Origin of the sequence: Bradyrhizobium viridifuturi (genome assembly GCF_001238275.1) — a bacterium.
Taxonomy (GTDB): domain Bacteria; phylum Pseudomonadota; class Alphaproteobacteria; order Rhizobiales; family Xanthobacteraceae; genus Bradyrhizobium; species Bradyrhizobium viridifuturi.
Genome location: NZ_LGTB01000019.1, coordinates 1 through 112525 on the forward strand (window position 1 = coordinate 1; position 112525 = coordinate 112525).

The following is a 112525-nucleotide window of genomic DNA, read 5'->3' on the forward strand; positions in this document are numbered from 1 at the left end:
AGAACGGGGCGAGGGAGCACACCGCCGTTGCGGTCAAGACACTAGGATTCCGATGACCCGTCACATCGTCGCGCGCACCAGCGAAATCCCGGCCGGCGGCAACAAGGTGTTCGGCCTCGAGGGCCGCGATATCGTCGTGTTCCATGTCAATGGCGAGTTCTTCGCGCTGCTCAACCGGTGTCCGCATGAGGGTGCGCCGCTGGAGAAGGCGGCCTGCGTCGCACGCTTGACTTCGCCGGAGCCCGGCATCTATCAGCGCGACCGCGTCGGCGAGATGCTGCGCTGCCCGTGGCACGGGTGGGAGTTCGACATCCGCAACGGCCAGTCCTGGTTCGACCCGAAGCGGTTCAGGATCCGCTCCTATCCGGTCGCGGTCGAAAGTGGCGCGGAACTGCAGAAGGGGCCTTACGTCGCCGAGACGTTCCCGGTGCACATCGAAGACAATTACGTGATCGTCGAGGTTTGATCGGCGCGTGCCCGCGTTATTGCGATATTTGCAATAATGAAGTTCCCACGACGATAATTATAATTGCAGCTGCAATGAGCCACCTTGAGGTCGCGGTCGGGAATGGCCCCGTCCACGACATCAGGAACGGCACCATGAAGCTCTATCACTTTGCGCTCTCCGGTCACGCACACCGCGCCCGCCTCTTCATCTCCCTGCTCGGAATTCCGCACGAGCTGGTCGAGGTCGACCTCAGGTCCGCCGCGCAGAAGACGCCGGAGTTTCTGGCGCTCAATCCGTTCGGCCAGGTGCCGGTGCTCGACGATGACGGCGTCATCATTCCCGACTCCAACGCGATCCTGGTTTATCTCGCGACCAAGCTCGGCCGCACCGACTGGCTGCCGCAGGATGCGAAGGGCGCTGCCGCCGTACAACGCTGGCTGTCGGTTGCCGCCGGCGATCTCGCGTTCGGACCCGCCGCGGCGCGGCTCGTCACCGTGTTCGGCGCGAAGTTCAACCCGGAAGACGTGATCGCTCGCGCCCATGTCTTGCTGAAGCGGCTCGAGGCTCATCTCGCCGATCGCGACTGGCTGGTCGGCGCGCAGCCGACGATCGCCGACGTCGCACTCTACAGCTATCTGTCGAGCGCGCCGGAAGGCAATGTCGATCTCTCCGCCTATGCCCGCGTCAGCGCGCTCCTGCGCCGGATCGAGGCGCTGCCGGGCTTTGTGCCCTTCGCCAAGACCCGCGTCGGTCTGGCGGCGGCTGCGTGATAGGCTGAGCGGGCGTGCTGCGGGGCGCGCCCCTCGAGGCCCGAGAAGGGAGGGCGAGGCGATGAGCGACAGGCGAACCAAGAGTAAGCTCGCGGCCTGGCATGCCGGCGAGAAGGCGATCCAGCAAAGGGTCGGCGTCGCCGAGAAGATGGAGGCCGTCGGCCAGCGCGCCGTGCGCGACTTCATGCCCGACCAGCATCGCGAATTCTTTGGGCAAATTCCCTTCATCGTGGTCGGCAGCGTGGACCGCAGCGGCGACGCGTGGGCCTCGTTGCTGGCCGGCCGACCCGGCTTCATCGCCTCACCGACATCGCGCAGCCTCGAGATCTCCGCACGGCCTGACCCAAGCGATCCCGTCAGCGACGGCATGCGCGAGGACGACGCCATCGCATTGCTCGGCATCGAGCTGCACACGCGGCGCCGCAACCGCGCCAACGGGCTGCTCCGCGCATCGTCCGGCAACGCGCTGAGCTTCGAACTCGATCAGAGTTTTGGCAATTGCCCGCAATATATCCAGCTCCGCGACTTCGCCTTCGTGCGCGAACCGGATCAGCCGTTCACCGGAGAGATCGAGACGAGCACGACGCTCGACCAGGCTGGGCGCGACATGATCGCGGCGGCGGACACGTTCTTCGTGGCGTCCTACGCCGAGCGCGAGGACCGCCGCCAGGTCGACGTCTCGCATCGCGGCGGCAAGGCAGGCTTCGTTCGCGTCGCCGCCGACGGCACGCTGACCATTCCGGATTTCGCAGGCAACCTGTTCTTCAACACGCTCGGCAACATCCTCGTCAACGGCAAGGCCGGACTGGCCTTCGTCGATTTCGAAACCGGCGACATGCTGCAACTGACCGGCGATGCCGAAGTGATCCTGGACTCGCCCGAGATCGCGGCGTTCCAGGGTGCCGAACGGCTCTGGAGTTTTCGTGCCCGCCGCATGGTGCGCAGGCGCGGCGCGTTGCCGCTGCGCTGGGCGTTCCGGGCCGACGGCTGGTCGCCCAATGCATTGATGACCGGCGACTGGACGCAGACCGCCGACCGCATCCGCGCAACCGAGCTTGCGACGCAGTGGCGTCCGTTTAAGGTCACCAAAATCGTCGATGAGAGCCGCTCGATCCGCTCGTTTCATCTGCAGCCGGATGATGGCGCCGGGCGGCTGCCGCACCAGGCCGGACAGCATTTGCCGATCCGCATCGCGCTCCCCGGCGCCGACAAGCCGATCGTCCGCACCTATACATTGTCGGTCGCGCCGTCGGACGGCATGTATCGCATCAGCGTGAAGCGTGATGGCGCGGTGTCGCAGCATCTGCACGACAACATCCGTGTCGGCGACATCATCGAGGCGCGCGCGCCGGCGGGCGGCTTCACGATCGATGCGCGCGAGAAGCGGCCGGCGGTGCTGCTCGCCGGCGGCGTCGGGATCACGCCGCTGCTCGCGATGCTGCGCCACGTGGTCTATGAGGGGCTGCGGACCCGCGGCATCCGGCCGACCTTCCTGTTCCAGGCCGCCCGTGCCAAGCAAGAGCGTGCGTTCGGCGACGAGTTGCAGCAATTGGCTGTGGCCGCCGGCGGCGCTGTCCGGATCGTCCGCGTGCTGAGTGACGTCGATGGCGCCGAGCAGGGCACCGACTATGACACCGCGGGGCGGATCGACATGGCGCTGCTGTCGCGCGTGCTGCCGTTCAACGACTATGATTTCTATCTGTGCGGCCCGCCGCAGTTCACCCAATCGCTCTATGACGCCTTGCGCGGCTACAACATTGCCGACAGCAGGATTCACGCCGAAGCCTTCGGCCCTTCATCGCTGCTGCGGAAGCCGGACGTCATCACCGCGCCGCCGCCGCGCCGGCCGCCTGCGACCGCGCCGGTCCCGGTCGCCTTCACGGCATCGATGAAGGAAGCGCGCTGGACGCCGGAGTCGGGCACGCTGCTTGACCTTGCGGAAGCGCGCGGCCTCAGTCCTGTGTTCAGTTGCCGGGAAGGCAATTGCGGAACGTGCCGAACGAAATTGCAGGCGGGTGCCGTGACCTATCTGAAGCAGCCGACCGCCGAGGTGGCCGATGACGAAGTGCTGATCTGCTGCGCCGTGCCGGCAAAGCCGGAGGCGGACGGCGAAGACCTGATCCAGCTCGATCTCTGAGCTGGTGCGGCGCGTCTGCTCAGCCCATGCTGCCGGGCATGAAGCAGCGCGGCCTAGGATGACCGTTCAGGTAATACGGCCAGACCACGGTATGGCCGGCGCGATTGGGGCCGCTGACGACCGCCTCATCGGGAACGTCGACCCATTCGCCCTCGAGGCGTACCCGGTAGTGGCCGTCCTTGGTTTCCCAGTCGGCGTCGTCGACACGCGTTGCGTCGCTGCCGTCGCAGCAGGGTCCTTTGCCGCTGTGCAGGCTCTCATACCAGCCGTTGAGTTCGGGATGGTCGTGATCGTGGGCCCGGGCCGGACCGATCGCCGGCATCGATAGCAGGGCGATGAGTACGGTAAGCGTGATACGCCAAGACGATGTGTTCATCTGGTTCCCAGTTCCGGAAGCCCATGTCAGCCAATCCGGAAATGGTCACGAAGTTCAGTTCATCAATAGATGATGATAATCATATAAATCACATTCATGAGAGGCACAGCGCAACGCCAGTGCCGGCGAGCTCAGGCCAGCAGGCTCATCACCTGGTCGATCACGGCCATCACCTGCTTCGAATCCGGTGTCTGGTGCGCGAGCGCCATCAGCCCGGCATGCACCACCATCACCGTGTGCGCGGTGACGTCGGGATCGAAGCCCTTCCTGAACTGGTCGCGGTCGGCACGCAGCCGGCTGCGCAACAGCTCCTCGAGCCGCCGGTTGTAGCGCTCGATGCTCTTGCGGAGCGCGGCCTGATCGAGCGAGCCGTCGGTCGCCGAATTGATCGACAGGCAGCCGCGCTGTCCCTTCTCGCCCGAGCAGTACGGGATGAAGCCGGTCAGCCACTGCCTGATCGCCTCGCGGGCCGGCCCCGGCTGCGCCAGCACGCGCTCGGCCCAGCCGAGGATGCCGTCGTGATAGCGGTCCAGCACGCGCAGGAACAGCGCGTGCTTGTCGCCGAACGCCGCGTAAAGGCTCGGCTTCGCGATCCCGCTCGCCGCGGTGATCTCGTCGAGCGAGGTCGCCTGAAAGCCCTTCTGCCAGAACACCTGGCGGGCGATTTCCAGGACGTCGTCCGGATCGAAGCTGCGCGGCCTTGCCATGGTGCTGTTTTATGTACTCCCGCGTCAGATGTGAAGCCTTCACGTTGCAAGGAAGGCAATTCCAGCCATTGACGTCACGCTTATTCTATACCTATAAGTACAGAATAAAATCGGGAGATGATGCCATGAAGGCGGTTCAGGTGGTTGCGTTCGGACGTCCGGCAGAAGTGGTGAAGCTCAACGAGGTGCCTGATGTCGGCAGCCCCGGGCCGGACGAGGTGGTGGTCGCGGTCGAGGCCGCGCCGATCAACAACTCGGACTTCATGATCATGGCCGGACGCTACGGCTATCTGCCGACGCCGCCGGCGACGCTCGGGATCGAGGGCGTCGGGCGCGTCATCGCCGCGGGGGCGCAGGTCAAGAACCTCAGGGAAGGTGACCGCACGCTGATCCCGTTCACGATCCCGACCTGGACCGAACGGCTCAAGTTCACGCCGTCCTGGCAGCGCCCGCTGCCCGAAGCTGCCGATATCCGGCAGCTATCCATGATCGCGGTCAATCCGGCGACCGCCTATCTGTTGCTGACCGATTTCGTCAAGATCCCGCGCGGCGGCTGGGTGATCCAGAACGGCGCCAATTCGGCGACGGCGCGCGCGGTGATCGGCATCGCCAGGTCGCTTGGGCTGAAGACAGTCAACATTGTCCGCCGCGAGGAGGTCGTGGATGAGGTCAAGGCGGTCGGCGGCGATATCGTGCTAGTCGACGGGCCGGACCTTGCCAAACGCGTCGCCAGGGAGACCGGCAAGGCGCCGATCCAGTTGGCGCTCGACGTCGTCGGCGGCGCGTCCGCCTTGAACCTGATGAACTGCTTGGCGCCGAAGGGCATGCTGGTCATCTACAGCGCGATGAGCGGACAGCCGTTCTCCGGCTCGGCTCTCAGCGTGATCTTCAACGAGGTGTCGGTGCGCGGCTTCTGGCTCGCCCATTGGAGCAAGACCGCAACCGACGAGGCGCTGGCCACGATGTACGACCACCTCGTGCCGATGGTCGCCTCAGGGGCGATCAGCGCGCCGGTGGTCGGGTCTTATCGCCTGGAGGATTTTTCGCAGGCGATCGCGCAGGCGTCGGCGTTCAAGGGCAAGGTCATCTTCACGCCGAACCAGGCTGCGTAGCCGGACAGTCGGTGGCGTAACACGGCGATGCCGTGTCCGCCACCGGATCGCAGCAGGCAGCTAGACGATGGTCGTGAGCGCGAAAGCGTGCCACGAACTCCAGTCAATTCCGTCGAACGCGCGTACGTACATCAAGTCGGTGCCGGTGGCGGCGCGCCCCGCATCCAGACATCGCCGAGGTCGGCGGCGCCGACGTCGATGACGGTGGCGGCCGGCCAGTGCGAATTCGCCGACGTCCAGAAATAGCCGCTGTTCGCGGCCGTGGTGCCATCCCAAAACTGATATTCCGTTGCAGGATTTCCGTCGGCGTCGGAATAGGACACCAGGTTGCTGATCTGGCTCCACTCGTTGACGTGCAAGGTCTGATCGTTGACCGTGGCGACAGGCGCGTGGTTTGGCAGCGACGTCAGGCTAAAGCTGTCCCAGGCGCTCCAGCTGGTTCCGTCGAACGCGCGAACGTACATGGCCTCCGAACCGCCTGCGGTGCCGCCTCGCACCCAAACGTCAGCCAGATCGGACGCCGACACCTCGATCGGCGTGCTCGCCGCCCAGTGTGAATTCGTTGATGTCCAGAAGTAGCCGCTGTTCGCGTCCGTGCCGCCGTCCCAGAACTGGTACTTGGTGATCGGATCGCCATCGACGTCGGATGCCGACGTCCAGTTGACGAGCTGCGCCCATTGCGCGGCGTTCAGCGTATGATCGTTGATCGCAACCGTTGGCGCCGTGTTCGTGGAGGTCAGGGTAAAGCTGTCCCAACTGCTCCAGGCGGTGCCGTCGAAGGCCCGCACATACATGGTCTCGGCGCCGGTCGCCGAGCCACCTTGAATCCAGAGGCTGTCCAGGTCGGACGCCGAGACGTCGATGGGGGTGCTGGCCGCCCAATGCGCATTGGTGGGGGTCCAGAAGTAGGCGCTGGTCGCGGCCGTGCCGCCGTCCCAGAACTGATACTTGGTGATCGTATCGCCCTCGGCATCGCTGGTGCCAAGCCAGCCTTCCGGCTTGACCCATGTATTGACGTGAACCGACTGGTCGTTGATGGTCGCGACCGGCGGCGTGTTGACGGTCGACGTCACCGCGAAACTGTCCCAATTGCCCCACGAGGTGCCGTCGAACGCCCTGACCCACATCGTCTCGGAACCGGTCGCCGAGCCGCCCTGGATCCAGACATTGGCGAGATCGGCGGCCGAAACGTCGATCGTCGTGTTTGCATCCCAGTGCGAATTGGTCGGCGTCCAGAAATACGCGCTGGTCGCGGCGGTGCCGCTGTCCCAGAACTGGTAATTCGTGATCGTGTCATTGTCGGCATCCGACGTCGTCAACCAGTTGCTGACGGTGACCCACTGGCCCATGTGCACCGAATGATCGCCGATCGTCGCGACAGGCGCCGAGTTCGTCGTCGTCAGTCCGAAAGAATCCCAGGAACCCCAGTCCGATCCGTCGAATGCCCTGACCCACATCGTCTCGGTGCCGGTCGTCGAGCCGCCCTGGATCCAGAGGTTGGTCAGGTCGGCGGCCGAAACCTCGATCGTCGTGTTGGCAGCCCAATGCGAATTGGTGGGAGTCCAGAAATAGGCGCTGGTCGCAGACGTGCCGCTGTCCCAGAACTGGTACTTGGTCGCGGGATCTCCGTTGGCATCGGAGTAGCTCAGCCAATTCTCGACCTTCGCCCATGTATTGACGTGCAGCGACTGGTCATTGATCGCAGCGACTGGAGGCGTGTTTGGCGTCGTCGTGAGGGTGAACGACGTCCATGTGCTCCAATCGGTCCCGTCGAAGGCGCGTACCCACATTGTCTCCGAGCCGCTGACCGAACCGGAGCTCAGCCACACGTCGGAGAGGTCGGACGCTGCAACGTCGATGATGGTGTTGGCGGCCCAATGGGTGTTGCTGGGCGTCCAGAAATAACCGCTGGTCGCGGACGTGCCGCTGTCGAAGAACTGGAAGCTTTGCGCGGGATTGCCGTCGGCGTCGGAATAAGTCAGCCAGGGCTGGATTTTTTGCCAGTGATTGGACAACAGGCTGTGGTTACCAATCGAGACGACCGGTGGGGTATTGGCCATGGTTTGCTTCCTCGTGGCGCGCCGGTCGAAGCCGGCAAATTTCCAAGGTGCAAGGCAATCAGCTTCGCCTTCGCGAAGCGGGCTGGTGCTGCTCCCGCGTCATTGGGCGAGAGCGGCGCATTGAAAAAAAACGGCAATATCAAAATCAGGATCGCAGAATTCGGACGCGTCATCTATGACGGGCGTCACGCTCGCTCGCGACGCGGGCTGCGGCAAAACGTCCTAGGCCTCTCTTTGGAACCGGATCACATTGGCAACCGGTCATCGACCGCGCGCGGATCGATTGCGATGCGCCACCTTGCCCGCTCGATGGGAACGATGTCCGGAGCGGGCAAAGGCTCGAGGCTCACGCGTGCTTGCCGGCGCGCTGCGGCAGCATGAAGACCAGGGCCGCGATCGCAACGGCGAGAGCAACCGATGCCGTGTAGCGGCTGAGCGCGAGGCCGCCGTGATCCAGCGGCTTGTCGAGGAAATCGCCGACGGTGGCACCGAGCGGCCTGGTCAGGACGAACGCGATCCAGAACAGCACCGTGTGCGAGACCCGGGTCCACAGATAGGCGGCGGCAACGACGGCGATGCCGGCGGCGAACACGATGGCGCCGCCGCCATAGCCGAGGCCGGTGGAGTCGGCCATCCAGTCGCCGAGTGCGGTGCCGAGCGTCTGCGAGAACAGGATCGTGATCCAGTAGAAGGTTTCGGCCGCCTTGTTGTCGATCGAGGCGATCGAGACCGTTCCCATGGTGCGATACCACGCAGCGAGCGATGCAACGAGCAGACCGGCGAGCAGCGACGAGCCGCCGAGATATCCGATCCCGAGCGAACGGTCGACGAAATCGGCGAAGGTCGTGCCGACGGTCGTGGTCGCGATGATCACCGTCCAGTAGAGCAGCGGGTGAAAGCGCCTTGCGGCCATCTGCGCGGCGACGGCAATTGCGAAGATGACCGCAAAGATCGCGGTGCCGACGAGATAGCCGAGATTCATCGACATCGTGACGGCATCGCCGCCGGTCTCGCCGAGCGTCGTGGCGAGAATCTTGATGATCCAGAAGCCGAGCGTGACGGCGGGAACCTTGCCCGTGCGATCGTCAGTGGCGTTGTCGAGCAGCATATCCATGGGGTGGTCACTCCAAGATTCGTCACTTCAAGAGACATCGCCGACGGTCGGTACCGCCGGCGGGTGGTCAAATGATGGACGACGGGATCAGGCCTTCATCTGGTCCATGATCGACAGCAACTCGGCGAGCGCCTTCCTGCATTTGGCGGCGTCTGGATTGCTCTCACGCACCGCCTCGAGCGCACGATCGATCGCCTTGTCGATCGTGTGCCAGTCCGCGGCCGCGCGCGGCTTCAAACCGGCTTCTGCCTCGTCCCATCTGGTCTCGAGATCCTTGATTCGCGTCTTGGCGCCGGAAAGGTCACCCTTGTCGACCAGTGCGGCGACATCGGCGGCGATGCTGCGGAACGGCGTCAGGTCGCCAAGTCTGGATCCGGCGGCTTGCGCGCGAGGCAGCAGGTTGAGGCCTCCGCTCGCATGCGGAAATGGTGAAGTCACCACGAGAGCGTGGATTGCGGCAAGTGCGACTATCGTTCGGTTCATCGTGGTTCTCCTGTTGGGGGCTTTCCGCCGTTGTCCGTCCGGAAGGGCGGCGAACTCATGCGTGGGGCGATGCTTCGGGGTTTCGCTCGCTGCCGCCTGCGAGCGACAGCCAGCCGACCAGCGCGACGATCACCGCGAGGAAGCCGAGGCTGGTGTAGATCGTGCCGAGGCCGAGACCGCCATAGTCGCGGGATTGCGACAGCATGTCGCCGAACGAGGCGCCGAGCGGCCGGGTCAGGATGTAGGCGATCCAGAACGCCAGCACCTCGTTGGCGCCGAGCGCGTAGGCCGCGGCGACGCCTGCGATCAGCGCCATGAACACCACGACGCCGACGTTGAAGCCGAGGCCCAGCGCTTCGGTGGCAAGGTCGCCGGCGGCGGTGCCGAGCGCGAAGGTGAAGAGGATCGCCGCCCAGTAGAACAATTCGCGCCGCGTGGTCACGATGCTGTGGATCGACAGTGTCCGCTCGACCGCGAACCAGATCGCGAAGGTCGCCGCCAGGGCGATCGCGAACAGCACCGTGCTGACGTAGAGGCTGATCTCGAGCTTGTCGGTCAGCGCATCGGTGATCTGCGTCCCGACGATGCTGACGAGCACGACCGTCAGCCAGTAGACCCATGGCACGTAACGGTCCCTCCGCAGCTGGACAGCCAGCACCGCCGCCAGCAGGGCGGCCATGATCAGGCCGGTCACGCTTGTGCCTAGGCCAACATGGACGGCGAGATAATCGGCGCCGGTCTCGCCGACCGTTGTCGACATGACCTTGATCAGCCAGAAGACGAGGGTGACTTCGGGGACCTTGTTCAGCATGCTGCGGCCGATGCGCCGGGTAACCTGCACGGTGGTGAACTCCGCTGTGAGATTGCCGGCGGTTCCGCCGGGTTCGACACGAAGCGTGCCCCGCGAGACTTAGCTCCGGCTTAGCCGGGCGAAGTGGCGGCCACGGCGGCGCCGAAAGCCCTAAGTTCAGGCTAAGTCGAAGCTGATATGATCGCGCGGGTGTCGCGGGTTGGGCGATACGACGCAGTTTCGCCGGGTGGAGCTCCGGCACGGATCGGGACGGATTGCCAGGCGATGCGCGTGCTCTTGGTCGAAGACGACAGGATGATCGGCGCCGCCGTCGTCGAGGCGCTGCGGGATGCCGCCTATGCCGTCGACTGGGTGCGCGACGGCGAACTTGCCATCGAGGCCAGCCGTAGCGAGACCTACGACATCGCGCTGCTCGATCTCGGACTGCCTTTGACCGATGGCCTCGACGTCCTCAAGGCGATCCGCGCCGGCTCGACGCGCCTTCCCGTGATCATTCTCACCGCGCGCGATGCGCTGAACGATCGCATCCAGGGGCTCGATCTCGGCGCCGACGACTACCTGGTCAAGCCGTTCGAGATCGCGGAATTGCTCGCGCGCATGCGGGCGGTGCTGCGGCGCGAGGGCAGCGGGGCGCCGCCGGTGCTGACCAACGGCGAGCTTCATCTCGACCCGGCGACGCGGGAAGCAGCCCTCGGTGGAGAAAGGGCCGTGCTCAGCGCGCGCGAATTCGCGCTGCTTCAGGCGCTCTTGAATCGGCCGGGAACGATCCTGTCCCGCGCCGAGCTCGAACGCCAGATCTATGGCTGGAGCGAGGAGGTCGAGAGCAACGCGGTCGAATTCCTGATCCACGCGGTGCGCAGAAAGCTCGGCGCGTCAGCGATCCGGAACGTGCGTGGCGTCGGATGGATGGTGGATCGTTCGAGATGATGGGATCGCTGCGCGGGCGCCTGTTCGTCGGACTCACGGCGATCATTCTGCTGACCGGCGCCGTCGGTGGAATCCTGGCGTACCGATGGGCCTACAGCGAAGCGATAGAGATGCAGGACTCGGTCCTGATCCAGATCGGCAGCTTCGCGCTGAGCGCTCCGATCCGGCAGAGCCGCCCGGTCACCGGTGTCGATGCCGATGCCGAGGTTGCCGTCGTCGAACTGGGCGAGGCGCCGCGCGGCGCCACCGATGATCGCCGGCTGTGGGGCCTGACGGATGGGCTGCACAACGACGTCTATCACGGACAGCCGGTCCGCGTGCTGCTTCGGACGCGGCCGGACGGCAGCCGCTTCGCAGTGACGCAGCAGACCGAGATCCGCACCGAGATCGCGGGCGACATGGCCGTGCGCACGCTGTTGCCGATCGCCGCGCTGGTGCCGTGCCTGCTGCTGATGACCGCCTTCGTGATCGCCCGATCGTTCCGGCCGATGTTGCGCCTCGCCGGCGATCTCGACGCGAGCAAGGTGGACGACATCGGCACGCTGCCCGCGACCGGCGCGCCCAGCGAGCTCCAGCCGTTCCTTGGCTCCATCAACGGATTGCTCGGGCGGACGCGCGCCATGATGGACCAGCAACGGCGCTTCATCGCCGACGCGGCCCATGAACTTCGAACGCCGGTCACCGCGCTCAGCCTGCAAGCGGAAAATCTTGCGTCGCTCGACATGCCCGCGGAGACGCGCGACCGGCTCGATGCGTTGAAGAGCGGCATGCGGCGCACCAAGCACCTGCTCGAGCAACTTCTGGCGCTGGCGCGTCAGGACGCCGCGCCGTCCGTCGTGAGCGCGGCGGTGGACCTGGACCAGATCGCAAAGGGTGTGGTCGCCGATCTGCTGCCGGAGGCGGCGGCGCGCAACATCGATCTCGGCTTCACGACCGTCGAGGCGGTCGCCGTGAACGGTGATCCGATGTCCCTCGTCTCGGCAGTCCGGAACCTGGTCGAGAACGCGATCAAGTTCACGTCCAACGGCGGGGCCGTCGATCTCAGCGTCCATCGCGAGGACGGCATGGCGGTCATCCAGGTCGAAGATTCCGGGCCGGGCATTCCGCCGCAGGACCTGGCGCGGATAGGCGAGCCGTTCTTTCGCGGCGGCCAGCCGAGCGGCGAGGGGGCCGGGCTCGGGCTCTCGATCGTGAAGCGAATTGTCGATCGCGCCGAGGGTTCGATCCTGTTCGAGAATGTGACCGGCGCCGGACGCTCGGGCCTGCGCGTGACCGTCAAGCTGCCGGTGGCCGATCCGCAAGGCGAGGCGGCCGCCGCTCATCGCCACATCAGCCCGCCGCTCTGAGGCTCTGTCCCGCGGTGGGTCGGGCCCGGCGCATGCTCAGGGAACGCGACCGGGCCGCTTCCTTCAAGCGCCGCTCCCTTCAAGCATTGGGATCGTTCGCATTGGGATAGAATAGCTGCTGGCCGTTGATCTTGTAGCCGGCGATCGCGCTCTGTCCCTCCGGTGAGATCAGAAAATCGATGAAGCGCTGGCCGGCTTCCTTCTTCACGGTGGGATGCTTGGCCGGATTGACCAGCATCACGCCGTACTGATTGAACAGCCGCTTGTCGCTTTCAACGAGGACTGCCAGGTCGCCGCGATTTTTGAACGCCAGCCATGTACCGCGGTCGGACAGCAAATAGGCGCTCGACGCCGAGGCCATGTTCAGCGCCGCACCCATGCCCTGGCCGATTTCCTTGTACCAGGAGCCGCGGTCGTTCACGATATCGATGCCGGCTTCTTTCCAAAGCCTCAGCTCGGCAATATGGGTGCCGGAATGATCGCCACGGGAGACGAACGGCGCGACTTTGGTCCTGATGGTTTGCAGTGCGGTGAGGACATCCTTGCCCTTGATGCCTGCGGGATCGTCCTTCGGACCGATGACGACGAAGTCGTTATACATCACCGGATAACGCTTCACACCGAAGCCCTCCGCAAGGAACTTCTCCTCAGCTGATCTGGCATGAACGAACACCACGTCGGCATCGCCGCGGCGCGCGGTGTCAAGCGCCTGACCGGTGCCTTGTGCCAGCACCTTCACCTCGATACCTGTCTTCTGCTTGACGATCGGGAGCAGGTAACCGAACAGCCCGGAATCCTGGGTGGACGTCGTCGACGCCACGACAATCGTCTGATCTTCCGCCCAACCCGGATGCGTGAAGGTCTGCCCACCAAGTGCGGCAAGCGCGATGATTGCGAGGATACGAAGTGGGCCGAGGCAGCGCTTCATGCGGGCGATCTCCCTTTGAACGACAATATTGTTTGGGGCTTCAGCGAGCGGTCAAGATGCGTCCGATCAGGAAGCTCAATGCGCTCACGGTCATCGACAGGATGACGAGGATGATGCCAAGCGCAAGTGCAAGGCTTAGCTCTCCCTTGCTCGTCTCCAATGCGATGGCAGTGGTCATGGTGCGCGTATGCCCGCGCACATTGCCGCCGACGATGATGATCGCGCCGACCTCTGCGATTGCCCGGCCGAAAGCAGCGAGAAACGCGGTCAATAGCCCGTCGCGCCCGATAGCCATGAGCGTCGAGGTGGCACGCAAGCGCGAGGCACCGTCGACGAGAAGGGCATCGCCGTAACGAGCCCAGACATCGACCATCGTCCGGTGTACCAGTGCAATGACGATCGGAATACCGAGAATGGTCTGCGCGATCACCATGGCGGTTGGCGTAAACAAGATCCCTAGCGCCCCCAACGGCCCCGATCGGGACAGCAGCAGGTAAACGGCAAGTCCCACCACGACCGGCGGCAACCCCAGGAGCGCATTGACGGCGACGATCAACGCAACTCTGCCCCGGATCCGGTAGATCGCCAGCGCTGTGCCCATCGGCGCCCCGATTGCGAAGGCAAAGAGGCTCGCCGTCAGGCTGACGCCAAGCGACAGGCCGACGATCTGGCGTAGCTCCGGATCAAAACGGCCGATCAGGCTGACAGCCAGTTCAAGCGCTTGGGTGAAATCATTCATGGTCTCTTACTAAGCCGAACCTCGGCAAATAAGCAAAATTATCGGGGTCCGGGTGCGGCAGCCATCGCCGGCTCGCTCGGCGCCGCCGGCCTCACCATCGTCGAGGATGTCGACGGCGCCTACACCGACGGGCCCGAACGGCCTCGACGGCAACAAGGCGCAGCTGTTGCGCGAGGCCAGCCTCGCGGACCTCGCCAAGCTGAAGGGCACGCTGTCGTTCGATCCCGCACTGCTCGAGGTGATGGTCAACGCCCGGTATATCGAGCGCGCGCAGGTCGTGAATGGCCTAGCTCCCGGCCGGCTCACCGCGGCGCTGCGCGGCCGGCATGTCGGCTCGATCATCCGCACCGGCGCGCGCCCGGCGTAGCGCGAAATGCGCAGACATCTTCCGCGCGCCGCGCCCGGTCGGCGCGCGGGGCCATCTACGGCGAGGCCGGCCGATCGTTACCCGTTGGACTCCCCCGTGCCCCGGTTGCGATAATCCGAGCCGGTATCTCCCTTCGACTCCTGCTATGTTGTTCCATCGGCACGACCGACGGTCTCGGGGGCGGAGCAGCCGGTGCTGGCACAATCCGATTCGGTCCGGAATCAGGGTCGATCGGCAGCAGGGGGGTGAGATGACCGCTTGGCTCTCCGGAATGTTCAGCGACGGCAACTACTTGCCTCATGGACTGTGCCTGTTGTGGGAGCCCGCACTGGTTTGGCTCCATGTCGTCTCGGATGGCTTGATCGCCGCATCCTATTATTCGATCCCGGCGGCGCTGATGTACTTTGCATCGAAACGGCAGGACTTGCCGTTTCCGGGCGTGTTCGGTCTTTTCGCGGCCTTTATTATGGCCTGTGGCACGACCCATTTGCTCGGCGCGGTCACGCTCTGGCAGCCTCTCTACTGGGTTGACGGCGCAGTGAAGGGAGCGACCGCGCTGGTCTCGGTGCCGACCGCTGTCGCGCTCTGGTACCTGTTGCCGAGAGCGCTCGCGCTCCCAAGCCCCGCCCAGCTCGAAACCGCGAACCGCAACTTGCTGCGCGAGATCGAAGAGCACAGAAAGACCGAACTGCAGCTTCGCGAGGCGAACCTGCTGCTCGACGAGCGCGTGCGTGCGAGAACCGCTCTGCTGCAATCGATTCTCGACACCGTACCCGATGCCATGGTCGTCATCGATGCAAGCGGCATCATTGAGTCGTTCAGCTCCACCGCTGAACGTCTGTTCGGCTACGGGGCGGACGAAGTCTGCGGCCGCAACGTCGCGATGCTGATGCCGCCCTCCTACAGCGAAGAGCACGATCGATATATCGAACGTTACATTCGGACGCGTGAGCGGCGCATCATCGGCAATGTCCGGGAAGTGTCAGGCCAGCGGCGTGACGGAACCGTTTTTCCGATGGAGCTGTCGATCGGCGAGGTGTTGCACGCCGATCGGCAGCTTTTCACCGGCTTCATTCGCGATCTTTCGGAGCGCCGGAGAGCCAATGATCGTCTGCAGGAGTTGCAAACCGAGCTGATCCACGTCTCGCGCCTGTCCGAGATGGGCCAGATGGCGACGATGGTGGCGCACGAACTCAACCAACCGCTCACGGCGATCACCAACTACATGAATGGTGGCGTTCGGCTACTCGAAAGCGAGGGTGATCCTCGCGCAAGGCTGCGCGAGGCGATGGAGCGCTCGGCGGCGCAGGCTTTGCGTGCAGGCCGGATCATCAAGCGCCTTCGCGATTTCGTGTCGCGGGGTGAGATCGAACGGCGATTTGAACCCGTTTCCGCGCTGATCGCGGAGGCCGCCGAACTTGCCAGCCTCGGCATCCGGCAAAAGGACCTTCTCATCGAGGTTGACCATGTTGCGCCTGACGCGGCAATCCTGGCGGACAGGATCCAACTTCAGCAGGTGCTGTTCAATCTGCTGCGCAACGCCGCGGAGGCCGTGGCCGAGCAGGAGCAGCGGTCCGTTGCCATCAATGCCAGACTTGATGGGAACGATGTCGTCATCAGCGTGATCGACAATGGTCCCGGCATTTCGCCTGAGGTTCAGGACAGGCTGTTTCAGCCCTTCGTGTCCACGAAGGAGAACGGTATGGGCGTGGGATTGTCGATCTGTCAGGCGATCATTGTCGCCCACGATGGTCGCATCTGGGCAGAAGCCAATCCGGCAGGTGGCACGATCTTCCGGATCGTTTTGCCCCGGGTCCAGGATACGGAGAAGACGTAGGCGGGCCGGCGACGGCTACTTGATGGTCGCGTGCACGGTGATGACCGAGGTGCCGGAAGCCTTTGGTCCCTGGCCGGTTGCCTTGATGGCAAACGTATCGTTGCCCTTGTACTTGGCCTTTGCCCGGTACTCGAAGGTCGACGCGTTGATCTTCTTCAATTTGCCATAGGCCGGCTTCTGCGAGATCGACGAATCCGTCACCGTGCCGCGGATCCGATCGGGATCTGGCAGCTTTCGCCTGAGGCGATGTCGATATCGCCGGTCGAGTTCTCGCCCCAATCCGCCAATGTCGCCGACATCGAGCATTCCGGCACGGCTTGCGCCGCGGATGCCGGCATGACGCCTGATGTTGTCAAGATGAGCGCCAGGGCGGCGACCCCGGTCAACCGCGCCGTCAAGATATCCGTTCTCATGAAGGACTCACCGACTGAAGGTTTGCTTGCGCAAGAATCCTGCAACGCGACAGCACGTTAGGCAAGGACTTCGGCCAATCTGTGTTGGCCGCAAGCGGACGTGCCGTCACTCTGCGCCGACACCTTGTTGCGCGCGAAGGGCATCCCCATAGTCATCCGAACGCGATCCGATCGGAACGGCGAGACAAGAAAGGGATGCCAATGGCTGAAGGCAATGACGGTCAGGCGAGCGCGCAGCAGGCCGGGTTTGCCGGGGTCTCGCGCAAGACCCTCGAGCGGCTTGCGCTGCCCGGCGATGATCGCGAGCTTGTCGTTGCCGAAGTGACCTATCCGCCCGGCGGGGTGGCTCCGCTGCACCGCCATCCGGTCGGTGGCGTGGTCTTCATCGTCGAGGGCACGGCCGAGTCGGCCTATGGCGACGAGGCGCCACGAATATACCGGGCCGGCGAGACCTTGCAGGATCGCCCTGATCTTCCGCACACGCTGTTCCGCAATTGCGACCCGGAGCGGCCGCTGCGCTTCCTGACCATCTACGCGCTCGAACCCGGGCGTGCCTACACGATGGAGCCGTGAGATCAGGCAGTCGAAAGTAGAATACTACCTTTGTTTGATGTGCGGCTTTACGGGTGCGCCAGCCAGCGCAGGCGGAACGGCCAAGAGCACGCAAACCGATTCCACCAGGAGCTCATGTGCACGGTCGACGATATCGTCCAACGAACTCGTCTTCGCGAACATGGCGTGGGCTTCCGCCAGCAACCGCTCACGCGTCGGGATGCTGGGCAGATGCAGGTCGGCACGATGCTGCAGCAGCACAAGCGCCTCCCGCACCGACAACCCGGTTTCGTGCACCGACGATCTGATCGCCTGCGCGATGTATTCGGGATTGAAGCGACCAGCGAGCTGCTCGGCGGTTCGCCTGATCACGCGCGATCCCAGGCGCTGCTCGTTGCGGAGAACCTGCGCAGGCGGCGCCTTCAACTCCCAGACGATGCCGAACCAGGACAACGCCACCAAGACATAATAGGTCGCATCAATCTCCCACCACCGGAAGCCCTGCCGCGCACTGCTTTGGTAGGCGTGATGATTGTTGTGCCAACCCTCGCCCATCGTAAACAGGGCGAGCAGCCAATTGTTGCGGGAGTCATCGCCCGTCACATAGCGCTTGCGTCCGTGAACATGCGCAAGGGAGTTGATGCAGAACGTCGCGTGATACAGCAGCACGGTGCTCCAGAAGAAACCGGCGACCAGCCCCGGCCATCCGGCGATGAGGAAGCACAGAATTGCGACCGCGATCGCCGGCAACACCTCCAATTTGTGCAGCCACATCAACTCCGGATACGCGGCAAAATCCGCAACCTTGGTCAGATCCGTCGCATCATGCTGTCGATAGAAGATCCATCCGAGATGACTGTACACGAAGCCCTTGTGCCGCGGTGAATGCACATCGTGCTCGGTATCCGAATGAAGATGGTGGTGCCGGTGTTTCGCAGCCCACCAGAGCACGCTTTTCTGCGCGCTGCTTTGGGCGAGGAATGCAAGGATGAATTGGAACGTCCGGCTCGTCGAGTAAGCCCGATGCGAGAAATATCTATGATACCCGGCGGTGATCGCAAACATGCGCAGCCAGTACAGGGCGACGCAGATTGCCATCGCCTGCCATGAGACGCCGGTCCAGATTGCCGCCAGACACCCTGCGTGCACCAGCAGAAACGGCAGCACCTGCGGGTACATGATGTCGTCGTGTTGCGGCTCTGGATCGATATAGGTGGACAAGCTCGTGACCTCGATTGCTGCAATGTGCCGGACGTCTCGCCGGCGGACGGTTCAAGTCGCTGTCTCGGCGGCCATTGCGCGTGGTGTGACAAAGAGAACCCCGCGCCGGTCGACCAGTCGCGGGGGCGCGAAATCTGAAACTCAGCTAGTAAATCCGTGGTCAAAGCGATATGGCGCAGATTACCGCAGCGTGCGAAGATTTTCCGCAGCGGATTTGCCAGTGCCGCGACTTGACCACAAATCGGGCGCATTGGGCGGTTTGGGCTCCTGCGCTAGTCCTTCTTCGCCGTCAGCCCGTCGACCATCGCGCGCGCAATGTCGCGATCTCGCTGCGCAGCTGGCCGATCGGCACGGCGATCAGCTTGTGCTCCAGCCCGAGCGCGACCATGCCGTGCACGGCGGAGAACAGGCTGCGCGCGGTGACGCCGAGCTGCGTCGGCGAGCGCTGCGGAAACAGTGCTGCGAGCGGCTTGTAGATGTGGCGGAACAATTCCATCTGCTCGGTGATCGCCCATTCCGGCACCGGCTTGCCGGGCTGCATGCGGTGCTCGAACAGCGCGCGCCACAGTTCGAGATTGTCGGCGGCGAAGTCGCAATAGGCGACCGCGATCCGCACCAGCATCTCGCGCGGCGCCGCCGCTCCGCCGATCTCGGCGAGCGACAATGACGCGTCCAGCCGGGCCAGCGTGCGCGAGCGACCCGCAGGATCAGCTCGTCGACATCCTCGACCAGATTGTAGACGCCGCCATTGGCGACACCGATTTCCTGGGCCAATTCGCGGGTTTTCAGGCCGCCGAGACCTTTTGCCGCAATTGCCCGTTCCGCCGCCTCGATCAGCGCTTCGCGCAGTTTTGCCCGTCGTTCCAATGCTTTGGACATGTTTCACCCGTCGTTAACCGCAACCTTGAGCATCGCTCAAATAAATCTTGAGCGGTGCTCATTATGTGGTACAAAAGATTCATGAGCAATGCTCATAACAGGGAGCGATCAAATGTTCAAAACTGTTTTGACAATTTTCCGCGGCGGCGTGGCGGCAGCCGAGGAGGAACTTCAGGACCGGACCGCGCTGGTCGTCCTCGACCAGCAGATGCGCGATGCGGCCGCCGCGGTCGACCGCTCGAAGCGGACGCTGGCACTCGCGATCGCCGGCGACGCGCAGGAGGGCCGGCGGCTCGAGGCCACCAACGCCCGCATCGCCGATCTCGAGGTGCGCGCATCGGCGGCGCTCGAGGGCGGCCGGGAAGACCTCGCCCGCGAAGCCGCGCAGGCGATCGCCAACCTTGAGGCCGAACGCGATGCCGCGATGACCGCGCGCACGCTGTTCGCCACCGAGATCACCCGGCTGAAGCGCCATGTCGCCAATGCCGAGGCGCGCATCGCCGAGCTCGATCGCGGCCGGCGCCTCGCCCGTGCCTCCGAGGCGGTGCGTTCGCTGCGCCGGAGCGGCATCGAGGCGGCGCGGCCCTACGAATCGACGCTGCCGGAAGCGGAAGCGACGCTGAAGCGGCTGCGTGAGCGGCAGATCGAGATCCAGGCGGCCGATGACGCGCTGTTCGAGATCGATACCGCCTCCGGACCGGTCGTCATCGCCGAGAAGCTCGCGGAGCAGGGTTTTGGTCCGCGCATGAAATCGACTGCCGACGACGTGCTGGCGCGGCTGAAAGCCAAGCGCCCGCCCGCCGCCTGAACCTTCAAGCCAGCAACTGAACCGACTTCAAACCTCGCATCATCAAGGAGACGACCATGAACCAGACCATCCAACCCCACAGCAGCGGCTGGGTCACCTTCACCTACGTATCCTTCGCGGCCTCCGCCTTCCTCGTCGCTGTCGGCGTGTTCTTCCTGCCGATCGACCTCTGGATGAAGGGCTACCTCACGATGGGCATCGTGATGCTGGTGCAGACCTGCGTCACGCTGACCAAGACGATCCGCGACAATTACGAGAGCGGCAAGTTCGTCAACCGCATCGAGGACGCCAAGGCCGAGCGCCTGCTGATGGAAGTCTCCAAGGCGGGTTGAGCCTGAATGCGAAACGGCGGGTGTTTTCACCCGCCGCTTTCGCCGTCTCGTCTCCGGCGTATTGCGAGGAGCGCGCGATAATCCGTCATCCTGAGGTGCGAGCGGAGCGAGCCTCGAAGGATGCACGGCCACCAGGGGGCCGTCGACCCTTCGAGACGCGCTACGCGCTCCTCCAGCGACAAAGGCGAAGCCTTTGCGCGGGGGTGACGGTGAAGGAGCTGCACGCTGTCACCATGATGCATTCACCACCGCTTCCACCCAACATTGTTCCGTTTCCGGAAGGCCTTGTTTACCCTGCGGCGAACAGCGTCAGGTTGCGCTCATCGCTCCTTAACAGGGGCCAGTGCAGAGATCGCGCCCGAGGGACAGAGAAATGGCGTCCACCGACAATCCTACGCCGGCTTCGCGCGGCAGCTCGGGCCTTGCGAAGGTGCGCGCGGCCTTCGACGGCCTGCGCAGCCATGCCGGCTTCTGGCTGAAGGCGCTGTCGCAACCGACCATCGATCTCACCTTGCGCACCCAGGCCGGCCAGCGCACCCGGATCATTGAATCGCCGGGGCTGTCGCTGCCCAGGGATGAGCTCGACGCGCTGGTCGAGCAGCTGCGCATCGTCGCCGCCAAGACGCTGCCCGAGGAGAGCCTGACCTACGGCATCTTCTCCGGCGAGCCGGAGCGGCTGTCGCGCGCCGTCGTCACGTTGATCTCGGAAGAGGACACCGGGCGGCCGATCGCGTTCAATGCGCTGTCGGTGATGGACGTGCCGCTCGACGGCGAGCCGGCTGAAGTCACCCATCTCGGCCTCGTCATGGTCGATCCCGATGTGCGCGGGCAGGGGCTGTCCTGGGTGCTCTACGGCCTGACCGCGCTGGTGCTGTTCGCCCGCGACGGCCTGCGGCCGAAATGGATCTCCAACGTCACCCAGGTGCCGGCGGTGGTCGGCATGGTCAGCGACACTTTCTCGGACGTGTTCCCGTCGCCGCTGCCGGGCGCCCGGCAGAGCTTTGCGCATCTGCAGCTTGCGCGCGGCATCATGGCAAAGCACCGCGCGGTGTTCGGCGTCGGCGAGGAGGCCGGTTTCGACGAGGCGCGCTCGGTGATCACCAACGCCTATACCGGCGGCTCGGATGCGCTGAAGAAGACCTTCGAGATCGCACCGAAGCATCGCAATGCCGTCTACAACGAATTCTGCGAACGCGAGCTGGACTACGGCCGCGGCGACGACGTGCTGCAGCTCGGCCGCGTCGATCTCGCCGGCGCGCGCCGCTATCTGATGAGCGAGGTGCCTTCGGGTTCGCTGCCGGCGCTGCTCGCGGCGTCCGCGATGCTGGCGTTGCAGCGGCTGGTGCTGCCGGTGGTGTACTGGATGGACGACAGCCGCGCCTTCGGCACCTTGCGGCCGCGCCGGCAGGACAGCGGGGCCGCGCGATGAATTTCGACTATTACTCCTTCACCGGCCGCAACATCGGCTTCATCGACGAGCACGAGCAGCAGCTGCTGCGCCAGGCGCGGGTGTTCGTCTGCGGCGTCGGCGGCATGGGAGGTGCGGCGTTCATGGCGTTGGCGCGCGCCGGCATCGGCAGGTTCGTGATCGCCGACATCGATCGCTTCGAGGTCTCCAACCTCAACCGCCAGGTGTTCGCCTTCGCCGACGAGGTCGGCCGCGAGAAGGCGGAAGTCGCCGCCGAAGCTGCGAAGCGCATCAATCCGACCATCGAGATCGAGGTGCTCGGCGAGAACTGGACCGGCGAGCTCGCCGGGATCGCCGAACGTTGCCCCGTCATCGTCAACGGCATGGACGACATCGCCGCCGGCGTGCATCTGTACCGGACCGCCCAGCGCGCCGATGCAACCGTGATCGACGCCTATATGTCGCCGCTGCCGTCGGTGATCGTGGTGCGCCCGCGCGATCCTCGGCCCGAACAGCGCCTCGGCTTTCCCACACTCGGCAAGGACTGGACAGATATCACCGACGATGACCGCCGCGCCGCGATGCGCGCCGAGATCGAGCACGTGATGCTGCACTCGTCGTCGCGCAACTATGTCGACCTCGCGATCGCCGGCGAAGTGGCGGCCGGCCGCCGCAGCCGGATGTCGTTCGCGCCGATGGTGATCTCGACCGGCATGCTGATGGCCTATGAAGCGGTCGCGCTGATCCTCGGCCGCACCTCCGGCACCGATTGCCGCGGCTGGTTCCTCAACCCGCACCGGCCCGCGATCGAGAAGCCGCGCAATCCGCTGATCGCCGCCCTGATGCGCCCGCTGGTGCGGCGGGCCATCGATCAACTGACGGGCGCCGCATGACCTCGGGGGTGATCGCCGATTCCATCGTCAATCTCTGCGGCGCCATCGGCGTCGCGGTGGCGATGATGACGTTCTACCGGCGCGATCCAAGGAGTCCACTGACCCGCCGTTTGCTGCTTGCGCTCGGCGTGATCGCGACCCTGTTCCTCGACCGCGGCCTTGCCTGGTGGAGCGGAAGCTTTGTGCTCGATCGCCTCTCGGTGATCCCGGCCGCGCTGATCCCGCTCGGCGCCCTGATCGTCACCGAGGGCATCCTGCGGCGGCACGCGCCGCGCCCGGTCAAGATCGCAGCGCTCGCGGGCGCCATCCTGCTCGGCCTCGGCGGCCTGTTCGGGCTGCAACGCTTTGCGATGCCCTATGCGATCGCGCTGGCGCTGTTCCAACTGCTGGGCTTTGCGACTTGCGCGCTGCTGCTGGCGACGCGTGACCGTTCCGCGCTGATGGCCTCGGAAAACCGCAGCATCGGCCGCATGGCGGTCGGCGCGCTGGTGGTGATCCCGTTCATCCTGACCGATTTCCGCACGCTGTTTCCCGACATTCCGGTCCGGCTCGGCGCGCTCGGGGCGCTGCTCACGGTGACCGTGATGCTGATCGCCGGCGGCGGCGCCGAGACCCGCCGGCACGGCCTTGCGATGATGGCGCTGCGGCTGATCTCGTCGGGCCTGCTCGGGCTCGCCGCCAGCTTCATGGCGCCTGATGTCGATGCCGCCCAGATGGTCCGGTTCGTCGCGGTCGCGATCGCCGGCGTCTTGACCATTGGCCTGATGACGGACGCGCTGCGGGCACTGTTCGAATCCCAGGAGCCGGGCGTGCTCAACTCGGTCGCGGCGTCGCCGGCGCAGACCCGGGAGCAGCTGATCGCCGAGCTGGCGCGGCATCCGATCTTCGAGAGCGCCCAGCGCTTCCGCGAAAGCGATCTTGCACTTTACGATCCGCCGCTGCTGCGCGACTTCCTCTCGGCGCGGCGTGTGCTGCGCCGCTCCGAGGCGCCGTGGGGATTGGCGGCGACGGACCCGGCCGCCGAGCGCATGGTCTCGCTGATCTCGGCCAACAACGCCTCCCATGTCATCGTGCTCGGCCATGATCCGCTCGACCTGATCGTGCTCGCCGTGCCGGTGACCGCGGCCGATCCCGCCACCGAGACCGCGCTGGCGCTGGTGCGGCGGCTGCTGGCGTTGACCCCGGAGGCCAAATGACAACAGAGATCCGGGAGGGCGACCGCAGGGCGGCGTTCGACGCCGCGCTCAATGCCTATGGCTCCGACAGTCTCTACGTGCCGCCGCTGTGGAGCGATTTCGACCGGATGTTCGACGCCGCGAAGAATCCGTTCATCACCGAAGGCCATGGCCGCTACGCGCTGTTTTCCGCGCATCGCGACGGAAAACCGGTCGGCCGCATCGCCGCCTCGATCCATGACGCCTCCAACCGCAAGCACGGCACCCGCCACGGTGCGTTCGGCTTCTTCGACTGTGTCGACGACGGCGAGGTCGCCGATGCGCTGCTGCGCGCCGCCGAGCAATGGCTGTCGGCGCGTGGCATGAGCCGGATCGCCGGCAATTTCAATCTCACGGCGATGCAGCAGATCGGCGTCGTGACCGACGGCTTCGACCATGCGCCGTTCACCGACATGATGTGGTCGCCGCCGCACATCGCGCAGCATCTCGAACGCGCCGGCTACACGGCGACCTTCCCGATGACGACGTTCGAGATCGCGCTCGACGGCGGCAAGCCGGAGCAGCTGCTCGGCGACAAGCAGCGCGCGGTGCTGGCTGACAAAGACTTCGTCTGGCAGCCGATCAAGCGCTCCGCCTTCAAGGCGCGGCTGGAGGATGCGCGGCTGATCCTGAACGACGGCTTTGCCGACAATCCGATGTTCGTGCCGCCGACCGCAGCCGAATATCTGTTCCAGGCCGGCGACATGATGTGGATCATCGACAAGCGGATTTCGACCGTGGTCTATCACCGCGGCCGCCCTGCCGGCGCAATCATCGCGATCCCCGACCTCAATCCGCTGATCAAGGCGATCGGCGGCCGGATCGGGCTGACCGCACCGTTCAAATTCATGCAGCACCGCATGATGAACACGCGCGCGGTGCTGATCTATCAGTCGGTCTGCCGCGACCTGCACAATCGCGGCCTCAACGGCGCGATGCTGTACCGCACCGCGCTGGCGTTGCAGCAGGCCGGTTACCGCACGCTCGGCGGCACCTGGATCGCGGACATCAACGCGCCCTCGCTGCGCCAGGTCGAGAAGGCCGGCGCCACGCCGCTGCACCGGCTGCATCTGTTCACCAAGCGGCTGGCCGCGGCATGAGCGAGCTGACGCCGGATCTGCTGCGTGAGCTGGTCGCGGAGGCGCGGCTGTCGCCGAGCGTCCACAACATCCAGCCGACCCGCTGGCGCCTGCTCGGCGACGGGCGGCTGGCGCTGGTCGACGCCACCGCGGTCCGCGCGCCGATCGCAGACCCCGCGGGGCATGATGTTCTGGTCTCGCACGGCGCGGCGCTGGAGGGCATGAGCCTCGCCCTCAACCGCCGCGGCCTCGCCATCACGGCCATGACCACCATCGAGCAGCCGCTGACGCCGAAATTTGCCGTGCTTTGCAGCTTTGCGGTCAGGCGAGGTGTCGCGCCCGATCCATTGGCCGGCCATGTGGCGCGCCGCATGTCGTGGCGCCGCAGATTCGTGGCGTCGCCGGATGATACCGCGCCGCTGGTGCAGCTTGCCGTCGCGCGTGACGATTTGGTCTGCATCTGTCATCGCCAGGCAATCACGGAGATCGCCGGCTGGGCCGACCAGGCCGAATTCTCCTTTGTGCACGGCGACGACTACCGGGCCGAGTTGCTCGAATGGATGCGACTGTCGCCCGGCCATCCGCACTATCTGTTTGACGGGCTCAATCGCGACGCGCTCGCCATGGGCGCGGTCGAGGCCACCGCCGCCCGCTTCGTGCTCGGCAGCCTGTTCAGGCCGCTCGATCGTCTCGGCCTCGCCGCAGCGCTGCTCGCCGACCGCGCCAAGACCGCCTCGGCCTCGGCGATCGTCCTGTTCTGTCGTCCGGTCGGTGAGGATCCACTCACGACGGGGCGGCATTTCTATCGCAGCTGGCTCGAGATCGACCGCGCCGGGCTCGCGGCGTGCCCGATCTCGGCGCTGGCGGATCATCCTGACTTCAACGAGCGGCTGCGAAAGCTCGGCAAGGTTGGCGCCGACCTGCGGCTCGTCAACGTGTTCCGCGTCGGCCGACCCGCCGAACCGCTGAAACCGCGGCACTACCGGATGCCGGTGGATCGCTTGATTGTCTGATCGGTACCCCCTGTCAAAGCTTCACGCGGCCGTGCTAAGAGGCGGCCCGCAAACCAATGACCGGTGGGATGATGTCGAAGCAATCGTTGCGCGAGGAAGCGGAACGCCTGATCCGCGAAACCATGGAAAAACGGAACCTGGTCGTCAAGCAGGGGACGACCCGGATCGAGGCGGTCTGCGGCAAGTGCGGCGCGCCGAACCGGGTGCAGGCGGAAAAGGGTCAGACCCGCGTCAAGTTCACCTGCAAGAACTGCGACCACAAGCAGGAAACGCTGTAGGCGTTGCTGTCACGCGATCTTAAGCCCGTCATCCTGAGGTGCGAGCGGAGCGAGCCTCGAAGGATGCACGGCCCGGCCGGTGCCCGTCGATCCTTCGAGACGGCCGCTTTGCGGCCTCCTCAGGATGACGGTGATAGTGCATAGGGTGGGTTGGCTAACCCTCCGATTCCGCCTGTGCTGTGAATGCATGGTTCGCAAGCGAGACCAAACGTTCAGCGTCGTCCTGGCGAAAGCCAGGACCCATTACCCCAGTCGCTAGTTGTTGCGCGACGCTGGGGCTACGATCCCGCACACGATCAAATTCGGTGGTTATGGGTCCTGGCTTTCGCCAGGACGACGGGGTGGAGAGTGGATTGGCCGAGCGCAATCTACTTGCAGGCCTCGCACACCGTGGTGTGATCCGGCGCGACCCGGGCGGTGCTTCGCAGCGAGACGTTATGCCACCAGGCGTCCAGCGCGTGGCGATCGCAGGCGAGCTTCACGCTCATGCCGCCGGCGAACTTGATCCAGTCGGCAAAGCTTTGCCGTGACACCGCGATCACGACCGGAATATCGGCATCGAGCGCGCGCTCGATCAGGAAGCCGAGGCCCTTGCCGTCGCGCTCCCGCTTGCCGAAGCGGTTGATGATGACGAGATCGGCGCCGGCCGAAAGCGCGTCGGCGACGCGGATGCCGGCGTCCTGCAACCGCGACAGATCGAGCTTGCAGCCGGTGGCTCCTTTGCTGGGCGGCTGTGCCAGCAGCAGCGTCTCGCCGCTATGCACCAGCACCGCGGACAGGCTGGAATCCGCGCACTGGCCAGTCTGCACCATGCCGACCACGCGCGCGCCGTCCGCCTTCAGGCCGCCGGCGAAGTCGCGCAGGACGGCATCGGGATCGTCGTTGTCGTCATAGACCACGGCGGCAAGGTCGCATTGAGCGTCGAACATGATGGGCTCTGCTCGTTATGGAGGGAGAGGGGCGGCCGCGGCGCCAAGGGGTTCCAAGGTGTCGCAGCCGCATGTTTGTCGGATCAGGCCGGCGGGCCGTTGATGATCTGCAGCTGGGTGAATTCGGCGAGGCCTTCTTCGGCGAATTCGGTGCCGATGCCCGACTGCTTGGCGCCGCCGAACGGAATGTTCGGGGCCATGTCGAGGTGCTTGTTGATCCACACCGTGCCGGCCTCGATCCTGGTCGCGATCTCATGGGCGCGCTTGATGTCGGAAGACCACACCGACGCGCCGAGGCCGTAGGTGGTGGCGTTGGCGCGGCGGATCACGTCGTCCTTGTCGGAGTACTTGATGACAGGCAGCACCGGGCCGAACTGCTCCTCGTCGACCAGCTTGGAGCCTTCCTTGATGTCGCGCACGATGGTCGGCTCGATGAAGTAGCCGGGACGGTCCATCGCCGAGCCGCCGGCGATCACGTTGCCGTTCTTGCGGGCGTCGTCGAGGAACGCCTTCACCTTCTCGTACTGCATCTTGTTCTGCAGCGGCCCGAGTTTTGTTCCTTGCTTTGATCCGTCGTCGACGACGGTGTTCTTGGCAATGGCCACGAGTTCGTTGCAGATCTCGTCATAGACGGATTCGTGCACATAGAGCCGCTTGATGGCGAGGCAGACCTGGCCGGAGTTCTGGAACGCGCCTTCGAAGATGCCGGGCGCGACTTTCTTCGGATCGACGTCGTCGAGCACGATGCCGGCATCGTTGCCGCCGAGCTCGAGCGTGATCCGCTTCAGCGTCTGCGATGCGCTCGCCATCACCCTCTGGCCGGTCGCGGTCGAGCCGGTGAAGGAGATCTTGCGGATGTCGGGGTGCTTGGTCATGTGCTCGCCGAGATCGTTGGCGTCGGTGATGAAGTTGAGCACGCCCTTCGGCAGGATGTCCTTGACCAGCTCGGCAAAGCGCAGTGAGGCCAGCGGCGTGGTCGGCGCCGGCTTCACCACCAGCGTGTTGCCGGCGAGCAGCGCCGAGGGTAGCTTGAACGCTAGGATCAGCAGCGGGTAGTTCCAGGGAATGATGGCGCCGACCACGCCGAGCGGGCGGCGATAGGCCTCGACCTTGCGGTCGCCGGAATTCTCGATCACGCGCATCGGCAGGTCGAGCGAGCCGAGATAGCGGAAGAAGCCGGCCATGCCCAAGACCTCGCCGGTGGCGTCCGCGAGCGGCTTGCCTTGCTCGCTGGTCAGGATATGCGCGAGTTCATTGGTGTTGGCCTCGATCGCCTCGGCCATCTTGATGACGAGCTTGCGGCGCTCTTCCATCGGGGTTGCGGCCCAGGCCGGGTAGGCGGCCTTCGCGGCGGCGACGGCCTGATCGAGCTGGTCCTTGGAGGCGCGCGGACATTGCGCCACCACCTCTTCGGTCGCCGGATTGAGCACCGGCATCGTGCTGTCGCCGGGTACCATCTTGCCGTCGATGAGAAGACTGTAATCACGCATAGGCTTTGCTCTCCCTGGTCAAACGGGCCCTTCGCGGACCTCGCTATATTCATCCGTATATCACGATTGCTGCAAGGAAGCCACGGCCATCCATGGCCCCGCCCTGCGGGGCAGAACCGGGCGATTTCTCCGGAAAATGGCAAAAGAAAATGCGGCTGACGTCCACGGTGATTTATTCGCGGTTGCCGGCCCAGCGTCAACGGGACGGGCGCGAGCTTCAATACATTCTAACGCCGCGGGCGACTGCGCCGGATCGGCCGCCGCTATATTTCAGGGCTGGACGCTGCGTGTCGCAGCGATATATTAGTTGGGATATAACGATGATCCGGAGTGCCGGCATGCAGATCGAAACCCAGGAGCTCACCACCTGCGAAGTCGCGCCTGACGGCTGCGCGATTTCGCTGGGCTTCGTGGACGGCAAGGGTGAACCCGCGACCATCCGGCTGTCGATCAACCAGGTCGGCGCGCTGGTCATGACCTTGCCCGGGCTGATCAGCAAGGCATTGCAGACCCGCTTCGGCGATCAGACCTTGCGCTACGCCTATCCGCTGGATTCATGGGTGATCGAGCAGTCGACCGATCCGGCCCAGGGCATGATGACGCTGAAGACCTCGGACGGTTTCAGCGTCTGCTTCTCGATCCCGCGCGCCCAGCAGAGCGAGCTCGGCGAAGCGCTGGTGGCGCCGCGGGTGACGCCGGTCCGCGTGCGGGCGAATTAATCCGGATGCGGTGATATCCATCCATCGTCATTCCGGGGCGCGCGCAGCGCGAGCCCGGAATCCATTAGGCCGCAGGCTTTGTGGCGCCGATGGATTCCGGGCTCAGCCCTTCGGGCTGACCCGGAATGACGAGAGCGTTTTATTTCCCCTTCACGAACGCGGCGAACGCATCGCCGTAATCCTTGTGCCAGCGCGACAGCGGCGGGCGGTTCTCGACGATGTCGCCGGCGGCCCACAGGATGCGGCGTTCGTCGAGCGCGCGCGGCACGTCGTTGTCGGGGCAGAGGATATAGAAATCGCCGGCTTCGAGCCGCTCGATCATGAAGTCGACGGTCTGTTCCGCGGTCCAGGCGCCGGCCGGCTTCTCGGTGCGGCCGCGCGCGGTCAGCCCGGTGAAGACGAAGCCCGGGATCAACAGATGCGCCGTCAACTTGCAGCCGTCGGTGTTGCGCAGCTCGTGCTGCAGCGCCTCGGTGAACGCCTTCACGCCGGCCTTGGAGACATTGTAGGCGGGATCGCCCGGCGGCGTCGTGATGCCCTGCTTGGAGCCGGTGTTGATGATCAGCCCCGGCCGGCCGCGCTTGATCATGTTGGGACGAGGCCTGGGTGCCGTTGATCACGCCCCACAGATTGACGCCAAGGATGCGCTGCCAATTGTCCGCGGGTCCGAACATCGCGCTGCCGGGCTGGATGCCGGCATTGTTCATCAGGACGTCGGTGCCGCCAAATTTCTTCGTGACGGCGGCTTCGAGGTTCGCGATCTCGTCGGCGCGGCTGACGTCGACGGCCGCGGTCATGATATCGGCCGCGCCGCCCGGCGCCACAGATGACAGTTTTGCCGCAGCCGCCTTCAGCCTGTCATCGCCGAGATCGGCGATGCAGACCTTCATGCCGGCCTGCGCAAACCGCGCTGCGGCAGCAAGCCCGATGCCGGATGCGCCTCCGGTGATCACGGCAACATGATTGGCTGATATCACGGGGTGGGGCATCGGTCGTCTCCGGACACATATGTGGCTGAGGTTAGCATAGCGTTTTCAAGCGAAGTGGTTCCCGGTTCGCGTGAAGAAAACGCGTCAAACAAGAGAACCCTTACCTAGCATATCGCGCGCACGACGCAGGCGCATGGGAGGTTTTCATGCGCGCCGCCCTCGACAACGCCGGCTCCGCTTTACGGTTTCGCGCCTGCGCTGTAGAATCGCCGATATAACGCTTCCAAAAGACCCCAGCCGACAATTTGACAGGGAGTGCAAACATGGCTGTTTCGCAGGCTATTCCGATCACGCGCCATCCTTATGCCGACGGCTCCTACAAGAAGATGCTGATCGACGGCAAATGGGTCGACGCCGCCTCCGGCAAGAAATTCGAAACCCACAATCCCGCCACCGGTGAATTGCTCGCGACCGTCGCCGAGGGCGATGCCGAGGACATCAACCGTGCGGTTGCCGCGGCGCGCCGCGCCTTCGAGGCCCGTGGAGCAAGGTGAAGCCGTTCGAGCGGCAGAACATGCTGCTCAAGCTCGCCGAACTGGTCGAAGCCAATTTCGAGGAATTGTCCCAGCTCGACACGCTCGACATGGGCGCGCCGATCAGCCGCACCCGCGGCAACCGGCTCCGCTCGCTCGGCATGCTGCGCTATTACGCAGGGCAGGCCACCGCGATCCACGGCGAGACCATCGAGAACTCGCTGCCCGGCGAGATCTTCTCCTATACGCTGAAGGAGCCGATCGGCGTGGTCGGCGCCATCATCCCCTGGAACGGACCGCTCACCGCCTCGATCTGGAAGATCGGTCCGGCGATCGCGACCGGTTGCACCGTGGTGCTCAAGCCGGCCGAGGAATCGCCGCTGACCTCGCTGCGCATCGGCGAGTTGTGCATGGAAGCCGGCATTCCGCCCGGCGTCGTCAACGTCGTGCCGGGCTATGGCGAGACCGCGGGTGCCGCGCTGGCCTCGCATCCCGATGTCGACAAGGTCGCCTTCACCGGCTCGCACGTGACGGGGCAGTCGATCATCCGCGCCTCGGCCGGCAACCTCAAGCGCGTCTCGCTCGAGCTTGGCGGCAAGTCGCCGGACATCGTGTTCGCCGACGCCGATCTCGACGCGGCGGTGCCGGGTGCTGCGATGGCGGTATTCGCCAATTCCGGCCAGATCTGCAGCGCCGGCACCCGGCTGTTCGTCGAGCAGAAGGTCTATGACGAATTCGTCGGCCGCGTCGCCGAGTTCGGCAAGAAGCTGCAGGTCGGCAACGGCCTCGATCCCAACACCCAGATCGGTCCGCTGGTGTCGCAGCAGCAGATGGACCGCGTCTCCGACTATCTCGACATCGGCCAGAAGGAAGGCGCCAAGGCGCTGGCCGGCGGCGGCCGCCTCACCGAGGGCGCGCTGTCGAAGGGCTATTTCGTGCAGCCGACGGTGTTTGCCAATGTGCAGGACAACATGCGCATTGCGCAGGAGGAGATCTTCGGCCCGGTGATCTCGGCGATCTCGTTCAAGGATCCGGACGAGCTGATCAAGCGCGCCAACGCCACCACCTTCGGCCTCGGCTCCGGTGTCTGGACCACCAATGTCAGCAAGGCGCACCAGGTCGCGAGAGCGCTGCGCGCCGGCTCGGTCTGGGTCAATTGCTACCAGGCGATGGATCCGGCGGTGCCGTTCGGCGGCTACAAGATGAGCGGCTACGGCCGCGAGTCCGGCAAGCAGCACGTCGAGGAATATCTCAACGTCAAGGCAGTCTGGATCAAGACGGGCTAGCGTCGCGAAGCAACTGCGCTCCCTCTCCTGCTTGCGGACAGTGCAATCGCATATGGCGTCTGCGGAGATAGTCCGCAGGCTCCCTTCGCCTCCCCCGCAAGCGGGAGAGGGAGCCGACCGCCGATGCAACTCGAATTCATATGCAATAGCGCTGCCCCTGCGGGTGAAGGGACGCTTTTGTGATATTTCGGAATATTAGAAATATGCCCCTGATTTGCCCGACACGTCAAGCTGCCGTGTCGAACGCCGGCCCCGCCGGCTCCTTTGCATGGGGTTGTTTTCGATATTTTCGTAACGCGTCCCTGCGACAGCCTTGCGTCTACCGCCCCGCGGCCTTCCTCGGCTTGCCGATGTCGCTGCGCAGGGCCTCGAGCTCCTTGCGCACGGCACTCGCCGCGTCGCGTTCGATCTTGCGGTAGCGCGCCACCAGGGAGAGACCGAACGGGGTCAGCACCGCGCCGCCGCCGTTCTTGCCGCCGGTCTGCCGCTCCACCGCGGCCTGCCGGCAGATGCGGTTGATCTCGTCGACCAGGTCCCAGGCGCGCTTGTAGCTCATGTCCATGGCGCGGCCGGCGGCCGAGATCGAGCCGCATTCCCTGATGTTTTCCAGCAGCAGGATCTTGCCCGGCCCAATCCGGTCCTCGGCATCGAGGTCGATGCGGACGCTCAGGGAGGGGAGCGATGAGGCGCTCGATTTCGACATGGGAGACCTTCTCTCGGCAACAGATTGCCACTACCTCCTTTCATGAACAAGATGAACCCGTTACATAACGGGAAATCGCAAAAGAATATTTGGGGTAGGCATGACTTCTTCGTCGCTGTTTTCGCCGCTCAAGGTCGGTCCCTATGAGCTGAAGCACCGTGTCGTGATGGCGCCGCTGACGCGGATGCGGGCGGCGCGGCCGAGCCTCGCGCCGCGGCCGATGAACGCGGAATATTATGCGCAGCGCGCGACGCCGGGCGGCCTGCTGATCGCGGAAGCCTCGCCCGTCGTCGCCACCGGCTTCGGCAATCCCGGCGTTCCCGGCATCTACAGCGAGGCGCAGATCGCGGGTTGGCGCGAGGTGGTCGATGCCGTGCACGCCAAGGGCGGCTTGATCTTCCTGCAACTCTGGCACGTCGGCCGCGTCTCGCATTCCTCGTTCCAGCCTGACGGTGCGCTGCCCGTGGCGCCGTCGGCCGTCGCGATCTCCGCCGAGTTCAAGTGCATGACGGCGGACGGCAAGGTCGTCGAGTACGAGACGCCGCGTGCGCTCGAGACCGCCGAGGTCGCACTGATGGTGGAGGCTTACAGGCAGGGCGCGAAGAACGCGCTCGCCGCCGGCTTCGACGGCGTCGAGATCCATGGCGCCAATGGCTATCTGATCGAGCAGTTCCTGCAATCGAAGAGCAATGTGCGGACCGATCAGTATGGCGGCTCGATCGAGAACCGCGTCAGCTTCCTGCTGGAGGTGACGCAGGCGGTGACCGAGGTGTGGGGCGCCAACCGTGTCGGCGTGCGGCTTTCGCCCTACGGCATTGCCAATGGCAGCGGCGAGGCCGATCCGATGCCGCTCTACAGCCACGCCATCAAGGCACTGGACAAGTTCGGGCTCGCCTATCTGCATTTCATCGAGCCGCGTGCCTCGGGCACCGGCCGTGCCGACGTCGACTGGCAGAACGTGCCGTCCGCGATGGTGCTGTACCGGCCGATGTGGAGCGGCGTGCTCATCACCGCCGGCAATTTCGTGGGCGACAGCGCAGAGCGCGCACTTGCCGAGGGCCATGCCGATGCGATCGCGTTCGGCCGCTATTTCATCTCCAACCCGGATCTGCCGCGCCGCCTGCAGCGCGGCTATCCGCTGACCAAGTACAACCGCGCCACCTTCTATGCCGGCGAGGAGAAGGGCTACACGGACTATCCCGTGCACGACGAGCTGGCGCAGGCGTAAGTCTTTAGCAGGCCTCGTAGCCCGGATTTCGCTGCACTGCATCCGGGCTACAATGCCTCCATCTTCGTCATTGCGAGCGAAGCGAAGCAATCCATATCTCCGGTATGCGGAGAGATGGATTGCGTCGTCACTTCGCTCCTCGCAATGACGCCGAGCAATGGAGCGCCTCCGATGCTTCCGGACGACGAATTCGAGCCGACCAAGAAGCCAAGGCCCGTGGCGCTGGCGAAGCCCGCGGCGGGGCAATGTTTGTGCGGCAAGGTGCGGTTCGAGATCGACGTGCCTGCGCGCTGGGCCTGGCACGATCACACCGCCGCCAGCCGCCGTGCGCATGGCGCGGTCTATGCGACCTATGTCGGCAGCTGGAAGAAGCGCTTCCGCATCACGCAGGGCGAAAGCGAGCTGTCGCGTTACGAGGATGCGAAGAGCAAGACCGCGCGCAGCTTCTGCGCCAATTGCGGCACGCCGATCATCTATGAGCGCGCGCGGTCGCCGCACATGGTCAACATCCCGCGCGCGCTGTTCTCGGGGCGCACCGGCCGGCAGCCGCTCTACCACATTGCGATCGAGGAATTGCAGGAATGGGCCTACACCGGCGAGCCGCTGGTGCCGCTGAAGGGCTATCCCGGCGTGGTCTGGCAGCGGTCGAAAAAGAAGAAGCGCAGTGAGCGCGAGGGGATGTTCTGATGCATGATCCGGAAAAGTGCGAAGCGGTTTTCCGAAAAGATCATGCACAAACAAGCGACGCGAACAGCGCTCGTCAGCTTCCGGGCGGGGCGGTCGCACCAACGCCGCGTCAGTGCTTCACGTAGATGACCTCGTCCGTTCCGGCGTATTCCTCGGTCCATCCCCTCTTGTCGACGAGGAACCTCTTCAGAGGTTCATGCGCCTTCACCCAGAGCACCGTATCGATCTTGTACTTGTCGAGCACGGCATCCCAGGCGGTCTCGTCGATCTCCCATTTGATCAGGCTGAAATAGTCGCGCAAGAGCTCGTCGGGATAGGCGGTGGCGGACCGGCCGTCGATGAACACGGGCACCGTACCGCGCGTGTAGAAGATCAGGAGTCCGCCGACGTTCCAGTGGTTCAGGAGCCGTGCATGCGGAAAATGCGTTTGAAGATAGCGCGCATCCTGTTCCGACAGCAGCTGTGGAAGCGCGAGCGCCGGTTTGACGTATATCAGGGTCAGCGGCAGCGCGCACATTCCAACGATGCCGGCCACCAGCAACGAGCTCTGCACCTTGAGCTCATTCAGCTGCTTGGGCAGCAGCCGGTCCAGGTGCAGCGCCAGCGGCACCGCCGCGAACATGAAGAAGAACGACATGTATCTGTATTGATAGAATCCCAACAGCAGGAACAGCCAGGCCAGCAGTCGCGACTCCAGAGGAGCGGTCGAAGCCGCCGGATGGCGGAGCTCGAACGCAACGAACATGGCGACATAGACGATACCGGGAACGCTTCCCGGCATGGTGAAGTTCGCAGCATAAGACCACCACTCGGTGATGTGCGCCTGTGCAAAATGGCCCAGCGTGGTCGCGACGCCGTTGTAGATGTGCCAGCCGAGAGGATTGACGAGGATGGCGACAAGGCAGCCGGCCGCTGCGAAGCTGTAGATCCTAAGGCCTGCCCAGTCTCGCTTGAGCACGGACACCGCGCCGAAAAAACCGATGAGGAGTAGCCCGAGCATGAAGCCGCCATGCAGATTGGCCCAAAGCACCATCATCACGGGCAGCAGGAACCATCGGGTTCGTTTCAAGCACTCCGCGTAGAAGATGACGCAGAACACCATGGTGGGGGTGTTTGGCGACGCCGAGAGATAGGAGTTCGGGGCTGTCGCAAAAGCCGGGTAAAGCAGGCAGGCGGTCAGAACGGAAATACCGACCGCGAGCGCCGAGGCGCCGCTGCCGAGGCAGATCGATGTGAGATATCCGGCGATCACCGCGCCACATGCAACGACCGCCAATGTGAGGCCGGTGTATCCCGTGTATTGAAACACCACGCTGGCGATCACGTCCCAAAGCCAGGAGAGATTATACCATTGCCTGTTGCCGAGGGTGAATGACCACGGATCCTGGAACGGGACGCTGCCGCGTTCTCTGATCAGGTCTCCGGCGGCGAGGTGCCATCCGAGGTCGAGGTGGCCAAGCAGAAGCGGCCCGTTTGCCAGGTAGTACACCGATGAGAACGCGATCACGAAGAGATAGATTCCCGGCTTCGCGAGCTTGATCGTTCCTGGTCCTCTCTCAAGCCTGGTGCCGTTCCAAGCCGCCAGCGCGTCCATGAATCAGTCCTGCGATCGAAGCGGGGCCTGCGGGCTTTCGGCCTGCCTGGTGGAGACAAACAACCGCCGCTTTAGGACACTCTCGCTAAAGTAGCGTTAATCTCGGCGGCGCAATTCGACGCTGCCCGCCGAGGGAGTTTCCCGGAACTCGCGATCATCATGGTGCTCGCATGGGTACGCCAGGCGCGCGCCTGCGGAATGCGGCCATGACCGGCCGCTCGATTGCTCCCAAAGCGCAAGTTTGGTCATCTCTTTCGGTGCCGTCGGCCAACGTGCTGGCAGGCTGGAGGGAACATGAAGAATCGCATCACCGGCCGCTCGGCATTCTTGGCATTGCTGAAGGATGAAGGCGTCACCCATCTGTTCGGCAATCCCGGCACCACCGAGCTGCCGATCATGCATGCGCTCAAGGACCATCCCGATCTCACCTATGTGATGGCGATGCAGGAGAGCCTGGTCGTCGCGATGGCCGATGGCTTCAGCCGCGCCTCCGGCAAGCTCGTTGCCTGCAACGTCCATGTCGCGCCCGGCCTCGGCAATGCGATGGGCTCGCTCTACAACGCGAGCTTCACCGGTACGCCGCTGATCCTCACCGCCGGCCAGCAGGAGCAGGGCCACGGCTTGACCGAGCCGGTGCTGTTCGGTCCGCTGGTGCAGATGGCCACTCCCCTGGTGAAATGGGCGGTCGAGGTGACGCGGCTGGAAGATCTGCCGCGCATCGTGCGCCGCGCCGCCAAGATCGCGACCACGCCGCCCACCGGGCCGGTGTTCATCTCGCTGCCCGGCGACATCCTCAACGCTGAAGCCGGCATCGAGCTCGGCCGCTCTACCCGGGTCGACACCCGCGTCCGGCCGTCGGAGGATTCGCTGAAAGCACTGGCCGCGCGCATCCTCAAGGCGGAGCGTCCGGTGATCGTCGTCGGCGACGAGATCGTCAAGAGCGATGCGCTGCGCGAAGCCGCCGACCTCGCCGAGACGCTGGGCTGCCCGGCCTGGCAATCGTCGACGCCCTATGGCGCGCATTTCCTGTCGGAAAGCCCGAGCTTCATGGGCGCGATCGCGCGGCTGCAGAAGGTCGCGCGCGACGTGCTGGCGCCGCATGATCTTTTGATCGCGCTCGGCGGCGATCCCTTGCGGATGTCGGTCTACAGCGAGGTCGATCCGCTGCCGGACGGGCTCTCGATCGTGCAGGTCGGGCTGGTCGACAGCGACCTCGCCCGCAACTATGGCGCCGAGATCGCGGTCAAGGCCGACGTCAAGGAAACGCTGCGTGCGCTGGTCCCGGCATTGAAGGAGCTCGGCGGCAGCGCGCTGGAGACGCGCGCGAAGCAGGGGCTTGCGGCGCTCGCATCGAAGAACTGGGCGGCGAAGCGCAGGGCGCTGGTCGAGCAGATCTCCAAGGCGAGCCAGACTTCGCCGATCGATCCGGACTGGCTCGCGTTGCAGGTCGTGGAAGCGATGCCCGACAATGCGATCCTGGTCGACGAGGGCCTGACCTCGTCGCGCCAGATCATCGCGCTGCGCGCGCATCGCGACCGCTATGGTTATCACGCGCTGGCTTCCGGTGGTATCGGCTGGGGTCTGCCGGCCGCGGTCGGCGCCAGCCTCGCCAATCCGCAGCGCCCGGTAGTGTGCTATTCCGGCGACGGCTCGTCGATGTATTCGATCCAGTCGTTGTGGACCGCAGCTAACCACAAGCTGCCGCTCAACTTCGTCATCGTGAACAATGGCGGCTATCGCATCATCAAACAGCGCCTGCTCGCCTTCCATGGCGACGACAACTACGTCGGCATGGACTTCATCGATCCGCCCGTCGATTTCACCGGCATCGCGCGCTCGCTCGGGCTCGAGGCGATCAAGGTGACGGATCCGCGGGAGCTGAAGGCCACGCTGAAATCCGCGTTCAGCCGCCCGGGTGCGAAGCTGATCGAAGTGGTGGTTAGCAACTCGGTGAATTAGTTGGGACGTCATTTCCGGGGTCGGTCCTGCGGACCGCCCGGAATGACGGCGTCTACCCCGCCGCAGCGCTCCGCTTCACGCGATACCGGCTTGCCGGATGCGTGTCGTCGACCTTGGCGCGCCCGGCGCCGAACAGCTTCTCGCGCAAGGTGCCCTTGGCATAGTCCTGCTTGTAGCGCCCGCGCTTGACGAGCTCCGGCACCAGCATGTCGGCGATGTCTTCGAAGTCGCCGGGCGAGATCGCGAACGCGACATTGAGGCCATCGACATCGGTGTCCTCGAACCATTGCTCGATCTTGTCGGCGACCTGCTCGGGCGTTCCGACGACCACGGGGCCAGCGCCGCCGATGCCGACATGCTCGGCGACCTCGCGCACGGTCCAGACCCGGTCGGGATCGGCGCGGGTGACATTGTCCATCGCGGAGCGGCCGGCATCGTTCTGCACGTGCCGCACCTCCTGGTCGAGCGAATAGGTCGAGAAGTCCACCCCGGTCCAACCCGACATCAGCGCCAGCGCGCCTTCGTGGCTGATATGGCTGCGGTACTCCGCGTACTTCGCCTTGGCCTCGGCCTCGGTCGGCGCCACGACGATGCACATCATCGAGAACATCAGGATCTCGGCTGCGTTGCGGCCCTTCGCTGCCGCGAGTTCGCGGATCGCCGACACCCGCGGGCCGATCACCTTGGCTGACGGGCCCGACATGAACACGCATTCGGCGTGCTCGGCGGCGAATTGCCGGCCGCGTGGCGAGGTGCCGGCCTGATAGAGCACCGGCGTGCGCTGAGGCGACGGCTCCGACAGATGGATCGCGTTGAGCCGGTAGTTGGCGCCCTCGTGCTGCACACGGTGCACCTTCGACGGATCCGTGAAGATGCCGCGCGCGACGTCGCGGATCGCAGCGTCGTCCTCCCAGCTGCCTTCCCAGAGCTTGTAGACCAGCTCCATATATTCGTCAGCGAGCTCGTAGCGGTCGTCATGCGCGGTCTGCTTGTCCTTGCCGGCGCCGCGCGCCGCCGAATCGAGATAGCCGGTCACCACGTTCCAGCCGACGCGGCCATTGGTCAGGTGGTCGAGCGTCGACATCCGCCGGGCGAACGGGTAGGGCGGCTCGAACGAGAGATTGCTGGTGACGCCGAAGCCGAGATTTTCGGTCACCGCGGCCATCGCGGGGATCAGCATCAGCGGTTCGTTGGCCGGGGTCTGCGCCGCGTTGCGCAGCGCCGCATCCGGATTGCCGGCATAGACGTCGTAGACCCCGAGCACGTCGGCGAGGAACAGTCCGTCGAACCGGCCGCGCTCCAGCGTCTTTGCGAGGTCGGTCCAGTAGGACAGCTTGTTGTAGTCCTTGGTACGGTCGCGCGGATGGGTCCATAGCCCCGGCGACTGATGCGCCACGCAGTTCATGGCAAAGGCGTTGAGCCGGATTTGCTTTGTCATTGTCGAGAACCTTGGTCGAAACCTTGAGCGCCGCTTCGATTGCTGCCCGGTTGGGCGTCCCGCATCAAATTGGTGCGACTTCCCACGTTTTGGCAAGGCCCCTTCGCGATTCACACCCTTCCGGTGGCGGGCCGATCCCGATAGGTTGCCGGCCTCCAGAAGCATGATCCGGATGTGCGACGCAGCGATCCGACGGGATCATGCCAAGACGCGACCGGACGAAGGAACAATCATGGCGACACGGGAAGACGCAATCGCAAACGTGCGAGAGCATTTTCAATCGGGACAGTTCCTGAAGGAGCTGGATCGCAGGGTCGGCTACCAGACCGAGAGCCTGAATGCCGACAAGGCCGACGCGTTGCGCGCCTATCTGGTGGAGAATTTGCAGCCGGCCTTCGCCGAGCTCGATTTCAAGACCAGGCTGATCGAATCGCCGACCGGCCGCGGCCCCTATCTGATTGCCGACTACCAGGAAGATGCCGCGCGGCCGACCGTGCTGACCTACGGCCATGGCGACGTCGTCGACGGCATGGTCGGCGAATGGCGCGACGGGCTCAATCCCTGGCAGATCACGGTCAGGGGCGATCGCGCCTATGGCCGCGGTACCGCCGACAACAAGGGCCAGCATTCGATCAACATGGCCGCGCTCCGTGCGGTGAAGCAGGCGCGCGGCGGCAAGCTCGGCTTCAACGCCAAGTTCATCATCGAGACCGGCGAGGAAATCGGCTCGCCCGACCTGCGCGAGGTCTGCGAGGCGCATCGCGAGGAGCTGAAGGCCGATCTGTTCATTGCCTCGGATGGGCCACGGCTGTCGGTGGAACGTCCCACCATCTTCCTCGGCTGCCGCGGCGGCAACCGCATCCATCTCGACGTCAATCTGCGCGAAGGCGGCAACCATTCCGGCAACTGGGGCGGCGTGCTGGCCAATCCCGCGACCATCCTGGCCAATGCGATCGCGAGCCTGGTCGACGGTAAGGGCCGCATGAAGCTCGATATCCTCAAACCGCCGCCGATCTCGAACCGCGTCCGCGCTGCGCTCGCCGACGTCGAGATCAAGCCGACAGCGGACGAGCCTCAGCTTGCGGAAGATTGGGGCGAGGAGGGCCTGACCGCAGCCGAGCGGCTCTATGCCTGGAACACGCTGGAAGTGCTGGCGATGTCGGCGGGCAATATCGACAAGCCCGCCAACGCGATTCCCGGCAAGGCGAATGCGGTGCTGCAGCTCCGCTTCGTGGTCGGCACGAAATATCTCGAAGTGATCGATGGGGTCCGCGACTACCTGCACAAGAACGGCTTCCCGATGGTCGAGGTCTCCGGCGCGCAGCGCTTCGGCGCCTCGCGCACCGACATGGACAGCCCGTGGATCGACTGGGCCGCGAACTCGATCCGCACCACCACCGGCAAGGCGCCTGCGGTGCTGCCGAACTTCGGCGGCTCGCTGCCGAACGACGTGTTCTCCGAAGGCCTCGGCCTGCCGACGATCTGGGTGCCGCATTCCTACCCGGGCTGCTCGCAGCACGCGCCGGACGAGCACATCCTGCTGCCGGTGACCGAGGAGGCGCTGACCATCATGGCCGGCCTGTTCTGGGACCTCGGCGAGACGCCGCGCAAGTGACGCACGACTGGATGGCTCCCTCACCCCGCGCTTGCGGGGAGAGGAGAAGAGAAGCAGCGAGAAAGCCTGAGTTCGCCAAGGAATCTAGATGACGCTATCGACGCCGATTAACTCTCAGGCCGACGTGACGACCAAGAAAAACATCACCCGCCTGATCGTCGCGACCTCGATTGGCAATGCGCTCGAATGGTACGACATCTCGGTCTACGCCTATTTCGCGGTCTACCTCTCCAAGGCGTTCTTCCCGGCCAATGATCCGACCACCTCGCTGCTGCTGACCTTCGGCAGCTTCGGCCTGTCGTTCCTGATCCGCCCGATCGGCGGCGTCGTGCTCGGCGCCTATGCCGACCGTCACGGCCGCAAGGCCTCGCTGATGCTGTCGATCGTGTTGATGACGTTCGGCACGCTGGTGCTGGCGCTGATGCCGACCTTTGAGACCATCGGCATCCTGGCGCCGATCGCGGTGATGCTGGCGCGGCTGGTGCAGGGCTTTTCCGCCGGCGGCGAGTTCGGCTCCTCGACCGCGTTCCTCGTCGAGCACATGCCGGAGCGGCGCGGTTTTGTCGCCAGCTGGCAGTTCGCGAGCCAAGGCGTCAGCGGCCTGCTCGGCGCGGGGTTTGGTGCGCTCCTGACCTCGCTGATGAGCCCGGAGGACCTGCAATCCTGGGGCTGGCGGCTGCCGTTCCTGTTCGGCGTGCTGATCGGCCCGGTCGGCATCTATATCCGCAACCATGTCGACGATGCCACCCCGCCGCCTGCGGCGGGACAACAGGACTCGCCGGTCAAGGAAGTGTTCGCGCGGCAGATGCTCCCCACGATCCTTGCGATCGGCGCGCTCGCGGTCTCGACCGCCGTCAACTATCTGATCGTCTACATGCCGACCTATGTGGTGAAGACGCTCAACCTCGCGCCATCGATCGGCTTCACCGCCGCATTCGCTGCGCAGACCGCGGTCGCGCTGCTGGCGCCGATCGCAGGCTTCGTCTCCGACAAGATCGGACGCACCACGCACATGATCCTGTTTGCGCTGCTGCTGCTGGTGTCGATCTTCCCGGCCTTCCTGCTGCTCACGGGCAAGCCGACGCCTGCGATCATCCTGCTCGGCGTGCTCTGGCTCGGCGTGCTCAAGGCGCTGTATTACGGGCCGCTGGCCGCGCTGATGTCGGAGCTGTTTCCGCCGGCGACGCGCGCGACCGGCCTCGGCCTGAGCTACAATATCGGCGTCACGCTGTTCGGCGGCATGGGGCCGGCGATCATGACCTGGATGGGAAGCTTTGCGCTGATCGGCGAGCTTGCGCCGGGCTATTATCTCACCGCGGTCTGCATCCTCAGCCTTGCTGCACTCTTCACGATCCGCAGGCTGCGGCTCGCATGATCCGGAAAAGTGCGAAGCGGCTTTTCGAGATGATCATGCGCAAACCGTACCTGATTTCGTGAAACGAAATTCGAATATCCAGATTGTTGCAAAGCAGCGTAGATAGTCGAAATCAAAGTTTCATCTGACGAAAGTATACGGTGTGCGGCGCGCGTCATCCGTCTTAGGATGCCGCCGCCGGGCGCGTTGCTTCATCGTGCCCGCTTCACGATCTTGGAATTGAAGGCAAGGAAGGCCAGGGCATGAACGCCTCCACGACTGCGACCGCACGGACCAGCCGCAAGAGGCCATCACCGGATCCGGGCCAACCCGACAAGTTCAACGCAATCCAGAAGGTCTGCGCGATCCTGCGCGTGCTCGCGCAGCGCTCGCCGTTGCGGCTGACCGACATCGCCGACACCACCTCGCTCAACAAGGCGACCGCGCTGCGCATCCTCAATTCGCTGATCGAGGAAGGTTTTGTCTCCAGGGTCACCGGTGCCAAGACCTATGAGCTCGGCCAGGAGGCGCGGGTGATGGCGGTCGGCGCGCGCCGCTCGGTCGACATCGCGGAGCTGGCGCAGCCGAGCCTGTTGCGGCTGTCGGAGCGCTCGGCGGACACGGCGCTGTTGTCGGTACGATCCGGCGTCGAGGCGCTGTATCTGGCGCGCTCGGTCGGCAGCCACCCGTTGCAGCCGAATTATCTGCAGATCGGCAGCCGCCGTCCGCTCGGTGTCGGCGCCGGCGCGCTGGCGCTGCTGGTCTGGCTGCCGGACGCCGAGATCGAGGCCGTGATCGAGGTGATCGTGCCGCGGCTGGCGAAATCGCCGCGCATCACGCCAAAATTCCTGCGCGAGCGGATCGCGGTGGCGCGCAAGGCCGGCCACACCGTGCTGCTCGACGCTGCGTTCCCCGGCATGGGCGGCGTCGGCGTTCCGGTCCGCGATGATGCCGGCGAGGTGGTCGCTGCGCTGTCGATCGGCGCCGCCACCGACCGCATCCGCCGCCGCGAGGGCGAACTCGCCGACATGCTGAAGAAGGAAGCCCAGGTGCTTGCCCGCGCGATGGCACAGGCGCCGAAGAACGGGCGGTCCGCAAAGGTCACGAGCTGACCGGATCGGGCGTCGGGATTTGGCAGTTCCTGGCAGCAGGAATTCGGCTGTTCCAGCCCGCGCACTGACCGGGCGGGTCGGTTTAATCAAGCGATTAATCTGAGGAACCCAAGGGTGTCAGCGGCTTGCGAGAACGGGCGGTTGCCGTCATCATGGCCGCGCTCGCCGAGGAAACCTGCCCAACAACATGACGCTATCGCCTGACGCCACCGACGACGCTGTGACGACGGCGTTTGCCGGCCTTCCCGCATTGCTCGACCGGGCGCCTCGGCTGGTCTCGCGCGGGCGGCTGCTCGATTGCGACTGCCTGATCGGCCCGATGGCGCGGCCATCTCATGCCGTGATCCGCGCTGGGCGCATCGTCGAGCTGGTGCCTGCGCCAGTCCTAATGCGCTCGTGGCGTTTCGCCTATCGCGCGACGCCGCAGGCCTGGGCCGCCTACTGGCAGGCCGAGCCGAAACCCGGCTGGCACGACCTGCTGGCGCTGACCAAGCGCGGCGAGGCTGTGCTGGAGGGTGACCTGCATCCCTTCATGGCGCATCTGCAATACTTCAAGGACCTGCTGGCGCTGCCGCGGCAGCATTTCGCGGCGACCGCCTCATGAACGGCTACATCGAGCCGATGGTCGGCCGCTACGTTCACGTCGAGATCGGCGGCGAGCTGCACCGCATTTATTTCGAGGAGAACGGCACGGGCATCCCGCTGGTCTGCCTGCACACCGCGGGATCCGACGCGCGGCAGTGGCGGCATCTGCTCGCGGACGCGCAATTTGCCGAAAATTTCCGCATCATTGCCTTCGATATGCCCTGGCATGGCAAGTCGAATCCGCCGATGAGCTGGACCGGCGATGAATACCAACTCACCACCGCGCGCTATACCGAAACGATCCGCGCCTTCTGCCGCGCGCTGCGGTTGGAGAAGCCGGTCGTGATGGGCTGCTCGATCGGCGGCCGCATCGTTCTCAACCTTGCGATCGAACATGCCGCCGAGTTCCGCGCATTGATCGGGCTCGAGGCCGCCGATTTCCAGGCGCCGTGGTATGACACCGACTGGCTCAATCGTCCGGACGTCCATGGCGGCGAAGTCTGCGCGGCGCTGGTGTCGGGGCTGATTGCGCCACAGAGCCCCGAAGCGGCGCGGATGGAAACGCTGTGGGGCTACAAGCAGGGCGGCCCCGGCGTGTTCAAGGGCGACCTGTATTTCTACCGTGTCGATGGCGACCTGCGCGGCCGCGTCGCGTCAATCGATACTAAAGTATGCAAGCTCTATCTGCTCACGGGCGAGTATGATTTCTCCTGCACGCCTGAGGACACGAGGCGGACGGCAGCGGCTATAGGGGGCGCCAGCGTCACGATCATGGAGCATCTCGGTCATTTTCCAATGAGCGAGAATCCCGGACAGTTTCGCCGCTACATCGCACCCGTCCTCGCCGACATTCTCACGCAGTAAATCGACCGTTTTCACGCAAGGAGTAGACGTATGACACGCAAATATCTCATCGGCTTCGCGCTCGCCGCCGCGCTCGGCGCGAGCCAGGCGCAGGCCGAGGAGCTGACCGGAACGCTGAAGAACATCAAGGACACCGGCGCGATCACGCTCGGCTACCGCGATTCCTCGATTCCGTTCTCCTACCTCGACGACAACCAGAAGCCCGTCGGCTACGCCATGGACATCTGCTACAAGATCGTCGATGCGATCAAGAAGGAGCTCAAGCTCGACAAGCTCGAGGTCAAGCTCAACCCGGTCACCTCGGCGACGCGCATTCCGCTGATGGCCAACGGCACCGTCGACCTCGAATGCGGCTCGACCACCAACAATGCCGAGCGCCAGAAGCAAGTCTGGTTCACCAACACCCACTTCCTGACCGCCAGCCGCTACGTCTTCAAGAAGTCGAGCGGGCTCAAGTCGATCGACGACCTGAAGGGCAAGTCGGTGGTCTCGACCGCCGGTACCACCAACATCAAGCAGCTCACCGAAGCCAATGTCGCGCGCGGCCTCGGCGCCAACATCATTCCGGCCAAGGATCACGCCGAAGCCTTCCTGATGGTCGAGACCGACCGCGCGGTCGCTTTCGTGATGGACGACATCCTGCTCGCCAGCCTCGTCGCCGGTTCGAAGTCGCCGGGCGACTACGTCATCTCCAAGGATGCGTTCTCCAAGCCGGAACCTTACGGCATCATGCTGCGCAAGGATGACGCGCCGTTCAAGAAGGTCGTCGACGCCGCCACCGCGGCGCTCTACACCAGCGGCGAAGGCGAGAAGATCTACGACAAGTGGTTCATGCAGAAGATTCCGCCGAAGGGCCTGACCCTCAATGTCGAGCTCGGGCCGGAGCTGAAGCACGAGTTCGCCAAGCCGTCGGACTCGCCGGATCCGGATTCGTACAAGTAAGCTGCCGAGACCTCATGGTTCGAGGCGGCGCAAAGCGCCGCCCCGCCAGGGGGACCAAAGAACCAAGCGTGTCCGGCCATTTTTGGAGGAGAATGGCCGGACATTTGCATATCGTCGGCGCATCGCGTTTGGATGCGCAGACGTTGCCGTTGAGCGTGACCGGCGCGGCCGCGTGGGGGACCCGTGAACTATAATTGGAACTGGCACATCTTTCTCGAGCCGAACCCGATGGGGACCGGCACCTATCTCGACCTGTTGCTGTCGGGACTGGTGGTCACCATCAAGGTGTCGGTGCTCGCCTGGATCATCGCGCTGGCGTCCGGCTCGGTGATCGGCGTGCTGCGCACGCTGCCGTCGCGGACGGCGTCATGGATCGGCTTCTGCTGGGTCGAGTTCTTCCGCAACATGCCGCTGCTGGTGCAGCTGTTCCTGTGGTTCTTCGTGCTGCCCGAGCTGCTGCCGAGGTCCGCCGGGCTGTGGCTGAAGCAGTTGCCGAACGCGCCGTTCTGGACCGCCGCGATCGGCGTCGGCCTGTTCATGTCGGCGCGTGTCGCCGTGCAGTTGCAGGCCGGCATCACCTCGCTGCCGCGCGGCCAGAAGCAGGCCTCGACCGCGCTCGGCCTCACCACGGTGCAGACCTATCGCTATGTGCTGCTGCCGATGGCATTCCGCATCATCCTGCCGCCGCTGACCTCCGAATTCCTCAACACCATCAAGAACAGCGCGGTCGCCATCACCATCGGCTTGATCGAGCTGACGGGCGAGGCGCGCTCGATGCAGGAGTTCTCGTTCCAGGTGTTCGAGCCTTCACGGCGGCGACCGTGCTCTATCTCCTCCTCAATTTCGTCGTGGTCACCGCGATGCGCTTCCTCGAGCGCTATGTCGCGATCCCCGGCTACATCACGGGCAAATAACGATGCTCGGCAATTTCGATTTCGACGTCATCCGCCGCGCGCTGCCCTATCTTTTCTTCGAGGGCATGCGCTTCACGTTGACCCTGACGGCGCTCGCCGCGTTCGGCGGCCTGGTGTTCGGCACCCTGATCGCCTTGATGCGGTTGTCGAGCTACAAGTGGCTCGGGCGCATCGCCGGCTTCTATGTCGACTTCATCCGCTCGCTGCCGCTGGTGCTGGTGATCTTCTGGTTCTACTTTCTGGTGCCCTATATCGGACAGTGGCTGACCGGCGCGTCGCGGCCGATCACGGTCGGCGCCTTCGCCTCCTCGCTGATCACCTTCATCGCATTCGAGGCGGCCTATTTCTCCGAGATCATGCGCGCCGGCATCCAGTCGATCTCGAAGGGCCAGCCGGCCGCGGCCAGCGCGCTCGGCCTGACCTACGCGCAGTCGATGCGCTACGTCGTGCTGCCGCAGGCGTTCCGCAACATGCTGCCGGTGCTGCTGACGCAAACCATCGTGCTGTTCCAGGACACCTCGCTGGTCTACGTGCTGTCGATCCCGGACTTCCTCGGCGCCGCCAGCAAGGTCGCGCAGCGCGACGGCCGTCTGGTCGAAATGTACCTGTTCGCCGCGCTGGTCTACTTCGTCATTTCCTGTGTCGCGTCGTTCGGCGTCCGCCGCCTGCAGTCGCGCATTGCCATTGTTCGCTAAGGCATGACCCGGAAAAGTGGGAACCGGTTTTCCGATAAGGTCATGCCTAAACAAAAAGCTGAGCCATCATGATCGAGATCAATCACGTCAATAAATGGTACGGGCCGACCTTCCAGGTGCTGAAGGACTGCACCACCAGCGTCGCCAAGGGCGAGGTGGTGGTGGTCTGCGGCCCGTCCGGCTCGGGCAAGTCGACGCTGATCAAATGCGTCAACGCGCTGGAGCCGATCCAGGGTGGCGACATCACGCTCGACGGCGTCAAGGTCAACGATCCCAAGACCGACCTGCCGAAGCTGCGCTCGCGCGTCGGCATGGTGTTCCAGCACTTCGAGCTGTTCCCGCATCTGCGGATCATCGACAATCTCTGCCTCGCGCAGGAGAAGGTCTTGGGCCGCAAGCATAGCGACGCCATGGCCAAGGGCATGAAGCTTTTGGAGCGCGTCGGGCTGAAGGATCATGCCAAGAAGTATCCCGCCGAGCTGTCAGGCGGTCAGCAGCAGCGCGTCGCGATCGCCCGGGCGCTGGCGATGGACCCGATCGCGATGCTGTTCGACGAGCCGACCTCGGCGCTCGATCCAGAGATGATCAGCGAGGTGCTCGACGTCATGGTCGACCTCGCCCGCGAAGGCATGACCATGATGGTGGTGACCCACGAAATGGGCTTTGCCAACAAGGTCGCCGACCGCGTCATCTTCATGGACCGCGGCGAGATCGTCGAGGACGCCAAGAAGGCCGACTTCTTCGGGACGCCGCGCAGCGACCGCGCGCAGAAGTTCTTGTCGAAGATCCTGCAGCATTAGGGCAGGACCTTTCCCCTCGTCATTCCGGGGCGCGCGTAGCGCGAGCCCGGTATCCATTGGGCCGCATCGCCGGTTGTGAAATGGATTCCGGGCTCGCGCCAAGTGGCGCGCCCCGGAATGACGGCGCGGAAGGGTTTTCCCCCGTTAACAATTTGCGTATAGGAAGGCCTGAAACTTCGCCTTCCGTCCGCAGGAGAACTCGCGTGGAAAAGATCGCTTACGTCAACGGCTCGTACGTGCCGCATTCCGAGGCCAAGGTCTCGGTGTTCGACCGCGGATTCCTGTTCGCCGACGGGATCTACGAGGTGGCGGCGGTGCTCGAGGGCAAGCTGATCGACAACGCCTCGCATCTGGCCAGGCTGAAGCGCTCGGTTGGCGAGATCCAGCTGGCGCTGCCGGAGACGCTGGAGCGGATCGAGGAGATCCAGAAGGAGCTGGTCAAGCGCAACGACCTGGTCAACGGCATGGTCTATCTCGAGGTCACCCGCGGCGCCGACTCGGGACGTGACTTCGCCTTCCCGAAGGCGGAGGCGAACGTCAAGCCGACCCTCGTGATGTTCACCTCGGAAAAGGACATCATCAACGCGCCCTCGGCCAAGACCGGCATCAACGTCATCACGGTGCCGGACATCCGTTGGGAGCGGCGCGACATCAAGAGCGTGGCGCTGTTGGCGCAGGTGCTGGCCAAGCAGGCCGCGGCTGCGGCCGGCGCCGGCGAAGCCTGGATGATCGAAGACGGCAAGGTCACCGAGGGCGGTTCGTCCTCGTCCTTCATCGTCACCCAGGACGATGTCATCGTGACCCGGCACAACGGCAACGAGATCCTGCCCGGCTGCACCCGCAAGGCGGTGGTCAAGCTCGCCGAGGAGCGCCAGCTCCGCATCGAGGAGCGCGCCTTCACGGTCGCGGAAGCGCTTGCCGCCAAGGAAGCCTTCATCACCAGCGCCTCGGTGTTCGTGCAGGGCGTGGTCGCGATCGACGGCAAGACCGTGGGCAGCGGCAAGGTCGGCCCGATCACCGACCGCCTGCGCGAGATCTACGTCGAGTTCGCGAAGGCGACCGCGGTTTAGCGCGGGACCCTCCGCTTGTCATTCCGGGGCGCGCCGCTTGGCGCGAGCCCGGAATGACGGCGGGAGGAATCTACGCCGCCACTTTCACCTTCACCGGGTGCACTGCGCGGAAGCCGATCGCGATCCGGTTCCACGCGTTGATGGCGCCGATCAGCGTGGTCAGGTTGACCAGCTCGCTATCCGAAAACTCGGCACGCACCGCCTCGTAGTCGGCGTCAGGTGCGTGCGTTTCCGACACCAGCGTCAATGCCTCGGTCCAGGCCAGCGCCGCGCGCTCGCGCTCGGAGTAGAGCGGCGACTCGCGCCAGGCGTTGAGCAGATAGAGCCGCTGCTCGGTCTCGCCATGCTTGCGGGCGTCCTCGGTGTGCATGTTGATGCAGTAGGCGCAGCCGTTGATCTGGGAGGCGCGGGTCTTGACCAACTCGATCAGCGACTGCTCGAGGCCGCTCGCGCTGATCTGGCTCTCCACGGCTACCAGCGCTTTGATCGTCTCGGGGGCAGCCTGATAGAAGTTCATCCGGGGTTTCATGGTCGTTCTCCTTGGTTGGGTCTGGGATTGCTAGTGTGCGCCGCCGCCGCCAGCGAACTGGCCCGGTTTCTTCAGGACCAGGGTCGCGACCAGCGCGATGATCAGCGCCACGCCGAGCAGATAGAAGGTGTCGCTGAAGGCCAGGATGTAGGCCTGCTTCTGCACGACCTTGCCGATCGCGGCGGTCGCGCGATGAGCGGCTTCGGCCTGGTCGGCGACGCCGTGGTTCATGAAATACTGCGTCAGCTGCGCGATCCGGTTGCGGGTTGCCTCCTCCAGCAGCGAGACCGACTGCATCAGCACGTTGGAATGATACTGCTCGCGCTTGGTCAGCAGTGTCTGCAGCGCGGCGATGCCGATCGCGCCGCCGAGGTTGCGCATCATGTTGAACAGCGCTGACGCCGATCCGGCGTTCTCCGCTTCGATTCCGGCCGTTGCAACCGCCGACAGCGGAGCGAAGGCAAGCGCCTGACCGACGGCACGGACGACGTTCGGCCAAAGCAGCTGATCGGCGGCATAGTCGTTGGTCATGTAGATGTTCATGAAGTTGGAGCCGGCGAACAGTGCAAATCCGACACCGATGACGATGCGGGGGTCGAAGCGCTGCATCAGTTTCGGCACCAGCGGGATCAGTACGAGCTGGGGCAGGCCGGTCCATGCCAGCACCATGCCGATCTGCTCGGAGTTGTAGCCCTGGATGCGCGCCAGATACTGCGGCAGGATGAACACCGAGCCATACAGCGCAATGCCCATCAGGAAGTTCGCCAGCATGCCGAAGCCGAAATTGCGGCGGGCGAGCAGGCGCAGATTGAGCAGCGGCTTCTCGACGGTGAATTCGACGATCAGGAAGGCGACCAGCGCGACGGCCGCGATGACAGACAGGCGGACGATGAAGGGCGAGCCGAACCAGTCGTCCTTGTTGCCTTCTTCCAGCACGGTCTGCAGCGCGGCGAGGCCGATCGCCATGGAGATGATGCCGAGCCAGTCGCCCTGGCGCAGCAACGACAGCTTCATCGGGCTCGGCTCGAGCGAGACGAACAGCATCGCGATCATCACGCGCCGGGCACCAGGTTGACGTAGAAGATGTACTGCCAGCCCCAGTTCTCGGTGAGATAGCCGCCGATGGTCGGGCCGATCGCGGGAGCGAACGTCGCCGACAGCGCGAACAGCGCAAGCCCGATCGGCTGCTTTGCCTTTGGCAGCAGCGTGATGATCAGCGTGAACGCCATCGGGATCAGCACGCCGCCGGTGAAGCCCTGCACGGCCCGCAACGCGATCATCTGCGGCAGGTCCTGCGCCAGCGCGCAGGCCGCCGAGAACACCAGGAACAGGAGCGCGTTGGTGAGCAGATAGATGCGCACCGAGAACACCCGCGCGAGCCAGCCGGAGAGCGGGATCACCACGATCTCGGCGATCAGATAGGAGGTCGAGATCCAGCCGCCATCGTCGATGCCGGCGCCGATGCCGCCCTGAATGTCGGCGAGCGAGGCGTTGACGATCTGGATGTTGAGCACCGCCATGAACGCCCCGAGCGTGGCGCCGATCACCGCGATCCAGGTCCTGGTCGGGACCGCCGGTGTTGCAGGCGCGGCGGGGTTGGGAATGGGGACGGCGTTAGCTGTGGGCTGAAGTGTGGTCATCGGGGTCGTCCTTACTGGCCCCCACAACATGTATTAGGCGGCCGGTTTCGATAATCCGGGAAGGAGTGGAAGGATTGTCCGGCAGAGGTTGATAATCGGGATGCCTAGCGCCTCCGGCATTCGTGGCGGCCAGCAGCTCGACACGATGGCTGATCTCAGCCCTGTCGATAGGTGAGGTGAGCACGCTGGATTGGCTCCCTCCTCCGGAAGGGGGAGGGAGCCCTGCCGTCGGCGGCTGCGGCACGAAGGAGAAGCGAGCAGGATGGAGAACACAAAAAACGCGATCGACCACCGTTGCGGTGATCGATCGCGTCAAGCTAGTTGAAGAAGTGCTTTGCGCTAACCGCCGTTTGCCCGCATCGCCGACGCCAGCCGCCGCTTCTCCTCGCGCTCGGCCAGCACCGTCGCCTTGGTGTTGACGGTCGGGATCGCCGACATGCCCGGCCGCAGCAGGCCGGTCAGGCTGTGATCGTCGAGCACGATCTTGACCGGCACGCGCTGCACGATCTTGGTGAAGTTGCCGGTGGCGTTGTCGGGCGGCAGCAGCGCGAATTCGAGGCCGCTCGCCGGCGACAGGCTGTCGACATGGCCCTTCAGCGTGGTGCCGTGGAAACTGTCGACGGTGAGCTCGACCGGCTGGCCGTTGCGCACATGGGTCAGCTGCGTCTCCTTGAAATTGGCGACTACATAGACCGCATCCAGCGGCACCACCGCCATCAGCTGGGTGCCGGCCTGCACATATTGTCCGACGCGCAGCGTGCGGGCGCCGACCGTGCCGTCGACCGGCGCGGTGATCCCCGCGTAGGACAGGTTCAACTCGGCCTGCTGCTTGACCGCACGGGCGCGGTCGACCTGCGCCACCGCCTGAGCACGCTGCGTGGTCAGCACGTCGACCTTGCGCTGCGCCGCCGACAGCGCCGACTTCGCATGCTGCAATTGCGCCGTGTTGGCGCGCAACGCCGCGTCGGTCTGCTGCGCGCGTTGAATGGTGCCGGAGCCGGATTTCATCAGCCCGTCGTAGCGGGTTTGCTCCTCCTGGGCGAATTTCAGATTGGCCTCGGCGGCGGTGACGTCGGCGGTGCCCTGGTCGATGATCGGCTGCTGCAATTCGAGCTGCGCATCGAGGTTGCGCACCGCGGCTTCCGCGGCGTTCACGTCGGCCTTGGCCTGGCCGAGCGCGGTGCGGTAGTCGCGGTCGTCGATTTGAGCCAGCAGCTGGCCGGCCTTCACCGGCTGGTTGTCGGTGACCAGCACCTGGGCGATGTAGCCCGACACCTTCGGCGCGATGATGGTGGAGTCCGCCTTCACATAGGCGTCGTCGGTAGACTCCAGATAACGGCCGGTGGTGAAGTAGTCGTAGCCGAAGTCACTGGCGACGGCGATGCCGAGCAGGGCGGCGAGTCCGAGGCTCACCCGCTTGACCGTCTGCCGCGACGGGCGGAGACCGATTTTGGTTGCTTCTTCAGGGGGATAGGTGGTGGTCGACATGGTCGTCTCCTGGCCGAACATCTTGCGTCCTTCCAGAAAGGGCGCCGGTTACGGCCTTAGATGCAATGTCCTCCCCGCTGTGATAATCCCGATAAAACTGGAAGCATTATCAAGCCAGCGCTGATAATCCGGACCCTGCCGCATGGATCGCCTGACCAGTTTGACCGCGTTCGTCCGGGTCGTGGATTCCGGCGGCTTTTCCGCGGCCGGCCGCAAGCTCAACATGTCCACGACGATGGTGAGCAACCACGTGCAGTCGCTGGAGGACCGGCTCGGCGCCCGGCTGCTCAACCGCACCACGCGCAAGGTCAGCCTGACCGAGGTCGGCCAGGCCTACTACGACCGCTGCATCCAGATCCTCGCCGACATCGAACAGGCCGACGAGGTCGCCGGCGCGCAGCAATCGGTGCCGCGCGGCACGCTGCGGATTTTCACCAACACCCATCTGGTCCAATTCCTGTCGCCCGCGGTGGCCGAGTTCCTCGCGACCTATCCCGAGGTCAAAGTCGATCTCACCATCGGCGAGCGCAACGCCGACCTGATCGACGAGAATTACGATCTCGCGGTGCGCATGACCCCGCCGCCGGACTCCAGCCTGATCGTGCGCACCATCGCGACCTGGCGCCACGTGCTGTGCGCGTCGCACGGCTATATCGCGCAACACGGCAAGCCCGACCAGCTCGCCGATCTCGCGGCGCGCAACTGCATGCGCCACGCCAACTACCCCTATGGCGACGACTGGCACTTCACCGATCGCAGGGGCACACCGGCTGCGGTGCGGGTTACGGGCAACCTCGTCTCCAACAGCGGCGAGACGCTGAAGCTCGCTGCGCTCGCCGGCGTCGGTGTCTTCCTCGCGGCGGGCTTCCTGGTCCGCGACGAGCTGGAGTCCGGACAATTGGTGCGGCTGCTGCCCGAGTACCGGCCGGTTGAGCTCACCATGAACGCGATCTATCCGCATCGCCATCATCTCTCGGCCAAGGTGCGCACCTTCATCGATCTCCTGGTGCGCCACGCGACCGAGCAGCAGAAGCTGATCAATCCGTATTCGTGAGACGGTGTAACCGTCTTTGTGCGAAGGACGTACTCCGATCTCTCCCCGTCATCCTTCGAGGCTCGCAAGAGCTTGCTCCGCAGGATGACGGGTCTAGCGGGGCACCGCTCATCCGCTGGTCATGACCGCCCGGCATCCCTTGCATGGCATGTGCGTGTATCAAGAATGCACCGTCTGCCGCCGGGGCCTGCCATGCCGCTTCGTCTCCTCGCATCGTTTCTGTTCGCGCTCGCAGCATCCGTGCTGCTGCACACGCCTGCACGCGCCGCCTATCCCGACCACGTCGTCAAGATCGTGGTGCCGTTCGCGCCGGGCGGCGGCACCGACGTCGTGGCGCGCACGCTGGCGCAGGAAATGCAGAAGGATCTCGGCGTCACGGTCATCATCGAGAACAAGCCGGGCGCGGGCACCATCATCGGCACGCAGAGCGTCGCCGCGAGCCCACCCGACGGCTACACGCTGCTGATGGCGACCTTCGCCAACGCGGTCAACCCGAGTCTCTACCGCAAGCTGCCCTATGATCCGCACAAGGACCTTGCGCCGGTGGCGCTGGTGGCGCGCTCGTTCAACGTCGTGGTGGTCAATCCGTCCTCGCCGATCAAGTCGATCGCGGACCTGATCGCAGTCGCCAAGGCCGATCCGGAAAAGCTGTCCTACGGAACCTACGGCACCGGCACCTCGGCGCATCTCGCCGGTGAGTTGTTCAAGCACATGGCCGGCGTCAACCTGACCACCGTGCCCTACAAGGGCGCCGCGCCAGGGATCACCGACCTGTTGGGCGGCCAGATCCAGGTGATGTTCACGACCGTCGCAAGCTGCGCGTCGCTGGTCGAGGCCGGGCAGCTGCGCGCGATCGCCGTGACCTCGACCGAGCGCTCGCCGTCGTTCCCGAAATTGCCAACCGTGTCGGAAGCCGGTGTACCCGGCTACGCGGCGGAATCCTGGTACGGGCTTTACGCACCTGCGAACACGCCTCCCGACATCATCGACCGCCTCAACAAATCAGCCGCCAGGGCGGTGCAGGCGGCGGCCTTCAGGAAGCTCAGCGTCAATGAGGGCCTCGTGATGGTCGCTGCACCGCCCGCAGACCTCGACCGCTATTTTGCTGGCGAGGAGGTGCGCTGGCGCAAGGTGATTGAGGACGCCGGTATCAAGGCGGACTAGACTGCCGCCCGGGACGCCGATCACATCTTTTTGCATCGCCATGCCGCAACCGTGATTCTAGACGCAACGAATGGTTCCTGGGGTCGTTGATGACGGGACGCCGGCAACACCGCCGGTTTGGATCAGGCCTCGGGCTGGGGAGTGAACCATGTGGATTCTGTTGCTGCTGCCGTTCATCGGCTTGCTATGGGTGCCGTTCTATAATTTTGCCGAGCCGTCGCTGTTCGGCTTTCCCTTCTTCTACTGGTACCAGCTCGCCTGGGTGCCGATCTCCTCGCTCTTGATCTGGCTGGTCTATCGCAGCCGCCGGCCCGATGCCGACGAGCAGCGGTGAGGGGGCAGCCATGACCGATCATATCGCCTGGGTGGCGCTTTCCGTCTTCATCTTCTTCTTCGCGCTCGTCACCGTGATGGGCTTCTTCGCCGCGCGCTGGAAATCCGGCCCGGTGAACGAGCATCTCGACGAATGGGGCCTCGGCGGCCGCCAGTTCGGCACCTGGATCACCTGGTTCCTGGTCGGCGGCGATTTCTACACCGCCTACACCGTGATCGCGGTGCCGGCGCTGGTCTATGCGGTCGGCGCCTACGGCTTCTTCGCGCTGCCCTACACCATCATCGTGTATCCCTTCGTGTTCGCCGTGATGCCGGTGCTGTGGAAGAAGGCGCATGCCAACGGCTATGTCACCGCCGCGGATGTGGTCCACGGCGCCTACGGTTCGCGTGCGCTCGAGCTCGCGGTGGCGCTGACCGGCCTGGTCGCGACCATGCCCTATATCGCGTTGCAGCTGATCGGCATGGAGGTCGTGATCAAGGCGATGGGCCTGACCGGCGAGCTGCCGATCATCGCCGCCTTCGTGATCCTCGCGCTCTATACCTACAGTTCCGGCCTGCGTGCACCGGCGCTGATCGCCTTCGTCAAGGACATCATGATCTACATCGTGGTGCTGACGGCGGTGGTGGTGGTGCCCTCGAAGCTCGGCGGCTATGGCGCGGTGTTCTCGGCCGCCAACGACGCCTTCACAGCCAAGGGCGGCGCCACTGGCTTGACGCTGAAGGGCGCGCAATATCTGCCCTATGCGACGCTGGCGCTCGGCTCGGCGCTGGCCGCCTTCATGTATCCGCACACGCTGACCGGCATCTTCGCTTCGAAGTCGGCGGATACCATCCGCAAGAACGCGATCCTGCTGCCGGCCTATACACTGCTGCTCGGCCTGATCGCGCTGCTCGGCTACATGGCCTATGCCGCAGGGATCAAGGTGACGTCGCCGAACGACGTGGTGCCGACGCTGTTCAAGACGTTGTTCCCGGAATGGTTCGCAGGCTTCGCGTTCTCGGCGATCGCGATCGGCGCGCTGGTGCCGGCGGCGGTGATGAGCATCGGCGCCGCCAACCTGTTCACCCGCAATGTCTGGAAGCACTATGTCAATCCCGGCATCTCGCATGCCGGTGAGGCGTCGGTGGCGAAGATCACCTCGCTGGTGGTGAAGGTCGGCGCGCTCGCCTTCATCCTGTTCTTGCCGACGCAATATGCACTCGACCTGCAACTGCTCGGCGGCCTCTGGATCGTGCAGACACTGCCGGCGCTGGTGTTCGGCCTGTTCACCGTCTGGTTCCGCGCCGAGGGCCTGCTGCTCGGCTGGGCGGTCGGCATCGGCTGGGGCACCTACACGGCGTGGAGCAACGGGCTGAAGCCGCTGGCCAGCATCTCGCTCGGCGATACCAGCTATACCTTCTATGTCGGGCTCGGCGCGCTCTTGCTCAACATCGTGGTGGCGGTGATCGCGACCGTCCTGGCCGGGTTGATCTCACCCGCCAAGCGCGGCGCGGCGGCCTGAGCCATCGTGCGTATCTGACGGGGCGGAGGCAAGAAGCGCGGTGAGCCGCGCCACCTCCGCCCTGGTCTTGTCGATCGCGGCGTCCTTCACCGGCCCATAGCCGCGGATCTCCATCGGCGCCTTTGCGATTGCGACCAGGTCGGGCAGGCGCGCCGCATCGAGCTTGCCGAGCAGTGTTTCGATCAGCGCCTCGTACCACGTGATCAGCTCACGCTCGGCGCGGCGCTCCGCGGTGTAGCCGAATACGTCGAACGGCGTGCCGCGCAGCACCTTCAGTCGCGCGAGCAGACGCAACGGCGTCTGGATCCACTGCCCGAACGCGCGCTTCCTCGGCCGTCCGCGCGCGTCGCGCCGCGCCGGCAGCAACGGCGGCGCAAGGTGGTATTGCACCGTGAAGTCGCCGTCGAACTTATGCTTGAGCTCGTCGAGGAAGCCGGTCTGCATATGGAGCCGCGCCACCTCATATTCGTCCTTGTAGGCCATCAGCTTGAACAGCGAGCGGGCAACGGCGTCGGCGAGAGTGTCGCTCCCGAACGACGCCTCGGCGCGGCGCACGCGATCGACCGTTGCGCGGTAGCGCGCGGCATACGCGTCGTCCTGGTAATCGCGCAGGAAATCGGCGCGGCGCGCGATCATCTGCTCCAGCGTCTCGGGAACATTGGCCGCAACATCGTCTGGCTTCGGTAGGAAGTCCGGATCGGCAAGCGCGAGCCGTCCCCAGGCCAGCGCCTGCTTGTTGCGCTCGACGGCGACGCCGTTCAGCTCGATCGCGCGCGTCACCGCGTCCAGCGACACCGGCACCAGGCCCTGTTGCCAGGCGAAGCCGAGCATCATGATGTTGGCGAACACGCTGTCGCCGAGCAGTCGTTCGGCCAGAGCATTCGCGTCGATGGTGGTGAGGTTGCCGGAGCCGATCACCCGCTCGATGGCGCGCAAGCGAACAGGCGAGGCGAGGTCGGCATCGCGGAAGCGCACCACGTCGCCGGTCGGCATCTCCGCGGTGTTGACCGCAGCGCGCATGCCCTTGCGGTAGGTGCCGGACGCCTTGGCCGACGAGCTCACCACGAGATCGCAGCCGACCAGCGCGTCGGCTGCGCCCTGGTCGATCCGCACCTGATGCAGCGCGCCGGGCGTGGCCGCAAGCCGCAGGAAGCTCAGCACCGGACCGAACTTCTGCGCAAAGCCGGTGAAGTCGAGCACCGAGACGCCGCGCCGCTCGAGATGCGCGGCCATCGCGATCAGCGCGCCGACCGTGATGACGCCGGTGCCGCCGACGCCGGTGACGAGAAGATCATAGGGCTTGTCGAGCGCCGCGAACTCCGGCGCCGGCAGCATTGCGGCGCGCGCCAGCGGATCGATTGCGCTCGCACTCTTGGCCCGCCGCTTGCCGCCCTCGATGGTGACGAAGCTCGGGCAGAAGCCGTTGAGGCAGGAAAAGTCCTTGTTGCAGGTCGAGAGGTTGATCTTGCGCTTGCGGCCGAACGGCGTCTCCTTCGGCTCGACGCTGAGGCAGTTGGATTCCACCGAGCAGTCGCCGCAGCCTTCGCAGACGAGGTCGTTGATATAGGCGAAGCGTTGGGGATCGGCGATCGTGCCACGCTTGCGGCGGCGGCGCTTCTCGGTGGCGCAGGTCTGCTGATAGATCAGTACGGTGACGCCGGAAATTTCGCGCAGCTCGCGCTGCACGGCGTCCATCTCCCCTCGCGGATGAATCGTGACGCCAACCGGCAGATCGGCCGGCGAGAAATGCTTGGGGTCGTCCGAAACCAGCGCGATGCGTGAGACGCCCTCGGCGCGGACGGAGTGCGCGATCGCCTGCACGCTGACCGGCCCGTCCACCGGCTGGCCGCCGGTCATCGCCACCGCGTCGTTGAACAGGATCTTGTAGGTGATATTGGCTTTGGCTGCGATCGCCTGCCGGATCGCCATCGAGCCGGAGTGATAGTAAGTGCCTTCGCCGAGATTCTGGAACACGTGGCTGTTGCCGGTGAATTTCGACGACGCCGCCCAGTTGACGCCTTCGCCGCCCATCTGGATCAGCGACGAGGTCTCGCGGTCCATCCAGCTCGCCATGAAGTGGCAGCCGATGCCGGCCAGCGCTTTCGAGCCCTCGGGCACTTTCGTCGACGTGTTGTGCGGGCAGCCCGAGCAGAAATACGGCGTGCGCGTCGCGCCCGGCACCGCGATGCTCCGATCCGGTTCCGGCACCAGCGCAGCGGCGCGGCGCGCGAGCTGAAGTTCGGGAAACATCGGATCGAGCCGCCGCGCCAGCACATCGGCCAGCATCCGCGGCGACAACTCGCCGGTCCAGGAGATCAGCCGTGCGCCACGCTCGTCATGCTTGCCGACCATCCGCTCCGGCTTGGCGCCGGGATAGTCGTAGAAATATTCCTTGAACTGGCTCTCGATGATGCCGCGCTTCTCCTCGACCACCAATATCTCGCGCTTGCCGGTCACGAACTCCATCGCGTCGTGCAGCGCCAGCGGCCACACCATGCCGACCTTGTAGATGTCGATGCCGAAGCGGCGGCATGCGGCCTCGTCGAGGCCGACCAGCCGCAACGCCTCCATCAAATCGAGATGCGCCTTGCCTGTGGTGACGATGCCGTAGGTTGCGCCCTTGATGTCGTAGATGCGACGGTCGATCGGATTGGCTTTTGCAAACGCGTAGACCGCGTGCTTCTTCGCCTCCAGCCGCTCCTCGATCTGCGGGCCCGGCAGATCCGGCCAGCGATAATGCAGGCCGCCCGGCGGCGGCACGAAATCCGGCTGTATGAAGCGGCGCGGTGCGGGCAGCTCAACCGAGGCGCCGGACTCGACGATCTCCGAGATCGCCTTGAAGCCGACCCACATGCCGGAAAATCGGCTGAGCGCGTAGCCGTACTCGCCGAACGCGAGATATTCGCTGACATCGGCCGGGTGCAGCGTCGGCATGAACCAGCTCATGAAGGCGACATCGGACTGGTGCGGCATCGAGGATGACACGCAGCCATGATCGTCGCCGGCGACGACCAGCACGCCGCCATGCGGCGAGGAGCCATAGGCATTGCCGTGCTTCAACGCATCGCCCGAGCGATCGACGCCGGGACCCTTGCCGTACCACAGCCCGAACACGCCATCGACCTCGCGGTCCCTCTGCGTCTCGACCTGCTGCGAGCCGAGCACCGCGGTTGCGGCGAGGTCCTCGTTCACCGCGGGCAGGAACTCGATGCGGCTGTCCTCGAGCAGTTGCTTGATCTTCCACAGTTCGAGATCGACGCCGCCGAGCGGCGAGCCGCGATAGCCGGAGATGAAGCCCGCAGTGTTCAGTCCGCTCGCGCGGTCGCGCCTGATCTGATCGAGCGCGACGCGGACGATCGCCTGCGTGCCGGTCAGGAAGACCCGGCCGCGTTCCCTGCTGTAGCGCTCGGACAACTGGTAAGCGTCGAGCAGCGGCATCTGTCCCATGGGTGACCCTTTCGGGAATCGAAATGTCTGATCGGACAAGGCTATGCCCTGACGCCTGGTAGGTCTTACCTATCCGTTCTCCATCAGGCTCAAATTCGGTAGAAGATTGTCCAAGACGTCATGATTTGGTAGATTTTACCGAAATGGAGCTTATCGATGGTCGAAGAGCAAGACGAGCGAATTCTCGCCGAACTGCAAAAGGACGGCCGCGCCACCAACCAGCAACTCGCGGAAATTGTCGGGATGTCGACCTCGGCGTGCTGGCGCCGGGTCCGTGCGCTGGAAGAGTCCGGCGTTATTTCAGGCTATTCGGCGCTGGTGGCGCGCGAGCGCGCCGGCTTTGCGACCTCGGCGATCCTGCACGTCTCGCTCGAGCGGCACGACGTCAAATTCGTCGACGAGTTCGTTGCGCGGGTGATGCAGCGCCGCGAGGTGCTCGAATGCTTCGCGACAACAGGCGACGCCGACTATCATCTGCGCGTCGTCGTGCGCGACATGGACGCCTACAATAGATTCCTGGACGAATTCATGTTCCGCATCCCCGGCATCCGCCACGTCCGCACCAACGTGATCCTGAAGGAGATCAAGACCGGCGTGGCGCTGCCGTTTTGAGGTTGGTGCCGCTAGCCGTGCCACAAGCGCGCCGTCGTCCCGGCCTAGTGCGCAATTGCGCACGGGGGCCGGGACCCATAACCACGAATGCGTGTTGTTGAGCAGAACCGGAACGACGAATCCCGACCACGACATCGGCCGCGGAGTATGGGTCCCGGCCTGCGCCCGGACGATGTTGATGGAGCGTTGCGCTCCGCACTACGCCTCTGCCTTCTCGGCCCGCATCAGCAGCATGAACACCATCACGTGGCTGACCAGCAGCAACGGCACATACAGTGCCGGAATATAGATGCCGGCGCCGAACAGGCCGGGATCCGCGTTCTTCGTCGCGCCCATGTAATAGGCGTTGAGCAGATCCAGCGTGCCCCAGATATTGAAGAGCCAGACGATCGGGATGGCGATCGGCCAGCGCCACGACAGGGCTGCCATCGCGAGCAGCGCGAGAACGGCAGCGGTCAGATCGCCCCAGCCGACCGCGCCGGCAAACACCGGATTCACCTGCGGCGACACGAAGCCGGTGACCAGGAAGTTCATTCCGAGAAACCGGAAGGCATGGAAAGCCGCGAGCAGCCGGAGCGCCTCTTGGCGCGGCATCGTGCGGAGCGCCGGCCAGACATAGGTTGAGGCCACCACGGCGCTCGCCAGAAACGCTCCGGCTACGCTGAGCAGGAATGGAATGTTGAGACTGATCGGCACGGCCGGCGTCCTCTGTTGGTCGATCCGGAGAGAGAGGTCGAACCCGTCGATCGGGTCCGACCTCGGCGCGGTGCTCAGGGCTTGCCAACCAGCAGGCGGAGCGGCAGCAGCGGACCGACCGCGATGTAGTCGTGGTCCATGATATCAAGCTTGGACAATGGCAGGCCCTCCATGATCGCGTGCGCCTCGGAGGTGTCCTTGGCATCGAGCAGGAAGACGACGCCGCGCCCGTCGGACCGCGAATACCATTCGCGAACCTTGCCGTTGAGATAGAGCTGCACGGTCTGGCGGATTTCATCCGGCATCACGGCCATCACTTGCTCGCGGGTGATGCCCGGCTTGACGGTCAGGATGACCATCACGCCGGTGGTGATGGTGGAAATGGCTTGTGCTTGTCCTTGAGCCTGTGCTTGGGCGGGGGATGGAGCGGTCATGGAGGTGGCGCCTATCAGAGTGAGGGTGAGGGCGAAGATTGTGTGACGGATTGCTTTCATCGGTCGCATGTCTCCGTTCACGACTGAGGTCGTGATGTCGCGTCGATCAGCGCGCGTCGCGCTGTCGCTTCCGATCTAGGGCGGCTTTCCGCGGAGGACTATTCGCGATAATGTTGACGGGCCATGAAGCAGAACTTCACAGTCCGGCAGGGCGCGCTCGACGGCGTGGAGGCGTTTCTCAGCGTCGCCCAGCACCGCAGCTTTCGCCGCGCGGCGACCGAGCTCGCGGTCACACCGTCGGCGATCAGCCAGGCGGTGCGCGCGCTCGAGGCGCGCCTCGGCGCGGTGCTGTTCATCCGCACGACCCGCAGCGTCGGCCTCACCGAGGCCGGCGAGCGCTTCCTGGCGCGCGCGCGGCCGGCGTTCGAGGAACTGGTTGCCGCAAGCGGGGCCGCGCGCGAGCTCGGGCAGAAGCCGGCCGGGCTGCTGCGCCTCACCGTGCCGCGCTCGGTGGTGCCGATCCTGCTGGAGCCGCTGATCGCCTCGTTCTGCAAGGCCTATCCCGAGATCGAGGTCGAGCTCGCCGCCAGCGAAGAGCTGATCGACCTCGCCGCCGGAGGTTTCGATGCCGGCATCCGGATGGGCCAGTTCATCAACCCGGACATGGTCGCGGTGCGCCTGACCAAGCCGTTCCCGTTCGCCATCGTCGGCAGCCCGGACTATCTCGCGCGCCGCGGCCGGCCGAAGCGTCCGGACGATTTGCGCAATCACGCCTGCCTGCGGTTGCGGCGCTCGAACGGCGGGCTGGCGCCATGGTCGCTGAACGACAATGGCCGCTCGATCGAACTTGCCGTATCCGGATCCTTCATCGGCCACGATTTCCCGACGCTGGTCGGCGCGGCCATCGAAGGCGTCGGACTGGCTCAGGTGCCCGCGCCGCTGATATCAGGCGCGGTAAAGGAGAAGAAGCTGGTCCGCGTGCTCGACGCATTCGCGACGACGACGCCGGGCGTGTTTCTCTACTATCCCGGCCACCGCCAGATACTGCCGAAGCTGCGCGCCTTCATCGATCACGTGAAGAGCCGGCCGGGGGCGGTGCGCTAGCTCGAATCTGGGATGGGTTTCGCTGCGTTCCCACCTACGCTTGTCATCGTCCGGCTCGACCGGGCGATCCAGTACGCCGCGGCTTCTCCGCTCAAGCGCGACTGTCTCTGGAATACTGGATCACCGCATGCGCCTTCGCGGGTGATGACACCGAACCACATATTCGTTGTCGTCCCAGCGAAAGCAGGGACCCATAACCACGAAGGGTTATTGATGCGCGATGTTGGAACGGCGAGTCCCTTTAACAAGGTCCGCCGCGGCGTATGGGTCCCTGCTTTCGCCGGGACGACACCGGGTATGGAGCACGCGCGTCAGCAATAACGAGGAGCCGCCCGCCTCACATCTTCTCCTTCACGAACCTGTTCCGCAACGTTCCGATGCCGGTGATGTCGATCTCCACTACGTCGCCGTCCTTCAAATCAGGCGAGGCGCCGTCGGTGCCCATCCAGATCACGTCGCCGGGCGACAGCGTGAAGTATTTGGTCAGCTCGACCAGGAAGGGCACAATGCCGAAGATCATCTCGTTGGTGCGGAAGCGGCCGGTCTCCTTGCCATTGACGCGGATCGCGGTCTCCATCCGGTCGAGATCGACGTCGGTCTCGATCCACGGGCCCATCGGCTTGAAGGTGTCGGCATTCTTCGACCGCCATAGCCCGCGATCGGCCTTCTGCCAGTTGCGCTCGGAGACGTCGTTGCCGATCGTGTAGCCGAACACGTAGTCCATCGCATTGGCTTCGGTGAGATGCTTGGCGGTCTTGCCGATCACGACGACGAGCTCGCCCTCGTAATGAATCTTCTCGGTCGCGCTGGCCGGGATCACGACGTTCTCGTCATGGGCGATCAGCGCGTTCTGCGCGCGATAGCCGATCTCGGGACGATCGGGCACGTTCGGCACCGTGCCGGCCTTGTCGGCGGCCTCCTTGAGGTGCTTCAAATAATTCAGCCCGACGCAGTAGAAGGTGCGCGGGATCAGCGGCAGCTCGATCTTGACGTCCTTCAGGGCGTGGGTCTTTGCCGTCTTGCTCCATTCGCCGAACGGATCGCCGTTGACGGTGGTGACGATATCGCCGTCGATGAGACCCCAGGACGTGTTGCCCGCGGCGGTGAATTTCAGCCAGCGCATGATGATATATCCTCTATTCCGCGGCCTGTGCGCGGGTCTTCCAGGCGCCCGCGGCGGGGCGCTTGAGCCCGAGATTTTCCCGCAGCGTCGTGCCGGCGTAGTCCTTGTGGAACAGGCCGCGCTTCTGCAGCTCCGGCACCACGTGATCGACGAAGTCGGCGTAGGAGCCCGGCACGTAGCTCGCCGCGACGACGAAGCCGTCGCAGCCGCGGCCCTCGAACATTTCCTCGAGCCGGTCGGCGATCTCCTTGGGGCCGCCGACCATCGCGTCCTGCACCTGGCCGCGGCCGGAGAAGGTGATGAAGTCGCGGGTCGATGGATTGGTCTTGCCGGAGGTGCGCAGCACGCCGTCGCGGATTCCGAGCATGCCCTGCATGCCCTGCAATTCCTCTGTTGTCAGCGGCTCGTCGATCCCCTTGGCACCGAAATCGAAGTTGAGCCTTCGGCGAGCAGCGACAGCGCGTCGATCTCGAGCGGCAGCTTCTGGATCACCGCCATCCGGTCCTCGGCCTCGGCCTTGGTCGCGGCGGTGACCGGCGTGATCAGGTTGCAGAGGAACATCTGGTCGGGATCGCGGCCGGCCTTGGCAGCTTCGCCACGGATCGCGTCATAGCCCTGCTTGGCGTTGGCAAGGTTGCGCGCCGCGGTGAAGATCACCTCGCCCCAGCGCCCGGCAAAGCGCTGGCCGCGGCCGGAGGCGCCGGCCTGGATCACGACGGGATGGCCCTGCGCTGAGCGCGGCACCGTGAACGGCCCGCGCGAGGTGAAGAACTGCCCCTTGTGGTCGAGCCGCTTCACCTTGGTCGGATCGGCGAAACGGCCGCTTGTCTTGTCGATCACCAGCGAGCCGTCTTCCCAGGCGTCCCAGTGGCCGAGCACCACCTCCATGAACTCGTCGGCGCGGTCGTAGCGGAGATCGTGCTCGAGATGTTGCTCCCGGCCCATGTTGAGCGCTTCGCCGTCATTGACCGACGTCACCACGTTCCAGGCGGCGCGGCCACCTGTCATCAAATCGAGCGTAGCGAAGCGACGGGCGACGTCGAACGGCTCGAAATAGGTGGTGGATGCGGTCGAGGCCAAGCCGAGCTTGGTGGTGACCATGCCCATCGTGGTCAGCACCACGATCGGGTCCATCTTCACACAGCGGATGCCGTATTCGACGGTGTGGGCGTGATCGTTGCCATAGCGGTCGGGCATTGCGAGGCGGTCGTCGAAGAACGCCATGTGGAACTTGCCGCGCTCCAGGATGCGCGCGATTTCCTGGTAATAGTCGGCGGACATCGAGTCATCGCGCGAGTCCGGGTGGCGCCAGGAGCTCGGCAGGTTGGTGCAGTTCTGCGCCTGCAAAAAGCCAACCAGCGCCATTTGCCGTGTCATGTCGTTCTCCTGTGCTCGGATGGTTCAGCGAAGATCGAGCTGGTCGGTCAGCTTGTAGTCGGCGACGAGCGCCTTCAGCTTGTCCCAGGTCGCATCCTCGATCTCGATGCCGTCCTTGCGCCGCTGTTGCTCGCGCAGATGTTCGATCTCGCCCGGATAGAACACGCCGCGGCTCCCTTCCGAGGGCGGCGTCGATTTCAAATAGCGGGCGAAGTCGGCGACTTCCTTCTTGAAATCCTTGAGCGGCCGGAACGCAGCGACGTTGAACGCCGCCATGAAGCAGCCGTCGTTGTGCCGGCCGGTCGGCTCGACACCAAAGCCGAGGCCGGTCAACAGGCCGCACAGCACCTCGACCATCGCGGCAAGGCCGCTTCCCTTGTAGCCCTCGCTGCCGCCGAGCGGCAGCAGCGCGCCGCCCTTGCGATAATCCCTGGGGTCGGTGGTGTCGCGCCCCTCGGCATCGATGATCCAGCCCTTCGGGATCTGCTCGCCGCGCGCCACCGCGAGCTGGATCTTGCCGGCTGCGACCGCCGAGGTCGCCATGTCCAGATAGAACGGCGCCTCGAGATCGGAGGGCACCGCGATCGAGAGCGGATTGGTGCCGAGCCGGGCCTCGCGGCCGCCGAACGGCGCGACATGTTTCGGCGAGCGGCCGGAATCGGCGGCCGCAATCCCGATCATGCCCTCGCGCATCGCCATCAGCGGATAGTGCGCCAGCCGCCCGACATGGCTCTGCCGGAACACGGTGCAGGCGGCGACATTGGCGGTCTTTGCCTTGTTGATGGTCATCTCCATCGCCTTGGCATTGACGTGGAAGCCGAAGCCCCAATGACCGTCGATCACGGTGGTGGTCGGCGTCTCCTGCACCACGGTCCATTTCGCGCCAGGCACGATGTGGCCGGCCTTGATCCGGTCGATATAGGTCGGGATTGCGATCACGCCGTGGGAGTCATGGCCGGCGAGGTTGGCGTTGACGCAGCCGGAGGCGACTGCGCTCGCCTCCTCCTCCGATGCGCCGGCGCCCTTCAGCAGCGCCGCGCCGATGCGCGTGAGACGGTCGGCCTGGACGATCGGCATGGGATTTTCCTCGCGGTCCGCCCGCATGATGAGCGGGTCTTGCTTGCTGTTGTCAGCCGCATGCTCTCAAAGCGCCGAGGTGCGAGCAAGCGCAGAAAATCCGGTCCGCCATACCGCCAGCTGGGTGCTCCGGGCCGAGATTTCACCGAGTGGAACGGGCGCGGTCGCGATGCGGAATTTGGCGGCTCGGACGGCCCAGGCAGGCCCGGGATCCGGGCCCCGCAATCCTCCGCCTCAGGCTGGCACACCGGCGTCCGTAATATCCCGGAAAACGGCCGTCCGCGTTCGTCAGCCGTTTACTTTGTCGTGCAACTTGCCGGATACGCTAACCACCACTTAGGCCTATCGCGGGCAATGTTCCGTCCCGGATTGAAGGGGGTGGCCGCGGGGCCTTCAGGAATCGTGCAGTCGAGCATCGGGCGTACATTCGCGGCATTGAATGCCACCAACGAAGCGATCCTGTACGCAAAATCACCAGAAGAACTGTACGGAAAGGTCTGCGAAGCCGCGTTCTCGAGCGGGAGCTTCCTGGCCGCGACCGTCTTCTTGCTGGAGCCGGATACCGGTCTGCTGACATTCGCAGCCGGCTGCGGCGACGATGTCGCGCGCCTGCGCAGCATCACCATTTCCACAATCGCCAATCTGCCGGAAGGCGAGGGCGTCGCCGGGCAGGCGTTTCGCGACCAGAACGCCTGCGTCAGCAACGACTATATCAACGACGCCCGTTCGGCGGCCTGGCGCAGCGGCCTCGCGGCGGCCGGCGTCGGCGCGGCGGCGGCGATGCCGCTGGTCTGTGGCGGGCGCAGCGTCGGCGTCTTCATGGTGACCCGGCGCGAGGTCGACTCGCTCGGCGAGGAGATCGTGTCGCTGCTGGAACGCATGGCGGCGAACGTGTCCTACGCGCTCGACAATTTCGACCATGAGGCGTCGCGCAAGAGCGGCGAGCGGGCGATGCGCCGGCTCAACCGCATGTTCGGTGCGATCAGCGCGACCAACGAGGCGATCCTTCGCGCCAAGACCGAGCACGATCTCTATCAGCGGGTGTGCGATGCCGCGGTGTTCAGCGGCAAATCTTTCGCCACGGTGGTGCTGCTGGCCGAGCCCGACACACATTGGCTCGAGCCCGTCGCCGGCACCGGCGAGGCGATCGAGCTGATCACGCAGACGCGTTTCTCGACCGATCCGGACAACGTCTACGGCAAGGGCATCTGCGGCGAGGCGTTCCGGACTCAGCGGCCGTGCGTCGAGCACGACATTCCGATATCGACGAGCCCGTCGCAGACACCGATGCGCGGCAGCGGCTTGATGGCTTGCGTGGCGCTGCCGCTCACCCGGTTCGGCAACAGCATCGGCGTCCTGATCTTCTTCACCGGCAATTCCTGGGCGCGCGACGAGGAGATCATCGCGCTGCTGGCGGGGATCGCCGAGAACGTTTCTGTTGCGCTCGACAATTTCGGCCGCGCCACCGAGAAGGCCAGGGCCGACGCCGAACGCGAGCGGCTGTCGCGGATGTTCGCGGCGCTGAGCGCGACCAACGAGGCGATCATGCGGGCGCGGTCGCGGCTCGAGATGTTCGAGCTGGTCTGCGCCGCGGCGGCGCATGGCGGCGGGTTCAACTCCACCAGCATCCTGATCGCGAAGCCCGGCGACGATTTCATGGAGATGATGGCGGTCGCAGGTCCGACTGCCGAGAATGCACGCCGCCTCAACGTCTCGCGCAGCGAGGCGCGGGCCGAAGGGCGCGGCGTCTGCGGCAGGGCGTTCCGCTCGCGGCGCGCCTGCATCAACAACGATTTCATGGGCGATGTCGCCAACAGCCCGTTCCGCGACGTCATCGACCGCGAGGACGCACGGTCGGGCGCGGCATTTCCGTTGATCGTCGACGACGAGCCGGTCGGCGTGATGCTGTTCATCTCCGCCAAGCGCAACACCTTCTCCGCGGAATTCGCCGAGCTGCTGCAACGGCTCGCCGACAACGTCTCCTACGCGCTCGGCAGCTTCGATCGCGCCGACGAGAAGGCGCGTACCGAGGAGCAGAAGGAACGGCTGCGGCGCATGTTCGCGGCTCTGAGCGCGACCAACGAAGCGATCATGCGGGCGAAGTCCCGCAGCGAGCTGTTCGATCTGGTTTGCGATGCTGCGGCGGTCGGCGGCCAGTTCATCTCGGCGACGATCCGCCTGGTACGTCCCGGCGAGGCCTTCCTGGAGAACGTGGCGGCCTCCGGCCCTGACCGGGTCCGCGCCCGCGAGGTCCAGTTGTCGGCCGATGCGACGCGCCCGGAGGGACAGACGCTGACCGGCGTTGCGATCCGTACCCGCAGGCCCTGCATCAGCAACGATTATCTCAGCGACTTCGGCCCTGAATCGCATGTCTATCCGGTCGTTCGCGACAGCGGCAGCAAGTCCGGCGCGGCGCTGCCGTTGCTCAAGAACGGCGAGGCGATCGGCGCGCTGGTGTTCCTGTCCAGCGAATTCGGCACCTTCAGTCCGGAGATGATGGCGCTGTTGCAGCGGCTCGCCGAGAACGTGTCGTTTGCGCTCGCCAATTTCGACCGGGCCGATGAAAAGGCGAGGGCCGACGAGCAGAAGGAGCGGCTGTCGCGGATGTTCGCGGCGCTGAGCGCGACCAACGAGGCGATCATGCGGGCGAAGTCCCGCGCCGAGCTCTATCAATTGGTCTCCGAGGCGGCAGCGACCGGCGGCAAATTCACCTCGACCACCATCGCGCTGGCGCGGCCCGGCAGCGATTATCTGCGGATCGTCGCCATCGCAGGCCCGGCAGCCGAGGGCGCGAGCCAGGTGACGCTCTCGGTCAACGAGGCGCACCCGGAGGGCCGCGGCGCCTGCGGCAGGGCGTTCCGCTCAGGCAAGGCCTGCATCATCAACGACTATTTTGCCGATGCCGAGACCACAGCTTTCCACGAGCGGGCCCGCCTCGACGGAACCAAGTCCGGTGCGTCGTTTCCGCTGATCGTCAGCGGGCGGGTGGTCGGCGTCATGATCTTCGTCGCGATCGAGAAGGACACGTTCACGCCGGAGTTCGCCGAGCTGTTGCAGCGGCTCGCCGACAATCTGGCATTCGCGCTCGAAAGCTTCGACCGCGCCGACGAGAAGCACAAGGCCGACGAGCGCATCGAATATCTTGCCTCGCACGACAGCCTGACCAATCTGCCGAACCGCGAGACGTTCAATGAGATGCTGCGTCACGCGATTTCGGCGGCGGATCGCCATCGCCGGCAGCTCGCGGTGCTGTTCATCGATCTCGATCGCTTCAAGATCATCAACGACTCGCTCGGTCACGACGCCGGCGACATGCTGCTGGTGGCGATCGCCGAGCGGCTGCGCGGGTCGTTGCGCGCGAGCGACGTGGTCGCGCGGCTCGGTGGCGACGAGTTCGTGGTCATCCTGGAGGAAACCGCCGAGCGAGGCGACGTCGAGCGCATCGCCGGGGATCTCCTGATCTCGCTCAGCCAGCCGCTGACGATCAGCGGGCACGAGTGCCACACCACGGCGTCGATCGGCATCGCGATGTATCCGATCGACGGCTCCGACGTGCAGACACTGACCAAGAACGCCGACATGGCGATGTATCTTGCCAAGGAAGACGGCAAGAACGGCTTCCGCTTCTTCTCCAACGAGGTCAGGGCGCAGTCGATCGAGCGCCTGACCATGGAGAGCGCGCTGCGCCGTGCGCTGGAGCGCGAGCAGTTCTCGCTCGACTATCAGCCCAAGGTCGACATGGCGAGCGGCGAGATCAGCGGCGTCGAGGCGCTGCTGCGCTGGACCCATCCCGAGCTCGGCAAGGTGTCGCCGGGGCAGTTCATTCCGCTCGCCGAGGAGATCGGGCTGATCGTGCCGATCGGCCGCTGGGTGCTGAAGGAAGCCTGCGCGCAGAACATGGCGTGGCAGCACCGCGGCCTCAAGGCGGTGACCATGGCGGTCAACCTTTCGCCGCGGCAGTTCGGCGATCCGCGCCTGCTCGACGATATCGACGAGGCGCTGGCGGCGAGTGGCATGTCGCCGGCACTGCTGCAGCTCGAGGTCACCGAGAGCATGGTGATGCGCAACGTGACGCGCGCGGTCCGGGTGCTCGATGCGATCCAGAATCGCGGCATACGCCTCGCGATCGACGATTTTGGCACCGGCTATTCGTCGATGTCGCTGATGAAGCAGTTCCCGATCGACACCATCAAGATCGATCGTTCCTTCGTGCGCGATCTGCCGGATGATTCCGAGGACGTCGCGATCGCGCAGGCGATCATCTCGATGGGCAAGGCGCTGGGCATGACCATCGTGGCCGAGGGCGTCGAGACCTCCGAGCAGCAGGAGTTCCTGCGCGCGCATGCCTGTGACGAGATGCAGGGCTTCCTGTTCAGCCGGCCGCTGCCGTCGCGCGACCTCGCCGAGCTGTTGAAGACATCGCCGGTGCTGACGTCACCGCCGTTGCAGCCGTCGCTGGACGGTGAGGCGATCAGCGAGACCGGACTGGATCTAGGGCGGAAACGCGCTGTCGTCTGACGGCTGCACCGGCAGGTCGCGCACGTCGGAATCGGTGGATGCGACCTTGCGTGAGAAATCGTAGGGCCAGGGCAGCATGGTCTGGCCGGCCAGCGTCTGGCGCAGCACGCGGGTGCCGTCGGCAAAGCTCGCGCCGTCAGGCAGGCGGAGCTGACGGCACCAGTTCGATGGCAGCGGGCCGACGGCATCGCGCAGCTCGAACGCCGGTCCCCACCACCACGCCGGCGCCGGCGGCCGTTCCGGCTCCGGGATGGCGCGCCAGCGCGCGAACTCGTCGGCGATGCGGGCAAATTGCAGCTTGGCGGCGGGATGCATCGGAGGCCCTTCGTTGAGCCGAGATGATAGCATCGCACGGACCTCGTGCAACGTGGCTATTGGCGGCCGTGCTGCCAATGCGCCGTGACGTCGGAGCCCGATTTGTTGAGGTGGACGTGCTGGTCGACATGATCGACCCAGGACAGCGGAATGAAATGGTGGTGCTGACCGTCGGGCGAGCTTTGCTTGGTCAGCTTGATCTTGTCGGTGCCTTCCATGTGGTCGACCTTGCCGACCGTCTTCTTGTCCGACGAGATCACGTCCATATGTTCCCGAATGTCGGCTGCTGTTGCCATGCGTTATCTCCTCGTCATGATGATGAGGGGATGAAACGCCGTGTGGAGACGAAGGTTGCTATCGGCTATTTCCGCTCGACTTCTGTCGCGGTGGCCGGACCTTCGCCCATGATCAGCAACACGGCATCCTCGTCCTTGGCGCCGTCCCAGTGCACCTGCTTGCCGAAATGGGTGACGAAGCTTCCGGCCGGCATCGCCACGGTGCCGTGATCGGGGTCGAATTTCGGACCCGAGCCCACCCACCAGGTGCCCTTCAAGACGACGATGTAGCGGTCGTTGGGATGGAAGTGCGGCCGGCTGAAGTGATTGCCCTTGGTCCATTTGGTGTAGACCATGTAGAAGCCGGGCTTCGAGGGATCGCCGACCACGACGGCATTCTGCGCGCCGCGCGCGTCGACGGGGCTCCAGGGAATCTGGTCCGGCAATTTGTAGGTGACGGCGGCCGGATTGAGCTCGGCCGCGGAGCTGACGCTCAGCGTGCCGGCAAACACCAGCGGCATCATCAGGTATCGCCAGGACCGGTTCGAGGCCGCCATCGCATCCTCCGAGTTTAATTCGTTCGGGCATTCGGCTGCGCCCGTATGTCGCATGATGCTAGTCGCTCCCGCTTCCGCAGGACAAGACGCGTCCATGCATGTCTGACCTCAAGATTGCGTCAGCGGCGCGTGACACAACGCAGTTGCAATATCAAAAACGGATTTACGCCGCTGCAGACAATGATAGGTTGCGCGCCAACCAAAAGACGGGAGGATAACCTTGAAGAAGCATCTGTCGATACTGACGGCGGGACTTGTGATCGGTGGGGCCGCGCTGCAATTCTCCACCACTGCATCGGGGGACGACGGCTGGGTCACGCTGCTCGACAGCACCAAGAAGGGCGACTGGGACGAGGTTGGCAAGGCCAATTGGGCGATGAAGGACGGCGCGCTGGTCGCCGACAAGCTCGACGGGAAGGATCTCTCCTATCTCGTCAGCAAGACCCAATACAAGGATTTCCAGATCCGCGCCGAGTTCTGGACCGACGAGGAGGCCAATAGCGGCGTCTTCATTCGCTGCGAAGGCAACAAGACGATCGATTCCAAGGTCTGCTACGAAGTCAACATCTTCGACAAGCGGCCGGACCCGACCTACGGCACCGGCGCGATCGTCGATGTCGGCAAGGTCGATCCGATGCCGAAGGCGGCCGGCAAGTGGAACGTCTACGAGATCACCGCGCTGGGGCCGCATTTCGTCGTGACGCTGAACGGCCAGAAGACCGTCGATGCGCAGGACTCCAAGCATGCCAGCGGCTACGTCGCGCTCCAGTATGGTTCGGGCGTGGTCAAGTTCCGCAAGGTGCAGATCAAGCCGCTCTGACCGCGCAAGGTCGAGAGGAGCCCGGCCGCGTCGCGGCCGGGCTTTGCGGCGTGGCGTGGGCTATCGGCCGGCGGACTTCGGATCGGCGCCTTGCGTACGCAAATGATGGCCGATCACGAGCCCGGTCAGGCAGAGCAACAGGCCGAGCGCCGGCGGGGCAAACAGCGCCTCCTCCTGGAAAATGCCGTTCACCAGCACGACCATCGTGCCGAACGCGGCGAGCCCCTGGATCAGGATTCCGGACGAGGCGTAGAGGCGCCAGGCCTTCAGCGCCATCGCAAGGAAGAAGCCGAGCGGCACCAGTGCGCCGATGCCCATCTGGTAGAGCAGCACGCCGACCGCGCTTTCCACCGCGCCGTCCATCGTGCCGGCCGCCTGCGCGGCGTTCCAGTCGATCGAGAAGTAGCCTTCGGACAGATTGCCGCCGACGCCGAGCCCGCGGCCGATCGGGTTCTGCCGAAAGCCATCCCATCCGCCCATGAAGCCGATCACGTGGAAGTCGCCGATCTGGAGTCCGATATAGATCGCAACGATGGCGTAACCCACGAGTCCGACGAGCGCGACGGCCAGCGTGACGGTCGCGCCGAACAGCCAGGTCGAGGTCCAGGCCAGGGCAACGAAGATCACCAGGATGAGCGCGCCCTTTACGCTGCAGCAGATCAGCAGCGGGATCGCGGCCAGCGCCAACCAGCGATACCCGACCGCGAACAGGAACAGGATCGAGAAGCCGATCCCGTAGGCGAAGCTGATCGGGCTCATGTTCGGTCCGAAGATGCGCATCATCGACGAAAGACCGAGGTCCTCGAACAGCGGGCTGTTGAGAAAACTGAAGCGGAAGCGGTCGATCAGATCCACCGGGACGTTGCCGGTTTGACGCATCTCGGCTTCCCAGGCTCCGGAGCGGGTCGCCTTGAGCTCGTCGAAGTGCCAGAACGTGTAGCCATTGGTGATGGTGAGCCAGAAATCGCGGAACATCAGTTCGACATAGCCGCAGACGATCAGCAGCGCGGCGACGGCCACCAGGAACGGCGTGACGCGGATCTCGAAGCTTGCGGCGGTCAGCAGCGACAGCTGAAACAGAAAGATCGGAAACGCAATGTTGCGCAGATAGACGAGCGCCGCATGCGAATCCTGCGTGGCACCGAGCAGAAAATACCCCGTCACGACCGCGAGGGTCATCAGCCCCCATGTCATGATCCGGTCGACATCGGGGGAATGCTTGCGCTCGCGCAGCACATACAGCGCCAGCGTCACCAGCCACATGACGGCGCAGATGAGGAAATTGTAGCCCTTGACGAAATCCATCTCCTGTTCGGTCGTCATGTAGGATGACAGGATCGAGACGAACAGGTTCTGGAAGAAGATGATGAAGACTGCGATCGACGGCGCGTAGGCCGGCGCCGCGAGCACGATGGCGCAGCCGATCAGGCTTTCGACGACGATCGCAAGCCCCGCATTGGCCGCCTGCATGATCGGCGCGAAGGCGATCGATGCCACGGCGATGCCGAGTGCCGGAAGCAAGTCGCCGGCCAACAGCGGCCGCGGGGCTGTCTCTGCTTGCACGGGCTCTGACCTAAGATGACCGGACGTGTGGCCACGCCACACCGCATCGTCGATCTAGCCGCGCATTGTGTAAAAACGGGTTAACCAGACGGCGCTAGCGGGTTCCGAGCAGCGCCTTGAGCACCCCTTGGTCGGCCTTGCCGGTGACGGCGTCGGCCAGGCCAAAGCCCTGCGACATCTCCCAATGGGTCCAGCCCCAGCATTGCTGCCGGGCGTAGGCCGTGACGCCGGCGAGCCAGCGCAACCGGCTGTCGCGCGGCGCGCCGGCCTTGAGCACCCCGAACTCGTTGATGATGATCGGGCGTGAGTACTGCCGCTGCCAGGCGGCCGCAGGTTCGAGCCATTTGTCGATGCCACGGTCGGGGATGGCGCGATCGACCATCGCAAGCGCCTTCGGCCTGTTCAGCGCGGTCAGTTGTTCCCGCAGTTGTTGAACCCTGGGATCGTCGGCGCGGGCCGGATAGGGCAATCCGACGACGTCGTGGAGCGGCTCGTTCGGATCCCAATGGCCCTGATGGGTGAACACCATCGGATCGTAGAAGTGGATGGCATAGACGACATTCGGATCGTCGAGCGGCGTGAAGCCGGGCAGCGAGTCCGCGCGCTGCCAATTGACCGGACCCGTGATCAGCGTGGTCTGCGGCAGCAATTGGCGAATGAAGCCGGCCAGCTCCCGGGCTTCGCCTTGCCATTGCGCGGCATCGACCTCCGGCTCGTTCAGCAGTTCCGCAAAGACGCGATCGGACGGGTAGCGCTGCATGACCCGCGCCAGCGCGGTCCAGGCGCTTTTCATTTCGGTCATCGCGCCGGGCGGATCGTCCTTGTGCAGCGCGTTGAAGTACCGGCCCGAATGCAGGTCGATCGACACGGAATAGCCGAGCCCGAGCAGGGTCTTCAGCGCGCTATCGACGGTTTGCAGACGGGCGTCGATCTCCGCCTTGGTAGCGAAGCGCGGCATCACGAAGTCGGCCGGCACCGGCAACCGGATGTGGGTCAGGCCGGCCTTGCGCAGGTCGAGCAGCAGGCTGCGCGGCGGCGCCGCCTCCGGAAAGGCGATCCAGCCGTCGGCATTGACGCCGCGCGACAAGGCCGCGAGCCGGTCCGCGGGAACGCCTTCGATCAAGGCAGGGCAGGCCCGCGCGGCGACCGACAGCAGAATGGATCCGGCGGCGATAATGGCGGGGATCGATAGCCGGGTCATTGGACGATCAACTCGCGGTCATGTTGCAGCGGCGACGTGATTTGGTCATTCGGTCCTGTCGGCCATGGTGGCCGGCTGCGGAAACGTCGCGGTTAGCCTTATCGGCGAGACATTAGCGTTGCGTAACCCCGCGCGCATACGCGACGGCATCGTTCTTGCCAATCCCTGCTCAAGAGCAGCCCGCTCGTCCCGGAACGGGACATCGGTTGGAGCGAAATGGCGCAGCCAGGAGCGCGACCATGACGACAGGCAGGATCTTCACGAATTGGGATGACAACCATTCCAGGCTCTGGAGCCGTCGGCCGATCCGGCTCGAGCACACCATGCACCAGCAGCCGGCGTTCTCGATGGACGAGCTCGCGAAGCTGATCGAGCACTATCCGCGCGAGCATTACAGCCTGGTCAAGACCAGCGCCACGGGATCGAGCCGGGTCTGGCGCGAGGGCGAGATCGGTGGGTTGCGCGGCCATCAGGTGATCGAGGCGGTCTCGCGCGGCGGCCTGTGGCTGAACCTGCGCAACGTCACCGCGATCGACCGGCGCTACCGCGACATGATCGATCGGATGTTCGGGGAGATCGCAGCCAGGATCCCAGGCTTCGATGCGCCGACCCATCAGGCCGGCATCCTGATCTCGTCGCCCGATGCGCAGGTCCATTACCACGCGGATCTGCCGGGGCAGGGCCTGGTGCAGATCGCCGGCCGCAAGCGGGTCTACATCTATCCCGGCACGCAGCCGTTCATCCGGCCGGAGCATCTGGAGAACATCGCGTTGTTCGACGTCGAGGTCGATATCCCCTACGAGCCCTGGTACGACTGGCATGCGCAGGTGATCGATCTCGCGCCAGGCCAGATGCTGAACTGGCCGCTCAATGCGCCGCATCGCGTCGAGAACCTCGACACGGTCAACATCTCGATGACGATCTCCTATGTGAACGACGACATCCGCCGCGCCCGGATCCTGCATCGCGCCAACGGCATGCTGCGACATCGCTTCGGCCACGCGCCGCGCAGCCGCAGCATCCGCGGCCCGGTCTTCTTAGCCAAGCAGGTCATGCAGAAGCTGCTGCGCGACGGCAAATGGGTGAAGCGCGAGCGCGCCGTGCGGCGTACCATCGACTTCCGCCTCGACGAGAGCAATCTGGGCAAGATCGTCGACCTGCCCAAAGACCCGCCCAAGGCGGCGCTCGAGGCGGCGTAAGCGAACTTGCCGGTTGCGGGTGCTGGAATGACGGTCTTGACGACAGCGGTTGAGAAACGGGCGCTAGATCGCCCGGACGACACCCGGCTCGCCCGGTGTGCATTCCAGCGCGGCACGGTCCCAGTTCGCGTTGATGGCGGCTGCCTCATAGCTCGATTGCAGGAATTCGAGCAGCGCCTTGTCCGGGTCTGCGGCCAGCCGCACCGCGTCGTAGGGCAGGATGAATTCACCGAGTGCCTCGCTGAAGAATGCAGCATCGGGCCGCACCGGCGTGCTGCGATAGCCCGCGGGTTCCGGATAGGCGTAGGAATAGAATGCGGGATAATCGATCGCGCCGCCGCCCGGCCAGAAGCCGGCGCTGCTGACCTCGTGCGAATAGGCCTCGTGTGCCACCTCGTCGGGCAAATGGGGCACGCCGCCGGGATGTCGCGGTGCCGTCCTGCCGGAGAAGCGCGTCACCGCGAGATCAAAGCTGCCCCAGAAAAAATGCACCGGGCTCGCCTTGCCGAGAAATCCGGTTCGGAACTGCTTGAACACGCGATCGCAGTTCACCAGGATCTGGTGAAACCGGCGCACGGCATCCGCGTCGTATGAGGCGTGCTGCGTGTCCTTCGAGAACGGGATCGGGTCGGCGACTTCGTTCGGTATCTCGTCAATGGTGACGTCGATTCCGAGTTCGTTCAGATTGGTCATGATCGCCGCATAGAAGCTCGCGACCGATTGTCCCGCCAGCGCGAATTGCCGTTCGGTGCCGTCGCTGGTCGAGATGCGGAGCATGTGATCGGCAAAGTCGAAGTCGATCTGGAACGTGCGGTCGCCGTCGGGGATCGGCGAGGTCGTCAGCCCGCGCGCCGTGACATAGAGCGTGACGTGCCAGGAGTGATTGAGCCATGGCGACTTCGCCAGCCTGATCTTGCCGGCGATCTGGGTGAAGAGCTGGAGCGTGGCGCAGCTGTCGCGCCACGCCGCGGTCGGCAGCTCCGGCCAGCGGGTCTTCTGTGCGTTGGTCATGGCAAACCTCAGGGCTGTGCCGACAGGAGCCCTGCGGCATATCACGAAAATGGCGCCGATGATCTCGGGAACCGTCGCGTCGGAGCACATAGGGCGGCACTCGTCAGGGAGTGCCGCCCTATCGCATCGTCATTCGGTCGGGTGCGAAACCCAACGTAAGGCTCAGCCGTGCAGCTTCTTCGCAGTCTCCGCGATCGCGCGGCCCTGATAGCGGGCGCCGGCAAGTTCGTTCTCGCTCGGCTGGCGACTGCCGTCGCCGCCGGTGATCGTGGTCGCGCCATACGGCGCACCGCCGGTAACCTCGTCGAGCTTCATCTGGCCAGCAAAGCCATAGTTGAGGCCGACCACGGTCATGCCGAAATGCAGCAGGTTGGTGATGATCGAGAACAGCGTGGTCTCTTGCCCCCCATGCTGGGTCGCGCTCGAAGTGAAGGCGCCGCCGACCTTGCCGTTCAGTGCGCCCCTGGCCCAGAGCCCGCCGGCCTGGTCGAGGAAGTTGGCCATCTGCGAGGCCATGCGGCCGAAGCGGGTGCCGGTGCCGACGATCACAGCATCATAGTTGGCGAGGTCGTCGATCGTGGCGATCGGCGCGGCCTGGTCGAGCTTGTAGTACGACGCCTTCGCGACCTCGGCCGGCACCAGCTCGGGCACGCGCTTGATGTCGACGCTGGCGCCGGCTTCGCGTGCGCCTTCCGCGACGGCATTCGCCATTGCTTCGATGTGACCGTAGGCGGAGTAATAGAGAACGAGAGCCTTGGCCATGATGGCCTCCTTTTGGGACTGAGTGTGGGGAGATGATTGGGGGAGGTGCATGCGCGGACGTCTGTCCGCGCATGCAGGATGAGGGGTGATTACGCCGCGTCGACCAGCACGAGCTCGGCGTCCTCGAGCGCGGTGATTCTCAGCGTGGCCTCGTCGCGGATCGCGGCACCGTCGCGCGTATTGACGCGCACGCCGTTGACCTCGACGCTGCCGGCCGCAGGCACCAGATAGAGGTGACGGGCCTTGTCGGCGGAATATTCAGCGCTCTCACCGGCCTTCAGCGTGGTGGCGAGCACCCGCGCATTGGCCCGGATCGGCAGTGCATCTTCGTCGCCGTCGATACCGGAGGCGATGGTGACGAGCTTGCCGGAGCGGTTCGCCTTCGGGAACGGCTTCGAACCCCAGGTCGGCTGACCGCCTTGCGTCGTCGGCTCGATCCAGATCTGGAAGATCTTGGTCTTGGACGGCTCCAGATTGTATTCGGAGTGACGGATGCCGCTGCCGGCGCTCATCACCTGCACGTCGCCGGCTTCGGTGCGTCCCTTGTTGCCGAGCGAGTCCTGATGCGTGATCGCGCCTTCGCGAACATAGGTGATGATCTCCATGTTGGCATGCGGATGCGCCGGGAAGCCGGAATTGGGCGCGATCTCGTCGTCGTTCCACACCCGCAGCGCGCCGTGGCTGACATTGGCGGGATCGTAGTAGCTCGCGAACGAGAAGTGGTGCTTGGCCTTCAGCCAGCCGTGGTCGGCACCGCCCAGCTTCGCGAATGGTTTCAGTTCGATCATGGTTTACTCCGTTCGATGCGTTGGTTTCGATCTTGTTGACCCCTTGGATATGCCGCCGGCTGTGGTATAGAAATAGAAACTATTGAAACTCATTGTTTCCAAATTGGGTCGACGCCATGTCGAAACTGCCGGACTTCGAGGCACTCGCGATCTTCGCAAAAGTCGTGGAATTGCGGTCGTTTGCCGCCGCCGCGACCGAACTCTCGCTGTCCAAAGCGACGGTGTCGAAGGCAGTCAGCCGGCTCGAGGAGCGGCTCGGCGCGCGGCTGTTCAACCGCACCTCGCGGCGGCTGGCGCTGACCGACGCCGGGCAGAAATTGTCCGAGCGCGCCGCGCGGCTGCTGGCCGATGGCGAAGCGTGGAGAACGAGGCGCTGGCGCAATCGACCACGCCGCGCGGCCTGGTGCGGCTCGCGGTCCCGATGAGCTTCGGCATCAAGACCGTGGCGCCGCTGCTGCCGGAATTCATGGAGGCCTATCCGGAGGTCGCGATCGACCTGCATCTGAACGACGCCACCGTCGACCTGATCGGTGAAGGCTTTGATGCGGGACTGCGCATCGCGCGGCTGCCTGACTCCTCGCTGATCGCGCGGCGGCTGTGCGGCATGCCGCGCTACACCGTGGCGGCGCCGTCCTACCTGAAGCGCTATGGGCGGCCGACCCATCCGATGCACCTCGCCGAGCACAAATGCTTCGGTTACGCCTATCTCTCGACCCAGGGCGTCTGGCACTACACCAACGCATCGGGCGAGCAGGCGAGCGTGCGTCCGGCCGGCCAGCTGCGCGTCAACAATGGTGAGGCCGTGATACCCGCGCTGCTCGCCGGTCTCGGCATCGCCGATCTGCCCGACTTCATCGTCGGCGATGCGATCGCGCGCGGCGAGGTCGAGGTGATCCTGAAGGGCTGGAAGCAGCCCGAGGGCGCCGTGCATCTCGTCACGCCGCCCGGTGGCCCGCGGCCCGCCCGCGTCGAGGTGTTGGCGGATTTCCTCGCCAAGCATTTCGCCAAGGGCCGCGCGCAGCGCAAGTAGAGGGCCACGGGCCGCGCAAATAGCGGGCCGCGCAGCGCAACGGCCGCGCTCGGCGGAGACCACGGAATCCCTCGCGATGGCTCAACGCTGCGTGAGCCGTCACATTCGTGTCATCCCTTTTAAATTGTATAGATTGTGTGAACTAACCCATGATCGTGGGCAGGCGCGATCGTCTATCTCTTCATCCCGAACCTGTTGCCGCAAAGCACATTTTCGGAGGAACCAGATGATTGATCTGACCAAGCATGATTTCACGTCATTGTCGGTGAAGGATCTGCTCGATGCCCGCGAGGCCTATCACGTGCATCTGGCCCATCTGCAATCAGTCTACGCCACGGCGATCGGCCGCTATCTGATCCGCGACAACGACCGCAACGCGACGGAGCGGCGGCATCATTCCAAGCCTCAGGCGCTCGGACCGCGCACGCTGTTCAACTCGTCGGTCAAGGACTGGTCGTGGCCCTGCATCCTCGTCTTCGTCCGCGACTGGATGAAGCGCTCCGAGCTGAAGGACCATCCGGAAAAGCAGGACCAGCTGGTGCCGCCGTTCCTGTATCTGCCTGATGGTCGCGTCGTGCCGACCTGCGTCGTCAAGGTCGATCCGAACGAGGGCAGCCCCGGCGTCGTCGATCCGCCGATGTTCAAGAGCGATCTGGTTGGCGGCGGCTTCCCGGTCCAGACCATGATCCAGGGCAAGATCCATCGCGGCTCGATCGGCTGTCTCGTCACCAATGGCGAGACCGTGTTCGCGCTCTCCAACCGCCACGTGGTCGGCGCGGCAGGACGCGAGATCTTCGCCGGCTTCAAGAACACCAACCGGCGCCTCGGCGTCAGCGATGCGCTGCAACTCGGCAAGCGCGCCTTCAGCGACGTCTATCCCGGCTGGCCCGGCTCGCGGGTGGTGGCCAATCTCGATGCCGGACTGATCCGCGTCGACGACATCAAGGGCTGGACCGCGCAGGTCTATGGCGTCGGCCAGGTCGGCGACGTCGTCGATCTCAACGTCGGCACCTTCCGCCTCGAGATCATCAACCAGCCGCTGATCGCCTTCGGCGCGACCAGCGGATTGATGAAGGGCAAGATCATCGGCCTGTTCTATCGCTACAAGACCGTCGGCGGCATGGAATATGTCAGCGACTTCGTGATCGGCCCGCGCGACGGCAACACGCCGCTCAACAACTATCCCGGCGATTCCGGCACGGTCTGGTTTCTCGACGACCCGGACGCGAGGAGGAACGCTAGTGGTGCGCGCATCCTCAGCCCGCTGGCGCTCGAATGGGGCGGCCAGGAATTGTTTGGGTCAGGCGGCAAGGTCCCGATGCAGGTCGCGCTCGGCATCTGCATGGCGACGCTGTGCCGCGAGCTCGATGTCGAGCTGATCGGCGACTGGAACGCCGGCCACACCGAGTATTGGGGCGAATGGGGACACGTCAAGATCGGCGCCTACGCGACCGCCCTGATCGATGCGAAGCTTCCCAAGCTCTCGGCCATGATGGACGCCAATTCCGACAATATCGGCCTCGACGACAAGCTGCTTGCCGACCTCAAGCCATATCAGCACGGCACGTTCGCGCCGCTCGCCGACGTTGCCGACCTGGTCTGGCGCTTCACCCGGCACACCGACGAAAGCAACCATTTCGCCGACATGGACAAGCCGGGCAAGGACGGCAAGACGCTGCTCGATCTCTGTGCCGAATCGACGCGCAACGTCGATCCGAAAGTCTGGAACGACTATTACGACGGGATCGGCGAGGACCGGCGGGGCGCGCTGCCGTTCCGGGTCTGGCAGATCTTCGACGAGATGGTCGGGTACGCCGCCGCCAACAAGAAGCTGGAGTTCGTCTGCGCCGCGGGCATCGTCGCGCATTACATCGGCGATGCCTGCCAGCCGCTGCACATTTCGCAATTCCACCACGGTCTCGATCCGAACGACAAGAAGCACGCCAAGGTGCACAGCGTGTACGAGACCACGATGATCGGCCGTCACGGCAAGGATCTCATCAAGATGATCCCTGGCGCCAAGACCAGCGACGTCGCGGAGATCGCGCCGGGCGCAACCCCGACCGGCCGCGATGCCGCGGTCGCCGTGGTCGCGCTGATGCAGCGCACCGTGAAGCGGCTGCCGCCGATGACGATCGTCAACCTGTTCAACTCGCACATGGGAAGCGGCCAGGTCGACGTGATGTGGTCGAAGCTGAAGGATGCCACCGCGGCCTGCATGCAGGACGGTGCCAAGACACTTGCGAGAGTCTGGGAAGCGGCATGGCGCGCCGGCTCGGGTGAAGATCGCGGGCAGGGCGGCAAGTTCGATCAGGGCAGCCTGAGCAAGCTCTACAACGATCCGAGCTTCCTGCCGGCGTATCAGCTTCAGCAGCTCACGCTGGACGCCGACGACCACATCGTGCCGGCCGGCGGAAGCGGAGCGCGGCGCCGGAGTGCGACAATCGCACGCGGCGCGCGCCCGCCAGCCGCCAACAAGGCAGCCAAAAAGGCGGCTAAGAGCACGGCCAGGAATAAGGCCAAGAATGCGGCCAAGAGTACGGCCAGGAGAGCGCCCAGGAAGGCCGTCGCGCGCAAACGTCCGGCTGCGACCACTCCGGTCCGCCGCGCAGCCGCCAGCAAGAAGACCGCGACCAAGCGCGGTGCAGCCAGGAAGCGGTCGGTCGCAAGGAGACACAAGGCGTCGCGCAAGCATTAGGATCTGCGCGTAGCGACGGCCGAGGTCGTAGCGGCGTCGAAAGTGATCGAGACCTTCGACGCCGCAGTTCGTTCGCAGTCATGCGGCTGTGCCGGAGTTTTCAAAATTTGTTGCAGACGACAGCGCGCGGTTGATCGCCGCGGTGAAGAAGATCGGCAGGTCGAATAGGGAACCTGAGCCGTGTGCCTTCACATTTAGTTGTCCGCAACCTCGTTCCTTGCAACGATCCTTGGCCGCATTCATTTGCCAGCCTGAAGCAAATCGCCGCGCGGAACCCCGCGCGTGCGCGGATCAAATTGAACTCAAATCGAACAAGGGCACCGGGCATGCAGACGCAGCGGATTGTTCTGAGCATAGCGATCGCGATCGGCGGCCTCGCTGCCGCAGCTCCTGCGCTGTCGCAGGAGTATCGCGGAACCTGGGAACAGCAGATGGCGTGCACGCCGGATGTGTGGCGACTCTGCGGCGACCAGATTCCCGACACCAACCGGATTGTCGCCTGCCTGCGGCAGAACACACCGCAACTTTCCAGCGGCTGCCGAGCGGTATTCGAGTCCAATGCCAGCGCGCAGCAGCCGCAGACCCAGGGGCGCGCATTGCAGCACCCGGAGATGCAGCAACGGCCGCGCGCGCCGCAGCAGATCCAGCCGGCCCCGGTCGCACCGCCGCTGCCGGCGCCCGATGATGAGGATTAATCCTCAGGGCCTGACTTCGCAGACATCGACCCACTCCGCCGCGGTCAGCTCCGCCATCCTGTCGGGCGTGATCCGCACCGCGCTGTGGGTCGAGCCCGCGGCCGGCACCACGACGTCGAATGCCTTCAGCGATACATCGCAATAGACCGGCAGCGGCGTCTTCAGACCGAACGGGCAGACGCCGCCGACTTCATGACCGGTGATCTCGGCGACCTCGTCGAGGCCGAGCATCTTCGGCTTGCCGCCGAACGCTGCCTTCACCTTCTTGTTGTCCATCCGCGACGTCCCGGCGGCGACGATCAGCACCACGCGGTCGCCGACCCGCAGGCTCAGCGTCTTGGCGATCCGCGCCGGCTCGACGCCATAGGCCTCCGCCGCCAGCACGACGGTCGCGGAGCTTGTGGTGGATTCGATCACGGAGATATCGGGCGCTTCTCGGCGAAGAAGGCACGGACGGACTCGATGCTCATGAAGTTCAGGACTCTTGCTAGTCAGGATTTGGCAGACACCAGGGCAGGAAGCTCGGAGAGACCATGGATCCGGTGATCGGGCATGACGCCGAGCTCGTCCATCTGGGTACGCAGCGCCTTGAACATCGTCAATGGGGCAACCGTCTCGCTCTCGACGCAGGCCAGCGCCATCGCTTCCGGTGTTACCCGCTCGATCCAGGCGACACTGAGTCCAAACGCCTTGGCGCCGCAGGCGTCCCACGGATTGGAGGAGATGAACAGCACCTCCGCGGGCGGCACTTTCAACACCTCCTCGATCAGCGTGTAGGCCTCCGGCGCCGGCTTGAACACCTTGTGGGCATCGACGCTGATGGTCGCATCGAGCAGACGGTCGAGCCCCGAATTGCGCACCAGCGCGTTCAGCATGTCAGGGCTGCCGTTGGAGAGGATCGCGAGCTTCTTGTCCTTCATCGCCTCGAGCGCCGCGACGGCATCCGGATACAGCGCCAGATGCTGATACTTGTCGATGATGCGCCCAAAGGTCGCCTCGTCATATTGCAGGCCGAGGCAGCGCAGCGTGTAGGCGAGGGAGTCGCGGGTCGCCGTGGCAAAGTCCTGGTAGCGCCGCATCAGCGTGCGCAGCCAGGAATATTCGAGCTGCTTGAGGCGCCAGACCTGCGTGATGATGTCGCCATAACCGGGGAATGCATCCTCGGTGACATCGGCCACCGACTGCACGTCGTAGAGCGTACCGTAGGCGTCGAAGAGATTGCTTTGATTGTCATTGTGGTCTCTCTTGCCCGCCGATCGTCGAATACAGGAATTTCCGCAAGGCGTCGACGGATTGGTCGCGGGCCGCCTCGTTGAATTCGAGGTGATGACCGAGCTGCTGCGCGGGAGTGCTGTAGCGCGGGACGTCGAAATCATGATGGGCGCCGGGATAGACGGTGATCGCGATCGGGATTCCCTTGTCCTTCTCGCGCGCCATGCCCCAGTCGTCACGGCCCTCGGCAAGGTTGCGGCACGCGATCGCGGGCGCCCAGTCGTCGAGCTCGCCGACCAGGATCAGCGTCGGCACCGTCATGTTGCCCTTGACCCCACCGCATAGCGGATAGAAGCCGATCGCAGCGCGAAATTTGTCCTTCGATGAGCTTTCGATCTGGCCGCGCTCCACCGCGAGCAGCGCCAGTGTCGCGCCCCGGGAAAATCCCAGCACGGCCACCCGGCTCGGGTCGACCGACGGCTGTCCGACAAGATAGTCGAGCGCGCGGTACGCATCATACAATGTCGACGGCGGCAGTCCGCCGGTGCACGCGCTCGTGATGCCGCGCGTTCCGAAGCGGTCGATCGTCAGGGCGACATAGCCCCATTCGGCGAGCCGCTTGCCCCAGCGCTCGTCGACCCCCCACCAACCGCCGCCGCAGCCGTGCATCAGCACGACTGCGGGCGAGGGACCCGGACCATCGGGCACGCGCAGAAAGCCCTGCAATGCCTGGGGTCCCGCCAGCGGGCTTTCGAATTCGACGAGGCGCGGCGCATGATCGGCCGCCCGCGCAGCGAGCGAGCCGAAGCTCCAGAGGATGAGTGCGGCGAGGGCAAGTCCGGTGAAGCTGGTCATGAACCACCTCCGAAGCTTGCCGACGATGATACTCCGTCAGATCATGACGCGCTTCTACGGAATCGCATCATGATCTCATCTCTTTTTGTTTGACCATGGTCTCCGCGCAGACGCTTCGCGCTTGTCGCGGGGGAAACCCGCTTCGCAGTTGGACCGTGCTTAGATCCCCAAAATCTTCCGCGCGTTGGCCTTCAAAACCTTCGGCCGGATCTCCTCGCGAATGTCGAGCTTTGCAAAATCGGCGAGCCAGCGGTCCGGCGTGATGACAGGCCAGTCGGAGCCGAACAGCATCTTGTCCTGCAGGATCGAGTTGATGTAGCGCACCAGGATCGGCGGGAAATATTTCGGCGACCAGCCGGAGAGGTCGATATAGACGTTCGGCTTGTGGGTCGCGACCGACAGCGCCTCTTCCTGCCAGGGGAAGGAGGGATGCGCGAGGATGATCTTGAGGTCGGGAAAATCCGCCGCGACGTCGTCCATGTACATCGGGTTGGAATATTTCAGCCGCATCCCCATGCCGCCCGGCATGCCGGATCCGACGCCGGTCTGGCCGGTATGAAACAGCGCGATCGCGCCGCCGTCATTGATCGCTTCGTAGAGCGGATAGGCCATCCGGTCGTTGGCGTAGAAGCCCTGCATGGTCGGGTGGAATTTGAAGCCGCGAACGCCGTAGTCCTCGATCAGCCTGCGCGCCTCGCGGACGCCGAGCTTGCCCTTGTGCGGGTCGATCGAGACGAACGGGATCAGGACGTCGAGATGATCGGATGCGACCTCGAGCATTTCGAGATTGTTGTAGCGGCGGAAGCCGGTCTCGCGTTCGGCATCGACCGGGAAGATCACCGCGGCGATGTTCTTGGCGCGGTAATAGGCCGCGGTCTCCGGCACGGTCGGCGGATGCTTGTGCGGCGACTTGAAGTAGTCGGCCATCTGCGCCTGGAAGTCGTCATAGCCGTCGTCGCCATGCATGCCGCACGGCTCCTCGGCATGGGTGTGGATGTCGATCGCTGTGACCTTTTCGATGTCGGGCAGTTTGAGCTTGGGCATTCGGCTTCCCCGGCGGCGCGTTTGTTGGTGATGGAAAATAATTATATGATATAACGATTTTCGCAAGCGGTCTGGTTGATGGGCGCGAGGTTGCCGACGGCTCCTGGTTCGGATGGGAAGCATACAGGGATCGGTCCGGGCCCGCGCGCAGGCCCGATTCGCCGGTCTTGCGGCCGCCGTCAGGGTGTGCGGGCGGGACAAGCCGCGGCGCGACAATCGCTGCGGTCGCCGTTTCCGAAGCGATCTCAATGGTATGGACGAGTGGCGGAGGTGGGGTCTAGGCCGGGATAGGGCCGAAAATCGGCCCATCTCGGTTGACATTTAACGGTCCGATGGCTTAGAACCCGGCCGTCCCGCGCGGCAGGCCGCTTGTCGGGATAAATCCCATTTGGCCAACTTTTGGCTAGCCTGGTATGGCTTGCCCGAGTGTTGGCATTGATCAGGTACGGCCTCCAACACGGGCCTTTCGAAGTAACAGGATTGTCCCATGAAGGTCCGTAACTCGCTGAAGTCGCTGCGCGGCCGCCATCGCAACAACCGTCTGGTCCGCCGCAAGGGCCGCGTCTACGTGATCAACAAGGTCCAGCGCCGCTTCAAAGCGCGCCAGGGTTGATTGCACGCGGATTGGCGTGTTGCGCCGGTCCCAGTCCCAATACGTCTCTTTCACAGGTCTTTGACGCCGCGCTGCTTTGCAGTGCGGCTTTGTGCGTCTAGACTTCGGCCATGGGATTAAACTTCTTTGGCCCGACCAACCGCCGGCTGGCGATCCTGATCGCCGCGCTGCTGGCCATGCCTGTCGCCGCCGCCGCGCAGGACGATCCGCGGGTGATCCCGCCGCCGAAAGCTCAGAAGAAGCTACCCGAAGCTCCGACCAAGCTGCCGAAGGTTCCGGCCGACCGTACTCGCGGACTGGATTTCCTGTTCGGCGCCCTGAAGGCTGCGCCCGATGAAGATAGCGCCCGCCACGTCGAGGCGCGGATCTGGGCGCTGTGGCTGCAAACCCCGAGCGATACCGCGGCGTTGCTGATGGTGCGCGCCAAGGCTGCGCTCGACGCCCAGAATGTCGATGTCGCGCTGAAGCTGCTGGACGCGGTGATCAAGCTGCGGCCCGATTATGTCGAGGCCTGGAACCGGCGTGCGACGATCTACTACCTGAAGAACGACTACGTTCGTTCGCTGGGAGATCTGCAGCAGGTGCTGACCCGTGAGCCCCGCCATTTCGGCGCGCTGGCGGGTGTCGGCATGATCATGCAGGACATGGGCGACGACAAGCGCGCGCTGGACGCCTTCCGCAAGGCGCTGGCTGTCGACCCCTACCTCGAGAAGGTGCCGCAGATCGTCAAGCAGCTGACCGAGAAGGTCGAAGGCCGCGACATCTGATTTGCCTACGATTGATCGCGATCGCGGTCCGATGGACGCGAATGGGCACGTTAGCGCGAGCTTGATGCCTGCTCGCGGTACGGTCCGGCGCAGGAGACTAATGCAGGAACTTGCCGCGGGACGCGCTGTCTTGGGCGATGGCAGCATAGAATTGCTGAAGCTCCGCCTCCAGGTGCTCATTCACGAGCAACAACGCCTTCAGGGCGCCGCGCAGGTCGCCATTGCAACTCGCCACGATCTGGTCGATGGCCGCATCGCTAGGGTCGGAAATCATGGTACTCCTCCGATTACTTCCCGTTGAACTCGTCGTGCGGACGCGGGTTCCCGTGAACCTTGTGGATAGGCCAAGAAGCGTTCCGGTAGCGTCCCGGACTGGATGTAGCCTCGCGTCTCATGGCGAAATTGCCACCTTCAATCTATGAAATTACTAATGACGCGGGTATGAACCCGCTATCCACAGGCTGGGCGCATTGTGGACAACTCAGTGCCCGGCGCGGACCCGGAAAATCGGCATTGGCCTTGCGAACCAGAGCGGGCCCGGGCAGGCGCCAAGTCCGGTGCCGTGCGAAACCTGATTTCGGCTACCCCGTAATTTCCAGACCCTTCAACTCCCCAACAGCCTCCGGATCCCCTTGATGTTGACCGCGATCATCGCACTGGCGGCCGCCGGGCTGGCGCTGACCTTGTTGCTGACCTTGGCGACGCAAATCGGCGTGGCGTTGATCCAGCGCGCCTTTCCGCCGCAGGGCCGCATGGTCGATGTGGCCGGCGCGCGGTTGCATGTGGTCGAGCTCGGACCGCGCGATGCCGCGGGGCCGCCCATCGTGATGCTGCATGGCGCAAGCTCAAATCTCCGCGCGATGCAGCCGCTCGGCGAGCGCATTGCCGGGACGCGCCGGGTGATCCTGGTCGACCGGCCGGGGCACGGCTGGAGCACGCGCGAGCGCGTCGCGGATTCGATGCCCGAAATCCAGGGCCGGATGATCGTGGAGGCGCTGAACAAGATCGGCGTCAGCAGCGCGATCGTGGTGGCGCATTCCTGGGCCGGCGCGCTTGCGCTGCGCATGGCGCTCGATCATCCGGAGCGCGTTGCAGGCCTCGTGCTGCTCGCCCCGGTCGCCTATCCCTGGCGAGGTGGCGCCGGCCGCTATAATGATGTGATCTCGACGCCGCTGATCGGGCCGTTGCTTGCACACACGGTCACGCTGCCGCTCGGCTATCTCGTCGCCAATTCAGGCGCGAGCGGTGTGTTCGCGCCGCAGCCGATGCCGGACGATTTCGTCCGCGACAGCGCGACATTGCTGTTACTGCGCCCGCGCGAATTCACCGCCAATGCGCGCGACCTCGTCACGTTGAAAGCCGCTGTCGTTGAACAGGCGCCGCGCTATGCGGAAATCAAGGCGCCGCTGTCGATCCTGTCGGGTGACGTCGACAAGACGGTCACGACCGGCATCCATTCGCGGCTGCTCGCAGCCACAGTGCCGCACGCAAAGCTCATCGTGCTGCCCGGCGTCGGCCACATGGTGCAGTACGCCGCGTCCGATCTGGTGGCCTCCGGGATCGAGACGATGGCCGACCGGATGACGCGGGACATTGTGACGGCGCAATAGCCGCCGCCTGGTCGCCGCGCGAATGTGATCCGGCAAGACTTGCGCCGCCGTGTGGCGCCGAACATCATGTCACGCGCGGTTTTCCGGTTTCATCAAAGGACGTCTCTCATGCGGATCGACAACATCGCCGACCTCATCGCCGAAACCCTTGCCCAGGCCGGCGTGAAGCGCATCTACGGTGTCGTCGGCGACAGTCTCAACGGCTTGACCGAGGCTCTGCGCAAGCGCGGCACGATCGACTGGCTGCATGTGCGCCACGAAGAGGTGGCAGCGTTCGCCGCCGCCGCCGAATCCCAGATCACGGGCGATCTTGCGGTGTGCGCAGGTTCCTGCGGGCCGGGCAATCTGCATCTCATCAACGGCCTGTTCGACGCGCATCGCAGCCGTACGCCGGTGCTGGCACTGGCGGCGCAGATACCGTCGGCCGAGATCGGCGGCGGCTATTTCCAGGAGACCCATCCGCAGGACCTGTTCCGCGAATGCAGCCATTATTGCGAGCTGGTGTCGGATCCGGCGCAGCTGCCCTACATGCTGGAGAACGCGATCCGCGCCGCGGTCGGCAAGCGCGGCGTCGCGGTGCTGGTGCTGCCGGGCGACGTCGCGATGCGGCCGGCGCCGAAGCGCGACATCGCGCCGAATGCCGGCCTGCTGCCGCCGGTGCCGGTGGTGCGTCCGGCGGATGCCGAGCTGAACGCGCTGGCCGCGCTGCTCAACGGCGCGAAGCGCGTCACGCTGTTCTGCGGCCGCGGCTGCGCTGGGGCGCATGACGGCTTGCTCAAGCTCGCCGAGACGCTGAAGAGTCCGATCGTGCATGCGCTCGGCGGCAAGGAATATGTCGAATACGACAACCCCTACGACGTCGGCATGACCGGCTTCATCGGGTTCTCCTCCGGCTATGCCGCGATGCATGGCTGCGACGTGCTGCTGATGCTCGGCACCGACTTCCCCTACAAGCAGTTCTTCCCGACCGGCATCAGCATCGCCCAGGTCGACCTCCGTCCCGAAAATCTCGGCCGTCGCTGCAAGCTCGATCTCGGCATCGTCGGCGATGTCGGCGAGACCATCGCCGCGCTGTTGCCGAAGCTCACCCCGAAGACCGACCGCAAGTTTCTCGACGCCAGCCTCGCGCATTACAAGGACGCCCGTGCCGGGCTCGACGATCTCGCCCGCGGCAAGCCGGGGCAAAAGCCGATCCATCCGCAATACCTAGCGCGGCTGCTCAGCGAGCAGGCCAGCGAAGATGCGGTGTTCACCGCCGATGTCGGCACGCCGACGATCTGGGCCGCGCGCTATTTGAAGATGAACGGCCGCCGCCGGCTGGTCGGCTCCTGGGTGCACGGCTCGATGGCCAATGCGATGGCGCATGCGATCGGCGCGCAGGCGACGCAACCCACCCGGCAGGTGGTGTCGATGTCCGGCGACGGCGGCTTCGCCATGCTGATGGGCGATCTGATCACGCTGACCCAGGCCAAGCTGCCGGTGAAGGTCGTGATCTTCAACAACAGCGTGCTCGGCTTCGTCGCGCTGGAGATGAAGGCCGCCGGCTTCATCGAGACCGGGGTCGATCTGAAGAATCCGGATTTCGCGGCGATGGCCCGCGCGATGGGTATTCACGGCGTCAGGGTGGAGGATCCCGGCGAGCTCGAGGGCGCGATCCGCAACGTCTTCGCGCATGACGGCCCGGCCGTGCTCGATGTCGTGACCGCGACGCAGGAATTGTCGATGCCGCCGACCATCACGCTGGAGCAGGTGAAGGGCTTCAGCCTGTGGGTGCTGCGCGCCGTGATGAGCGGCCGCGGCGACGAGGTGGTCGACCTCGCCAAGACCAATCTCCTGCCGCGCTGATCGCCGCGGCAGGGCATTGTCAGATCAGAGAGCAAGAACGGGATGGCGCTTCGAGGAAAGCCATCCCGTTCTAACGTCCGATACCGCCGATTACTGCTTCTGCTTGCCGTCCTTGTCGAAGGACGAAATGTAGGCCCAAACGTTCTGGGCCTCGGTCTCGTTCTTGATGCCGGCGAACGCCATCTTGGTGCCGGGGATCTTGGCCTTCGGATCCTTGATGTATTCGAGGAACTGATCCTTGTTCCAGGTGATGCCGGAATTCTTGTTGGCATCGGAATAGTTGTAGTCCGGCGCGGTGCCGGAGTGGCGGCCGTCGAGGCCGTTGAGCTCGGGGCCGACCTTGTTCTTGGCGCCCTCGCCGATCGCGTGACAGGCGAGGCATTTGTTGAACGAGGTCTTGCCGGCGGCGGCATCCTGCGCCAGCGCGGAGGATGCTGTGGCCAGCGATGTGACGACCGCCAGCGCGCTCAAGGTCTTTAGGTTCATGGGGTTCTCTTCGTTTCGTCCCGGGAGGTAGTGATCTTTTGTGGCATGTCCGGCTTGGACAGGACAAGCCACGAAACTTTGACAGGTTTCATGACCGCCCGCTTGTCCGAGAGAGAACTCGCCCTTGCGGCGCGGGGCAATCCGACCTTCGGCCGGGCGACTGAAACAGGTGCAGACGTGATTGATTTGTCGTAACAAATCGGCAAAGGGCAAAAGCCCGCGGAGGGAACACCGATGTCCATCATGATGCCGGCGGCCGACCAGGCCGTGCTTTCACGCCGCGCCGAGATCGTGGCCGCCCTGCGCACCATCGTTCCGGGCGAGGGTGTGATCGATAGCGCCGCCGAGATGCTGGCCTATGAATCCGACGGCCTGACCGCCTATCGGCAGCCGCCGATGGTCGTGGTGCTGCCCGATACCACCGAGCAGGTCGCGAAGGTCCTCAAATACTGCCAGGGGCAGGGCATCAAGGTGGTGCCGCGCGGCTCCGGCACCTCGCTGTCCGGCGGCGCACTGCCGCTCGCCGACGGCGTGCTGCTGGGCCTCGGCAAGTTCAAGCGGATCCGCGAGATTGACTTCGACAACCGTGTCGTTGTCACCGAGCCCGGCGTCACCAACCTCGCGATCAGCCAGGCGGTCGCCCATGCCGGCTTCTACTACGCGCCCGATCCGTCGTCGCAGATCGCCTGCTCGATCGGCGGCAACGTCGCGGAGAATTCCGGCGGCGTGCATTGCCTGAAATACGGCATGACCACCAACAACGTGCTGGGCTGCGAGATCGTGCTGATGAACGGCGAGATCCTGCGCATCGGCGGCAAGTCCGCCGAGAATGCCGGCTATGATCTGATGGGCATCATCACCGGCTCGGAGGGCCTGCTCGGCGTCATCACCGAGATCACGGTGCGCATCCTGCAGAAGCCGGAGACGGCGCGTGCGCTGATGGTCGCTTCGCCGAGGTCGAGGCGGCCGGCGAATGCGTGGCGCGGATCATCGGCGCCGGCATCATCCCGGGCGGCATGGAGATGATGGACAAGCCCGCGATCCACGCTGCGGAGGCCTTCGTTCATGCCGGCTACCCGCTCGACGTCGAGGCGCTGCTGATCATCGAGCTCGACGGCCCCCAGATCGAGGTCGACGAGCTGATCACGCGGGTCGAGACCATTGCCAAGGGCTGCGGCTCCGTGACGCTGCAGATTTCCAATTCGGAAGCCGAGCGCAACCTGTTCTGGGCCGGCCGCAAGGCCGCATTCCCCGCGGTCGGGCGCATCTCGCCAGATTATCTCTGCATGGACGGCACCATCCCGCGCGGCGCGTTGCCGAAGGCGCTGGCGCGGATCCGCGACCTCTCGGAGAAATACGGCCTCGGCGTCGCCAATGTGTTCCACGCCGGCGACGGCAATCTGCACCCCCTGATCCTCTATGATGCCAACAAGCCGGGCGAGATCGAGAAGGCCGAGGCGTTCGGCGCCGACATCCTGCGCTGCTGCGTCGAGCTCGGCGGCGTACTGACCGGCGAGCACGGCGTCGGCATCGAGAAGCGCGATTTGATGCCGGAGATGTTCACCGAGATCGACCTCAGCCAGCAGCAGCGGCTGAAATGCGCCTTCGATGCCGAGGGCCTGCTCAACCCCGGCAAGGTGTTTCCGACGCTGCATCGCTGTGCCGAGCTCGGCCGCGTCCACGTCCACGCCGGCAAGCTGGCGTTTCCGGACATCCCGCGGTTCTAGTACCGTCTCAGCAGGCCGACCGCCGCGCCGCTGTCGCCATATGTCGTGCAGGCTCTTTTCGGGTCTTCGATCAATTCCGCTCGGACGCGCTTGAAGGTCTTTCCGGCCGCTTCGGACACTTCGGGGCGGAATTTATCCGGATCATAGTCATTGCCGTCGTGGGCCTTGATGGCCGCGTCAAAGGCGTTGATCATTGCCATCGCGGCATCAGGGCTGCCGAGCGCCCTTGCGCCGAGTTGAACGCCGCCGGCGCCATCGGCCTCATAGCCGGTGCAGCGTTGTTCGAGCACGGCAGCCGCAGTGGCGAGCTGTTCGACGAACGTTGCCTCGGCGTCGGTGAGAATTGCAGCACGCGCCTGTCCTGCCACCATCATCGAGAGCAGCGCGACGGCCATCAGTTTGATGTTCACTGGGCGGTTCTCCCTGCGGCGGTCGCGCCGCGACCAAAATCACCGGTCGCCGAACGATACATTTCGACGGATTGTGCTCACCAACCGATAACCTTAACCGATGCTTGCCGCGACGGCCGTCAGGGCCACCGCTGCGCGTCGTGCAGTTTGCGGTCCGCACCATTTACACGGCCTTCAACTGTTCCCCGGTATTTTCCCAAGATGCATGTCTTCGGGAACACATCGATGCCCAGCCTGGCCGATCAGCTGGCGCTTTCGCGCAATCGGCCCGCAGGTTTCGACTACATGCGGATCGCGCTGGCGACGACGATCATTTGCCTGCACGGTGCGAACGTGACGCTCGGGCTCGGCCGGGCGCTGGAGATCCAGAGCACGTTGCGCATCGGCATCGCGATGATCCTGGCGCTGTTCTTCTCCCTGAGCGGCTTCCTGGTGACGGCGAGCCTGCAGCGCTGCAAGAGCCTGATTTCCTTCCTCGGGCTGCGCGTGCTTCGGATCGGGCCCGCGCTCGCGGTCGAGACCACGCTGTCAGCCATCATCATCGGTTCGGTCTTCACCGAACTGCCGTTGGCGCAGTATGTAGCCGACCCGAAATTCCATGCCTATTTCCTCAATATCGTCGGCGACATCCATTACGAGCTGCCGGGCGTCTTCCTGCACAATCCGCTGCCGGACGTGGTGAATGCCCAGCTTTGGACGGTGCCGTACGAATTGTGGTGCTACGTCGTGCTGGCGCTGCTCGCGGTGACCACGATCTGCTTCAATCGGGTCGCTTACCTTGTGTTCCTGGTGATCGTTCAGGTCGCGCTGGTGAGCTACGACGTCTATCGCTGGGAGGAAGTGCCGATCCAGCTTCGCCCGCATCTTCTGGTGTTCTGCTTCCTTGCCGGCGTCGGCTTCTACCTCTGGCGCGACAAGGTGCCGTTCAACCGCACCATCTGCCTGCTGGCGCTGGTGGCCTGCGCCGCCGGCATGGCGAACGGGCGCGGCGACGCGCTGGCACCGGTGCCGGCCGCCTATGTCGCGTGCTATCTCGGACTGATGAATCCACGGCGGAGTTGGATCGTGTCGTCAGGCGATTACTCCTACGGGCTCTATCTCTACGGCTTCGTCATCCAGCAATGCGTTGCCTCGTTCGGGCCGCCCGTCCAGCACTGGTACCTGAACATCCTGATCAGCCTGCCGCTCGCCTTCGGTGTCGCCATCGCGTCCTGGCATCTCGTCGAGAAACATGCGCTTCGGCTCCGGGGCCATGTCGAGACGTTCGAGGCCGCGGTGCTGTCGCGGATCGCGATCGTCGGCTTCTGGCGCAGGCCGCCGGAACGGGTCGAGCTGCCCGCATCCCTCGGCAACAGCAGCGCATCGATCTGACCCGTGCTCGCGGGAAGGATTTGCATCCTCCCCGCGGCGCCACAGCTCACAGCAGCGCGTATTGCATCCGCTCGCGCTTGGCCAGCAGCGGCAGCGCCTGCTCCGCGATATAGGTCTTGAAATAGGCGCTCTCCGCATGCGCCTTGAACGCCGCTTCGTCCTGGAACAGTTCGTAGAACAGGAACTGCGCCGGATTGTCCTTGCCGCGGCCGATCAGGAACAGCTTGGTGCCGGGGTCCTTCTGCGCCTCGGGCAGGAAGCTGTCGAGGATTGCCGCGACCTTGTCGGCCTGGCCCTCCTTGGCTTCCCACTGCGCCACGACCAGAAGGCCTGATGTGTTGATCGCATCGCTGATGGTTCTCGTGCTCATCGCATAGTGTTTCATTGGTAGTCCTCCGTTGCTTTGCTCCGATCGCGCTTGCGATCCGGCCCAGGGCGAGACACCGGCGATCGTCATGATCGCGGCGAACGAACCGATGGCCGATCGTCGGGTGAGCATCATCGTCGTGGTGGGAAGTTCCGAACGTTGCATGATCGCCTCCAGATGATTTGCGCCAACCGTCGTGCCGGCCAACCGCAAGGCGAGAGATAGTGGATCGCTCTGTGGGCTCGGTTAGGCGGCGATCGAAGTGTCGATGTCGTGAACATTTCGACCATGATCGAAGCGTTGCGGCGGCGCGGCGTGCGACAAATGGATGACTTCGACCGACGCCGGAGCCGGCCATGCAGACCATCGCCCCCGAGCTTGCGGACCTCGCCGCCCTGATCGCCGATCCCGGCCGCGCCGGCATCCTGTCGCGCCTGATGGACGGACGCGCGCAGACTGCGAGCGAGCTGGCGCGGGTCGCGGGCGTGACGCCGCAGACCGCGAGCTGGCATCTGGCGCGGCTGGTCGAGCGTGCGCTGCTCAAGGTCGAGCGGCGCGGTCCGCGGCGCCTCTACCGGCTGGCCACCCCGCTGGTTGCGCAGATGCTCGAGGGGATGATGACGGTTGCGGCGATCGATCCGCATCCGTCACGGCCGCCGCCGTGGATCGATGCGGAAATGCGCCGCGCCCGGACCTGCTACGACCACCTTGCCGGCGAGCTCGGCGTTGCGGTCACCGACGCGATGCGGGAACACGGCCACCTCCGCCTCGACCAGGAAGCCGGCGAGCTGACCTCGTCGGGCCGCGCATTTCTCCGTGATCTCGGCATCGACCTGCGATCGCCGGCACGAAGCCGGCGGCTGCTGTGCCGGCCCTGTCTCGACTGGAGCGAGCGGCGTCCGCATCTGGCCGGGCGGGCAGGGGCCGCGGTTGCCGACCTCGCGTTGCAGCGCGACTGGATCCGGCGCCGGCCGCAGGGCCGTTCGGTCGAGATCACCGAGGCCGGGCTCGTCGCATTCAGGGACCTGTTTGGCGCGCGCATTTGATTTCGGGGCCAAATTTCGTTACCGCCTAGCGGGTGGAAACGCTCAAAGTCAGAGACAGCAAGGACGTCGAAGATGTGGTGCGCGCGGCTATCGCCAGCGAGCAGCCGCTCGAGGTCATCGGCCATGGATCGAAGCGCGCCATCGGCCATCCGATGGCGACCAATGCGGTTCTCGACGTCTCGGTCCTCAATGCGGTCACGTCCTACGAGCCGAACGAGCTGATCATCACCGTCGAGGCCGGCGCGCCGCTCGCCGACGTGCAATCCCTGATCGACGCCAAGAACCAGCAATTCGCCTTCGAGCCGATGGATACCTCCGTGCTGCTTGGCAGCGCGGGCGCCGGCACGATCGGCGGCATGATCGGCGCCGGCCTTGCCGGTCCGCGCCGCATCAAGGCCGGTGGCGTCAGGGATCATCTGCTCGGCGCCCACGCCGTGTCCGGGTTCGGCGACAGCTTCAAGACCGGCGGGCGGGTGGTGAAGAACGTCACCGGCTACGACCTCTGCAAGCTGCTGACCGGGTCCTGGGGCACGCTCGCGGTCATGACCGAGGTGACGCTCAAGGTCATGCCGAAGCCGGAAGCGGAACGCACGCTGGTGCTGCGCTCCCTCGACGACGTCACCGCCAACAAGGCGATGACGGCGGCGCTGGGCTCGCCCTTCGACGTCTCGGGCGCGGCGCACCTGCCCGGCTCAGTGCTGCGGTCCGCCACCGGGGCGCTCGCCGGACTCGCGGCCTCCGGCCAGCCGGTCACCCTGGTCCGGCTCGAGGGGATATCGGCATCGGCGGCACACCGGGCCGCGTCGCTGAGCCGGACACTTTCGTCCTATGGAGCGGTCGACAGCCTTGCTGACGACGCCTCGGTTGCGATCTGGAGCGCGCTGCGCGACGTGGCGCCGTTCGCCGCGAACGGTGCGCTCGGGGCCTGGCCGGTGTGGCGCATCGTATGCCCGCCGGCTTCGGGCGGTGTGCTGGGGCAGGCGCTGGCGCGCTCAACCGGCGGCGACGTCATCTATGACTGGGGCGGCGGGCTGATCTGGGCCGCGGTGCCGCCGAGCGCAGACGCGCAGGCATCCCTGGTCCGCGGTCAGGTCGAGGCGATCGGCGGGCACGCCACCCTGATCCGGGCCACCGAGGACGTGCGCCGTGCGGTCGACGTGTTCCAGCCGCAACCGGCCGGGCTTGCCGCGCTCGGCGAGCGGGTGCGGGCGAGCTTCGATCCGCGGTCGGTCCTCAACCGCGGCCGGATGACCAAGACATGATCCGGAAAAGTGCGAAGCGGTTTTCCGGAAAGATCATGTGGAAACAAGACATGATCCGGAAAAGTGCGAAGCGGTTTTCCCTCGCGACAAACGCGGAACGCGTTTGCGCGGAGATCATGCCCAAACAAGGAGCTGAAGCGCGATGACGATTCTACCTCATCTCATCGCGCTTTAGAGGCGGGGCTGCATGAAGACCGAGTTTACCCTGGCGCAGCTTGCCGATCCCGACATCCAGGAAGCCGACAAGATCCTGCGCGCCTGCGTGCATTGCGGCTTCTGCACCGCGACCTGCCCGACCTATGTGCTGCTCGGCGACGAGCTCGATAGCCCGCGCGGCCGCATCTACCTGATCAAGGAGATGCTGGAGAAAGACAAGCCGCCGACGGCTGAGGTGGTCAAGCATATCGACCGCTGCCTGTCGTGCCTCGCCTGCATGACCACCTGTCCGTCGGGCGTGAACTACATGCACCTCGTCGACCAGGCCCGGGTCAGGATCGAGCGCGACTATCAGCGGCCGCTGACCGAGCGGCTGTTGCGGTCGGTGCTCGCTTTCGTGCTGCCGCGTCCCGGCCTGTTCCGGACCAGCATGATCCTGGCCGGGCTCGCCCGGCCGTTCGCAGCTCTGCTTCCGACGCCGTCGGTCGGCGCGGCGAGCCCCGGCCTGCTGCGGCGGATCAAGGCGATGCTGGCGCTCGCGCCGCGCGGCCTGCCGCAGCCGGGACCGGCAGCGGGAACCGTGTTTGCACCGATCGGCCGGCGGCGCGGCAGGGTCGCGCTGCTGCAGGGCTGCGCCCAGCAGGTGCTGGCGCCGCGGATCAATCAGGCCGCCATCAACGTGCTGACCCGGCACGGCGTCGAGGTGGTGCTGGTCAGGGACGAGCAATGCTGCGGCGCGTTGACCCATCACATGGGACAGGACGCCGACGCGCTGGCGCGCGCGCGGGCCAACATCACGGTGTGGCAAAGGGAAGCGAACCAGAACGGGCTGGACGCCATTCTGGTGACGACCTCGGGCTGTGGGACAGTTGTCAAAGACTACGGTTACCTGCTGCGCGAGGACAAAACATTCGCGGAGCCGGCGCAGCGAATCTCGGCGCTGGCGAAGGATATCACCGAGTATCTCGCTGGCCTCGAGCTCGCGCCTTCAACGCAGAAAGGCGACGTCACCGTCGCCTATCACTCGGCGTGTTCGTTGCAGCATGGACAGAAAATCACTCAACTTCCGAAAGAATTGCTTTCCAAGAATGGATTCGTGGTGAAAGATGTGCCTGAGAGCCATTTGTGTTGCGGTTCGGCGGGGACCTACAACATTCTCCAGCCCGACATTGCGAGCAGATTGCGCGATCGCAAGGTCGCCAATATTGCGCTTGTCAAACCGGACATGATTGCCGCGGGCAATATTGGGTGCATGGTTCAGATTGCCGGCGGTACGTCAGTTCCTGTGGTGCACACGATTGAGCTTCTCGATTGGGCGACAGGAGGTCCCCGGCCAGGATTGAATTGATCGACTGCCACTCGAGCATGATCCGGACCTCAGCCTTGCCCTGACGCAACGTCTCTGACGCGCTGTGTCTGAAGCAATGTGAAGGACCGGCGCTTCCCTGCCACAGACGCGAAGCATCGCGCGGCCATCATGCCCGACAAGCGAGGTGGAGGATGCCTCTCCCGAGGCAGCTGCTGTCCGGCAAGCGATCACTTCAATACGCCCGGTGGACTCACATAGCGGCAACAGGAGGACCACGATGGCGAAGTCGAAGAAGGCGAAGAAAAGCAAGAAGGCCAAAAAGGCCAAGAAGGCGGTAGCGGCCAAGAAGTCGGCAAAGAAGTCGGCCAAGAAGGCCGCGAAGAAATCTGCAAAGAAGTCAGCCAAGAAGTCAGCCAAGAAGGCTGCAAAGAAGACTGCCAAGAAAGCCGCAAAGAAGGCTGCTCCCAAGAAGGCCGCGCCCAAGAAGGCTGCGAAGAAAGCTGCCAAGAAGAGCGCTCCGAAGAAGGCCGCCGCGCCGAAGCCGGCTGCCCCGGTCGCAGCTCCCCCGGCGCCCGAGCCTGCGCCGCAGCCGGCCCCGAGCTGGGCCACGCCGAGCCACGAGTCGGCGCCGAGCTGGGGCACCTCCGACGGCGAGCACCACTGACCGAACCTGTACCGGTTCACCTGATCGAAGCCGCAGCGGACGCCGCTGCGGCTTTTTCCGTCTCAGCACACAGCCCGTGGTTTTACGGGCACGGCGATTCGCCTCGGCACTTTCGCACAAGGCCAGTTGTTGCTCGCCGCCCACGTCGGGTGCCCGGCTCCACCGCTACGGGAGCGTCAATCTTGTGGTGCAAATGCAACACCCGTCGACCAACATGCGGCGTAATGGCTAGAACGCCTAAAAAGGCGGCAGCTGCATGTCTTTTTGGCTTCACGGTACCGTGCACGCAATTCAAATTGATCCCACTCGATTTAGTTGCAGTCCGTTATCGCGCGCCCTGGGGGGCCACCGGAGCTGGGCTGTTTGGAAAAGTAGATGGGGATCGTCATGAAGAAACTGGCCTTGTTAGCAACGGCGCTAGCAATGATTTCGAGCTCGGCGATGGCAGCTGACATGGCGGTGAAGGCCGTCAAGGCGCCGCCGCCGGCTCCGTTCGATCCCTGGGACATCGCCTTCGGCGCAGGCATCATGAACGACTACATCTTCCGTGGTGTCACCCAGTCCAACCACAATCCGTCGGTCACCGCCTATTTTGAGCCGCGCTACAACGTCAACAAGGACCTGCAGCTCTACATCGGCACCTCGACCGAAAGCATCTCCTTCGCCAACCGCGCTGCAGCGGAAGTCGACGTCTACGGCGGTATCCGCCCGACCTTCGGCGCCTTCGCCTTCGACATCGGTGTCTGGGGCTACCTGTATCCGGGTGGAACCTGCTACTTCGGCGCCGCCGCCGACACCGCCGGCAACCCGCTCAGCCCGCAGTGCGCCGCCAACTTCCTGCCGAACGAACGTGATGAAGAAGGACGTCTCGTTCTTCGAAGTCTACGGCAAGGTGACCTACACCATCAACGACAACTGGGCGTTCACCCTGAACGAGTACTACTCGCCGAACTTCCTCAACACCGGCGCCTGGGGCAACTACTCCTCGATCATCGGCAAGTACACCGCCCCGAGCACTGTGTTCGGCACCAGCGGCGTCGGCATGTATGTGTCGGGTGAGTTCGGCCGGCAGTGGCTCGGCACCTCGGACAGCTTCTACGGCGTTCCGGCGTTCCCGAACGGCATCAAGTACGCCGATTACAACACCTGGAACATCGGCATCGGCTTCACTTACAAGGTGTTCACGCTCGATCTGCGCTACTCCGACACGGATCTGTCGAAGGGCAATTGCAGCGCCTTCACCAGCGACTTCACCGCAGGCGGAACCACCAACGTCACCCCGATCAACCCGCTCGGCACCGGCTCCAACTGGTGCGGCGCGGCCGGCATCGCCAAGCTTTCGGTCGACCTGACGGCGGCATCCAGCCTGAAGTAATTTCCTCTTCCGAGGATCAAAGGGGCGGCAGAGCAATCTGCCGCCCCTTTTGCTTGGACAATTGTGCTGACGACGATTGGCTTGGGGCGGCACTCTGGCTGCACCACTCCCGCTTGCGGGGGGAGGTCGGATCGCATCGAACATGCGATCCGGGTGGGAGCTCTCTCCACAATGCGACTGGCGGAGAGAGCCCCCACCCAAATCCTCCCCCGCAAGCGGGAGAGGGGGCTGGGGACAGTCCGAATTGATGGCGCGTAACGGATTCGCAGCCAGATCCGCTCGCCTATGACGCGGGAGCCTCGACCCTGTCGCGCAAGGTGAAGCGCTCGCCGTCGCGGACCAGCGCGACGTTGCGCTGGTGGAAGGCATCGAGCGTCGAGCGATGGCCGATCGACACCACCGTAGTGCCGGGCAGCCTCTCGGCGATGAGTCGGTAGAGCGCGGCTTCCGACGGCTCGTCGAGCGAGGCGGTCGCCTCGTCCAGGAACAGGAATTGCGGTGCATGCAGCAGCGCCCGGGCGATGCCGAGCCGCTGCTGCTCGCCGAGCGACAACATCCGGTTCCAGTGCGCCTCTTCCCCGAGCCGCGCCGCGAGCTGCGGCAGTCCGACGGCGGTGAGGACCTCGCGCACCCGCCCCGTGTCGAATTTCGCAGCCTCACCCGGATAGACCACGGCTTCATGCAGCGACCCGATCGGCAGATAGGGACGCTGCGGCAGCATCATCAGGCTGGCGTTGGCCGGGACATTGATCGCGCCCTTGCCGAACGGCCAGATGCCGGCGATGGCGCGAAACAGCGTCGACTTGCCGGCGCCCGAAGGGCCGGTGACCAGGGTGCGTGCGTTGCCGGGAAGGCTGAAGCCGTCAGCCGCCAGCAACGGCTTGCCGTCGGGCAGGGTGACCACGAGATCGTCGAGTTCGATGCCGCTGTCGCCGGCGGGCTTGACGCGGATGATGTCCTGCCGCCGTGCGAGCGCATCGCCGCTGCGGATCGAGCTCTCGAAGCCGTCAAGTCGTGCGACCACCGATTGCCATTCGGCCAGTGTCCGGTAGGCCGTGATGAAGAAGGACAGTGAATCCTGCACGCTGCTGAAGGCAGACGCGGTCTGCATCATGCCGCCGAGCTGGATCTTGTTGGCGAAATAGGCCGGCGCGATCAGCACGTAGGGGAAGATCACGGCGGCTTGCGAATAGGTCGCGGTGAAGGCGGTCAGCTTCTTGGTTCGCTGCATGATGTCGAGCCAGTTCCCGACCACGAATCCGAAACGATCGAGCAACCGCGTGCGCTCGGCCGGCTCACCCTCGAGCAGCGCGATCTGCTCGGCGTTCTCGCGGGTCCGCACCAGGTTGAAGCGGAAATCGGCCTCGAACCGTTGCTGCCGGAAGTTGAGGTCGACCAGCGGGCGGCCGATCAGATGGGTCAAGGTTGTGCCGAGGATCGCGTAGATCAGGGCGCCCCAGACCAGATAGCCGGGAAACGCGATGTCGTTGCCGAACAGATGCAGCGGCGCCTGATTGGAAAGGCCCCACAGGATCACCACGAAGGACGCAAGCGTGACCACGGAGCTCAACAGTCCGATCCCGAGCGTCAGGGTCTGCTCGACGAAGCGCTGGGTGTCGTCGGCGATACGCTGGTCCGGGTTGTCGGCGGCATCGCCGAGCAACTGCATGCGGTAGTGGTTGGCATCGTGCAGCCAGCCGCCGAGATAACGCGTGGTCATCCAGCGCCGCCAGCGGATCTGCAGCCATTGATTGAGGTAGAGCTGGTAGACTTTCAGGGCGATCCAGAACGCCGCGAGCACGCAGAAATAGCCGATCTGATAGGTGAAGACCGCCTGATCGCGCTCCTGCAGCGCATTGTAGAAAACATTGTTCCAGCGGTTGAACAGCACGGTGAGAAAGACGCTGGCAAGCTCGATCACGATGACCGCGGCCAACAGTCCCCGGCCTGCCCATTTGTCATCGGAGTTGAAGTAGGGCGAGGCGATGCGCCACACCGTCGCGAGCGTCGAGCGAATGTTTTTCACAGATTATCGTCTCCGGGGAAGGGGCCGCAAAGGCCTGAAGAATCGGGACAATCAGAGCGATCCTCGACTAAAGTCGTAGGTCTGGCATGCAAGCGTTGGCTTGTCCCGGCGATCGAGTCAACCCTAGCATGACGACAACGGCGAGGGGCGGGGGACCTTCGATTTTTCGCGAGGATGTGAGCGATCCTTACCGATCGTTCATTCGCGAGCCGGGGCTACAGACTTTTCCGACGGACTCCCGCAATCGCGCCAGCGCGCCTGCCGCACCGATGCCGGCGCGCTGCACAAAAAATGTGGGAAGGATCCCGAGATGAACACCTGGAATCAAATCTACAATCCGCTCGGCAATGCGGGGCTGTCGACGATCGCCGCTGCCGTTCCCGTGGTCACGCTGCTGGTCCTGATCGCGAGCGGCAGGGTGAAGGCGCATATCGCCGCCATCATCGCCGTGATCGTGACCAACCTGATCACCATCTTTGTCTTCACGATGCCGGCCGGCATGTCGATCCGCGCGTCGATCCTCGGCATCGTCACCGGGTTCTTCCCGATCGGCTGGATCGTGCTCAACGTCATCTTCCTCTACCAGGTCACGGTGAGATGCGGGAAGTTCGAGCTGCTCAAGCGCGCGGTCGGCGGCGTCACCGAGGATCGCCGGTTGCAGCTCTTGCTGATCGCGTTCTCGTTCGGCGCCTTCTTCGAGGGCGCGTCGGGGTTCGGCACGCCGGTCGCGATCACTGGCGCGGTGCTGATCGGGCTCGGCTTCTCGCCGCTCGCAGCCTCCGGCCTGTCGCTGATCGCCAACACCGCCCCGGTCGCGTTCGGTGCGCTGGGCACGCCGATCCAGGGCCTCGCCTCGGTCACCGGGCTCGATCCCTACATCCTCGGCGCCATGGTCGGCCGCCAGCTGCCGCTGTTCTCGCTGATCGTGCCGTTCTGGGTGGTGTGGGCGTTCGCGGGCTGGCGCGGCATGAAGGAAGTGTGGCCGGCGATCCTGGTCACCGGCGTGTCGTTTGCGGTCCCGCAATTCGTGATCTCGAACTACATCAATCCCTGGATCGTCGACATCGGCGCCTCGCTGATCTCGATGGGCGCGCTGATCCTGTTCCTGAAGGTCTGGCAGCCGGAGCATCTCTGGCTGTCGCCGAAACTGCGCGGCCGCGATGAATCGGCGGCGACGATGGCCTCCACCCCGCCGCTCGACAAGACGCCGCTGACCCAAAGCGAGTTGTGGAGCGCGCTGCTGCCGTGGATCATCGTCTGCATCCTGATGCTGATCTGGGGCAACGGCGCCTTCAAGGCCTGGGCCAATGCGAACTTCGTCTGGAACTATCCGGTCCCTGATCTCGACAAGCTGATCTTCAAGGTGCCGCCGGTGGTGCCCAAGCCGACGGCGGAAGGCGCGGTGTTCGGCTTCACCTATTTGTCGTTCACCGGCACCGGCTTGCTGATCGCCGCGATCATCTCGGGTCTGTTGATGGGCTTCTCGCCGCTCAAGCTGATCGCCGAATATGGCCGCACCATCCGCCTCTGCGCGATCTCGCTGATCACGATCTCGGCGATGCTGGCGATCGGCACGCTGACCAGGCTGTCCGGCGTCGATGCCACGCTCGGCCTCGCCTTCGCCGCGACCGGCGTGCTCTACCCGTTCTTCGGCACACTGCTTGGCTGGCTCGGCGTGGCGCTGACCGGATCGGACACCTCGTCCAACATCCTGTTCGGCAATCTGCAGAAGATCACCTCCGAGCAGCTCGGCCTCTCGCCGATCCTGATGGCGGCGGCGAACTCGTCGGGCGGCGTGATGGGCAAGATGATCGACGCGCAATCGATCGTGGTCGCCTCGACCGCGACCAACTGGTACGGCCACGAGGGCTCGATCCTGCGCTACGTGTTCCTGCATTCGATCGTGCTGGCATGCTTGGTCGGTCTGTTTGTGACCCTGCAGGCCTATGTCTACCCGTTCACCGCAATGGTCTTGAAATAACGAGGCGAGGCGTCGCCCAAACCAGGATCCCCGCGGGTGCGAGCCCGCGGGGATTTTGCTTTTCAAGCGGTTTTCTGGCGCGGCCAAGCTGGCCAATCGCAGCCTCGTCCCATAGAAGGGCGGCGTCGCAATTGGTGGGAATGATGTCGATGAAGCGGATTCTGAACGGCGGCGCGGCCGCGTTGGTGCTAGCTGTTGCGGCTCTTGCCGGGGTTCCGGCCAAGGCGCAGGAAGAATTCCCGTTCGGCTTCGTGATGACGCTCGATGCCGCACGCATGCCGGGCTCCAAGCGGATCCCTTCGATCGAGGTCGGTGACAATGGCGAGGTGATCCTCGAGCTGTGGTGCGATGGCGGCAAGGGTCAGTTCTCGGTTGCCGGCAACACCATCGTCTTCGTTCCCGGCGCGATGGAGAACCGCACCTGCACGCCGGACCGTGCGCAAGCCGACAAGGATCTGCTGGGGGCGCTCGGCGACATGACGAGCTGGCGGCGGCAGGGTGATCAGGTCACGTTCATCGGCAGCAAGCAGCTGCGCTTCGTGATCAACAGCAACTGACAGCGTTTTCGAGCGAGGCGGACGCCGGTTCGCGTTCGCGTCAAACAAAGAGCGGCGGCGTTAGCCGGCTGCTTAAGGCGTTGCAACCAATCCGCTTGCGGTAGCGACGATCCAGCGATTGCCCCAGCGCACGATGGAATCGACCCGCCCGAGGCCCGGGACGACGTCGCCGCGCGCGGCCATCTTGACGCCCTCCGGCCCCTCGAGCACGGCGGTGCCGTCGCGGACCTCGACCACCGACCATCCGGGAATCGTGCTCGGCCGCGTCTCCGGTCCCGTTGAAAGCTGCGGCTTCGATCCGAGCATGGCGGCTTGCGCGCCGAGCGTCGTCGGCGCGGCCCCCAGCACTTGCGGGCGCGGATTGGCGGGGAGGGTCTTCGGAATGCTGCCGGTGACCGATGGCTCGGCATTGGACGCGGTCCGGCGCGGTTCGCTCTTTCGGCTCGGCGGCGCCTCCGCAACGTGCGGGGCCGGCGCTTCCTTCTGGGCCACCGGGACCGGCGCGGGGCTTGTGAAGTCGTGCCAGTTGGCGCCGCCGGCCCAACCCAGCACGAAGCTTGCGGCGAGCGCGGTGGCAGCCAGCAGCGCGGTGCCGACGCGGTCGGCAAACGGCTCCCGCAGCAGCAGCGCGGCGTCGTGATTCTCGTTTGAGACATCCCAGAGGTCCGCCGTCTGCGCCGGCGAATGACCCTCCGTCGCATCTGACGGCCAGATGCTCTCAGGATTGATCGGCTCGCGGTCTTGCATGGCGTGACCTGTGTTCGGTGACGTAAAGGATGATCCTCGAAACTAAATCGAGCCTTAATTTTCGGTGACCGAACTGCGGCGGCACGAAGTCTTTTGGTCGCAGGCCCCGTAAATTGACGGGATGGCGAGGGCGGCCGACAATCGCAACTGCGCCCCAGCACTGCGGCCCAAGATGCAAGCGCCTCGAATCAGCATCGCTCCCGAAGACCCGCGGCAGCCGGAAGTGCGGCGGCTGATCGACCTGTCGGACGCCTACATGCAGGCGCTGTATCCACCCGACAGCAATCACCTCGCCGCCGCCGAGACGCTCGCCGCCCCGGACACGGTCTTCCTGGTCGCGCGCCGCGACGGCGAGGCGATCGGGTCGATCGCCTTCCGTCTCATCGCGCCCGGTCATGCCGAGATGAAGCGGATGTTCGTGCGGGCCGATGCGCGCGGCCACGGGCTCGGCCGCCGCCTGCTCGAGGCGCTGGAAGACGCGGCGCGGCGCCGGCAGATCGCGCGTATCAGCCTGGAGACCGGTATCCTTCAGGTGGAGGCGATCGGGCTCTATCGCGCCGCCGGCTATCAGGAATGCCCGCCGTTCGCCGGCTACGCGCCCGATCCGCTCAGCCTGTTCCTGACCAGGCGCCTCTGATCTCGTCGCGCAGTGGTCGTTTCCGGACGTCGTCTCCGCAAACCGGGTCGTTTCGGCGTGCGGGCACGGCTATAGCGGTCGCATGCTCGACTTCGCCGCACAATATGCAGCCTTTCAACGCCACGACCCGGCCTGGGACGGTGTCGTGTTCGTCGCGGTCAAGACCACGGGCGTGTATTGCCGCCCGGTGTGCCGCGCGCGCACGCCGCTCGCCCGCAATGTGCGCTTCTATGGCAGCGCCGCCTCCGCCGAGCGCGCCGGCTTCCGGCCCTGCCTGCGCTGTCGCCCGGAGGCGGCGCCGTTCTGTCCAGCATGGAAGGGCACCAGGACGACCGTCGAGCGCGCACTGGCGCTGATCGAGGATGGCGCACTCGACCGCGGCAATGTCGACGCATTGGCCGATCGGCTCGGCATCGGCGCGCGGCATCTGTCGCGGCTGTTTGCCGCGCATCTCGATGCCTCGCCGTTGCAGGTCGCGCTCTCGCTGCGCGTGCAGCGCGCCAAGCGGCTGATCGACGGCAGCGATGCTCCGCTGTCTGTGGTGGCGCAGCGCGCAGGCTTCTCGAGCGCGCGGCGCATGAACGCCGCGTTTGCAAAACTATACGGTCGTTCTCCCTTCTCGTTGCGACGAAAGCGGCGGCCGGCCGTCACGATGCAATAGACCTCAACGGAGGCCAGCAAATGACGAAAAGCTACGGCACTGTCAGTGCGGAAGAGAAGCAGCAGATGAGCGGCCTCGACTTCGTCCAGGGGCTCGCCTCTGGCGCCTTGCCGCTCAACACCATCGCGCGGACCCTCGGCTATGACGTCACCGAGGCCGAGCGCGGCCGCGTCGTCGTCACGCTGCTGCCGACCGACGCGCATCTCAATCCGGCCGGCACCGTGCATGGCGGCCTCACCGCGACGCTGCTCGACAGCTGCATGGGGCTTGCCGTGCAGTCGACGCTCGACGCCGGCACCAGCCAGACCACGCTCGAATTCAAGATCTCGCTGGTGCGTCCGATCACGCCGGACACCGGCCCGATCCGCGCCGAGGGCCACGTGCTCAATTGCGGCCGCCGCATCGGCACCGCCGAAGGCAGGGTCACCGACACGAAGGGACGGCTGCTCGCGCATGGCACGACGACGTGCCTGATCTTTCCAGCCTGACGCGGAATATCTGGATAGACTGGGCCGGCACCGCACCCGGAGATGCGATGCCGGCCAGTAGCGTTGGAGCGTGTTTGATCGACGAGGCGTCGTTTCAACCCACGTAGCCACTCTGCTCGGGCAGGCGAATGAGACCGAGCTGAAGCATCGCGGTGATCGCATCTTCCTGTCCGAGCTCCTCGGCGATCCGTCCGTCCTGCACGCGCAGCACGGTCGTGCCGGCGAACGTCATCTTGCGGCCGGACGCCGCGGGCAGCGAGCCGAGGCGGAAGTCGCTGAACGCGGGTCCGGTGTGGGTGCCGCCGCCTTCCCAACGGCCGACGACGAGGTCGCCTTCCGCGACGAGATCGCCGACGCCCCAGAAGTTGAGATCCGGAAACGCCTCGCGAAACTCGGTCATGAACTTGGTCACCGCGGCGCGGCCCTTCTTCGGTTCGTGCATCGGGTAGTGCACGACAATGTCGGCCGTCGCGAGCTCGTTGATGATGCGCGGATTCCAGGGATTGCCCCAGAATTCCTTGAACCACCGGCCGACGACGTTCTTGTTTTCCTCTGACATCTCTTCGTCTCCATTCGCGCGTTGCCGGTATCGCGACCGGCGCTTTCTCGATGCGCGCATTAGGCAATTTGAGACGTGTGTCGGACCACCCGATTCCGGATCGGATGTGCTGTCAGACCTCAGGAGAAATTCCGCTGTGTCGATATGGCGTTTGGCGCTGCTTCCCGAACCCCGTCGAGCAATCGGGAAGCGGGTGGATCAGCGCCACACTGACTTGTCGGCATCCCAGCGCTGGCCCTTGAACTCCTTGAGCAGCGCGTCGATCGCGCCGTTGTCGTCCCTGGCTTCGCTGCCTTCCTCGTCGCTGCTGGAATCGTCGGACAGATTCAGCTTGGCGCCGGCGCTGTCGTCCGATGTCGAGACGGTGGGGCTCGACACCCACAGCATCAGTTTGTCGGAGCCGCCGGGCCTGTCGGGCGAGACGAGGGCAGTGACCTCGTAGTTCTGGGTGAGGCCGAGCGCAGGGTAGACCGCGCTGGGGCGCTTCAGCACCAGCTTGAGCTTGCCGGTGTTCGCATTCCAGGTCGCGGAGGCGGGCTTTGCGGCAAGCGTCTTCGCCAGCACGCCCGCGATCGCGGTTGCGAGCTTGTCCTTGTTGATCTTGTCGCCGTCGCGCCAGTCGGCGGCGGCGAAGCGGATGGTGCGGTCCATCTCGACTACGCCGCTGGTCCAGCCGGCCGCCGTGACGCCGGGCGCCGCCTTCGCCTTGGCGAGCAGCGCGCCGGCGCGCTCGGGGTCGACGGTGAGATTGATGGTCTGCTCGCCGGAGCGCATCGCATCGCAGGTCACCGACAGGCTGGAGGTGCCGATCTCGACGGCCTCGCCCTTCAGGCTCTTGAGGAAGTCGGATGCCGCATCGAGCTTCACCCGCACGCCGATCGATTCCGGCGAGACGTCGGTGAAGTCCTTCGGCTGCGGCGTGATGCCGTCCTCGGTGGCCTGGTTGTCCTGGAATTCCTTCTCGCTGAGATCGGAATTATCCGTCGAGGCGACCTCGGTCACGGTCTGGCCGATCGTGATCTGGCCGCGGAACTCAAAGCTGTCGCCGGTCTGCTTGCGGTTCAGCTTGATCGTGACCGGCTGCTTGTCGGCGACGCTCTGGGTGCTGCCGGAGAGCGTCTGGCCGTTGACGGTGAGGTTGGCGACGAAGCGATCCTTGCGGTCGGAGCTCCTGTCGGCGGGATAGCAGACATCGAGCACGGCCGCGGTCACGGTCTTGCCCTGGCGGGTTTCCTTCAGCACGACGTCGGCATTGCCGTCCATCAGGCCGTCGATCGCGGTGAAATAGCGCGTCTCGGGGCCGCCACCGGCTGCCGGCTTCGTTTGCAGCTTCATCTGGGCGAGAGCAGGCGCCGAGGCGACGGCAAGACCGAGCAGCAGGAGCGGGAGCGCGCGCATACGATAAGTCCTCGAAGGGCAGAATCGGTTCCGTCGTAACTAGCAAACCTCCGTGTCATTGCGCAAAAAAGAAGGCCGCGTGACGGCGGCTGCCGCACCTGGAACGAAGTGACTTCCGGCACTGTCCTGGCCGCACACGGCCGTCCGCAGGACGGCGGGCAGGACGAATGGAGACGGGTTGTGCGTCATGCGCGCTCGCCAGGTTCCTCACCGTTCTCCAGCCTGCCGCGCAGCGTCGTCACGACGCGGCCCACGGTTTCGATGTCCTTTACGGACAGTCCGTCGGAAAGGCGGTTCACCCAGGGCAGTTGCAGGCGCATCGCCGCGTCGAAGGCTTGCCGGCCCTTGTCGGTCAGCACCACGAGCTGGGCGCGGCGATGATGCGGATTGGTCTCGAATGTGACGAGCCCGTCCCTTTCGAGGTCGTTGACGATCCGCTGCACGTTCTGCCGGGCGGCGCCGAGGTCGCGCGCCAGCCACGCCACCGGTTGCGGGCGCTCGGCGGTGACGATGGCGCCGAGGATCTGCCAGCGGGCGCTGGTCAGCCCGAGCCCCGCCACCAGCCGGTCCCCTGATGTGAACAGCAGGCTGTTGAGCCTGAACAGGTCGAGGATCAGGCCGCTCAGGGCTTCACCCGCCGGC

The 112525-nt window shown here is 64.9% G+C and carries 97 protein-coding genes and 12 pseudogenes (1 of these 109 cut by a window edge); 60 read left to right on the forward strand and 49 right to left on the reverse strand.

Annotated elements, in window-relative coordinates:
* Positions 1-52: 52 nt before the first annotated feature.
* The 3 genes from ALC15_RS18310 to ALC15_RS18320 all read left to right on the forward strand — a co-directional run bounded on the left by ALC15_RS18310 (position 53) and on the right by ALC15_RS18320 (position 3355).
* A complete protein-coding gene (locus ALC15_RS18310) occupies positions 53-466 on the forward strand; it encodes a Rieske (2Fe-2S) protein (protein WP_024584852.1) in 414 nt (137 codons plus the stop codon).
* Positions 467-600: 134 nt separating this feature from the next.
* On the forward strand, positions 601-1218 hold the full coding sequence (locus ALC15_RS18315) for a glutathione S-transferase family protein (protein ID WP_050628554.1): 618 nt from the start codon (positions 601-603) through the stop codon (positions 1216-1218).
* A 61-nt stretch (positions 1219-1279) separates the two neighbouring features.
* Positions 1280-3355: a 2Fe-2S iron-sulfur cluster-binding protein gene (locus ALC15_RS18320; RefSeq protein ID WP_050628455.1), complete on the forward strand. Its 2076-nt coding sequence runs from the start codon at positions 1280-1282 to the stop codon at positions 3353-3355.
* 19 nt (positions 3356-3374) lie between these two features.
* On the opposite strand, the gene ALC15_RS18325 is transcribed toward ALC15_RS18320, so the two are convergent.
* Entirely contained in the window at positions 3375-3731 is a 357-nt protein-coding gene (locus ALC15_RS18325) for a hypothetical protein (RefSeq protein WP_050628456.1), read from the reverse strand.
* A 131-nt stretch (positions 3732-3862) separates the two neighbouring features.
* Positions 3863-4438, reverse strand: coding sequence for a TetR/AcrR family transcriptional regulator (locus tag ALC15_RS18330; protein WP_050628457.1), 576 nt, complete (start codon positions 4436-4438; stop codon positions 3863-3865).
* 125 nt (positions 4439-4563) lie between these two features.
* On the opposite strand from ALC15_RS18330, the gene ALC15_RS18335 reads away from it, so the two are divergent.
* Complete coding sequence (locus tag ALC15_RS18335; protein WP_050628458.1) at positions 4564-5550, forward strand: zinc-dependent alcohol dehydrogenase family protein; 987 nt, start codon at positions 4564-4566, stop codon at positions 5548-5550.
* Between the two features lie 131 nt (positions 5551-5681).
* Here ALC15_RS18335 and ALC15_RS18340 read toward each other — a convergent pair whose 3' ends face one another.
* The 4 genes from ALC15_RS18340 to ALC15_RS18355 all read right to left on the reverse strand — a co-directional run bounded on the left by ALC15_RS18340 (position 5682) and on the right by ALC15_RS18355 (position 10018).
* The gene (locus ALC15_RS18340; RefSeq protein WP_244486136.1) at positions 5682-7610 is read right to left on the reverse strand and encodes a hypothetical protein; all 1929 of its coding nucleotides are present in this window, start codon (positions 7608-7610) and stop codon (positions 5682-5684) included.
* 346 nt (positions 7611-7956) lie between these two features.
* Positions 7957-8724, reverse strand: a complete 768-nt coding sequence (locus ALC15_RS18345; RefSeq protein WP_244486137.1) for a COG4705 family protein — start codon at positions 8722-8724, stop codon at positions 7957-7959.
* A gap of 87 nt (positions 8725-8811) precedes the next feature.
* Positions 8812-9207 (reverse strand): hypothetical protein, encoded by a 396-nt coding sequence (locus tag ALC15_RS18350; protein WP_050628459.1) that lies wholly within the window; start codon positions 9205-9207, stop codon positions 8812-8814.
* A gap of 55 nt (positions 9208-9262) precedes the next feature.
* On the reverse strand, positions 9263-10018 hold the full coding sequence (locus tag ALC15_RS18355) for a COG4705 family protein (RefSeq protein WP_050628556.1): 756 nt from the start codon (positions 10016-10018) through the stop codon (positions 9263-9265).
* Positions 10019-10282: 264 nt separating this feature from the next.
* On the opposite strand from ALC15_RS18355, the gene ALC15_RS18360 reads away from it, so the two are divergent.
* Complete coding sequence (locus ALC15_RS18360) at positions 10283-10945, forward strand: response regulator transcription factor (RefSeq protein ID WP_050628460.1); 663 nt, start codon at positions 10283-10285, stop codon at positions 10943-10945.
* Positions 10942-12291: an ATP-binding protein gene (locus ALC15_RS18365; RefSeq protein WP_063781847.1), complete on the forward strand. Its 1350-nt coding sequence runs from the start codon at positions 10942-10944 to the stop codon at positions 12289-12291. Before ALC15_RS18360 ends, ALC15_RS18365 begins: the two co-directional genes overlap by 4 nt.
* A 79-nt stretch (positions 12292-12370) precedes the next feature.
* Here the strand turns inward: ALC15_RS18365 and ALC15_RS18370 are convergent, their stop codons facing one another.
* Together ALC15_RS18370 and ALC15_RS18375 are read right to left on the reverse strand one after the other, a co-directional pair.
* Complete coding sequence (locus ALC15_RS18370) at positions 12371-13219, reverse strand: ABC transporter substrate-binding protein (protein WP_050628462.1); 849 nt, start codon at positions 13217-13219, stop codon at positions 12371-12373.
* A 40-nt stretch (positions 13220-13259) separates the two neighbouring features.
* Positions 13260-13958, reverse strand: a complete 699-nt coding sequence (locus ALC15_RS18375; RefSeq protein ID WP_050628463.1) for an ABC transporter permease — start codon at positions 13956-13958, stop codon at positions 13260-13262.
* A gap of 51 nt (positions 13959-14009) precedes the next feature.
* Here ALC15_RS18375 and ALC15_RS18380 point away from each other — a divergent pair.
* Positions 14010-14325, forward strand: a pseudogene (locus ALC15_RS18380) (amino acid kinase family protein); the annotation flags it as partial.
* 250 nt (positions 14326-14575) lie between these two features.
* Positions 14576-16162, forward strand: coding sequence for a sensor histidine kinase (locus ALC15_RS18385; RefSeq protein ID WP_050628464.1), 1587 nt, complete (start codon positions 14576-14578; stop codon positions 16160-16162).
* Between the two features lie 15 nt (positions 16163-16177).
* Here the strand turns inward: ALC15_RS18385 and ALC15_RS18390 are convergent, their stop codons facing one another.
* Together ALC15_RS18390 and ALC15_RS46290 are read right to left on the reverse strand one after the other, a co-directional pair.
* Positions 16178-16363, reverse strand: a complete 186-nt coding sequence (locus ALC15_RS18390; protein WP_050628465.1) for a hypothetical protein — start codon at positions 16361-16363, stop codon at positions 16178-16180.
* Positions 16360-16575: a hypothetical protein gene (locus ALC15_RS46290; RefSeq protein WP_050628466.1), complete on the reverse strand. Its 216-nt coding sequence runs from the start codon at positions 16573-16575 to the stop codon at positions 16360-16362. The genes ALC15_RS18390 and ALC15_RS46290 overlap by 4 nt, the downstream gene beginning before the upstream one ends.
* A gap of 201 nt (positions 16576-16776) precedes the next feature.
* Here ALC15_RS46290 and ALC15_RS18400 point away from each other — a divergent pair, with 201 nt between their 5' ends.
* Positions 16777-17148, forward strand: coding sequence for a cupin domain-containing protein (locus ALC15_RS18400; protein ID WP_050628467.1), 372 nt, complete (start codon positions 16777-16779; stop codon positions 17146-17148).
* A gap of 24 nt (positions 17149-17172) precedes the next feature.
* On the opposite strand, the gene ALC15_RS18405 is transcribed toward ALC15_RS18400, so the two are convergent.
* Positions 17173-18306, reverse strand: coding sequence for an acyl-CoA desaturase (locus ALC15_RS18405; protein WP_050628557.1), 1134 nt, complete (start codon positions 18304-18306; stop codon positions 17173-17175).
* Between the two features lie 314 nt (positions 18307-18620).
* Positions 18621-19227 (reverse strand): annotated as a pseudogene (locus ALC15_RS18410) (TetR/AcrR family transcriptional regulator).
* Positions 19228-19339: 112 nt separating this feature from the next.
* Here ALC15_RS18410 and ALC15_RS18415 point away from each other — a divergent pair.
* The 8 genes from ALC15_RS18415 to ALC15_RS18450 all read left to right on the forward strand — a co-directional run bounded on the left by ALC15_RS18415 (position 19340) and on the right by ALC15_RS18450 (position 26252).
* On the forward strand, positions 19340-20035 hold the full coding sequence (locus ALC15_RS18415) for a PspA/IM30 family protein (protein ID WP_050628468.1): 696 nt from the start codon (positions 19340-19342) through the stop codon (positions 20033-20035).
* A 56-nt stretch (positions 20036-20091) separates the two neighbouring features.
* A complete protein-coding gene (locus tag ALC15_RS18420; protein ID WP_050628469.1) occupies positions 20092-20367 on the forward strand; it encodes a YiaA/YiaB family inner membrane protein in 276 nt (91 codons plus the stop codon).
* Between the two features lie 373 nt (positions 20368-20740).
* Positions 20741-21796: a hypothetical protein gene (locus ALC15_RS18425; RefSeq protein WP_050628470.1), complete on the forward strand. Its 1056-nt coding sequence runs from the start codon at positions 20741-20743 to the stop codon at positions 21794-21796.
* Positions 21793-22668, forward strand: coding sequence for a HesA/MoeB/ThiF family protein (locus ALC15_RS18430; RefSeq protein ID WP_050628471.1), 876 nt, complete (start codon positions 21793-21795; stop codon positions 22666-22668). The genes ALC15_RS18425 and ALC15_RS18430 overlap by 4 nt, the downstream gene beginning before the upstream one ends.
* Complete coding sequence (locus tag ALC15_RS18435; RefSeq protein ID WP_050628472.1) at positions 22665-23864, forward strand: hypothetical protein; 1200 nt, start codon at positions 22665-22667, stop codon at positions 23862-23864. The genes ALC15_RS18430 and ALC15_RS18435 overlap by 4 nt, the downstream gene beginning before the upstream one ends.
* Complete coding sequence (locus ALC15_RS18440; protein WP_050628473.1) at positions 23861-24982, forward strand: hypothetical protein; 1122 nt, start codon at positions 23861-23863, stop codon at positions 24980-24982. The genes ALC15_RS18435 and ALC15_RS18440 overlap by 4 nt, the downstream gene beginning before the upstream one ends.
* The gene (locus ALC15_RS18445; RefSeq protein WP_050628474.1) at positions 24979-25974 is read left to right on the forward strand and encodes a nitroreductase family protein; all 996 of its coding nucleotides are present in this window, start codon (positions 24979-24981) and stop codon (positions 25972-25974) included. Before ALC15_RS18440 ends, ALC15_RS18445 begins: the two co-directional genes overlap by 4 nt.
* Before the next feature lie 71 nt (positions 25975-26045).
* Positions 26046-26252: a hypothetical protein gene (locus tag ALC15_RS18450; RefSeq protein ID WP_050628558.1), complete on the forward strand. Its 207-nt coding sequence runs from the start codon at positions 26046-26048 to the stop codon at positions 26250-26252.
* Positions 26253-26620: 368 nt separating this feature from the next.
* On the opposite strand, the gene ALC15_RS18455 is transcribed toward ALC15_RS18450, so the two are convergent.
* Both ALC15_RS18455 and ALC15_RS18460 read right to left on the reverse strand, forming a co-directional pair.
* Positions 26621-27181 (reverse strand): DUF2478 domain-containing protein, encoded by a 561-nt coding sequence (locus ALC15_RS18455; protein WP_198960914.1) that lies wholly within the window; start codon positions 27179-27181, stop codon positions 26621-26623.
* A gap of 83 nt (positions 27182-27264) precedes the next feature.
* On the reverse strand, positions 27265-28671 hold the full coding sequence (locus ALC15_RS18460) for an aldehyde dehydrogenase family protein (protein ID WP_050628476.1): 1407 nt from the start codon (positions 28669-28671) through the stop codon (positions 27265-27267).
* A gap of 338 nt (positions 28672-29009) precedes the next feature.
* On the opposite strand from ALC15_RS18460, the gene ALC15_RS18465 reads away from it, so the two are divergent.
* Positions 29010-29390 carry a hypothetical protein gene (locus ALC15_RS18465; protein ID WP_050628559.1) on the forward strand — a complete coding sequence of 127 codons (381 nt, stop codon included), beginning with the start codon at positions 29010-29012 and terminating at the stop codon, positions 29388-29390.
* Positions 29391-29529: 139 nt separating this feature from the next.
* Here ALC15_RS18465 and ALC15_RS18470 read toward each other — a convergent pair.
* Positions 29530-30379, reverse strand: a pseudogene (locus ALC15_RS18470) (SDR family NAD(P)-dependent oxidoreductase).
* Between the two features lie 263 nt (positions 30380-30642).
* Here ALC15_RS18470 and ALC15_RS18475 point away from each other — a divergent pair.
* Positions 30643-32138, forward strand: a pseudogene (locus ALC15_RS18475) (aldehyde dehydrogenase family protein).
* Between the two features lie 319 nt (positions 32139-32457).
* Here the strand turns inward: ALC15_RS18475 and ALC15_RS18480 are convergent.
* Positions 32458-32841, reverse strand: coding sequence for a winged helix-turn-helix domain-containing protein (locus ALC15_RS18480; RefSeq protein ID WP_050628477.1), 384 nt, complete (start codon positions 32839-32841; stop codon positions 32458-32460).
* A gap of 100 nt (positions 32842-32941) precedes the next feature.
* Here ALC15_RS18480 and ALC15_RS18485 point away from each other — a divergent pair, with 100 nt between their 5' ends.
* Complete coding sequence (locus tag ALC15_RS18485; RefSeq protein WP_050628478.1) at positions 32942-34069, forward strand: alkene reductase; 1128 nt, start codon at positions 32942-32944, stop codon at positions 34067-34069.
* Positions 34070-34240: 171 nt separating this feature from the next.
* A complete protein-coding gene (locus ALC15_RS18490; protein WP_050628560.1) occupies positions 34241-34756 on the forward strand; it encodes a GFA family protein in 516 nt (171 codons plus the stop codon).
* A 109-nt stretch (positions 34757-34865) separates the two neighbouring features.
* Here ALC15_RS18490 and ALC15_RS18495 read toward each other — a convergent pair whose 3' ends face one another.
* Positions 34866-36350, reverse strand: a complete 1485-nt coding sequence (locus tag ALC15_RS18495) for a hypothetical protein (RefSeq protein ID WP_050628479.1) — start codon at positions 36348-36350, stop codon at positions 34866-34868.
* Between the two features lie 294 nt (positions 36351-36644).
* Here ALC15_RS18495 and ALC15_RS18500 point away from each other — a divergent pair, with 294 nt between their 5' ends.
* Complete coding sequence (locus ALC15_RS18500; protein ID WP_050628480.1) at positions 36645-38309, forward strand: thiamine pyrophosphate-binding protein; 1665 nt, start codon at positions 36645-36647, stop codon at positions 38307-38309.
* Between the two features lie 52 nt (positions 38310-38361).
* Here the strand turns inward: ALC15_RS18500 and ALC15_RS18505 are convergent, their stop codons facing one another.
* Entirely contained in the window at positions 38362-39747 is a 1386-nt protein-coding gene (locus ALC15_RS18505) for an LLM class flavin-dependent oxidoreductase (protein WP_050628481.1), read from the reverse strand.
* A 232-nt stretch (positions 39748-39979) separates the two neighbouring features.
* Here ALC15_RS18505 and ALC15_RS18510 point away from each other — a divergent pair, with 232 nt between their 5' ends.
* The 10 genes and pseudogenes from ALC15_RS18510 (at position 39980) to ALC15_RS18555 (ending at position 49698) form a co-directional block, all read left to right on the forward strand.
* A complete protein-coding gene (locus ALC15_RS18510) occupies positions 39980-41362 on the forward strand; it encodes a M20 family metallopeptidase (RefSeq protein ID WP_050628561.1) in 1383 nt (460 codons plus the stop codon).
* Between the two features lie 124 nt (positions 41363-41486).
* Complete coding sequence (locus tag ALC15_RS18515; protein ID WP_244486138.1) at positions 41487-42737, forward strand: MFS transporter; 1251 nt, start codon at positions 41487-41489, stop codon at positions 42735-42737.
* 242 nt (positions 42738-42979) lie between these two features.
* Complete coding sequence (locus tag ALC15_RS18520; protein ID WP_094193955.1) at positions 42980-43828, forward strand: IclR family transcriptional regulator; 849 nt, start codon at positions 42980-42982, stop codon at positions 43826-43828.
* Between the two features lie 187 nt (positions 43829-44015).
* Positions 44016-44432, forward strand: coding sequence for a hypothetical protein (locus ALC15_RS18525; RefSeq protein WP_050628483.1), 417 nt, complete (start codon positions 44016-44018; stop codon positions 44430-44432).
* On the forward strand, positions 44429-45277 hold the full coding sequence (locus ALC15_RS18530; protein ID WP_050628484.1) for an alpha/beta fold hydrolase: 849 nt from the start codon (positions 44429-44431) through the stop codon (positions 45275-45277). Before ALC15_RS18525 ends, ALC15_RS18530 begins: the two co-directional genes overlap by 4 nt.
* A 30-nt stretch (positions 45278-45307) precedes the next feature.
* Positions 45308-46219 (forward strand): amino acid ABC transporter substrate-binding protein, encoded by a 912-nt coding sequence (locus ALC15_RS18535; RefSeq protein ID WP_050628485.1) that lies wholly within the window; start codon positions 45308-45310, stop codon positions 46217-46219.
* Between the two features lie 183 nt (positions 46220-46402).
* A pseudogene (locus ALC15_RS18540) lies at positions 46403-47133 on the forward strand (amino acid ABC transporter permease).
* 2 nt (positions 47134-47135) lie between these two features.
* Positions 47136-47828 carry an amino acid ABC transporter permease gene (locus tag ALC15_RS18545; protein WP_050405694.1) on the forward strand — a complete coding sequence of 231 codons (693 nt, stop codon included), beginning with the start codon at positions 47136-47138 and terminating at the stop codon, positions 47826-47828.
* A 68-nt stretch (positions 47829-47896) separates the two neighbouring features.
* Positions 47897-48628, forward strand: coding sequence for an amino acid ABC transporter ATP-binding protein (locus ALC15_RS18550; RefSeq protein ID WP_050628486.1), 732 nt, complete (start codon positions 47897-47899; stop codon positions 48626-48628).
* Positions 48629-48831: 203 nt separating this feature from the next.
* Positions 48832-49698, forward strand: coding sequence for a D-amino-acid transaminase (locus ALC15_RS18555; protein WP_050628487.1), 867 nt, complete (start codon positions 48832-48834; stop codon positions 49696-49698).
* Between the two features lie 70 nt (positions 49699-49768).
* On the opposite strand, the gene ALC15_RS18560 is transcribed toward ALC15_RS18555, so the two are convergent.
* From ALC15_RS18560 to ALC15_RS18570, 3 genes and pseudogenes are all read right to left on the reverse strand, one after another.
* A complete protein-coding gene (locus ALC15_RS18560) occupies positions 49769-50227 on the reverse strand; it encodes a carboxymuconolactone decarboxylase family protein (RefSeq protein WP_050628488.1) in 459 nt (152 codons plus the stop codon).
* 30 nt (positions 50228-50257) lie between these two features.
* Positions 50258-51867: pseudogene (locus tag ALC15_RS18565) on the reverse strand (MDR family MFS transporter).
* Positions 51868-52206: 339 nt separating this feature from the next.
* Positions 52207-53355: an HlyD family secretion protein gene (locus tag ALC15_RS18570; protein ID WP_050628563.1), complete on the reverse strand. Its 1149-nt coding sequence runs from the start codon at positions 53353-53355 to the stop codon at positions 52207-52209.
* Positions 53356-53497: 142 nt separating this feature from the next.
* On the opposite strand from ALC15_RS18570, the gene ALC15_RS18575 reads away from it, so the two are divergent.
* The 4 genes from ALC15_RS18575 (at position 53498) to mctP (ending at position 57408) form a co-directional block, all read left to right on the forward strand.
* Complete coding sequence (locus tag ALC15_RS18575) at positions 53498-54409, forward strand: LysR family transcriptional regulator (RefSeq protein ID WP_050628489.1); 912 nt, start codon at positions 53498-53500, stop codon at positions 54407-54409.
* Positions 54410-54601: 192 nt separating this feature from the next.
* Positions 54602-55573 carry a Bug family tripartite tricarboxylate transporter substrate binding protein gene (locus ALC15_RS18580; protein ID WP_050628490.1) on the forward strand — a complete coding sequence of 324 codons (972 nt, stop codon included), beginning with the start codon at positions 54602-54604 and terminating at the stop codon, positions 55571-55573.
* A 148-nt stretch (positions 55574-55721) separates the two neighbouring features.
* Positions 55722-55907, forward strand: a complete 186-nt coding sequence (locus tag ALC15_RS18585; protein ID WP_050628491.1) for a DUF3311 domain-containing protein — start codon at positions 55722-55724, stop codon at positions 55905-55907.
* A gap of 10 nt (positions 55908-55917) precedes the next feature.
* Entirely contained in the window at positions 55918-57408 is a 1491-nt protein-coding gene (gene mctP / locus ALC15_RS18590; RefSeq protein WP_050628492.1) for a monocarboxylate uptake permease MctP, read from the forward strand.
* Here mctP and ALC15_RS18595 read toward each other — a convergent pair.
* Positions 57379-60855: an indolepyruvate ferredoxin oxidoreductase family protein gene (locus ALC15_RS18595; protein WP_050628493.1), complete on the reverse strand. Its 3477-nt coding sequence runs from the start codon at positions 60853-60855 to the stop codon at positions 57379-57381. The two genes, mctP and ALC15_RS18595, sit on opposite strands and share 30 nt — an antisense overlap.
* A gap of 156 nt (positions 60856-61011) precedes the next feature.
* On the opposite strand from ALC15_RS18595, the gene ALC15_RS18600 reads away from it, so the two are divergent.
* A complete protein-coding gene (locus ALC15_RS18600) occupies positions 61012-61467 on the forward strand; it encodes an Lrp/AsnC family transcriptional regulator (protein WP_050628494.1) in 456 nt (151 codons plus the stop codon).
* Positions 61468-61665: 198 nt separating this feature from the next.
* Here ALC15_RS18600 and ALC15_RS18605 read toward each other — a convergent pair whose 3' ends face one another.
* Both ALC15_RS18605 and ALC15_RS18610 read right to left on the reverse strand, forming a co-directional pair.
* Positions 61666-62163, reverse strand: coding sequence for a hypothetical protein (locus ALC15_RS18605; RefSeq protein ID WP_050628495.1), 498 nt, complete (start codon positions 62161-62163; stop codon positions 61666-61668).
* Positions 62164-62237: 74 nt separating this feature from the next.
* On the reverse strand, positions 62238-62657 hold the full coding sequence (locus ALC15_RS18610; protein WP_244486139.1) for a hypothetical protein: 420 nt from the start codon (positions 62655-62657) through the stop codon (positions 62238-62240).
* Positions 62658-62780: 123 nt separating this feature from the next.
* Between ALC15_RS18610 and ALC15_RS18615 the strand changes: the two genes are divergently transcribed.
* Entirely contained in the window at positions 62781-63701 is a 921-nt protein-coding gene (locus ALC15_RS18615) for a LysR family transcriptional regulator (protein ID WP_050628497.1), read from the forward strand.
* 337 nt (positions 63702-64038) lie between these two features.
* Here the strand turns inward: ALC15_RS18615 and ALC15_RS18620 are convergent, their stop codons facing one another.
* The 3 genes and pseudogenes from ALC15_RS18620 to ALC15_RS18630 form a co-directional block, all read right to left on the reverse strand.
* Positions 64039-64824, reverse strand: a complete 786-nt coding sequence (locus ALC15_RS18620) for a fumarylacetoacetate hydrolase family protein (protein WP_050628498.1) — start codon at positions 64822-64824, stop codon at positions 64039-64041.
* Positions 64825-64837: 13 nt separating this feature from the next.
* Positions 64838-66201: pseudogene (locus ALC15_RS18625) on the reverse strand (LLM class flavin-dependent oxidoreductase).
* Positions 66202-66225: 24 nt separating this feature from the next.
* Positions 66226-67278 (reverse strand): Ldh family oxidoreductase, encoded by a 1053-nt coding sequence (locus ALC15_RS18630; RefSeq protein ID WP_050628499.1) that lies wholly within the window; start codon positions 67276-67278, stop codon positions 66226-66228.
* A gap of 402 nt (positions 67279-67680) precedes the next feature.
* Here ALC15_RS18630 and ALC15_RS18635 point away from each other — a divergent pair, with 402 nt between their 5' ends.
* A complete protein-coding gene (locus ALC15_RS18635) occupies positions 67681-71796 on the forward strand; it encodes a bifunctional diguanylate cyclase/phosphodiesterase (RefSeq protein WP_050628500.1) in 4116 nt (1371 codons plus the stop codon).
* On the opposite strand, the gene ALC15_RS18640 is transcribed toward ALC15_RS18635, so the two are convergent.
* The 3 genes from ALC15_RS18640 to ALC15_RS18650 form a co-directional block, all read right to left on the reverse strand.
* Positions 71770-72111 carry a hypothetical protein gene (locus ALC15_RS18640; RefSeq protein WP_050628501.1) on the reverse strand — a complete coding sequence of 114 codons (342 nt, stop codon included), beginning with the start codon at positions 72109-72111 and terminating at the stop codon, positions 71770-71772. The two genes, ALC15_RS18635 and ALC15_RS18640, sit on opposite strands and share 27 nt — an antisense overlap.
* Positions 72112-72167: 56 nt before the next feature.
* A complete protein-coding gene (locus tag ALC15_RS18645; protein WP_050403738.1) occupies positions 72168-72407 on the reverse strand; it encodes a DUF2171 domain-containing protein in 240 nt (79 codons plus the stop codon).
* A 65-nt stretch (positions 72408-72472) separates the two neighbouring features.
* On the reverse strand, positions 72473-72943 hold the full coding sequence (locus tag ALC15_RS18650) for a cupin domain-containing protein (RefSeq protein ID WP_244486142.1): 471 nt from the start codon (positions 72941-72943) through the stop codon (positions 72473-72475).
* Between the two features lie 220 nt (positions 72944-73163).
* Here ALC15_RS18650 and ALC15_RS18655 point away from each other — a divergent pair, with 220 nt between their 5' ends.
* On the forward strand, positions 73164-73763 hold the full coding sequence (locus ALC15_RS18655) for a 3-keto-disaccharide hydrolase (RefSeq protein ID WP_050628502.1): 600 nt from the start codon (positions 73164-73166) through the stop codon (positions 73761-73763).
* A 60-nt stretch (positions 73764-73823) separates the two neighbouring features.
* Here the strand turns inward: ALC15_RS18655 and ALC15_RS18660 are convergent, their stop codons facing one another.
* Positions 73824-75326: a hypothetical protein gene (locus tag ALC15_RS18660; RefSeq protein ID WP_244486143.1), complete on the reverse strand. Its 1503-nt coding sequence runs from the start codon at positions 75324-75326 to the stop codon at positions 73824-73826.
* Between the two features lie 94 nt (positions 75327-75420).
* Positions 75421-76527, reverse strand: a complete 1107-nt coding sequence (locus tag ALC15_RS18665; protein WP_050628503.1) for a glycoside hydrolase family 5 protein — start codon at positions 76525-76527, stop codon at positions 75421-75423.
* A gap of 239 nt (positions 76528-76766) precedes the next feature.
* Here ALC15_RS18665 and ALC15_RS18670 point away from each other — a divergent pair, with 239 nt between their 5' ends.
* Positions 76767-77726: a cupin-like domain-containing protein gene (locus tag ALC15_RS18670; protein ID WP_050628504.1), complete on the forward strand. Its 960-nt coding sequence runs from the start codon at positions 76767-76769 to the stop codon at positions 77724-77726.
* A 63-nt stretch (positions 77727-77789) separates the two neighbouring features.
* Here ALC15_RS18670 and ALC15_RS18675 read toward each other — a convergent pair whose 3' ends face one another.
* The 3 genes from ALC15_RS18675 to ALC15_RS18685 all read right to left on the reverse strand — a co-directional run bounded on the left by ALC15_RS18675 (position 77790) and on the right by ALC15_RS18685 (position 80287).
* A complete protein-coding gene (locus tag ALC15_RS18675) occupies positions 77790-78737 on the reverse strand; it encodes a DUF5996 family protein (RefSeq protein ID WP_050628505.1) in 948 nt (315 codons plus the stop codon).
* A gap of 162 nt (positions 78738-78899) precedes the next feature.
* Positions 78900-79499, reverse strand: a complete 600-nt coding sequence (gene wrbA, locus ALC15_RS18680) for an NAD(P)H:quinone oxidoreductase (protein WP_050628506.1) — start codon at positions 79497-79499, stop codon at positions 78900-78902.
* Positions 79500-79588: 89 nt separating this feature from the next.
* Positions 79589-80287, reverse strand: coding sequence for a pirin family protein (locus ALC15_RS18685; RefSeq protein ID WP_050628507.1), 699 nt, complete (start codon positions 80285-80287; stop codon positions 79589-79591).
* A gap of 116 nt (positions 80288-80403) precedes the next feature.
* On the opposite strand from ALC15_RS18685, the pseudogene ALC15_RS18690 reads away from it, so the two are divergent.
* Both ALC15_RS18690 and ALC15_RS18695 read left to right on the forward strand, forming a co-directional pair.
* Positions 80404-81317 (forward strand): annotated as a pseudogene (locus tag ALC15_RS18690) (LysR family transcriptional regulator).
* 226 nt (positions 81318-81543) lie between these two features.
* Positions 81544-84015, forward strand: a complete 2472-nt coding sequence (locus ALC15_RS18695; RefSeq protein ID WP_050628508.1) for a Nal1-like putative serine protease — start codon at positions 81544-81546, stop codon at positions 84013-84015.
* A gap of 78 nt (positions 84016-84093) precedes the next feature.
* Here the strand turns inward: ALC15_RS18695 and ALC15_RS44170 are convergent, their stop codons facing one another.
* Positions 84094-84258, reverse strand: a complete 165-nt coding sequence (locus ALC15_RS44170; RefSeq protein ID WP_157860915.1) for a hypothetical protein — start codon at positions 84256-84258, stop codon at positions 84094-84096.
* A gap of 83 nt (positions 84259-84341) precedes the next feature.
* On the opposite strand from ALC15_RS44170, the gene ALC15_RS18700 reads away from it, so the two are divergent.
* Entirely contained in the window at positions 84342-84710 is a 369-nt protein-coding gene (locus ALC15_RS18700; RefSeq protein WP_094193956.1) for a hypothetical protein, read from the forward strand.
* Between the two features lie 3 nt (positions 84711-84713).
* On the opposite strand, the pseudogene ALC15_RS18705 reads toward ALC15_RS18700, so the two are convergent.
* The 4 genes and pseudogenes from ALC15_RS18705 to ALC15_RS18720 form a co-directional block, all read right to left on the reverse strand.
* A pseudogene (locus ALC15_RS18705) lies at positions 84714-85180 on the reverse strand (YbaK/EbsC family protein).
* Positions 85181-85201: 21 nt separating this feature from the next.
* Positions 85202-85944 (reverse strand): annotated as a pseudogene (locus tag ALC15_RS18710) (haloacid dehalogenase type II).
* Positions 85941-86777, reverse strand: a complete 837-nt coding sequence (locus ALC15_RS18715; protein ID WP_050628509.1) for a dienelactone hydrolase family protein — start codon at positions 86775-86777, stop codon at positions 85941-85943. Before ALC15_RS18715 ends, ALC15_RS18710 begins: the two are co-directional and overlap by 4 nt.
* A gap of 159 nt (positions 86778-86936) precedes the next feature.
* Positions 86937-87821, reverse strand: a complete 885-nt coding sequence (locus ALC15_RS18720; protein WP_050628510.1) for an amidohydrolase family protein — start codon at positions 87819-87821, stop codon at positions 86937-86939.
* A 487-nt stretch (positions 87822-88308) separates the two neighbouring features.
* On the opposite strand from ALC15_RS18720, the gene ykgO reads away from it, so the two are divergent.
* Both ykgO and ALC15_RS18730 read left to right on the forward strand, forming a co-directional pair.
* Entirely contained in the window at positions 88309-88434 is a 126-nt protein-coding gene (gene ykgO, locus ALC15_RS18725; RefSeq protein WP_002718645.1) for a type B 50S ribosomal protein L36, read from the forward strand.
* 110 nt (positions 88435-88544) lie between these two features.
* Positions 88545-89201, forward strand: coding sequence for a tetratricopeptide repeat protein (locus ALC15_RS18730; RefSeq protein WP_050628511.1), 657 nt, complete (start codon positions 88545-88547; stop codon positions 89199-89201).
* A gap of 97 nt (positions 89202-89298) precedes the next feature.
* On the opposite strand, the gene ALC15_RS44845 is transcribed toward ALC15_RS18730, so the two are convergent.
* Positions 89299-89475: a hypothetical protein gene (locus ALC15_RS44845; protein ID WP_167350153.1), complete on the reverse strand. Its 177-nt coding sequence runs from the start codon at positions 89473-89475 to the stop codon at positions 89299-89301.
* A 361-nt stretch (positions 89476-89836) separates the two neighbouring features.
* On the opposite strand from ALC15_RS44845, the gene ALC15_RS18735 reads away from it, so the two are divergent.
* Positions 89837-90811, forward strand: a complete 975-nt coding sequence (locus ALC15_RS18735) for an alpha/beta fold hydrolase (protein ID WP_050628512.1) — start codon at positions 89837-89839, stop codon at positions 90809-90811.
* Positions 90812-90919: 108 nt separating this feature from the next.
* Complete coding sequence (gene poxB / locus ALC15_RS18740) at positions 90920-92656, forward strand: ubiquinone-dependent pyruvate dehydrogenase (protein WP_050628513.1); 1737 nt, start codon at positions 90920-90922, stop codon at positions 92654-92656.
* Between the two features lie 90 nt (positions 92657-92746).
* On the opposite strand, the gene cycA is transcribed toward poxB, so the two are convergent.
* A complete protein-coding gene (cycA, locus tag ALC15_RS18745; RefSeq protein WP_050628514.1) occupies positions 92747-93142 on the reverse strand; it encodes a cytochrome c-550 CycA in 396 nt (131 codons plus the stop codon).
* A gap of 234 nt (positions 93143-93376) precedes the next feature.
* On the opposite strand from cycA, the pseudogene ALC15_RS18750 reads away from it, so the two are divergent.
* Positions 93377-94869, forward strand: a pseudogene (locus ALC15_RS18750) (FAD-linked oxidase C-terminal domain-containing protein).
* On the opposite strand, the gene ALC15_RS18755 reads toward ALC15_RS18750, so the two are convergent.
* The gene (locus ALC15_RS18755; RefSeq protein ID WP_050628515.1) at positions 94866-95279 is read right to left on the reverse strand and encodes a hypothetical protein; all 414 of its coding nucleotides are present in this window, start codon (positions 95277-95279) and stop codon (positions 94866-94868) included. The pseudogene ALC15_RS18750 and the gene ALC15_RS18755 sit on opposite strands and share 4 nt — an antisense overlap.
* Before the next feature lie 225 nt (positions 95280-95504).
* Here ALC15_RS18755 and ALC15_RS18760 point away from each other — a divergent pair, with 225 nt between their 5' ends.
* On the forward strand, positions 95505-96650 hold the full coding sequence (locus tag ALC15_RS18760) for an acyltransferase family protein (RefSeq protein WP_244486145.1): 1146 nt from the start codon (positions 95505-95507) through the stop codon (positions 96648-96650).
* A gap of 46 nt (positions 96651-96696) precedes the next feature.
* Here ALC15_RS18760 and ALC15_RS18765 read toward each other — a convergent pair whose 3' ends face one another.
* Positions 96697-97035 (reverse strand): putative quinol monooxygenase, encoded by a 339-nt coding sequence (locus ALC15_RS18765; RefSeq protein ID WP_050628568.1) that lies wholly within the window; start codon positions 97033-97035, stop codon positions 96697-96699.
* A 338-nt stretch (positions 97036-97373) separates the two neighbouring features.
* Here ALC15_RS18765 and ALC15_RS18770 point away from each other — a divergent pair, with 338 nt between their 5' ends.
* From ALC15_RS18770 to ALC15_RS18790, 5 genes and pseudogenes are all read left to right on the forward strand, one after another.
* Positions 97374-98063: an ArsR/SmtB family transcription factor gene (locus tag ALC15_RS18770; RefSeq protein ID WP_050628517.1), complete on the forward strand. Its 690-nt coding sequence runs from the start codon at positions 97374-97376 to the stop codon at positions 98061-98063.
* 32 nt (positions 98064-98095) lie between these two features.
* On the forward strand, positions 98096-99325 hold the full coding sequence (locus ALC15_RS18775) for an FAD-binding protein (RefSeq protein ID WP_050628518.1): 1230 nt from the start codon (positions 98096-98098) through the stop codon (positions 99323-99325).
* A 187-nt stretch (positions 99326-99512) separates the two neighbouring features.
* On the forward strand, positions 99513-100829 hold the full coding sequence (gene glcF, locus ALC15_RS18780) for a glycolate oxidase subunit GlcF (protein WP_050628519.1): 1317 nt from the start codon (positions 99513-99515) through the stop codon (positions 100827-100829).
* Between the two features lie 238 nt (positions 100830-101067).
* Complete coding sequence (locus tag ALC15_RS18785) at positions 101068-101454, forward strand: hypothetical protein (RefSeq protein WP_050628520.1); 387 nt, start codon at positions 101068-101070, stop codon at positions 101452-101454.
* Positions 101455-101841: 387 nt separating this feature from the next.
* A pseudogene (locus tag ALC15_RS18790) lies at positions 101842-102829 on the forward strand (TorF family putative porin).
* Between the two features lie 283 nt (positions 102830-103112).
* On the opposite strand, the gene ALC15_RS18795 reads toward ALC15_RS18790, so the two are convergent.
* Positions 103113-104855, reverse strand: a complete 1743-nt coding sequence (locus ALC15_RS18795) for an ABC transporter ATP-binding protein/permease (RefSeq protein ID WP_050628521.1) — start codon at positions 104853-104855, stop codon at positions 103113-103115.
* 310 nt (positions 104856-105165) lie between these two features.
* Here ALC15_RS18795 and ALC15_RS18800 point away from each other — a divergent pair, with 310 nt between their 5' ends.
* A complete protein-coding gene (locus tag ALC15_RS18800) occupies positions 105166-106836 on the forward strand; it encodes an L-lactate permease (RefSeq protein ID WP_050628522.1) in 1671 nt (556 codons plus the stop codon).
* A 140-nt stretch (positions 106837-106976) separates the two neighbouring features.
* A complete protein-coding gene (locus tag ALC15_RS18805; protein ID WP_050628523.1) occupies positions 106977-107393 on the forward strand; it encodes an META domain-containing protein in 417 nt (138 codons plus the stop codon).
* A gap of 72 nt (positions 107394-107465) precedes the next feature.
* Here the strand turns inward: ALC15_RS18805 and ALC15_RS18810 are convergent, their stop codons facing one another.
* Positions 107466-108140: a hypothetical protein gene (locus ALC15_RS18810; RefSeq protein ID WP_050628524.1), complete on the reverse strand. Its 675-nt coding sequence runs from the start codon at positions 108138-108140 to the stop codon at positions 107466-107468.
* A 121-nt stretch (positions 108141-108261) separates the two neighbouring features.
* Between ALC15_RS18810 and ALC15_RS18815 the strand changes: the two genes are divergently transcribed.
* From ALC15_RS18815 to ALC15_RS18825, 3 genes are all read left to right on the forward strand, one after another.
* Positions 108262-108777 (forward strand): GNAT family N-acetyltransferase, encoded by a 516-nt coding sequence (locus ALC15_RS18815; RefSeq protein ID WP_430649177.1) that lies wholly within the window; start codon positions 108262-108264, stop codon positions 108775-108777.
* An 82-nt stretch (positions 108778-108859) separates the two neighbouring features.
* On the forward strand, positions 108860-109438 hold the full coding sequence (locus ALC15_RS18820; protein ID WP_050628525.1) for a bifunctional transcriptional activator/DNA repair enzyme AdaA: 579 nt from the start codon (positions 108860-108862) through the stop codon (positions 109436-109438).
* 20 nt (positions 109439-109458) lie between these two features.
* A complete protein-coding gene (locus ALC15_RS18825) occupies positions 109459-109926 on the forward strand; it encodes a PaaI family thioesterase (protein WP_050628526.1) in 468 nt (155 codons plus the stop codon).
* 94 nt (positions 109927-110020) lie between these two features.
* On the opposite strand, the gene ALC15_RS18830 is transcribed toward ALC15_RS18825, so the two are convergent.
* From ALC15_RS18830 to ALC15_RS18840, 3 genes are all read right to left on the reverse strand, one after another.
* The gene (locus ALC15_RS18830; protein WP_050628527.1) at positions 110021-110485 is read right to left on the reverse strand and encodes an ester cyclase; all 465 of its coding nucleotides are present in this window, start codon (positions 110483-110485) and stop codon (positions 110021-110023) included.
* Between the two features lie 198 nt (positions 110486-110683).
* Complete coding sequence (locus ALC15_RS18835; protein ID WP_050628528.1) at positions 110684-111883, reverse strand: hypothetical protein; 1200 nt, start codon at positions 111881-111883, stop codon at positions 110684-110686.
* Between the two features lie 185 nt (positions 111884-112068).
* Positions 112069-112525, reverse strand: partial view of a MarR family winged helix-turn-helix transcriptional regulator gene (locus tag ALC15_RS18840; protein ID WP_050628529.1) — the 3' portion only. Its footprint extends 20 nt past the window's final position; only the last 457 of its 477 coding nucleotides appear in the window; its start codon lies off the right edge, out of view — the gene reads right to left on this strand; it ends in the stop codon at positions 112069-112071.

Bases quoted from the DNA above. Each gene is read 5' to 3' on its own strand.
- ALC15_RS18310 (WP_024584852.1), top strand. From the start codon at position 53: ATGACCCGTCACATCGTCGCGCGCACCAGCGAAATCCCGGCCGGCGGC.
- ALC15_RS18315 (WP_050628554.1), top strand. From the start codon at position 601: ATGAAGCTCTATCACTTTGCGCTCTCCGGTCACGCACACCGCGCCCGC.
- ALC15_RS18320 (WP_050628455.1), top strand. From the start codon at position 1,280: ATGAGCGACAGGCGAACCAAGAGTAAGCTCGCGGCCTGGCATGCCGGC.
- ALC15_RS18325 (WP_050628456.1), bottom strand. From the start codon at position 3,731: ATGAACACATCGTCTTGGCGTATCACGCTTACCGTACTCATCGCCCTG.
- ALC15_RS18330 (WP_050628457.1), bottom strand. From the start codon at position 4,438: ATGGCAAGGCCGCGCAGCTTCGATCCGGACGACGTCCTGGAAATCGCC.
- ALC15_RS18335 (WP_050628458.1), top strand. From the start codon at position 4,564: ATGAAGGCGGTTCAGGTGGTTGCGTTCGGACGTCCGGCAGAAGTGGTG.
- ALC15_RS18340 (WP_244486136.1), bottom strand. From the start codon at position 7,610: ATGGCCAATACCCCACCGGTCGTCTCGATTGGTAACCACAGCCTGTTG.
- ALC15_RS18345 (WP_244486137.1), bottom strand. From the start codon at position 8,724: ATGGATATGCTGCTCGACAACGCCACTGACGATCGCACGGGCAAGGTT.
- ALC15_RS18350 (WP_050628459.1), bottom strand. From the start codon at position 9,207: ATGAACCGAACGATAGTCGCACTTGCCGCAATCCACGCTCTCGTGGTG.
- ALC15_RS18355 (WP_050628556.1), bottom strand. From the start codon at position 10,018: ATGCTGAACAAGGTCCCCGAAGTCACCCTCGTCTTCTGGCTGATCAAG.
- ALC15_RS18360 (WP_050628460.1), top strand. From the start codon at position 10,283: ATGCGCGTGCTCTTGGTCGAAGACGACAGGATGATCGGCGCCGCCGTC.
- ALC15_RS18365 (WP_063781847.1), top strand. From the start codon at position 10,942: ATGATGGGATCGCTGCGCGGGCGCCTGTTCGTCGGACTCACGGCGATC.
- ALC15_RS18370 (WP_050628462.1), bottom strand. From the start codon at position 13,219: ATGAAGCGCTGCCTCGGCCCACTTCGTATCCTCGCAATCATCGCGCTT.
- ALC15_RS18375 (WP_050628463.1), bottom strand. From the start codon at position 13,958: ATGAATGATTTCACCCAAGCGCTTGAACTGGCTGTCAGCCTGATCGGC.
- ALC15_RS18385 (WP_050628464.1), top strand. From the start codon at position 14,576: ATGACCGCTTGGCTCTCCGGAATGTTCAGCGACGGCAACTACTTGCCT.
- ALC15_RS46290 (WP_050628466.1), bottom strand. From the start codon at position 16,575: ATGAGAACGGATATCTTGACGGCGCGGTTGACCGGGGTCGCCGCCCTG.
- ALC15_RS18400 (WP_050628467.1), top strand. From the start codon at position 16,777: ATGGCTGAAGGCAATGACGGTCAGGCGAGCGCGCAGCAGGCCGGGTTT.
- ALC15_RS18405 (WP_050628557.1), bottom strand. From the start codon at position 18,306: ATGTACCCGCAGGTGCTGCCGTTTCTGCTGGTGCACGCAGGGTGTCTG.
- ALC15_RS18415 (WP_050628468.1), top strand. From the start codon at position 19,340: ATGTTCAAAACTGTTTTGACAATTTTCCGCGGCGGCGTGGCGGCAGCC.
- ALC15_RS18420 (WP_050628469.1), top strand. From the start codon at position 20,092: ATGAACCAGACCATCCAACCCCACAGCAGCGGCTGGGTCACCTTCACC.
- ALC15_RS18425 (WP_050628470.1), top strand. From the start codon at position 20,741: ATGGCGTCCACCGACAATCCTACGCCGGCTTCGCGCGGCAGCTCGGGC.
- ALC15_RS18430 (WP_050628471.1), top strand. From the start codon at position 21,793: ATGAATTTCGACTATTACTCCTTCACCGGCCGCAACATCGGCTTCATC.
- ALC15_RS18435 (WP_050628472.1), top strand. From the start codon at position 22,665: ATGACCTCGGGGGTGATCGCCGATTCCATCGTCAATCTCTGCGGCGCC.
- ALC15_RS18440 (WP_050628473.1), top strand. From the start codon at position 23,861: ATGACAACAGAGATCCGGGAGGGCGACCGCAGGGCGGCGTTCGACGCC.
- ALC15_RS18445 (WP_050628474.1), top strand. From the start codon at position 24,979: ATGAGCGAGCTGACGCCGGATCTGCTGCGTGAGCTGGTCGCGGAGGCG.
- ALC15_RS18450 (WP_050628558.1), top strand. From the start codon at position 26,046: ATGTCGAAGCAATCGTTGCGCGAGGAAGCGGAACGCCTGATCCGCGAA.
- ALC15_RS18455 (WP_198960914.1), bottom strand. From the start codon at position 27,181: ATGTTCGACGCTCAATGCGACCTTGCCGCCGTGGTCTATGACGACAAC.
- ALC15_RS18460 (WP_050628476.1), bottom strand. From the start codon at position 28,671: ATGCGTGATTACAGTCTTCTCATCGACGGCAAGATGGTACCCGGCGAC.
- ALC15_RS18465 (WP_050628559.1), top strand. From the start codon at position 29,010: ATGCAGATCGAAACCCAGGAGCTCACCACCTGCGAAGTCGCGCCTGAC.
- ALC15_RS18480 (WP_050628477.1), bottom strand. From the start codon at position 32,841: ATGTCGAAATCGAGCGCCTCATCGCTCCCCTCCCTGAGCGTCCGCATC.
- ALC15_RS18485 (WP_050628478.1), top strand. From the start codon at position 32,942: ATGACTTCTTCGTCGCTGTTTTCGCCGCTCAAGGTCGGTCCCTATGAG.
- ALC15_RS18490 (WP_050628560.1), top strand. From the start codon at position 34,241: ATGCTTCCGGACGACGAATTCGAGCCGACCAAGAAGCCAAGGCCCGTG.
- ALC15_RS18495 (WP_050628479.1), bottom strand. From the start codon at position 36,350: ATGGACGCGCTGGCGGCTTGGAACGGCACCAGGCTTGAGAGAGGACCA.
- ALC15_RS18500 (WP_050628480.1), top strand. From the start codon at position 36,645: ATGAAGAATCGCATCACCGGCCGCTCGGCATTCTTGGCATTGCTGAAG.
- ALC15_RS18505 (WP_050628481.1), bottom strand. From the start codon at position 39,747: ATGACAAAGCAAATCCGGCTCAACGCCTTTGCCATGAACTGCGTGGCG.
- ALC15_RS18510 (WP_050628561.1), top strand. From the start codon at position 39,980: ATGGCGACACGGGAAGACGCAATCGCAAACGTGCGAGAGCATTTTCAA.
- ALC15_RS18520 (WP_094193955.1), top strand. From the start codon at position 42,980: ATGAACGCCTCCACGACTGCGACCGCACGGACCAGCCGCAAGAGGCCA.
- ALC15_RS18525 (WP_050628483.1), top strand. From the start codon at position 44,016: ATGACGCTATCGCCTGACGCCACCGACGACGCTGTGACGACGGCGTTT.
- ALC15_RS18530 (WP_050628484.1), top strand. From the start codon at position 44,429: ATGAACGGCTACATCGAGCCGATGGTCGGCCGCTACGTTCACGTCGAG.
- ALC15_RS18535 (WP_050628485.1), top strand. From the start codon at position 45,308: ATGACACGCAAATATCTCATCGGCTTCGCGCTCGCCGCCGCGCTCGGC.
- ALC15_RS18545 (WP_050405694.1), top strand. From the start codon at position 47,136: ATGCTCGGCAATTTCGATTTCGACGTCATCCGCCGCGCGCTGCCCTAT.
- ALC15_RS18550 (WP_050628486.1), top strand. From the start codon at position 47,897: ATGATCGAGATCAATCACGTCAATAAATGGTACGGGCCGACCTTCCAG.
- ALC15_RS18560 (WP_050628488.1), bottom strand. From the start codon at position 50,227: ATGAAACCCCGGATGAACTTCTATCAGGCTGCCCCCGAGACGATCAAA.
- ALC15_RS18570 (WP_050628563.1), bottom strand. From the start codon at position 53,355: ATGTCGACCACCACCTATCCCCCTGAAGAAGCAACCAAAATCGGTCTC.
- ALC15_RS18575 (WP_050628489.1), top strand. From the start codon at position 53,498: ATGGATCGCCTGACCAGTTTGACCGCGTTCGTCCGGGTCGTGGATTCC.
- ALC15_RS18580 (WP_050628490.1), top strand. From the start codon at position 54,602: ATGCCGCTTCGTCTCCTCGCATCGTTTCTGTTCGCGCTCGCAGCATCC.
- ALC15_RS18585 (WP_050628491.1), top strand. From the start codon at position 55,722: ATGTGGATTCTGTTGCTGCTGCCGTTCATCGGCTTGCTATGGGTGCCG.
- mctP (WP_050628492.1), top strand. From the start codon at position 55,918: ATGACCGATCATATCGCCTGGGTGGCGCTTTCCGTCTTCATCTTCTTC.
- ALC15_RS18595 (WP_050628493.1), bottom strand. From the start codon at position 60,855: ATGGGACAGATGCCGCTGCTCGACGCTTACCAGTTGTCCGAGCGCTAC.
- ALC15_RS18600 (WP_050628494.1), top strand. From the start codon at position 61,012: ATGGTCGAAGAGCAAGACGAGCGAATTCTCGCCGAACTGCAAAAGGAC.
- ALC15_RS18610 (WP_244486139.1), bottom strand. From the start codon at position 62,657: ATGAAAGCAATCCGTCACACAATCTTCGCCCTCACCCTCACTCTGATA.
- ALC15_RS18615 (WP_050628497.1), top strand. From the start codon at position 62,781: ATGAAGCAGAACTTCACAGTCCGGCAGGGCGCGCTCGACGGCGTGGAG.
- ALC15_RS18620 (WP_050628498.1), bottom strand. From the start codon at position 64,824: ATGCGCTGGCTGAAATTCACCGCCGCGGGCAACACGTCCTGGGGTCTC.
- ALC15_RS18630 (WP_050628499.1), bottom strand. From the start codon at position 67,278: ATGCCGATCGTCCAGGCCGACCGTCTCACGCGCATCGGCGCGGCGCTG.
- ALC15_RS18640 (WP_050628501.1), bottom strand. From the start codon at position 72,111: ATGCATCCCGCCGCCAAGCTGCAATTTGCCCGCATCGCCGACGAGTTC.
- ALC15_RS18645 (WP_050403738.1), bottom strand. From the start codon at position 72,407: ATGGCAACAGCAGCCGACATTCGGGAACATATGGACGTGATCTCGTCG.
- ALC15_RS18650 (WP_244486142.1), bottom strand. From the start codon at position 72,943: ATGGCGGCCTCGAACCGGTCCTGGCGATACCTGATGATGCCGCTGGTG.
- ALC15_RS18665 (WP_050628503.1), bottom strand. From the start codon at position 76,527: ATGACCCGGCTATCGATCCCCGCCATTATCGCCGCCGGATCCATTCTG.
- ALC15_RS18670 (WP_050628504.1), top strand. From the start codon at position 76,767: ATGACGACAGGCAGGATCTTCACGAATTGGGATGACAACCATTCCAGG.
- ALC15_RS18675 (WP_050628505.1), bottom strand. From the start codon at position 78,737: ATGACCAACGCACAGAAGACCCGCTGGCCGGAGCTGCCGACCGCGGCG.
- wrbA (WP_050628506.1), bottom strand. From the start codon at position 79,499: ATGGCCAAGGCTCTCGTTCTCTATTACTCCGCCTACGGTCACATCGAA.
- ALC15_RS18685 (WP_050628507.1), bottom strand. From the start codon at position 80,287: ATGATCGAACTGAAACCATTCGCGAAGCTGGGCGGTGCCGACCACGGC.
- ALC15_RS18695 (WP_050628508.1), top strand. From the start codon at position 81,544: ATGATTGATCTGACCAAGCATGATTTCACGTCATTGTCGGTGAAGGAT.
- ALC15_RS44170 (WP_157860915.1), bottom strand. From the start codon at position 84,258: ATGAATGCGGCCAAGGATCGTTGCAAGGAACGAGGTTGCGGACAACTA.
- ALC15_RS18700 (WP_094193956.1), top strand. From the start codon at position 84,342: ATGCAGACGCAGCGGATTGTTCTGAGCATAGCGATCGCGATCGGCGGC.
- ALC15_RS18715 (WP_050628509.1), bottom strand. From the start codon at position 86,777: ATGACCAGCTTCACCGGACTTGCCCTCGCCGCACTCATCCTCTGGAGC.
- ALC15_RS18720 (WP_050628510.1), bottom strand. From the start codon at position 87,821: ATGCCCAAGCTCAAACTGCCCGACATCGAAAAGGTCACAGCGATCGAC.
- ykgO (WP_002718645.1), top strand. From the start codon at position 88,309: ATGAAGGTCCGTAACTCGCTGAAGTCGCTGCGCGGCCGCCATCGCAAC.
- ALC15_RS18730 (WP_050628511.1), top strand. From the start codon at position 88,545: ATGGGATTAAACTTCTTTGGCCCGACCAACCGCCGGCTGGCGATCCTG.
- ALC15_RS44845 (WP_167350153.1), bottom strand. From the start codon at position 89,475: ATGATTTCCGACCCTAGCGATGCGGCCATCGACCAGATCGTGGCGAGT.
- ALC15_RS18735 (WP_050628512.1), top strand. From the start codon at position 89,837: ATGTTGACCGCGATCATCGCACTGGCGGCCGCCGGGCTGGCGCTGACC.
- poxB (WP_050628513.1), top strand. From the start codon at position 90,920: ATGCGGATCGACAACATCGCCGACCTCATCGCCGAAACCCTTGCCCAG.
- cycA (WP_050628514.1), bottom strand. From the start codon at position 93,142: ATGAACCTAAAGACCTTGAGCGCGCTGGCGGTCGTCACATCGCTGGCC.
- ALC15_RS18760 (WP_244486145.1), top strand. From the start codon at position 95,505: ATGCCCAGCCTGGCCGATCAGCTGGCGCTTTCGCGCAATCGGCCCGCA.
- ALC15_RS18765 (WP_050628568.1), bottom strand. From the start codon at position 97,035: ATGAAACACTATGCGATGAGCACGAGAACCATCAGCGATGCGATCAAC.
- ALC15_RS18770 (WP_050628517.1), top strand. From the start codon at position 97,374: ATGCAGACCATCGCCCCCGAGCTTGCGGACCTCGCCGCCCTGATCGCC.
- glcF (WP_050628519.1), top strand. From the start codon at position 99,513: ATGAAGACCGAGTTTACCCTGGCGCAGCTTGCCGATCCCGACATCCAG.
- ALC15_RS18785 (WP_050628520.1), top strand. From the start codon at position 101,068: ATGGCGAAGTCGAAGAAGGCGAAGAAAAGCAAGAAGGCCAAAAAGGCC.
- ALC15_RS18800 (WP_050628522.1), top strand. From the start codon at position 105,166: ATGAACACCTGGAATCAAATCTACAATCCGCTCGGCAATGCGGGGCTG.
- ALC15_RS18805 (WP_050628523.1), top strand. From the start codon at position 106,977: ATGATGTCGATGAAGCGGATTCTGAACGGCGGCGCGGCCGCGTTGGTG.
- ALC15_RS18810 (WP_050628524.1), bottom strand. From the start codon at position 108,140: ATGCAAGACCGCGAGCCGATCAATCCTGAGAGCATCTGGCCGTCAGAT.
- ALC15_RS18815 (WP_430649177.1), top strand. From the start codon at position 108,262: ATGGCGAGGGCGGCCGACAATCGCAACTGCGCCCCAGCACTGCGGCCC.
- ALC15_RS18820 (WP_050628525.1), top strand. From the start codon at position 108,860: ATGCTCGACTTCGCCGCACAATATGCAGCCTTTCAACGCCACGACCCG.
- ALC15_RS18825 (WP_050628526.1), top strand. From the start codon at position 109,459: ATGACGAAAAGCTACGGCACTGTCAGTGCGGAAGAGAAGCAGCAGATG.
- ALC15_RS18830 (WP_050628527.1), bottom strand. From the start codon at position 110,485: ATGTCAGAGGAAAACAAGAACGTCGTCGGCCGGTGGTTCAAGGAATTC.
- ALC15_RS18835 (WP_050628528.1), bottom strand. From the start codon at position 111,883: ATGCGCGCGCTCCCGCTCCTGCTGCTCGGTCTTGCCGTCGCCTCGGCG.